Raw genomic sequence first — 115,343 nt, 5'->3', positions numbered from 1 at the left:
GCATATCCAGGGCAAAGAACTCAATTCCGTGAATTAAAGATCAGAACCCCCCGGACTGGACAGACTGACCGTAAGAGTCTCCTCAGCTCCGGTGGTAACATCGTCGCGCCTGCTTCCTTGGTCCAAACGTGCTGTGTGCATAACTTCCGGTTCACCTTCGACGAAAATTCGAAGGCGGCCGGATTGCCGATAGGCTGGTGCACTGAATCTCCTCGTTCAGGGCGCGTGTCGACTGCCCGCAGGTTACCGCCAGGAAAGAGACCCATGACCCATCTTTTGCATGATCCAGCGTTTTGGTGCCTTATCGCGGCCGTGCTCATAGCCGCCGCGATAATTCGTAGAAGCAGGAGAGTCATTACGGCCCAGGGCCAGGAATTAACACAATGGGAGAACCGGCTGGCGAACCAGGCGGCGGACCACGCGCAGTCGATCAGCGACGCGGAGACGGCCGCCGAGGAGCGGACCAAGACCGTACTGAAATCGGCTACCCGGACGCTGCAGGGACTCGCCGGCGAGCAGCAGGTGGTGATCGAGAACCTGCAGCGTAAATACGGCGGGCATCCGGTGCTGCACGAACTCCTCGAGGTCAACCACGCCAATGCCCAGTTCGCGCGCCGCGCGCAGGCCATCGCGGTGATTTGTGGCGGCTTCCTGGGCCGCCGCAAGGACGCGGCGAGCGTCTACGACGTCATCCGCAGCGCGCAGGGCCAGATCCGCAACTTCGACCGGGTGCACATCAGGTCGCAGAGTGCTTTCGGCATCGAGGCGAAGGCGATCAGCGGTATCTCGCTGGCTGTCGCCGAACTCCTCGCCAACGCCGCGAATTACTCGCGCCCCGACACCGCGATCGAGGTCAATATCCAGCCCGTCCACAACGGACTGTGCGTCATCATCGACGACTTCGGTGTCGGCATGAGCGACGAGCAGCGGCAGAAGGCGGGCAGGATGTTGTCCGGCGAGTACATTCCGGCGATGTCCGAGCTGGGCAATCCGCCGCAGTTCGGTTTCCCGGTGATCGCCGAACTCTCCCGCCGGTACGGCTTCACCGTCGACGTGAGCAGCACGTCCCCCTACGGCGGTGTCCGCGCGGTGGTCCGCGTCCCGGAGGACCTGCTGACCGAGCAGAGCGTGGAGCCGGCCAGGCCCGCCCCGTCGGTGATCAGCCCGGTGAGCAGCACGGCCACCCGGCCGTCGGAACCCGCCCCGCTCACCGCGAACGGACTGCCCAAGCGGGCCGCCCGCCAGTCGCCCATGTCGATCGTCCGGGTGCCCGCGAGCACCGAGCACGACACCCCGTCCGAGGACGACACCGTGGTCGCCGCCGCCCGCATGGCCGCGCTCCAGCAGGGCACGCGTTCCGGCCGTCAGCCCACCGCCGCACACCGTGAGGGGTCCGAACCACAGTGACCACACAAGATCTGTCGTGGATGCTCGAGGACATCGTTTCCAATGTGTCCGGGGCGCGGCACGCGATCCTGCTGTCCGCCGACGGCCTCCGGCGCGGTGCGACGAGCGGCATGAGCGCCGACCTGGCGGACACGATCTCCGCCGCCATGAGCGGGATGCAGTCCCTCAGCCGTGCCACCGCGCGGTTCGCGGGACCGGAGGACAACCCGAAGTGGCAGCAGACCGTCATTGAGTTCAAGCACGGCTGGATCTTTCTGATCGCAGCAGGCCAGGGGGCCTATCTCGCCGTCGCCGCCGCTCCTGACATCGACATGCAGGAGATCACCTTCCGCATGCACCAGTTGGTTTCCAGGTTGGGCAAGGAACTCATGACTCCGGCACGCGAGATGGCTGACAAACAATGACGGACGAACCGGATCCGGATCTGGATCTGACCGGCGAGTTAGTCAGGCCCTATGTCATCACCAATGGGCGTGAACTGCCGTCCGACGAGAAGTTCTCGATGACCACCCTGGTCATGGCGACCGAGGACGCCCCGCGGACCAGAGTGCTGGCTCCGGAGAGCCAGCACATTCTGGACCTGTGTTCCGGCGGCTTTCTCTCGGTCGTTGAAGTGGCGGGCCACACCGGCCTGCCGCTGGGCGTGGTCAGAATCCTGCTCGCCGAGTTGTCGGACAGCAGACTTATCAATACGCGTGCCGCGGTTCCCCTCGCCCAGCGTACCGACAGAAAACTTCTCGAGGATGTACTCAATGGCCTCAAGGACCGTTTCGGAGCGTGATGGCGTGTACGTAGGGTCACAGGTGCACACGCTCGTCAAAGTGCTCGTCGTAGGCCATTTCGGCGTCGGAAAGACGACCTATATCGGCAAGATCTCCGAGATCGAGCCGTTGCGGACCGAAGAGGTCATCACCCAGGCGAGTACGGGCATCGACGACCTTTCGGGCACGCCCGACAAGAAGACGACCACGGTCGCCATGGACTTCGGGCGGCTGACGCTCAGCGACAACCTGGTGCTCTATTTGTTCGGCACACCGGGCCAGGAGCGTTTCAAGGAGCTGTGGGAGGACCTGTCCATCGGCGCCCTCGGCGCCCTGGTGCTGGTCGATCCGAAGCGGCTGGGAGAGTCCTTCCCGGTGCTGGACCTGATTGAGCAGTACGCACTGCCGTGTGCCATCGGAGTGAATCACTTCGAGGGCACCACGCCTTATCCCATCGACGAGGTCCGCGAGGCCTTGAACCTTCCGGAGGAAACTCCCATCGTGCCCTGCGATGTGCGTGACCGGAATTCCGCGGTCCAGGCCCTGATCACACTCGTGACCTATCTTCAGTCCCGCCTCGATTAGGAGTTGTCCGAATGTCTCAGCACGCCGGAGAACATGAGCCGCCGCCCGGATGCCCCGCCCACGACAGGACCGCGCTGTACGGTCCCGAGTTCGGCGCCGACCCGGACGCCCACTACGCCTACCTCCGGGGATTCGGTCCCACCGCCCCCGTCGACATCGCTCCCGGTGTCCCGGTGGAACTGGTCACGAGCTATTCCACGGCGCTGCGCATCCTGCAGAACCCGAGCACCTTCGTACGGGACTCGCGGCGCTGGCGTGATCTGAACGAGGGTCGGATACCCGCGGACAGTCCGGCGCTGCCCATGATGGGATACCGCCCCAACGCGCTGTTCTCCGACGGCGCCGCCCACGCCCGGCTGCGCAACGCGGTGACGGACAGTCTGGCGACGGTTGACGAGCACCGTCTGACCCGCCTGGTGCAGCGGGTCGCCGAGTATCTGATCAGCCAGTTCAGCGGCCGGCGGATCGGCAACGCCGACCTGGTGGCCGACTACGCCCAGCAACTGCCCCTGCTGGTCTACAGCGACCTGTTCGGCTGCCCGGCGGACATCGGCGACCGGATCATCCTCGGTATATCCGGGATCTTCGAGGGCGCCGACGGCGCCAACGAGATCCTGGGCGGCGCCCTGATGGAGCTGATCGCCCTCAAGCGCCGCCAGCCCGGTGACGATGTGACGTCCCGGATGATGGAGCACCCCTCGAAGCTCTCCGACGCCGAGATGGCCAACCAGCTGGTGACGCTGCTGTCCGGCGGTACGGCGCCGATGCAGTCGCTGATCAGCGTCGGCGCCGCGCTGATGCTGGGTGACGACCGGTATGTGCAGACCCAGAGTTCGGCCGGCCTGCTGGTCGAGGACGCGGTCAGCGAAGTGCTGTGGAACTACGCCCCGATCGCCAACTACGCCGTCCACTACCCGGTGCACGACGTGGAGGTCGACGGCAAGGTGCTGCGGGCCGACGATCCGGTGGTGATCAGCTTCGCCGCGGCCAACACCGACCCCGCGATGGCGCAGGACCGGTCGCTGACCGGCGGCCGGGCGCACCTGGCCTTCGGCGCCGGGCCGCACGTCTGCCCCGCCAAGGACCCCGCGCTGGTGATCGCGGTGACGGCCATCGAGACCCTGCTCAACCGGCTGCCCGACATCGAGCTGCGGATCGACCTGAAGGACCTGAGCTGGGTGCCGGCCCCCTGGAGCCGCTCCCTGATCACGCTCCCGGTGCGCTTCACCCCCAAGGCCCAGCCCGTACAGCCGCCGGCGTCGGGCTCGGGTGCGAGCACGGCGGCGCGGGCCGCGACGCCGGCTCCGCCGGCCAAGAACACCCGCTGGAGCAAGTTCCTCACCTGGCTCAACGGAGGTGTGTGACCTATACAACAAGTCCACGACCGGGTGCCACTGTGTGAGCATTCAACCAGATGGGTAGGGACGACCAGCCCATCCTCTTGATCCCCGAGAAGGAGCCTCCGTCGTGGAGCCCGCGATAACTCCGCACATCGACCGGCGTTCAGTGGTATCGATCTTCTCCCGTCTTCGGACCTCGAAAGGGCAGACGAATCCCTCCTTGCTGTACGGAGAACTCCGGTCGATGGGCGGAATCGTCCCGGCTCCATGGGGGGGCTATGTCGTCACGTCATTCGATCTCTGCGACCGCATTCTGCGCAGCAGGGACTGGGCGGAGCCCGATGCGCAATGGCGCGCACGTCAGGGAGAGGCGACGCGCTGGAGCGCCGTTTCCTCCCAGGAAATGGGCAGGACCCTGGCCGGGCTCAATCCGCCGGACCACACCCGGGTACGCCGCTCCGTCGGCAATATGTTCGACCGCGGCTCGCTGCAGGCGCTACGCGCGTCCATTACCGATATCACCGGCGACCTGCTCGACCGGCTGGTCCGGCATCTCCGGGACGGCGAGGCGGATTTCCACTCCCTGGTCAGCGAAGAACTCCCGGTGCATGTCATCGGCGGCTGGCTCGGACTGCCGCCCGCCGACTATCCGTATTTGCGGGAATTGACCCACGACCAGGTATTCGCGCAGGAACTGCTGCCCTCCGCGAGCCAGCTCGCCCGCTCGGACGCCGCCACCCGCCAGCTGCGGGCCTATTTCATCGCCCTGGTGCGCGAGCGGCGCGCGCAGCCGGGGTCCGATCCGGTCTCGGGCTGGATCCGAGCCTGGGACCGGCTGGAGAGCGACCGCGACACCGCGGACGAGGCGGTGTACTTCCTCGCCCTGTTCGTGCTGCTGGCCGCCCTGGAGACGACCTCCACCCTGCTGTCCACGATGATGTGGCTGCTGCTGAAGCACCCGCGGCAGTGGGACTGGCTGCGAGCCCACCCCGAGCATGTGCCGGGAGCCGTCGAGGAGGTACTGCGCTACGACTCCCCCACCCACGTGATCAGCCGGGTGGCCCGGGCCGACTGCTCGCTGGCCGGCTACGACGTACGGGCGGACGAGATGGTGCACCTGATGGTGGGCGCCGCCAATCAGGACCCCGCCAAGCACCTCGACGCCCACCTGTTCGACGTACGCCGCAAGGCGACCCACCTCAGCTTCAGCGGCGGCATTCACTACTGCCTCGGCGCGCCGCTGGCCCGGATGGAGGCCCAGGTGCTCCTCCAGGGGCTGCTGACCCGGCTGCCTTCCCTCTCCCTGGCCCGTGACCCCGTCTGGGCGCCCCGGGTGGCCTTCCGCCGTCTGATGACCCTGCCGATGGCCCGAGCGTGAGGTACATGTGACCACCGAGATCACGGAACTGCCGCACAAGGAACTACGGGTGACCCGGGACGGGCCGGTGCTGCGCGCCGAGCTGGACAGTCCCGGCACCGGCAACGCCCTGACCGCCACCGCCCTGGACGAACTCCTCGCCCTGCTCGACTCGCTGCGCGAGAGCCCGGACATCCGGGTGCTCGTCCTGTCCGGCGCGGGGGACGACTTCTGCGTGGGAGCCGACCGCGCGGAGCTGGCCGCCTCGCTGCACGCCGATCCGCGGGGAGCGGAGCTGCGCGCGCACGCGGACAAGGCCCGGCGGGTCTGCGAGGCACTGGAGAACAGCCACGCGGTCACGATCGCGCGGCTCCAGGGCAAGGTGATCGGCGCCGGGCTCGGGCTCGCCCTCTTCTGCGATCTGCGCGCCGCCGCCGACAACTGCCATTTCCGGCTCCCCGAGCTGGCCCTCGGCCTTCCCCCCGCCTGGGGCGGCATGCTCCCCCGGCTGCTGGCGGAGGCCGGCGCGGCCAGGGTCCGGGAGCTGATCATGACCTGCGACACCTTCGACGCGGCCACCGCGGCCGGCCTGTCGATCGTCCACCGGGTGGTGCCGCCGGACGGGCTGGACGCCGCCGTCGACGGCTGGGTCAAACCCCTGGTCCGCCGCCCGGCCGAGGCGCTGGCACTGGCCAAGCTCATGCTCAACGCCTACGGCAGGAGCGGCCGCTCCATGGACGGCACGCTCCTGGACGCCCACCTGTTCTCGACCGCGCTGGCGGCCCGCCGGGAGCACTGACCGCCCGCCCGGTGCGGCCGGCCGCCGCGGGCCGGCCGTCCCGGCGGATCTCAGCCATGCCGGCGACGGCCAAACAGCGGTAGTTTCCCTTCATGTCCTGGAAAAAAACTCTCAACCAATCTTTGACGAAGATCAGCGGCTACGAGCTGCGCCGCCCCAAGCCGCCGGCCCCGCGGCCCGCGGCCGGGCCGCCCGCCGCGCCCGCGGCGCCCCGCCCGCTGAAGCTGCCGGCGGACTACGACGACGAGGCGCGCGAGACCATCCAGGCGGTGCGTCCGTACACCATGACCTCGCCGGAGCGGCTGAACGCCCTGATCCTCGCCGTCCGGTACGTCACCAAGCACCGAATACCCGGTGCGATCGTCGAGTGCGGGGTCTGGCGCGGGGGCAGCATGCAGGCCGCCGCCCGTACCCTGCTGGCGGCCGGGGACACCGAGCGGGAGCTCTACCTCTTCGACACCTTCGAGGGCATGCCGCCGCCCACCGACCGGGACCGGCGCCGCGACGGCGAGGCCGCCGCCGACCTGATGGCCCGGCAGGACAAGGACCGCCCGATCTGGGCCGTCGCGGGCCTGGACGACGTCAAGGAGGGGTTCTCGCACGTCCCGTACCCGGAGGAGCGCGTGCACTACGTGCAGGGCCTGGTGGAGGAGACCATTCCCGCCGGGGCTCCCGAGCAGATCGCGATACTGCGCCTGGACACCGACTGGTACGAGTCCACCCGGCACGAACTGGAGCAGCTGTATCCGCGGCTGGCCAGCGGCGGTGTGCTCCTGATCGACGACTACGGGTGGTGGCAGGGCTCGCGGGAGGCCGTCGACGAGTTCCTGGAGAAGACCGGCGCCCGGCTGCTGCTGCTCCGGATGGACGAGGGCCGCGTCGCGGTGAAGCCGTAGCCGCACGGCGACGGGACCGGGGGAAGCGGCGGTGGGGGAAGCGGGAGCCCGCGGTCCCTCACCGTCGGCGCGGGCCGGCGGGAGGGCGGGGCCGCCGGGCCCCGCCGGTCAGCCGCGCCGCAGCATCATGACGACGGCCACGATGACGATGATGAGAACGATGGTGCCGAGGCCGATGTACATGACGAGGTCCCTTTCAACGGAGGTCAACTTCAGGACGCGACCGAGGCGTTCGCCCGGCGTTCTTTCCGTCCCTCAAGGCGGTTGCCCTGTTCCGCCGGGTCCAAAAGTACGAACCCCCGGCGGTCCCCCGACCGTCCGGCGCCCGGCTGCCGGTCCGTCGCCCGCGGCCCGGCGCCGCCGAGCTCGTACGTCAGCGGCCGGTGGGTGTTGAAGCGCCGGATCAGCAGGTGGTGGACCGAGGCGCCCAGGACCGCGCCCAGCACGGGCGCGAAGAGGTAGATCCACAGGTCGGTGGTGTGTCCGGAGATGACGGCGGGCCCGAACTGCCGGGCCGGGTTGGCCACGCCCCCGCTGCGGGGACCGAGCAGGGCGATGATCGGGCCGACGGCCGTGCCGATGGGGGTCCGCGCTGATCACGGTCACCGCGGCGCCGCCGCCGCGCGCGGGCGGACCGGGAAGGCGGGGCGCCGGGCCGTGAGCGCGCGGGTGTCGGACGGCGGCACGGGAGGCTTCCACGGCGGATCAGGGGGCAGATCGGTGGACAACGGCCGATAACGGTGCACAGCGGTGACCAACCTATCCCCCGCCCCCGCGCGCCCGGGCAGCCACGGCGGTGCGTCCGGGCACCCCCGCGCACCGCCGGCCGGTCTCCCCGGTGGCCGGCGCCCGGCCGACCGGTGGACGCGCCGCGGCCGCCGGGGGTACGGCGGGAGTCCCCGTGGGCACCTTCCTGACCAGGCGTCACTTCCGGGCGTGAACCCGACACGGCGGTAAGCCGCCAGAGAGCTGCGTTGACCGGGCTGAGGCCCCACGAGGATCTTGTGTCCCACCGCGTGCCCCGTTTCAGAGGCGGCAACGCGGCCCCCGGCACCACCGCATCCCCTGGAGACGTCCTTTGCACGCGATACCCCCGCCTGCGCCCGGATCGGCTGGGAGCGCTCCCGGCCGCGCCGCCGCGAGATCCGCGGCCGCCACCGCCCTGGTCGCACTCCTCGCCCTGCTCGCCGTGCTGCTGCCGCAGAGCGCCGCGGCCGGCACCGGCGCCTCCCCCGCGGCCCCCTCCGGCGGCGTCTCCGCCGAACCGCTGTGCGGCGCGCCGAAGCCCGGCGCGTTCACCTGCTTCTCCTTCCGCCGCACCGATGTCCGCAGGGCGCTCGGCCTGCAGCGGGCCGGCGCCGCGACGGCGCCCGACGGCCTGTCCCCGGCCGACCTGCGCTCGGCCTACGACCTGCCCGCCGACGGCGGGGCCGGCGCCACCATCGCCATCGTCGACGCCTACGACGCGCCGACCGCGGAAGCCGACCTCGCGGTGTACCGGCAGCAGTACGGCCTGCCCGCCTGCACCGCCGCCAGCGGCTGCTTCCGCAAGGTCGACCAGCGCGGCGGCGCGAACTACCCGCAGCCCGACGACGGTTGGGCCGGGGAGATCTCGCTCGACCTCGACATGGTCTCCGCGGTCGCCCCGGACGCGAACATCCTGCTGGTCGAGGCCGACGACACGGCCATCGACTCCCTGGGCGGCGCGGTGAACACCGCGGTGGCGCTCGGCGCCCAGTACGTCTCCAACTCCTACGGCGCCTACACCGACGATCCCGGGCAACCGGCCGCCGACGAGGCGTACTTCAACCACCCCGGCACGGCGGTGGTCTTTTCCTCCGGTGACGACGGCTACGGCATCAGCTACCCGGCCTCCTCGCCGTACGTCACCTCCGTCGGCGGCACCTCGCTGCGGCGCGACAGCAGCGCCCGCGGCTGGGACGAGTCCGTGTGGAATTCGGTGGTCGACCACTCCGACGGCACCCAGACCTGGGGCGCGCCCGGTTCGGGCTGCTCGGCGGTCGAGGCCAAGCCCGCCTTCCAGACCGACGCGGGCTGCGCCGGCCGCACCGTCGCCGACGTCTCAGCGGTCGCGGACCCGGAGACCGGCGTCGCGGTCTACAACAGCTTCTCCGACGGCGGCTGGAACGTCTACGGCGGCACCAGCGCCTCCGCGCCGATCATCACCGGCGCCTACGCGCTGGCCGGCCGGCCCGTCGACGGCACCTACCCCAACGCCTACCCGTACCAGACCCGTTCGGCGCTGAACGACGTGACGACCGGTGACGACGCCAGCTGCCCGGACTCCTCGCTGTGCGGCTTCGGCAGCACGCCGGACTGCGACCCGGCCTATCTGTGCCAGGCACAGCCCGGCTACGACGGCCCCACCGGCCTCGGCACCCCCGACGGCGTGGCCGCGTTCAAGCCCGGTCCGCACGCCGATGTGCACGGCACCGTGACCGACGCGGCCACCGGCCGGCCGATCGCCGGAGCCGCCGTCGATGTGGGCGATTACCACACGACCAGTGGCAAGGACGGCGGCTACCGGCTGGACATCCCGGCGGGCGGCTATCCGGCGAAGGCCGGTGCGTTCGGCTACGCCGAGCAGAACCTCGGCACCCTCGAACTGCCGGACGGCACCGACCTGGTGAAGGACATCGCGCTCGACGCGGTGCCCTCGCAGTCCATCTCGGGCACCGTCAAGGACAGCGCCCACGCCTGGGGCGTCTACGCGAGGATCACCCTGGACGGCGTACCGGGTGAGACCTACAGCGACCCGGCGACCGGCGCCTACACGGTCAGTGTGCCGATGAACCGCGACTACACCGTGCATGTCGCCCCGCTGGCGGCCGGCTACCAGCCGGTGACGCGGACCGTATCGGTGGCGGACAAGCCGCTGACCGGTGTCGACCTCGTGCCGCAGCTCAACGACCACGGCACCCTGCCGGCCGGCTACGCGATCGGCTACCACGGCGGCGAGCAGCAGCACTTCGACGCCTCCACCACTCCCGCCGGCTGGACGGTGAAGAACAACACCCCGGCCGGCGGCTGGCAGTTCGAGGACACCCTCAACCGCGGCAACCAGACCGGCGGCAGCGGCCACTTCGCCAGCGTGGACGACTTCGCCCTCGGCTGGGCGCCGGTCGACACCGAACTCATCAGTCCCGCCTACGACTTCAGTGCCGAGAAGACCCCGCAGCTCGACTTCGAGACCGCCCTGCCGTCGCTCTACCGGCTGGACGGCGCGGTCGCCGACGTCGACGTCAGCACCGACGGCGGTGCGGACTGGACCACGGTGTGGCACCACGAGGACGTGGTGGACGGGCCGTCCCACCAGAGCGTCCCGCTCGACGCCTACGCCGGCCGATCCTCGGTGCGGGTCCGCTTCCACTACACGGGCAGCCTGACCGGCATCTGGGAGGTGGACGACGTGGCCATCGGCACCCGCAGCCTCCAGGCGCTGCCCGGCGGTCTGCTCGTCGGCCATGTCACCGACGCCAACACCGGCGCCGGCGTGCCCGGTGCGACGGTGACCAGCACCGCCGCCCCCGCCGACAGCACGCACGCGGTGGTCTCGCCCGGCGACCCGGCGGTGCCCGACGGCGTCTACTGGCTGTTCTCCGGCCTGACCGGCAAGCGGAGCTTCACCGCCGGCCTGGACGCCTTCGGCTATCCCGCGGTGACCTCCAAGGTCAATGTCGTCGCGGACAAGGCCACTTCGGCCGACTTCGCGCTCCATCCGGCGAAGCTGTCCACCGCGGAGAGCTCGGTGTCCGCGTCGGTCGTCTGGGGGAACACCAAGACGGTCGGTGTCACGCTGACCAACACCGGCGGCTCCCCGGTCACCTTCTCCCTCGGCGAGCAGGATCTCGGCGCCGCAACCACCCCCTCGGCCGCCACCGCGCCGGGCATCGCGGCGCCGACCCGGATCACCCCGGACTCGGCTGCCCCGCGCGCCAGCGCGAACACCACCGCGGTCACCGCCCCGAGGTCCGCAGCGACCACCGCGGACCAGACCTGGCAGCCGCTCACCGACCTGCCGACCGCCGTCTCGGGCGGCGTGGCGGCGGTGAACGACGGAGTGCTCTACACCGGCCTGGGCGCGACCGGCAACGGCACCTGGAGCCGGGACTTCTGGTCCTACGACCAGGCCACCGGCAGCTGGCACGCGCTGGCCTCCCCGGTGACCAAGCGCTTCGCCCCGGCCTACGGCTTCATCCGGGGCAAGCTCTACGTGGTCGGCGGCCGCGACGAGGCGGGCATCGGCATCCGCGGCGGCGAGGTCTACGACCCGGCGGCCAACACCTGGTCGCAGATCGCCGACGCCCCGCTCGGCTACGGCGCCTCCGGCGGCGGTGTGGCGGGCGACAAGCTGTATGTGATCGGCGGCTGCACCATCGCCATCGGCTGCGGCACCACCGACGTCCAGGTCTACAACCCGGCCACCGACACCTGGTCGACCGGCAAGCCCTACCCCGAGCCGGTCTCGTACCCGGCCTGCGGCACCGTCGAAGGCGCGCTCACCTGCGCCGGCGGCGCCTACCAGCCGAACGACGCCGCCGCGCAGGACACCCCGGACACCTACCGGCTGGACACGTCCACCGGCGCGTGGCAGCGGCTCGCCGACGCCCCGGCCGGCTTCTGGGGCGCGGCCGGCACCGGCGCCGGCGGCCGCCTGCTGGTGGCGGGCGGCGCGCAGGTCGAAAACGGCGTCGTCACCGGCCAGTCGTACGCCTACGACCCCGGCAGTGACAGCTGGTCGGCGCTGCCCGGACTGCCGCAGCCGCTGATGCTCGCCCAGGCCGCTCCCGGCTGGTACGTCACCGGCGGCGAGGCCGCGGACGGCTCCACCACCGCGACGGCCCTGAAGCTGCCCGGCTGGGACGCGGCGCACGCCGATGTGCCCTGGCTGTCGGAGAGCACCGCCTCGCTCACCTTGAAGGGCGGCAAGTCCACCACCGTCAAGCTGACGCTGGACGCGAGCGCCATGGGGGCGGCGGACTACGGCGACCACCGGGCCGCGCTCGTGGTGGACAGCGACACCCCGTACGCCTCGGTGACGGTCCCGGTCACCATGTCGGTGACCGCGCCGGCCGGCTGGGGACAGCTGTCCGGCACCGTCACCGGCGCGACCGCGGGCGGCGCGGTACCGCTGCCCGGCGCGGTGGTGGAGGTCGACTCCAAGAACGGCGGCACCACGCTGACCACGGACGCCCAGGGCGGCTACCGCCTGTGGCGGCCGGTCTCCGACGGACCGCTGACCGTCATCGTGGCGGCGGACGGCTACCGGCCGGCCACCCGTACGGTCAAGCTCGTCAAGGGAGGTGCGGTCACCGCCGACTTCGCGCTCGCGGCGCGCTAGCGGGCCGGCAGCTCGCCAAGGCCCCGAAGAGAAGCCGCAGCGCCCCGACCGGGGCCGCGGCAACCGATCACGGTTGCCGCGGTCCCGGTCCCGCGTCATCGGGGTCCCACCAGCCGTGGCCGGCCGCGAGCACTCCGGCCTGGAATCTGCTGGCGGCGCCCAGCCGCACCAGCAGCGCCTGCACCCTGCGCTGCACGGTGCGCAGGCCGATGCCCAGCTGCCGGGCTATCGCCTCGTCGGACAGGCCGACCGAGAGCAGCGACAGGATGCGGCGCTCGTCCTCGGTCGGCGCGCCGACCGCCTCGCCCCCGCTGAGGCCGTCGGCCACATAGTGCTGGGCCTGCTGCCAGAGCGTCTCGAACAGCGCCGACAGCGCGTCCAGCAGCGCCGAGGGGCGGACCAGGATGCAGGAGTCGAGCACCTGCGGGGTGGCCACCAGGGGAATCAGCCCGGCCTGGTCGTCGGACAGGATGAGCTTCATCGGGGCACGCGGCAGGATGCGCACCTCCTCGCCGTGCGCCAGGTCGTGCTCGATGCGCCCGATGGTGCCGGGCAGCGTCAGATTGTCCTGGCCGTAGATGAAGCGGCTGCGCACGCCCCGGGAGTACACATTGGCGCTGGAGTTGACCGAGGTGCCGTCCTTGCCCTGCGAGTACGGCGGCGCGTCGATCCCCCTGACCTCGCGCTCGGCGCTGTTGAACAACTGCTGGCCGCAGCGCGCCACTCCGTCGGGGCCGGTGATCACCTCGATCAGCGCCGCGGCGTCCTGCCCGATACGGCCCTTGCGGTGCTTCTCCGCCAGCCACTGGGTCAGCGCGCGGACCCGCCGGATGTCCCGCTCCCGCGCCAGCAGCAGCACCTCCATGGCGTGCTCGGGCGGCAGCACGGTCCACCGGGTGGGCTTGCCGGACAGCCGGGAGATCAGCCCCCGGTCCTCCAGCCGCGTCAACGCCCCCTTCAGTACGTCGTGTTCGACCCCGCTGCGGCCCACCAGTTCGTCCAGTCCCAGCGCAGGCCCGTCCAGCAGTGCGAAGTACGCCGTCTCCTGCCAGTGATCGAGTCCGAGCACCTCCAGCAACGCGCCACCCCTCCCCTGTGCCCATCCCCCGCACCCCCCATCCTGCCCTTTTACCTCGGGAAACGGTGCGGGGGGCCACCGCGGGGGGCGGGACGTGGGGGAAGGTCCGGTTCACGGGGATTCCTTGTCGCCGGTCGTAGCCGGCGTGGGGGGCACCGTGGTCGCGGTGTTCGCGGCGGCCACGGCCGGGGTGGATGCGGTGGCCGGCCGACTGCCGCGCCCCGCCGGGTCCTTGAGGCGGCGGTCGAGCAGGGTCATCGCCAGCACCAGCGCTCCGGCGGCGATCAGCACGATCGCGGCGGTGTGCAGCCCGTGGTCGGTGACGTGGTGCTTGAAGACGATGCCGGTGATGGTGGCCGAGCCTATGGACCCGACGTAGCTGAAGGTCCGGAACAGGCCGGAGGCGGTGCCGAGTTGGTCGCCGGGGGCCTGGGTGTAGAGGGCGGTCTGGTTGCCGACCGACTGGGTGCCGACGGTGACGCCGAAGACCAGGCTCACGCCCACGATCAGGACAGCCGGGCTGTGGGTGGTCAGGAACAGGATGCCGACCGAGGCGAGGAGCATGGTCGCCGCGGCGGTGATCAGCGGGCCGCGCACCAGATTGCGCCGGGAGATCGGGCGCGAGACGAGCGCGGACAGGGCGCCCATGGGCAGCAGGAAGAGACCGGCCTCCATCGCGGACATGCCGCGGGCCGCCTGGAGCCACTGGGTGAGGCCGTACATCACGGTGTAGACGCCCAGCAGGGTCAGCGCCGAGCGAAGGTAGGTGCGGGTCAGCGGTCCGTTGGACACCAGTCGGCGCACGTCGAAGAACGGTGTCGGGGCACGGCGTTCCCACCCGACCAGGGCCGCCCCCAGGACGAGGGTGACGGTGAGCGCGGTCACGTCGAGGTGCGGCAGGCCCATCAGGAGGACGAGCAGCGCGGTCATGGTGCCGGCGAAGCCCACGATGCCGGTCACATCGAGGCGGGCGGCGACCTCGCGGGCGTCGCGCCGCCCGGTCGCCGGCGCGTCCCGGGGTATCCAGGAGGCGGTCATGGCCAGCGCGGCCAGCGCGAGGGGGATGTTGACCAGAAAGGCCGCCCGCCAGCTGAGCGCCCCGACGAGCAGACCGCCGATCGGCGGGCCGACGGCGATGGTGGCCATGCCGGCGATGGCCAGGCCGCCCAGTACTCCTCCGGGTGGCGCGGCCATCCCGGCGGACAGGGCGCGGCGGCGGATCAGCAGCATGGCCGAGGGGTAGCCGGCCGAGGTGCCGACGCCGATCAGGACGCGGGCCGCGATCAGCGTGGTCAGATTCTGGGCGACGCCGCCGAGGACTCCGCCGAGCAGGACGAGCACGATGCCGGTGAGGAAGACCCGGCGCGGCCCGAACTCCTCGGAGAGCTTGCCCGCGGTGGGCTGGGCGACGGCGCTGGCCAGGTAGAGAGCCGACACCAGCACCGCGGTGCTGCCCACCGGCACGTGCATGGCCGCGGCGATCGGCACCAGGGCGGTGGCGATGAGGGAGCTGTTGACGGGATTGAGCGCGGAGCCGACGAACAGCGGGGTGACGAACCTCCACCCGAAGGCGTTCGGCGCCGCCCCGCCGTGGTCGGGCGGCTGCCGCCGGGCGCGCGCGGTGGCGGGGAGCCTCAAAGGGTGCCTCCTTGCTTGCCGCCGAAGTCGGCCGCGGCCAGGCGTTCCAGCAGTTCGATGGTCTTCTCCAGGTCCGGTCGCTCCTCGGGGGCCACCAGCGCGTCGATCGCCCTGGTCAGGAAGGCCTTGCGGGAGGTCTGCAGCGAGGTGAGCAGCTCCCGGCCGGAGTCGTCGGCGGTCATCAGGATCTTGCGGCCGTCCTGGAGATCGCGGCCCGCGCGCACGAGCCCGGCGGCTTTGAGGACCGCCAGGTTCTGCGCGATCGACTGCGGGGTCACATGCTGGGCGGTGGCCAGATACGCCGCGGTGACCGGCCCGTCGTCCACCACCTGCTGGAGCACGGCCAGCTGCGAGATCGACAGCCCGGTGGCGTGCAGACCGGCCTCCATCCGCAGCCGGGACCGCAGCCGGGTGATGGCGATGCTCAGCCGGCGGGCGGACCGGGCCGTGTCCGGGAGTTCCTCGTTGCCGCTCATGTCCTCACGGTAGCATTTCACCAAGTTACTTGTGCAATCTTCTTGGTCAGTTTTCCTGGTCAGTTTTCTTGGCCGGGTTCCCCTGCGCAGGATGCCTGCGCGAAGCGCCGCGGAGGCGCCCTGCCCCGGTCGTCCGATCCGCGCGGACGGGCGATGCTGGTCGTATGCCCGTTCCCGATCCCGGACCGATCGCCGTCGACGCGCCGTCCGGGGTCGCCGACCAGCCGCTGATGACGCAGTGGTGGCGCGACCTGGCCTTCGTCCACTGGCCGGTGGAACCCGCTCGGGTGGCCGGGCTGATGCCGCCCGGAGTGCGGCCGGACACGCTGGACGGGCTCACCTATGTGGGGCTGGTCGCCTTCCGTATGTACCGGGTGGGATGGTTCCGGCTGCCCGGGGTGCCCTATCTCGGCACCTTCCCGGAGACCAATGTGCGGCTGTACTCCGTGGACGGCCAGGGCCGGCGCGGTGTGGTGTTCCGGTCGCTGGACGCCGCGCGGCTGGTCCCGGTGGCGGTGGCGCGGACCGTCTTCCGGCTGCCGTACATGTGGTCGCGGATGTCGGTCAGCCGGGAGGGCGACACCGTCACCTACACCGGCACCCGCCGCTGGCCGGGCCCGCGCGGCGCCCACTCGCGGATCTCGCTGCGGATCGGCGGACCGCTGGCACGGCCGACCGAACTGGAGCACTTCGTGACCGCCCGCTGGGGGATGCACAACGCGCTGCTGGGGCGATCGCTGTACGTCCCCAACGCCCATCCCCGGTGGCCGCTGCACCGGGCCGAACTCCGCACGCTCGACGAGGACCTGGTCGCGGCGGCCGGGATCGACGGCCCGCTCGGCGACCCGGTGAGCGTGCTCTACTCCCCCGGCGTACCGGTGCGCTTCGGGCTGCCGCACCGGCCGGCCGGCATCCCCACCCCCTGAGCGGTCAACTCAGGCTGGACGCGGTCACGTCCGGCTTTCCGGCGCCGATGAAGAAGATGCCGGGGAAGCCGGCGGTGGCGAAGCCGTGGCTGGCGTCGGCGTGCAGTGTCGAGGACTGGATGGTCAGGGTGCCGGTGTGGTCGTTGCTGACGAAGAAGAGGGCGCCGCCGCCCTCCTTGGCGTCGTTGTGGCTGATGACCGAGCCGTCGATCCGGACGGTGTACTGATTGCCGTCGGTGTAGACCGCGCCGCCGCTGCCGCCGCCGGGGGTCCCGCCGCGGGCCGGGTTGGCACCGTTGCCGACCGCCGAGTTGTAGGTCATCACGCTGTTGAGCACCACCCAGGACACGCCGATGCTGCTGAGCGCGCCGCCGTTGGAGCAGGAGCCGCCCTGTCCGGGCGCGCCGCCGAAGGTGCTGTCGGTGATGTAGACGGGCAGGTCCTGGTACTGGTCCAGGACGCGGATCGCCGCACCGCCGAGATCGGGTCCCGTGGTGTCGCAGCGGTTCCGTACGAAGCGGGTGTTCACGGCCTTGAAGCGCCCGCCGCGTACCAGGATGGCGCCGCCGCCCCCGCCCTCGGCGGTGTCTCCGGTGGAGTTGCCGTCGGCGAAGGTGAGGTTCTGCACCGTGAGTTCGGGTTCGCTCTGGTCCTGGCAGTGCGAAGTGGTCCAGCCCTGGGCCTGGTCGCAGGTGTCCATGTAGAGGATCCGCCGCTTGCCCGCTCCGCTGAGCGTCACCTTTCCGCCGCCGTCCAGGACGACGCGCGGGCCGGCCGCGTTGCGGACCTTGGCGGTGGCGTCCATGGTGATCACGACCGGCCGCGGTCCGCAGGAGAAGGTGATGACGCCGCCGGCCGCGACCGCCGCCACCACGGCCGCCGAAGTGCAGCTGGCAGCCGTGCCGTCGCCGATCGTGCGGGTCGGGTGCGAGCTGTCGACGGCCCGCGCGGCCGCCGGTACCGTCGCGTGGCCCTGCGGATTCCCCGCAGTCGGCATGCCGCCGGACGACACGGTCCGCGGGGCCTTCGCGTGCGTGGTCGGCGCCGCCGTGTGCCGCGGGGTGCGGCTCGGACCGGCGGTGGTCGGCTTCGCGGTCGCCCTGCCACGCGGCTCGGCCGTCGGGCGTGCGGCGGAGGTCGACGCAGCCGCCGCCGGGCCGGTCGCCGCCCCGGAGGTCGGCGTCACCCGGCTCGACGCGTCGGCCGGGCCCTTCGACGTCCCGCAGCCCGACAGGAGGGCGCCGGTGACCAGACAGCTCAGGAGGCACAGGACAGCACGCTTGGATGGCATCGCCCGAGACTAGCGCCGTGGCCACCGCCGCCGCCGCCCGGGCGGGGATCCGGCGCCGGTCGGGGCGCGGAAGGCTTCCGCGCCCCGCCCGTGCGGGATCGGTGGCACCCGTTGCCCGCCGTCCGGGCGGGCGGTCCCGCCTCGGCCGACGAGGCGGGCGGGACGCCACCTCGGACATGACGGGCCGTCAGGCGGTCGCCACCGCGAAGATGTGCATGTCGCCGCCACTGGTGGTGGCGGGCAGGGTCACGCTCGCCAGCTGTTTGCCGGCCTGGAGGGCGATGGGCGCGCTGGCGAAGACATCGGTGCCCACCGGGTCCGTCGTACCGTCCATGACGTCCCGGTATGTGGTGTGCACGGCCACGATGTTGCCGAACGACGGCTGGTCGCCGCCGCCGCCGAGTGTCCAGTCGCTGAAGCCGACCTGCGCCTGCTGCGTACTGCCGTCGGTGTAGGTGAGGGTGACGGTGCCGCTGCTGTCGCCGAAGGCGGCGCTGCCCAGCAGGCTCAGGGCGGTGTCGCCCGCCGACGTCGCGGACACGTCCAGTACTTGGTCACCGCCCCCGACGACGATGTTGTCCGGGGCGCCGGGCGACACCTGCGGCCAGGTGAAGTCGAAGCCCGCGGCCGAGACCGTGCCGCCCGGCACGGCGCCCGCGGCGGCGAGCGCCTTGGCCGAGTAACTCCAGCCGCCGCCGTCGAAGTTGGCCGTCGGGTTCTGGTCGTCGGCGGAGATACCGGTGTTGTCGACGTACCAGGTCACGCTGCCGCGTACCCCGACCGTCACCTTGAGCCACGCCGTCGGGGCGGTGCCGCCGTGCGCGGAGGTCAGGGTCAGCGGGACTGCGTAGACCCCGCTCTTGGTGCCGGCCGAGGCGGAGACGGAGATCTTGGCGCTCGCCGAGCCGTTCTTCGGCACCGTGACATCGCCGGCGGACGGCCGGAGGGTAAGGCCGGCCGGCGGGGCGGCCGTCCAGTGGACGCCCACCTTCTTGTCCTGGAGCGTGGAGAGCGCGAGCGAGGTGTCCGCCGAGCCGCCGGGCTCGATCTTGACCTGCCCGGGCGAGGTGGCGGCGAAGAAGGGGGCCTCCCCGTCGCGGAAGGAGGGCGGCGCGTCCTTCGGGGCGCTGCCCCAGGTGGTGTCGGGAGTGCTGCCCAGGGTGTAGTCCAGGGTGCCGCCGTGCGTGACGAACGACGCCGGGACCCACGGCTGGTCGGATGTCCGGCCGTTGGTGCGCAGCCCCTGGATGTAGATGTTCTGCGCGGAGGCCTTCGGGGCGTTGACCGTGATGGTCTTGCCGAGTCCGGTGTGGATCACGGCGTGCGGGAAGACCGGCGCGGAGAGCACCAGGTCGGCGCGGCTGGGTATTTGGGGATACATGCCGAGCGCGGAGAAGACGTACCAGGACGACATCGTTCCGGCGTCGTCGTTGCCGGGGATGCCGCCGGGGGTGTCGTTCCAGACCCCGTCCATCTCGGCGCGGACGGTCTGCTGGGTCTTGTAGGGGGCGCCCAGATAGTCGTAGAGGTAGGGCGCGTTGATGTCGGGCTCGTTGGTCGGGTCGTAGCGGGTCTGGTCGTCCGCCGAGAAGTCGAAGCTGCCGTCGGGCGCGTGGAAGAAGGCGTCGAGCCGGGACACCGCGGCCGCGTCACCGCCCATGGCCTGGGCCAGGCCGGCCACGTCGGAGTAGACCATCCAGGTGTAGCGGGCGCTGCTGCCCTCGACGAAGCCGTTGCCGGTGTCGGGGCTGAAGTTCGTGCCGGCCCAGGACCCGTCGGAGTCGCGGTCGCGCATCCAGCCGCCCTGCGCGGTGGCGTCGGGGTCGAAGACATTGGTCCAGTTGCCGCTGCGGTCGGCGAACTTCTGCTCGGTCTTGTGGTCGCCGAGCTGGCCGGCCAGCTGGGACAGGCCGAAGTCGGCGGCGGTGTCCTCCAGGGTCTCGGCCGCGCCGCCCCAGCAGTGGCAGTTGTCGGACGGTACGTAGCCGAGCTTCAGATACTGGTCCAACGCCGGTCGCTGGCCGACGCATTCGACATTGCAGCCGGCGCTGTCGGAGTCGTCGGCGGTGGGCACGGTGGCGGCCTTCACCAGCGAGGCGAGAGCGCCCTTGACGTCGAAGTCCCGGCCGCCGAAGGCGTAGATGCCGGCCAGCGCCGCGTCCGAGGGGTCGCCGGACATGATGCTGGTCTTGCCGTTCTCCAGCAGCCAGCGGTCCCATTCGCCGCCGCGCTGCTGGGCGTAGTTGAAGAGCGACTGGGCGTAGTCGCTGCCGACGCGCGGCTGCAGCAGGGTCAGCAGCTGCACCTGGGCGCGGTACTGGTCCCAGCCGGAGAAGGTTCCGTACTGGGCCTGCTGGCCTCTGGCCAGCTGGTGCGTCGCCCGGTCGGCGCCCAGGTACTGGCCGTTGACATCGCTGGTGAGGGTGGGCTCCAGCATCGAGTGGTAGAGCGCGGTGTAGAACGTGTTCAGCTGCGCGTCGCTTCCGCCGGAGACCTGGATCTTGCGCAGATCGGTGTTCCACGCGGCGGCGGCCTGCGCGCTGACCGCGGCGAAGCTCTTGTGCGGCGGGTTCTCCGCGCGGAGGTTGGCCTCGGCGTTCGCCGGACTGACGTACGAGATCGCGACCTTGGCCTGCACCTGCTGGGTGCCGGGGGCGAAGGTGACATAGGCGCCGGAGCCCTTGCCCGCCGTCGGGTTGCCGCTCGCGTCGTAACCGGTGCCGCCGGAGGCCGAGGTGGAGCCGGCGTTCAGCGTCCCGTCCGTCCAGGTGCCGACCGCGGCGAACGGCTGGTCGAAGTGGGCGGTGAAGTAGAGGGTGTAGACGTCGTGCCGGTTGTTGGCGCTCTGCGGGCCGCAGAAGTTGCCCGCGCTCACCGAGCCGGTCACCGTCCGGGCGGCCTCGTCCACCTTCACCGTGGCGGCGGAACTGCCGCTCTCGGAGTTGGACGTGCGCAGCAGCATGCTGGCGGGCTTGTCGGCCGGGAAGCCGAACTCCCCCGTCCCGGTACGGGCGGAGGTGGTGAGCGCCGCCGTGGCGCCGCTGTCCAGCGCCACTTTGTAGTAGCCGGGCCGCGCGGTCTCGTTGGCGTGGGAGAACGTGCTGGCGTACGTGGCGTCCTTGGTGTCCGCGCTGGGCGAGGAGTCGACGGCGCCGACGTACGGCATGATCGGGATGTCGCCGTTGGCCCCGGAGCATCCCACCCCGTTCAGATGGGTCAGGCTGAAGCCGCGGATCTTCGTGGCGTCGTAGCGGTAGCCGCCGGGAGCGGGGTTGGAGAACTGATTGCCCGTCGAGTTCTGCGGGCTCCACGCCAGCATGCCGAACGGCACCACGGCGCCGGGGTAGGTGTTCCCGGCGTTGGACGTGCCGATCAGCGGATCGACGTGGGCGACCGGATCGGCGGCAGGTCCGGCCCCGCTCCCCGCGGTGGCGGAGGCGGTCGCCGGGCTGAGTCCGAGGCCGATGACGGCGGTGGCCGCCGCGGCCAGAGCCGCGAGGGCGGCTCGGCGCCTGCCCCGCTTTCGGCTCGTCCGGTACGGGGATCTTTCTGGCACCATTCTTGCCCTTTCGGGTGTACCGGAGGCGGACCGATCGGTGGAACGGTCCGATCCCTCCGCGGAGTTGCCGGGCAAGCAGTGAGTCCGACAACGTTGTCAGCGAATCAGCACATGATGCTCCTCCTGGGGTTGAAGGGGTGTCAAGAGTCGAACCTGGGTGCGTCGACGAGTCTCCGTGCCTGGTGGGGAGGGTGAATCGGGCGATTCTCCCTCCCCACCGGCCGGGCCGGGCCGGATCGGTCGCGGCGAGCCGCTTCGGGGCGGGCCGGGCCGGTCGCCGGCTAGCCGGTCTTGGTATAGGTGAAGTGCGGCGTGTCGTACTGCGGGCCGCTCTTCTCGTAGGTGAACCAGTAGGTGAGGACCGATCCGGCGCTGAGTTGGCCGACGGTCTGGGTCCAGGTGCCCGCGGTGTTGGTCATCCGGAAGTTCTGCTGGCCGGCGCCGTTGACCAGATAGTGGACGTCGACATACTGCGCCGCGGTCGTCGGGGTGAAGCTGATCCGCGCCTGGCTGGAGCTGATCGATGTGACGCTCTGGGAGTAGTCGGGCGAGGTGGTGCCACCGGTGGTGGCGCCCCCGGTGGTCGTTCCGCCGGTCGTGGTACCACCCGTCGTGGTGCCGCCGTTGGTGCTGGAGCCGGTGGTCGATCCGCCGGTGGTGGGGTTGCCGCCGGTCGTGCTGCTCCCGCCGGTGGTCTGGTAGACGCCGATCCAGTCGACGCTCATGCCGGCGCCGGAGCTGATGTCCGCCGAGGGCGAGGTGCAGCCGCAGACCTTGTTGGGATAGGAGCCGCCGATGGCCACATCGAAGATGGCGAAGAAGCCGTGGTCGACGGCCGCCTGCCAGGTGGCGGTGGACACCTGGTTCTCACTGACCGTGTAGGTCAGGGCGCCGTCGAGGTAGAAGCGCAGCTGCTCGGCGGAGGTGTTGGTGCGGTCCACGATCACGGAGTAGGTGTGAAAGGCCGTCTGGCAGCCGCCGCAGGGCTGCAGCCCGCTGCTGATGCCGTCCGGGTCATGGCACTCGCCGGCCCAGACCCCGCAGTGGAAGGTGGTCGAGTGCTGGCTCAGCGCGTTGACGTCCTCGAAGATGTCCAGCTCGCCGATGGTGGGCCAGTTGGTCGCGCCGACCGGGCGGGCGGCAGCGCCCATCGCCCAGAAGGCGGGCCAGTAGCCGAGCCCGTGCTGCGGGTTGGGCTGCTGGATGGACGCGCTGATCTGCAACTGGCCGCCGGCCGGGGCCGCGAAGTCGGTCCGCTGGGTCTCGATACGGCCCGAGGTCCAGTGTCCGGCGGCGTCCTTGATCGGCTTGATCACCAGGTGGCCGGCGCCGTCCTGGTAGACGTTGGCGGTGGAGTCGGTGGCCGTCTCCAGTTCACCGGTGCCCCAATTCGTCGCGGCGCCCGGGTAGTTGTAGCCGATGCCGGTGTCGTAGAGCCAGTTGGCCCGGTTGAGGCCGCTGCCGGAGGCGCCGTTGAAGTCGTCGCTGAAGACGGTGGTCCAGCCGGTCGGGGCGCCCGGTACGGCCGCGGCGGCCGAGCCGCCGGAGACCGAGAGGCCGAGTGCCCCGGCGACCAGCAGGAGCAGAGCGCTGAAGACGGTCAGCGGCACCCGCCGGCGTCGGCGCCCGCCGCTCGGTGCGGCGCCGGACGATGCGTTGTCTCTCATGGGCGGTGGTGACCTTTCCACGGATGGGTTCGGTTCCGCCGGGACAGCGCCTCCGCACGGGCGCCTGCGGGGATGGGTCCCCGGGAAGCCGAGAATGGGATGAGGGACGGGCAGCGGGCCTCGGGCCAGGAAGCGGCCTTTGAACCAGTGAGCTGAAAGCGCTCTCAACCAGGCAATCGAGTGGGCGATCGAGATGGAGTCTCGGCGAACGACGTGTACACGTCAATACGGTGGGCGGGATCGGGTTCCCCGGCCGGCCGGGAGCGGCCACGCGTACGGCCACGCCCCCACCCGCTTTCGCGGGTGGGGGCGTGGCCAGCTGTTGTGTGCGCTGGTGCGCCGCGGGGCTTGCCGCGGGTCAGGAGAAGATCTGCAGTTCGGACAACTGGGCCGCGGGCCACGCGGTGTTGGCGGTGACGTTCAGCCGCAGGTACCGGATGGAGCTGGTCGGCACGGTGATGGTGACGGTGTTGCCGGTGGCCGGGTCGAAGGTGTAGCCGGCCGAGGCCTTCAGCGTGGTCCAGGTGCTGCCGTCGGTCGAGCCGAGGACCGACAGCGTCTGGGTACGGGCGCCCCAGGAGGTGGCCGGCGGCAGGTCCAGGACGACCTTGGAGACGCTCTTGCCGCTGCCGAGATCGGCCTGCAGCCACTGCGGGAACGCGTTGTCGGTGCTCTCCCAGTAGCTGCTGGTGTTGCCGTCGTTGGTGTTGCCCGGGGTGTAGTTCTGGGTGGAGCCGCTGGCCGTCATCGTCGCTCCGACGGCCAGATTGGTGGTGCCGCCGCCCGAAGGCGCGTTGCCGGTGCCGGTGAGGGCGACTGTCAGCGGGCCGGCCGGATCGTTGCTCGCGACGGTGACGCCGCCGGTGCGGGTGCCGGTCGCCGTCGGGGTGAAGGTGACGCCGACCGTGCAGGAGGCATGGACGGCCAGGGAGGCACCGCAGGTGCTGGTGTCCGCGTAGTCGCCGCTGGCGGTGACGCCGCCGAGGGTGGCCGCCGCGCCGCCGTTGTTGGTGATGGTGGTGGTCTGCGCCGCGCTGTGGCTGCCCACCGTGGTGCCCGCGAAGGTCAGGCTTGCCGGGGAGGCCGTGAGCGAGGGCGTCGGCGTGGTGCCGCCGCCCGTGCCGCCGCCGCCCGAGAAGATCTGCAGCTCGGAGAGCTGGCCGGCCGACCAGCCGGTGTTCGCGGTGATGCTCACCCGCAGATAGCGCAGGGTGGTGGTCGGCAGCGAGACGGTGGCGGTGTTGCCGGTGGCCGGGTTGAACGTGTATCCGGCCGAGGCCTTCAGCGTGGTCCAGTTGGCGCCGTCGGTCGAACCCTGCACCGACAGCGTCTGCGTACGGGCGCCCCACGAGCTGGACGGCGGCAGGTCCAGCACGATCGAGCCGACCTGCTGCGCGGAACCGAGATCGGCCTGCACCCACTGGGGGAAGGCGCCGCTGCCTTCCCAGTAGCTGCTGGTGTCACCGTCGTTGGTGTTGGAGGGAGGGAAGCCGCCGGCGCTGCCGCTGGCCGTGATGGTGGCGCCCTGGGCCAGGTTGGTGGTCGAGGTGACGCCGGTGCCGGTCAGCGTGGTGCCGACCGGGGTGGCGGTGGTGGAGTTGGCGATGGCCAGGGTGCCGTTCTGGGCGCCGCCGGCGGTCGGCTTGAAGGTGACGGCGACGGTGCAGGAGGCGCCGGCGGCCAGTGCGCCGCCGCAGGTGTTGGTCTGGGCGTAGGGGCCGCTGACGCTGATCGAGGTCAGGGTGGCGGCGGCGGTGCCCGGGTTGCTGACCGTGACGGTCTGCGGGGCGGTGGTGGCGCCGACGGCCACATTGCCGAAGGCGAGCGATCCGGGACTGGCCGAGACCGGGGTGTGGACGACGGTTCCGCCGTCGGTGCCGACCAGTTGGACGGTGGTCGGGCCGCCGGGCTGGCTGTTGGGGACGGTCAGCGTGCCGGTGGTGATGCCGGAGGTCGGCGCGGTGTAGGAGACGTCGATCTGGCACCACATGCCGGGGTCGGTGTCGTTGGCGCCGTTCAGGCTGGTGCCGCAGGGGTTGCTCGGGTCCCGGGTCACGGTGAAGCCGCCGCTGGCGGAGATGCCGCCGAGCGAGGCCGCCGAGCGGCCGGTGTTGTAGATCGTCACCTTCTGGACCGGGGTGGCCGAGCCGACATGGGCGTTTTCGAAGGTCACCGTGGACGGGAAGGCCGTCACCGGCGCGGCGGCCGGGAATCCGCAGGTGGCGGCGCCGGACCAGCCGGAGTTGCCGCTGCCCTGGTTGAGGGCGAAGCCGGAGTTGCAGTCCTCCACGCCGCCGACGCCGACGCCGGTCGCGGTGACGCCCGAGACGGTGGCCGAACCCGAGGTCTGGTCCTGGAAGACATAGGTGCCGACGCCGTTGACGGTGTCGTTGCTGATGGTGACCCCGCTGATCGGCTTGCCGCCCTCCAGGGTGCCTTCGAACTGGTAGGCCTCGTACGGGCTGGCGTCGATCTCGTTGTTGCTGACGTTGATGGTGCCGGTCATCGCGGAGTCCAGCGCGAAGAACCACATGGCGCCGACGCCGTAGTCCCATCCCGGGTCGAACTGGCCGGTGCGCACCAGCTTGTTGCCGCTGATGGTGGTGGTGCCGGCCAGCGCGGAGGCGCCGAAGCGGTTGCCGACGTGGATGCCGCCGCCGCGGGTGACGGTGTCCTGCACCAGGTTGTTGGTGACGCTGTTGTTGGTACCGCCGTAGACGGCGATGTTGTTGGCGAGTCCCGGGGAGTCCACCGTGTTGTGGTCGAAGGTGTCCCCGCTGTCGGTGGTCGAGGACCACATGGCCAGGCCGTCGTCCTGGGTGTTGCGGAAGAAGCTGTTGGTCACCGAGGAGTTGGTGACGCCGCCGTCGAAGTTGATGCCGTCGGCGAGGGTGTCCTGGATGCGCATGTTCTGGAACTTCAGGTTGGTGGTGGCGCCGACGATCCAGGCGCCCACCTTCTGGTTCTGGATCCAGACGTTGGAGATGGTGGAGTTGTTGAAGCCGCCGTTGAAGCCGTTGACCGTACCGTCGCTGTCGTCACGTGAGTTGACGTTGCCGAAGATCGACAGGTCGTGCACGGTGACGCCGGTGGTCTGGCCGACGTTGCCCTGGAACTCCACGTTGTGGCCGGTGAGTTCGGTGTACCACTGGCCGGCTCCGGCCACGCCGACCTTGTTGAGGCCGATCGGCGCGGTGATCTTGTACAGGCCCTTGGGCAGATAGACGCCGGTTCCGGCCGTCTCCGCGTCGTTGATCGCCTGTGTCAGCTGACCGGTGGCGTCCGCGACACCGCTGCTGTCGATGTTGTACGGGGCCTGGGTGACGTCCAGATATCCGGCCGGCTTGGGCAGCGGGGCCGGGACGTTCTCGAAGTCGGCGGTGTTGATTGCGTACCAGGGAGCGGTGTCGTTCGCGTCGACCTGGAGCTTGACCACCGTGCCGGCCGGCAGCACCGAGGGGAACATGGTCCGGACGTCGTTGTAGAAGTCGTGCGGCACGGCGCTTTGCGGATTGCCCACGTCGGAGGGGTTGTTGGTGAAGGTGTAGGCGCCGTAGAGCCAGCTGTCGGTGGATGTCAGCTGGAGATCCTGGGACTTGGTCCCGTTGACGTAGACGCTCAGCGGCGCGGTGAGTCCGGCGCCGTCCAGCGAGTCCGGCATCGCGTAGTGGAAGTCCACCGCGTTGGCGGGCTGGGTGAGGGTGAAGGAGACGAACTTGCCCTGTCCGACGAGCTGTACGGCCTGCCGGCCGGTGGCCTCGGAGGCGAGGGCGCCGTAGGTGTAGTTGGGGGCCAGCACATTGCCGTTGGTGGTGGCGTTCGCGGCGAGGTATTCCGTGAAGGGCACGGCGGCGCCCGCGGGAGTGGCGGCCTCGGCCCGGGCGGTGGGCAGGGCCAGCAGCGGGGCCGCGGCCAGCATGGCTGTGGCGGTGAGGCCTGTCGCCAGCCGTCGGGCCGGTGGGACGGCTCTGGACAGGGCACGTCGTGCGGCGCGGATCTGACGTGGGAACACGGGCGCTCCTCGGGGGGTGACGGCCGATCAGCGGTGGGGGCGTTGCCGATCACGAGCACCACGATGTGGCGGGCATCACTAAACCACCGCGGCCAGGTGTCCACAAGATATCGACCAGGTTTCGCAATATCGCGACACCGAAGTCGACAGACACTCGGGATCAGGCGAGAACCCGCCGTTCGCCACCTCGAATCGCCGCTCACCTGCTGCCTTTACGGCCAGCAGCCACGTTTCGGTCCTCAGGACGCCAGCCGAGCACCGCCACCCGGAGGCGCTCCGCCGCATCACGGGACCGGCGGTCGACCGCCGGTCCCGTGATGCGGACACCCTCAACTACACCTCGGTCCGCAATTTTTGACTTCATGTTTGCAATATCGCGCCTGACCATGAGTCCGCCGGTCGGCGAGCGCCCGGCGGGATTGCCCTGTCCGCGGGCCTGCCCGGCGTCGCCCGGCGTGACGATAATGCGGGCATGGGGTCCACGATCACTGTGGTGTCCGTGGCGCTGGTGATCGCGGGCGTCGCCGCGGCGCTGTTCTGGCTGGTGCGCGGGCGCAGGGGCTTCGGGACCCCGGCCGACCGCGCCGCCTTCGCCACCCTGCACGCGGCGTCGCTCGCCGCTCCCCCGCTGCGTGACGGCCTGACCGCCGAGTCGGCGCACCGGGCGGCGCGGCATCTGCGCGCCCTGCTGGGCACTCCCGCGCTGGCCGTGGTCGGCGACGGTGTGCTGCTCGCCTGGGAGGGACCGGGGAGGCGCCACGCCGCGCAGGCGGTGGAGCACGCCAGGGACGCGATGGCCGCCGGGCGCCCCTGGGTGGTGCCGGCCGAGCTGATCGACTGCGGCGACATGAACTGCCCGGTGCGCAGCGCCGTGGTGGTGCCGCTGGTGGTGGACGGTCTGGTGGTCGGCGCGCTGTCGGTGTACGGGCGGCAGGTGTCGGCCGGGCTGGTACGCGCGGCCGGCGAGGTGGCCCACTGGGTGATCGCCCAGCTCGAACTGGCCGAACTGGACCGGTCCCGCACCCGGATGATGGAGGCCGAACTACGGGCTCTGCGTGCCCAGATATCGCCGCACTTCGTCTACAACTCGCTCACCGCGATCGCGTCCTTCGTCCGTACCGACCCCGATCAGGCACGCGAACTGCTCCTGGAGTTCGCCGAATTGACCCGCTACAGCCTGCGCAAACACGGTGAGTTCAGTACCCTCGCCGAGGAACTGCGCTCTGTCGACCGCTATTTGGTGCTGGAGCGGGCCCGCTTCGGGGCGCGGCTGCGGGTGGACCTGCTGATAGCGCCCGAAGTGCTGCCGGTCGCGGTGCCGTTCCTGTGCCTCCAGCCGATCGTGGAGAACGCGGTACGGCACGGCCTCGGCCCCAAGTCGGCCCCCGGGCTGATCACCATCCGGGCCGAGGACGCGGGCGCCGAGTGCCGGATCAGTGTGGAGGACGACGGCGTGGGCATGGACCCCGAGCAGGTGCGGGCGCGGCTGGCCGGGGAGGCCGACGGCGAGTCGCTCGGCCTGGGCAATGTGGACGAACGGCTGCGTACGGTGTTCGGCGACGAGTACGGGCTGGTCGTGGAGACCGCGCCGGGGGCCGGGACCCGGGTGAACATCCGGGTGCCCAAGTACCGGAACGGGGTGCGCGCGTCGTGAGGCCGCTGCGGGTCCTGGCCGTCGACGACGAGCCGCCCGCCCTTGAGGACCTGAGCTATCTGCTGCGCGGGGACGCGCGTATCGGGCGGGTGTTCGCCGCCGACAGCAGCGACGCCGCGCTGCGGCTGCTGGAGGACGAGACGGTGGACGCGGTGTTCCTCGACATCCGGATGCCCGGGCTGGACGGGCTCGACCTGGTCCGGGTGCTGGCCCGCTTCGCGCTGCCGCCCGCCGTCGTCTTCGTCACCGCCTACGAGGACTTCGCGGTGGACGCCTTCGCCCTCAAGGCCTGCGACTACCTGCTCAAGCCGGTGGGCCGTGAGCGTCTGACCGAGGCCGTACGGCGGGTGGCCGCGCTGATCGAAGGCGGCGGCGCGGCCCCGGGAACCGCTGGCGGCGCCAGCGCCGAGCGGCCGGCTCCGGAGCGGATCGCCGTCGATCTGGGCGGTGTCACCCGCTTCGTCTCCCGCGACGAGGTGGCCTATGTCGAGGCCCAGGGCGACTACGTACGGCTGCACGCGGGCGGGAACGCGCCCCTGGTGCGGATCTCGCTGGCGGTGCTGGAGGAGCGCTGGGTGCCGCACGGGTTCCTGCGCATCCACCGGCGCTTCCTCGTCTCGCTGCGGCATGTGGAGGAGCTGCGCTCCGACGCCGGGCACTGGACGGTCCGGGTGGCGGGCAGCGAACTGCCGGTGAGCCGCCGGCACAGCCGTGAGCTGCGGGACCGGCTGGTGCGGTGGACGCCGGCGCCCGGCGCGGAGCGGTCGTGAGCGGCCCGCAGCAGCCGCCGCGGCGGATCGCGGTCTCCGGACCGCGCCGCCACCGCACCGGCGGCTACTCCGCGCGGGCCGGAGCCGCCGACCTGCACGCCCAGCCGCGGCTCGGCCAGGTCTACGTCCGCTCCCTGGTCCGGGACCAACTGCGCCTGTCGCTGGGGGTGCTGGCGGTGCTGACCGCGGTGCTCGGCGGCCTGCCGACGGCCTTCGCGCTGATCCCGGCGCTGCGCACGGCCGATGTCTTCGGCCTGCGGCTGGCCTGGCTGCTGCTGGGCGTGGTCGCCTACCCGCTGCTGGTGGGCGCGGCGTGGTTCCATGTCCGCCACGCGGAGCGCGTGGAGCGCGACTTCACCGATCTGCTGCACGGCCCGGACCGGCCGCCGCCCCTGGACCCGCCGCCCGGGCCCGGTGCCGGATGAACCCGGGACTCGGTCTCACGGCGCTGGTCGTCGTGCTCACGGCGACGGTGGCGGTCGGTGTCTACGGACTGCGGCTGTCGCGGACCACCTCGGACTTCTACGTGGCCTCCCGGGAGATATCGCCGCTGTGGAACGCCTCGGCGATCGGCGGGGAGTACCTGTCGGCGGCGTCCTTCCTCGGCGTGGCCGGACTGGTCATGGCCTACGGGGTGGACATGCTCGCCTACCCGGTGGGCTACACCGCCGGGTATCTGGTGCTGTTGCTGCTGGTGGCGGCCCCGCTGCGGCGCTCGGGCGCCTACACCCTGCCGGACTTCGCCGAGGAGCGGCTCGGCTCCGTCGCGGTGCGGCGGGTGGCCAGCGTGCTGGTCGTCGTGATCGCGTGGCTGTATCTCGTACCGCAGTTGCAGGGGGCGGGACTGACGCTCCAGACGGTGACCGGGGCGCCGCGGTGGGTCGGCGCCGCGGTGGTGGCGCTCGCGGTCGTCGGGGTCTCGGCGGCCGGCGGGATGCGCAGTGTCACGCTGGTGCAGGGCTTCCAGTTCTGGCTGAAACTCACCGCGATCGCGGTGCCCGCGGTGTTCCTGGTGCTGGCCTGGCGGTCGGCCGGCGCGCCGTCGCTGGCCGGCCCCGACGTACCGCGCTTCTCGCACTCCACCACGGTACGGATCGGCGAGCAGGTCCGCTTCGACGTACGGTCGCCGGTGACCGTCGTCGTCCGCGGCCGCCTGGACGGGACCGCCTTCCCGGCGGCCGACCGGGTCGGCGGCCGGACGGACGGGCAGGCGGTGCGGCTGGCCGACGGCGAGCACACCGCGGCCGCGGGCGCGAGCCTGACCTTCCCGGCGGGCGCCGCGGTACCGCACCGCGACGGCCTGGCTCCGGCGTCGGGCGCCCGGTGGGCCAGCCCGCTGTCCGGGGCCGGCGGGCGCTCGCACCCGCTGTACGCGGTGTACTCGATCCTGCTGGCCACCTTCCTGGGCACGATGGGGCTGCCGCACGTGGTCGTGCGCTTCTACACCAATCCGGACGGCCGGGCCGCCCGGCGCACCACGCTGCTGGTCCTGGTGCTGCTGAGCGTGTTCTACCTGCTGCCGACGCTCTACGGCGCGCTCGGCCGGGTCTTCGCCCCGCAACTGCTGCTGACCGGGCGGACCGACACGGCCGTGCTGGTGCTGCCGCAGATCGTCGAGGCGGGCGAGACCGGCCGGCTGCTGGCGGCGCTCGCGACCGCCGGGGCCTTCGCCGCGTTCGTGTCCACCGCCTCGGGACTGACCGTCTCGGTGGCCGGGGTGCTGTCGCAGGACCTGATGCGCGGTTCGACCCGCGGCTTCCGCTGGGCCTCGCTGGCGGCGGGCGTGCCGCCGCTGGTGATGGCGACGGCGACCGCCGGGCTGCCGGTGGCCGACGCGATCGGGCTGGCGTTCGCGGTGGCGGCCTCCTCCTTCTGCCCGCTGCTGGTGCTGGGCATCTGGTGGCGCGGGCTGACCGACCTGGGCGCGCTGCTGGGCCTGGTGGCCGGCGGCGGTCTGGCGGCGCTCGCGGTGGTGGTCACCAGCGTGCGCGGGCCGGGCCGGGGATGGACCGCCGCGCTGCTGGAGGAACCGGCGGCCTGGACCGTACCGGTCGCGTTCGCCGTCATGGTCGGCGTCTCGCTGCTGACCCGGCGCCGGATCTCGGCGGCCGCGGTGGACCGGGTGATGCTGCGGATGCACCTGCCGGAAGAGGTGTCGGCGCTGCCCGCCCGGCCGGGGCCGCTGGTGCCGAAGTGACGACCGCTGGGCGTACCGGAGGGACCATCCGGCGCCCGGACCGACCGCTCGGCGACGCCGCCGGCCGGCCGCTGGCCGCCGCCGCGCCCGCTTCCTAGCGTGGGACAGGGGCACGCACCGCCCCCTCGGCAGCCCGCTGCCGTTCCTCAATGAGGAGGGAAACCACCGATGAGCACTCCCGACACGACGCCCGCACCGGTCGCCGCGATCGCCGACCCCGGTCCGCTGGGCCTGGCCGCCTTCGCCGCCACCACCTTCGTCCTCAGCTCCTTCAACGCCGATCTGATCGACGCCAGCCTGCTCACCGTGGTGCTGCCGCTCGCGCTGTTCTACGGCGGGCTGGTCCAACTCCTCGCCGGCATGTGGGAGTTCAGGAAGGGCAACACCTTCGGTGCGACGGCGTTCGGCTCCTACGGCGCCTTCTGGCTGTCGTACGCGGCCTATGTGAAGTACATCGTGGGGAATCTGCCGCCCGACACCGCGCACCAGGCGACCGGACTGTTCCTGCTGATCTGGGCGATCTTCACCGTCTACATGACGATCGCCGCGCTGCGCACCAACGGCGCGCTGCTCGCGGTCTTCGTCACCTTGTCGGCGACCTTCGTCGTGCTGACCATCGCGGAGTTCGCCCAGTCCACGGGGACGACCAAGGTGGGCGGCTGGATCGGTCTGGTGACCGCGGTGTGCGCCTGGTACGCGTCGTTCGCCGGCGTCACCAACGCGACCTGGAAGCGCGGTGTGGCCCCGGTCTTCCCGGCCGGCACCCGGGTCGGCGGCGGCCGGCGCGGCGGCCCGGTCGAGAGCGCCCACGTATGAGCGACGAGACGCTGTCCAACCTGCTGCGGGAGGAAAGGCGCTTCCCGCCGCCGGCGGAACTGACGGCCGCGGCGAATGTCACCGCGGCCGCCTACCAGGAGGCGGCCGACGACGGCGAGGCGTTCTGGGCCGCCCAGGCGGCCCGGCTGGACTGGGCCGAGCCGTGGACGCGGGTCCGGGACTGGAGCCGGGCGCCGTTCGCCCGCTGGTTCGTCGGCGGCCGGCTCAACGTGGCGTACAACTGCCTGGACCGCCATGTGGCCGCCGGGCACGGTGACCGGGTCGCCTTCCACTGGGAGGGCGAGCCGGGAGACACCAGGACGCTGACGTACGCGGATCTGACGGACGAGGTCTGCCGGGCGGCCAACGCCCTGCTGTCCCTGGGCGTCCGGGCCAGCGACCGGGTGGCGATCTACATGCCGATGATCCCGGAGACGGTGGTGGCGATGCTGGCCTGTGCCCGCATCGGCGCCCCGCACACCGTGGTCTTCGGCGGCTTCTCGGCCGACGCGCTGCGCGGCCGGATACTCGACTGCGACGCACGGGTGGTCGTCACCGCCGACGGCGGCTACCGCAAGGGCGCGCCCTCGGCGCTCAAGCCGGCCGTCGACGAGGCGCTGGAGCGCTGCCCGGACGTGCGCAGCGTGCTCGTCGTCCGCCGTACCGGCCAGGAGGTCGGCTGGACCGAGGGCCGGGACGTGTGGTGGCACGACCTGGTCGCCGGGCAGCCGGCCGAGCACGAGCCGGAGGCGTTCGACAGCGAGCACCCGCTCTACATCATGTACACCTCCGGGACCACCGCGCGGCCCAAGGGCATCCTGCACACCACCGGCGGCTATCTGACGCAGGTCGCGTGGAGCCACTGGGCGGTGTTCGACGTCAAGCCCGAGCAGGACGTGTACTGGACGGCGGCCGACATCGGCTGGGTGACCGGCCATTCGTACATCGTCTACGGACCGCTGGCCAACGGCGTCACCTCGGTGCTCTACGAGGGCACCCCGGACTCCCCGCACCAGGGGCGCTGGTGGGAGATCGTGCAGAAGTACGGCGTGACCATCCTGTACTGCGCGCCGACCGCGATCCGCACCTTCATGAAGTGGGGCGACGCGATCCCCGGCCGCTACGACCTGAGTTCGCTGCGCCTGCTGGGGTCGGTCGGCGAGCCGATCAACCCCGAGGCGTGGATGTGGTATCGGCGGGCGATCGGCGGGGACCGCTGCCCGGTGGTGGACACCTGGTGGCAGACCGAGACCGGCGCGCAGATGATCAGCCCGCTGCCCGGTGTCAGCACCTGCAAGCCGGGCTCGGCGCTGCGGCCGCTGCCGGGGATCTCGGCGGAGGTGGTGGACGACACCGGCCGGCCGGTGCCCAACGGGTCGGGCGGCTATCTGGTGCTCACCGAGCCGTGGCCGGCCATGCTGCGCACCATCTGGGGCGACGAGCAGCGGTACATCGACACCTACTGGTCGCGCTTTCCCGGCCGGTACTTCGCCGGGGACGGCGCCAAGAAGGACGAGGACGGCGACATCTGGCTGCTGGGCCGGGTGGACGACGTGATGAACGTGTCCGGGCACCGGATCTCCACCACCGAGGTGGAGTCGGCTCTGGTCTCGCACCCGCGGGTCGCGGAGGCGGCGGTGGTCGGCGCCGCCGACGCCACCACCGGGCAGGGGATCGTCGCGTTCGTGATCCTGCGCGGTGACAACGAGCAGCCCGCCGACACCACCAGCGCCGAGGATCTGGGGCGTGAACTGCGCGCCCATGTGGCCAAGGAGATCGGGCCGATCGCCCGGCCGCGGCAGATCCTGGTGGTCGCCGAGCTGCCCAAGACGCGTTCGGGCAAGATCATGCGCCGTCTGCTGCGGGACATCGCCGAGAACCGCTCGCTGGGCGACGTGACGACGCTGACCGACTCCTCGGTGATGGACGCGATCCGCGACCGGCTGCCGTCCGGGGCGTCCGGCGGGGCGGCGGAGGAGTAGCCGCGCGAGGACGCGCCGGGTGCGGTCCGTGCGCCGGGGGAAGACCCGGCGCGCGGACCGCACCCGCGCGGTTCAGCCCCGGTACGCGGTGAGATCCGCGCTGTCGCACGGCGGACCGGCGGTCCTAGCGGGTGCGGAATCCGCCGGAGCCGCGTACGACGAAGCGGGTCAGCAGGATCACCGAGCGCGGGGCGGAACGGTCACCGCCGATCCGGGCGAAGAGCAGGTCGGCGGCGGCGCTCCCGAGGGCGACGGGGTCCTGGCTGACCACGGTCAGCGGCGGGTCGAGGCGGTCGGCCAGCGGGAGGTCGTCGAAGCCGACGATGGCGACCGGGGCGGGGTGGTCGAGCGCGTCGAGTACGCCCATGGTGATCAGGTCGTTGCTGCTGAACAGCGCGGTGGGCGGCTCGGGGAGGGCGCGCAGTCCGGCGAGGGCGGCTCTTGCCTCGTGGTGGGAGCGCAGCTCATGGCGTACGAGATCGGGGTCCTCGGCTATGCCGTGCGCGGCGAGCGCGTCGAGATAGCCCCGGTATCTCTCCTGCTGGGTCCAGATGCCGAAGCGGTCGCCGAGATAGCCGATGCGGGTGTGGCCGTGGCCGAGCAGATGGCCGACCCCGCGTTCGGCGGCGGCGCGGTTGTCCACGGTGACGGTGTCCACCGCGAGGCCCTCGGCGGGCCGGTCCACGCACACCACCGGGGTGCCCGCCGCCATCGGCCGCTTCAGGAAGCCGTGGCCGCCGATCGTCGGCACGATGATCAGGCCGTCGACCCGGCGGGCGGTGAAGGCGGCGATCACCTCGCGCTCGCGGCGCGGTTCGTCGTTGGTGCTGCCGACCAGCACCACATAGCCCCGGCGGTGGGCCTCGTCCTCCACCGAGCGGGCCATCAGCGCGTAGAAGGGGTTGGCCAGGTCGTCGACGACCAGGCCGATGGTGGAGGTGCCCGGATTCTTCTGCCGCAGGTGGCGGGCGTTGTCATTGCGCTGGTAGCCGAGTTCGCGCACTGCCTGTCCGACCCTGGCCGCGGTGCCGGGTGAGACCCCCGCCCCGCCCGACACGACGCGGGAGACCGTCATCGGGCTGACTCCGGCGACGCGGGCCACGTCCTTCATCGTCGGGCGCTTCACGGGCCTCCCCCTCGGCATGCTCCCCGTGTCATCGGACCACATCCGGACATCCTGGTAACGTTCTCAACGGTTTTCGGAGTGTGTGGGTGGACTGACGAGGTGTCAGTACATCCTACCAATCCACGAACAACGCTTTCCTCAGCGGGACTTTCCCCGGATGCCGACGGTGTCCACACTCTTGACACATGGTCAGGTACAGCTCAAGAATCTGGTTCTGCTTGGTAACGTTCACATGCCTTTCGAGCATCCCCGTGCCCCCCGAGGCCACCCGCCGTAACGGCAGCACACGACGACCGGCCTCCACGAGAAGGTGGTCCCCCCCGTGCCCCCGAGCATGCTCAGATCGCGAACCTTCGGCGCGTTGAGCGCCCTGCTGCTGGCCGCCCTCGGCGTCGGCGGCCTCGCCTCGGCGCCGGCCCACGCCGCGGCGAGTCTCAACCTCACCCAGTACGCCGACCCGTTCGTCGGCACCGACGACAGCAACGCGCCCAACCCGGTGGGCGGCGGCGCGGGCGGCAGTACATATCCGGGGGCGGTGGTGCCCTTCGGCGGTGTGCAGTTCAGCCCGGACACCCCCACCGCATCCCCGTCCGGATACCGCTACTCGGACACCTCCATCGAGGACTTCAGCCTCACCCACTTCGACGGCGCCGGCTGTCCCAACAACGAAGACCTCCCGCTGATGCCGATCACCGGCGGCGTCGGCACCTCGCCCGGCAGCAACTGGACCGGCTACGCCTCCCCCTACACCAAGGCGAACGAAGCGGCCGCCCCGGGCTACTACAAGAACCGGCTGGACAAGTACGCCACGAATGTCGAGCTGACCGCCACCACCCGTACCGGAATGGGACGGCTGACGTATCCGTCGTCCACCTCGGCCGGGCTGCTGATCAACACCAGCCGCAGCGCCACCGGCAGCCGCAGCGGCTCGGTGAAGCTGAGCGGCTCCGAGATCACCGGCAGTGTCACCGCCGGCGGCTTCTGCGGCTCGTCGAAGACGTACCCGATCTACTTCGACATCCGCTTCGACCGCGCGCCGACCGGCTTCGGCACCTGGAACGGCGGTACGGTCTCGGCGGGTTCGACGACCACCAGCGGTACCAACACCGGCGCCTATGTCACCTTCGACACCACCAGCGCCGCCACCGTGCAGTTCAAGGTCGGCCTGTCCTACGTCAGTACGGCGGGCGCCCAGGCCAATGTGACCTCGGAGAACAACGGCTGGGACTTCAACGCGGTGCGCACCGCCGCCGACACCGCCTGGAACTCGATCCTCAACCGGGCCCAGGTCACCGGCGGCGCCGCGACCGACGTGAAGAAGTTCTACACCGCGCTCTACCACGTCTTCCAAAGCCCCAACATCTCCAGCGACGTCAACGGCGACTACCGCGGCTTCGACGGCGCGGTGCACAACTCCACCCGGCCGGTCTACCAGAACTACTCCGGCTGGGACATCTACCGCTCCTGGGCCGCGCTGATCGCGCTGATCGCCCCCACCGAGGCCGCCGACATCGCCAACTCCATGGTGCTGGACGGCCAGCAGGGCGGGCTGCTGCCCAAGTGGTCGCAGCAGAGCAGCGAGGACTTCGTGATGACCGGCGATCCGGGGCCGATCATCGTCAGCAGCCTGTACGCCTTCGGCACCAGGAACTTCGACACCGCGGCGGCGCTGTCCCTGATGGAGAAGGCCTCCAACGGCGGCACCACCCAGGGCTCTGCCATCCGCGGCAATCAGTCCACCTATACCAGCCTGCACTACCTGCCGGGCGCGCCCTCCGACTCGCTCGAATACTCCGCCTCGGACTTCGCGGTCGCGCAGTTCGCCAAGGCGCTCGGCAACACCAGCAGTTACAGCACCCACATGACCCGCGCCCAGTACTGGCGCAACACCTACAGCACCGAGTCCGGCTACACCCAGCCGCGCAACTCCGACGGCAGCTGGAGCTGGCCGCTGGACCCGGCCAGCCCGACCAACTTCACCGAGGGCAACGCCGCCCAGTACACCTGGATGGTCCCCTACGACTACGCCGACCTGATCAACGACATGGGCGGCCGGCAGACCGCCGTACAGCGCCTCGACCACCACTTCACCCAGGTCAACGCCGGTCAGAGCCTGCCCTACTACTACATCGGCAATGAACCCGAGCACGCCGTGCCGTGGGCCTACGACTTCGCCCGCGACCCGGCCGGCGCCGCCGACGCGGTCCGCAAGGTGATGACCGAGTCCTACACCACCGGGGCCGGCGGCCTGCCCGGCAACGACGACCTCGGCGCGACCTCGGCGTGGTACGTCTGGGCGGCGCTCGGCATGTATCCGGCCACCCCCGGCGCCGACACCCTGGCCGTCAACGCGCCGCAGTTCCCCTCGGTGCTGCTCCAGCGGCCCGGCGGCAACATCACCGTCAACTCCTCGGGCACCGGCGGCTATGTCCAGGGCATGACGGTCAACGGCACGGCCACCAGCCACAATTACCTGCGCTACCCCGATATCGCGGCCGGCGGCACCGTCAACTTCACCATGGGCGCCACCCCGAGCGGCAGTTGGGGCACCGGCGCGGGTGACGTACCGCCCTCCTTCCAGGACGGCGCGACCGCGGTGCCCGCCGCCCCCGAGCTGGGCACCAATCTCGCCCAGGGCAAGCCGGTGACCGCCTCCGCCAACTGCGCCACCGGCGAGTCCGCCGACAAGGCCGTGGACGGCACGCTCAAGAACAACAGCAAGTGGTGCTCCACGGCGACCAGTCCGAGCCTCCAGGTCGACCTCGGCGCCGCCACCACCGTCTCCTCGTTCGTGGTCAAGCACGCGGGCCTGGGCGGCGAGAACACCGGCTGGAACACCGGTGCCTTCCAGATCCAGACCAGCACCGACGGGACCACCTGGTCAACCGCCGCCAGCGTCACCGGATCGCGCTCCAGCCGCACCTACAACGCGGTGTCCCCGCGGCAGGCCCGCTATGTCCGGCTGGCGATCTCGCAGCCCGCCAACGCCACCGGCAACGGCTCGAACGCGGCGCGCGTCTATGAGCTTGAGGTCTACGGCGGCGGCCAGAGCGATCTGGCGGTCGGCCGTACCGCGACCGGCTCGGACCCCTGCGGCAGCACCGAGACGGCCGACAAGGCGGTCAACGGCAGCTACTCCGGCGGCACCAGCGACAAGTGGTGCTCCAAGGCGGCGGGCACCAAGACCCTGACCGTCGACCTCGGCGCCTCCCACTCGCTGACCTCGCTGACCGTCCGGCACGCCGGGGCAGGCGGCGAGGACCCCGCCTGGGACACCAAGGACTTCGACCTGGCCGTCTCCCCCGACGGCTCGACCTGGACCACGGTCGCCCAGGTGCGCGGCAACACCGCCGACAGCACGACCAACCAGGTCAGCGCCAGCGGGCGCTATGTCCGGCTGTCGGTCATCACACCGTCGCAGAACACCGACCCGGCGGCGCGGATCTACGAGTTGGAGGTCTACGGCAGCTGAGCCCGTCCGAGCGGATCGGTCGGAGCACCGACCAGGGAGGGTGTCCGGCGCCGGGTCGTGACGACCCGGCGCCGGGCGCCCTCCTTGCCGTGTCCGGTCCGCGAGGGCTGTTCGGCTTTGTTGGGATCGCCGGGCCGGACCGCCGGATTTTCGGCGTGTCCGCTCCCTTGACGGGCCATCAGCCGAAGCCGACACTGCGACGAGTCAACATCCAACAACCCCCGTCATTTTGCAACACAAGGCCGTCGGCTCCTCACTCCTGTCCCCCCACCCCGAAGGAGAAGGCTCGATGCACCCTTCCCCGTACCTGCCGAGAACCGTCGTGGCGGCGGCGCTCGCGCTGTTCCTGGTGCCCGCCCTGGTCCTGTTCGGCGCCGCGCCCCGGGCCCATGCCCTCGACAACGGCCTGGCCCGGACGCCCCCGATGGGCTTCAACGACTGGAACGCCTTCGGCTGCGACGTCAGCGAGCAGCTGATCGAGCAGACCGCCGACTACCTGGTCTCCTCCGGCCTGAAGGACGCCGGGTACGCCTATGTCAACATCGACGACTGCTGGATGGCCTCGCAGCGCGACTCCGGCGGCAATCTCGTCCCCGACCGCACGAAGTTCCCCGACGGCATCAGCGGGACGGCCGCCTACGTCCATGGCAAGGGCCTCAAGCTCGGCATCTACGAGAGCGCCGGCACCGCCACCTGCGCCGGCTACCCCGGCAGCCTCAACCACGAGCAGCAGGACGCGAACAGCTTCGCCTCCTGGGGCGTGGACTACCTGAAGTACGACAACTGCAACAACCAGGGCGTGCCCTGGCAGCAGCGCTACAACGCCATGCGGGACGCCCTGCACAGCACCGGCCGCCCCATCGTCTTCAGCATGTGCGAGTGGGGCGAGGACAGCGTCTGGACCTGGGGCGCGGCCACCGGGAACCTGTGGCGCACCACCGGGGACATCAACGCCTCCTTCGGCTCGATGCTGTCGATCTACCACAGCAACGTCCAGCTGGCGCGGTACGCCGGGCCCGGCGCGTGGAACGACCCGGACATGCTGGAGGTCGGCAACGGCATGTCGTTCACCGAGGACCGCTCGGAGTTCAGCCTGTGGTCCGAGATGGCGGCGCCGCTGATCGCGGGCACCGATCTGCGCAAGGCCACCCCGGCGACGCTGTCCCTCTACGGCAACCGCTCGGTCATCGCGGTCGACCAGGACCCGCTCGGCAAGCAGGGCACCCAGGTGTCCTCCTCCGGCGGGCTCGACGTGCTGACCAAGCCGCTGTCCAACGGCGACGTCTCGGTGGTGCTCTTCAACGAGAACTCCTCGGCCGCCACCATCAGCACCACGGCCGCCGCCGTCGGCCTGCCGGCCGCGTCGTCGTACAAGCTCACCAATCTCTGGTCGAATGTGGTCAGCAGCACCAGCGGCGGCATCTCGGCCTCCGTCCCGGGACACGGCTCGGTGATGTACCGGATCTCGGCCGGCAGCGGCAGCAGCACCGGTACGACCCACCCGCTGGTCGGCGCCTCCTCCCACCGCTGCCTGGACGCGGCCGGCGGCGCGACCGCCGCGGGTACGAAGATCGACATCTGGGACTGCTCGGGCGGCGGCAACCAGGCGGTGACCGTCACCGCGGCCGGTGAGCTGCGGCTGTACGGCGGAACGCAGTGCCTGGACGCCTACGACAACCAGACCGCATCGGGTACCAAGGTCGAACTGTGGACCTGCAACGGCGGCGCCAACCAGAAGTGGCAGCTCAACCCCAACGGGACCATCACCGGCAACCAGTCGGGCCTGTGCCTCGACGTCACCGGCGGCGACCAGGCCGCGGGGAACGTCAACGGCACCGCGCTGGAGCTGTGGAGCTGCAACGGGGGCGCGAACCAGCAGTGGAGCCTGGGCTGACCCCGGCGCGGTGAGACCGGGGGCGACCCCCTTCCCGTGCGGCTGACGACCGCCCACCCGGGTGACGTACCCGGGTGGGCGGTCGTGCGACCGGCCGGCCGGGCTACCGTCATCGTGCGGGCCCGGCGGCCGGCGGCCCGGCGGCGGCCCGGCCCGTGACCGCGCACGCATCACCGCAGGGAGCCGCCCGTGTCCAGCCCAACGCCCGCCGCGCCCGCCGCCCACCGGATCGGATTCGGCCTGGCCGCCGTCGGCCGGCCCGGCTATCTCAACCTGGGCCGCGACCACGACCTGCCGGAGCGCGGGGTGGACGCGATGCGCCGGCGGGCGCACGAACTGCTCGACCACGCCTACGCCGCGGGTGTCCGCCACTTCGACACCGCCCGGTCGTACGGCCGCGCCGAGGAGTTCCTCGCCGAGTGGCTGAACGCTCCCGGGGAGCGCTCCGGACTTCTGATCTCCAGCAAATGGGGCTACACCTATACGGCCGACTGGCAGGTCCACGCCGAGGCCCATGAGGTCAAGGACCACAGTGTGGCCACCTACGACCGGCAGATCGCCGAGACCCGGAGCCTGCTCGGCGACCACCTCGACATCTATCAGGTGCACTCCATCACCCCCGACAGCCCGGCCCTGACCGACACCGTGCTGCACGGCCGGCTCGCCGCGCTGGCCGCCGAGGGCGTCACGGTCGGGCTGTCCACGAGCGGGCCCGCGCAGGGCGAGGCGATCCGGGCCGCGCTGGCCGTCACCGTCGACGGCGAGCCGCTCTTCCGCAGTGTCCAGTCCACCTGGAACCCGCTGGAGCCCTCGGTCGGCCCCGCCCTGGCCGAGGCGCACGGCTCCGGCCGCAAGGTGATCGTCAAGGAGGCCCTGGCCAACGGGCGGCTGGCGGTGGGCGACGCCCGCCTGGACCGGGTGCTCGGCCCGCTGTCCGCGAGCACCGGCGTCCCGTACGACGCGCTCGCCCTGGCCGCGGCCCTGCACCAGCCGTGGGTCGACTCGGTGCTGTCCGGCGCCGCGACGACCGCCCAGCTCACCTCCAATCTCCGTGCCGAGAGCGTCCGCCTCGATCCGGCCCAGCTCGCCGCCCTCGCCGAACTGGCAGAATCCCCGGCCGCGTACTGGACCCACCGCTCCCAACTCCCGTGGACGTAAAGCGTTATTGATCTCTCTACGCCGTCGGGAATGGGCAGAGCCTCACATGCGGTAAATCTCGCCGCCGGAACCCGGCCGGTGCGGCAGTCGTAAAAAAAATGGCGGCCGTCTTGGCGGCAGTCGTCAGAGAAGTCCTCTCTTCGCGCGTCCGCGCTGTGTGGACGATTGATGGGCCTTCCACGTTCCGGCGTCGTTCATATCCAGGCCATAACGACCACCGAGCCTCATGAACAGGTAATTCCTATTCAGCGCTGTGGCGCCGCCGACCAGGCGGCACGACACCGGAGGACGTTCATGGCCGGGAACCGGTCCGCCTTCAACCGCCGTCATTTCCTGCTCACTTCCGGCGCGGTCGCGGCGGGAACCGGTGCCGCCTGGTGGCTGCTGCCGCAGCAGCGCTCCAGCAGCGCCGCCGCCCCGCCGGTCCGCCCGGCCGCACCCGCGACGCCGGCCGCACCGGCCGGCCCGGCCGGGCCCTACGGGGTGACGACGCTGGACATGACGGCCCGGATCGGCGGCGCGGGCGACGGATACCGGCGGATCGGGCCGGGACCCGGCTGGCCGGTGGTCGTGCGGTCCGAATTCGCCGAAGCGGGCGCGGGACGGGCCGACCGGCGTACGCCGCTGGCCTGCTTCGTCCAGTTCACCGATCTGCACCTGGCCGACGCGCAGAACCCGCTGCGGACGGAATTCCTGCGGGTCGGGTCGCTCGGCTCGTGGCGGACGCAGGAGGCGCTGTCGGTGACCGGCGCGGTCGCACTGGTGAAACAGGCCAACGCGCTCGGCGGCGGCCCGCACACCGGCAGGCCGCCGGCTTTCGTGATCTCCACCGGTGACAACGTCGACAACAATTCGGCGGTCGAACTGGACTGGTATCTGACCGCGATGAGCGGTGGGTCGATCACTCCGAACACCGGCGACCCCCAGGCGTTCGAGGGCGCCATGAGCTCCGGGCTGCCGCTGTTCTGGCAGCCGGACGACGCGCTGCGCGACGTGGACAAGCTGCGCGGGCTGCCCCGGATCCCCGGCTTCCTGGACGCGGTGACACGTCCGGTCACCAGCCCCGGCCTGGACATCCCCTGGTACTCGACGCCTGGCAACCACGACGCGCTGCCCGGCGGATGCCTGGCGCCGGAGGACGAGCAGCTGAGGGACATCGTCACCGGGTCCAGGAAGCTGCTGACCGTGCCGGCCGCCGACGTGGCCGCCTATGTCCGGGTGCTCAACAGCGGCGACGACCCCAAGAGCGCCGTGCTGAAGGACATCCTGCGGCGCAACGCGGCCGGGGCGCGGACGGTGACTCCCGATCCGCGGCGCCGGATGTTCTCACCGCACGAGTATCTGGCCGCCCACCTCGACCCGGCGTACGCGGGCGCCGGCCCGGCCGGGCACGGCTACACCGAGGACCATCTGAACGACGACCGGATGTACTACGCCTTCCAGGTGGCCGAGGGGGTGGTCGGCATCAGCATCGACACCACCTACCGCAGCGGCCACTTCCAGGGCTCGCTGGGCAGCGAGCAGCTGGACTGGCTGGAGCGGACGCTGACCGCCCACAGCTCGCTCCACTACGACGCGGACGGCCGGCCGGTGCGCAACGCGGGCGCCGACGACGCGCACCTCCTGGTGTTCAGCCACCACCACAGCCCGAGCATGACCCGGCGCCCCGACGCGGGCCGCCCGGAGGAGCAGCGGCACGACGGCGAGGAGGTGATCGCGCTGCTGAGCCGGTTCCCGAACGTGGTGGCGTGGATCAACGGGCACAGCCACATCAACCGGATCACCCCGCACCCGCACGCCACCGCGAGCCGGTCCTTCTGGGAGGTCAACACCGCCTCGCACGTGGACTACCCGCAGCACGCGCGGCTGATCGAGCTGACCGACAACCGCGACGGCACGCTGTCGCTGTTCGCCACGCTGATCGAATCCGCGGCGCCGTACCGCACGGACTTCGGCGATCTGTCGGACGACGGGCTCGCGTCGATCTACCGGGAGCTGGCGTACAACGCGCCGGGCCTCGCGCGGACGATGACCGACGGCGTCAAGGAGAGCGCGGCGGGCACGAAGGCGGACCGGAACGTCGAACTGCTGGTGCGGCGGGCCTGACCGGACAGCGGCGCCGCGTCGGGCCGGACGCGGCTCAGTGGGCGAGCAGCTTGACGACGATGATGCCGGCGCCGACGCCGATGTTGATCAGCCCCGCGACGGTGGAGGCGGCGGCTCCCGCTCCCATCCGCAGGCCGGAGTAGTACGACCAGCCGAACAACGACAGGGCGTCCAGGGCGGCCGACACATACAGGGCCGTCGACAGGAAGAGCAGCCCCAGGGCCGAGACCGCGATCATCACCAGCGGGCTGATCGCCGAGTTCAGCAGCGGTGAGGTGACGTAGAGCATCCGGCGCAGTTCCGCCTTGCCGGCCAGCCGGCCGTGGGCCGCCCGGTGGGCCTGTTCCTCGGCCACCAGGCCGGTGAGCCAGACCCCGACCGCGGTCGCCAGTACGGAAATCGCCGCCTCCAGCCGCGTCACGTCCTCCTCGGCGAGGGCGACCACGACGGCGAGCATGGTCAGGGTCGCGTAGATCCGCTCGCGCACCCAGCCGGCGTCGACCTCCCGCCCCAGAGCGGTCCGCATCGGCTCGCTCGCCGAGGATTCGGCGGATCCGGGATCTCCCGGCGTTCCTCGCGCTCCCGGTGTTCCGGGCCGGCCGGGCTCTCCGTGGGCCTCGGGGGTCCTGGGCGGCTCCCCTTCGTCACCGTCGGTCATGCCACGAACCCTAGGGCTCCCCGGTCCGCGCCCCCCTTCGGCGCGTCCGGCGCGCCCACGACGACTTTCCCGCCGTCCGCCGGCGCGGAAAGGGGGCGCCGGGTGCCGTGCGGCACCCGGCGCCCCCCGGAGCTGTCAGTCGCCCGGGCAGAGGTGCAGGGCGAGGACGTTGTCACCGGTGACGGTGACATGGACCCGGCCGATGGTCCCGGTGTCGCCGCTGTTGGCGAGACGGAAGTCCGTACCGGCGTTCTCGCCGTTGTGGAAGGCGGCGTCGTCCACGGTGAACGTCGCGGTCCTCCAGGTGTCGGTGCCGGTCTTGGCGACCGACGGGGTCTGCTGGTAGGCGCCGTTGACGGAGTCGTACTGCATGCTCCAGCCGCCGGTGCCGTGGTCGTAGTAGTCGATGGTCACGGTCGCCCGGTAGTGGCCGCCGGGCACGATGGTGTTGTCGATGTCGAAGTACTCGAAGGGCGATCCCGGTGTGGTGGACCGCCCGGTGCGGTCGCCGAGGGTGACCGGGGTGGTGTGGCCGTCGCCGTTGTCGCGCAGCCGCATCCCGCACGGGGTGTCGGTGGCGCCGAGCGTGTCGCAGGCGGTCGCGGCGCCGTCGGCGGCCGGCACGGTCACCACCATGGCCCCGCCCGGCAGCGTCGTCCCGCCGGCGCTGCGGAAGGCGACCTTCACTGGGTGGTAGCCCGAGGGCGTGCCCGGCGCCACCGCGACCGTCACCGGCACGTGGGCGGAGGCGGCGCGGCTGAGGTCCAGCGTGCCGGACGACGGGGTCACCGTCACGCCGGCCACATCGGAACTCGCCGTCCAGCGGACCTTTCCGGCGTGCCCGGCGAGGGTGGACGCGCCCACCGTGGCCGGCAGGCTGCCGCCGCCGGGGGTCACCTGGGTGCCGGTCGGGGTGAGGTAGCCGATCGCCGGCAGTTCGTCGGAGCGGTAGGACGGGGGCGCCGCCTCGGCGCCGGTGGCCCAGTGGGTGTCGGGCCGGGCGGACAGACCGAAGTCCAGCGATCCGCCCCGGCTGGCGAAGGAGGCGGGCAGCGCGGTGGACTCGTAGGAGCGGCCGTCCAGCCGCAGCCCGGTGACGTACGGGGCGTCGTCAGCGGCGCGGGGCGCGTCGACGGTGATCTTCCGGCCGGTGCCGAGGCTGATCACGGCCCGCTTGACCAGGGGGCTGTTGAGCGCCAGCGTCGGGGTGCCCGGGGTGGCGGGCATCATGCCGAGCGCGGCCCACACGTATTCGGAGGACAGGGCGCCGTTGTCGTCGTTGCCGGGCAGGCCGTCCGGCGCCGTGGTGAAGAGCTCGGTCTCGAAGCGCCGGGTGACCTCCTGGGTCTTCCACGGCTGGCCGACGTAGTCGTACGCCCAGGGCGCGGTGGTGTCGATCTCGTTGCCGGCCCAGTCGTAGGGGGCGTTGCCGCCCGCGTTGAGCTGGCTGAAGAAGTCGTCCAGCCGCGGCACGACCTTGTCCTTGCCGCCCATCGCGGCGATCAGGCCGGCCATGTCCTGCTGCACCGACCAGTTGTACTGGGCCGCGTTGCCCTCGTCGTAGCCGTCCTGGCCGAAGGCTCCGGCGGGCGGCGTCTGGAAGCCGGGGCCGGCCGGGAAGGCGCCGTTGTCGTCGCGCGGGCGCAGATAGCCGGTGCTCGGGTCGTAGATGTTCTGCCAGTTGTTGCCGCGCCGGGCGTACTCGGCCTCCGTCCGGTGGTCGCCGACGGAGGCGGCGAGCCGGGAGATGGCGAAGTCGTCGGTGGACCACTCCAGCGTCTCCGAGGCGCCCTGCAGGCCGTGGTCCCCCTGCGAGGTGGCGTCGTTGGGCGCGTAGCCGAGCCGGACGTAGTCCTCGACACCGGGCCGCTCGGTCCAGCCCCAGCCGACGCTCTGCGACTGGGTGGCGCCCTTCTTCATGATGGGCAGCGCGTCCCGCACGTCCACGCCCTGCGCTCCGAAGGCGACGTACTGGGCGAACAGCGGGACGCCGTTGTCGCCGTTCATCACATTGCCGGTCATGTTCTGCGACGGCCACTTCGGCCACCAGCCGCCCTGCTGCTGGGCGTCGCGCAGCAGCGAGTTGGCCATGTCGCCGGCCTGCTTCGGGAAGATCATGGTCTGCAGCGGTGCCAGCGAGCGGTAGATGTCCCAGTCGGAGAAGGTCGCGTACTGGGTATGTCCGGCGGGCACCTGGTGGATCACGTTGTCGAAGCCGATGTAGCGGCCGTCCACGTCGTTGAAGACGCTCGGCGACTGGAAGGACCGGTACAGCGAGGTGTAGAAGGTGGTCAGCTCGGCGGGCGTGGCGCCGCCGACGTCGACCTTGCGCAGCACCTTCCGCCAGGCGTCCCGGGTGCCGGCCTGCACCTGCCCGACGTTCCAGCCGGGTATCTCGGCTGCCATGTTCGCCGCGGCGCCGGCCGTGCTCACGTACGACATGCCGACCTTGGCGGTGACCGAGGTGTCGGTGGCGGTGTCGAAGGTCAGATAGGCGCCCGAGCCGGCTCCGGTCGCGCTGGACGCGCCGGGTGTGACGGCGCCGCCCTGCCAGGTGCCGTGCGCGGTGAAGGGCCGGTCGAAGGTGATGTCGAAGTACATGGTGTACGAGCTGTTGTTGCACAGCCCGTGCGGCGTGGTGGTGCCGGCCAGTTCGTGGTCGTTGACCACGCGCACATCGGCGGCCAGGTCGCCGCCGAGGCTGGTGCCGGACTTGACCAGGACCTGCGCCTGGCTGCCGGCCGGGTAGCGGAAGGAGGCGATCCCGGTCCGGGTGGTGGCCCCCAGGTCGACCTGCACGCCGGAGTCGGCCAGCTTGACGTCGTAGGAGCCGGGCCCCGCCTGCTCGTCGTCGTGCGAGAAGTGCTCACTGCGCGCGGCCGGGTTGTCCCCCACCGCGCCGGTGACCGGCAGGATCGGGATGTCGCCGAAGGACGAGCAGCCGCCGGAGAAGTGGTCCAGGCTGAAGCCCCGGATGGTGTTGTCGGCGTACGAGTAGCCGGTGGGGCCCGACTGCGTGTCGGGGCTGAACTGCATCATCCCGAAGGGAGCGGTCACCCCGGGGAAGGTGTTCTCCCAGTCGACGCCCTTCTGTGTGCCGATCATCGTATTGACGTAGTCCGTCGGATCGGAGACCAGCGCGACCTGCCCCGATCGCGACGGCGTGCCGGCGATCGCCGAGGGTGCGGCCGCCACGCAGGCCGCCAGCGCCGCCGCCACGATTCCGAACGTGCTCCATCTGCCGCTTCGTCGTTGCACCTTGGACCTTCCCTCTTGCCGCCGCGTCGCCCTCCGGACCGGCTCGCAGTTGTCGATTAAGTCGCTTGACATCGTTGTCACGGGCGCGTCGGCAGTCTGATCCAGGGCTGACCGCCCGTCAAGAACCTCACGGCCGGGACGAGCTGGTCCCTACGGGCGGAGAGGTATCCCGTCCGACCGGCCGGAGCACGCCGCCGGTGCCCCGCGGCCGGGCGCCGCCCCGCTGACCAGGGACGCTTCGTCCATGTGGGTGAGCTGTTCTCGGCCATATCCGGCCGGACCCGCAACCCGGCCCCGGGGTGGCTCGTCTCCCAGGAAGCAACAAGTGTGACCCGCGTGACAGAACGGGGACTGGGTCATGGACACGGTGATCGTGCAGCTGCCCGACGAACGCCGGCCGCCGGACGGCGAACCGGCCGGCCGGCCGCGGCTGCTGAAGCTGGGCCCCGGCGAGACCGCGCGGTTCGGACGGGGAGCGCCGGGAAGCCCCGTGCCGGTCCGGTTGAGGGACCCCGGGGTGTCGCGGTGCGCGGGGCAGATCACGGCCGCCGAGGACTACTGGCGGCTGTCCAACTACAGCCGCACCGCCACCTATGTGGTGGAGAATCTGGAGGGCGCCGGCGAGCACATCAAGGTGGCTCCCGGGCGCCTGGGCGCGCCCGTCCCCTTCGAGTTCTCCCGGGTGCTGCTGCCCTCGCACGGCGCGGACGTGGGCTTCAAGGTGTTCGCCCCGCAGCACGCCTATCAGGACGACGACCCCGGGACCGGCGGCGAGGGGGGCGAGCGGACGACGACCCCCTTCGCCCTCGATCCGACCGCCAAGTACTTCCTGGTCCTGCTCGCCCTGTGCGAACCGCGGCTGCGCAACGCCTCGACCGGCGCGGTGCCGGGCGTCGGGGACCTGCTGGAGCGGCTGCGCCCGCTGGACTCCTGCCGCGGCCTGACCCGATCCGCCGTCAATTACCACATCGACTATCTCGCCTCGGTGAAACTCCGGCTGCTCGACGGCGCGGCCGGGTGGGACGAGGAGGGCCTGCCCGGCGGCAAGCGCGAGGAGCTCGTCGCCTTCGCGCTGCGCTTCGACCTGGTCAGGGAGGAGCACCTGAGCATGCTGCCCCGCAGAGCGCGGCCCGCCGGCCGGGAGCACTGAGCCGTGGTGCCGCCTGGTCCCGGCCGGCCGCCGCTCGACGTCCCGGCCGGCTATCGCGTCGGCGACTGGACGGTCACCGGGCTGATCGGCTCGGGCAGTTGGGGCAGTGTCTACGCGGCGGAGGGTGCGGAGGGCCGGCCGGCCGCGCTGAAGTTCCTGGGTGTCGGGCCGCTGGCCCCCGGCCACCGGGCGTCGGTGGAGGAACGGGTCCGCCAGGAGGTGCGGTTCAGCCTCGCCGCCCGTCACCCGCACCTGATCCGTACGCACGCGGCCCTGACCGTGGCCGACCCCGGCCGGCCCGATCTGGACGGCTGCGTGGTGCTGGTCATGGACCGCGCCCGGTGCAGCGTCCAGGACGTGCTCGCCGAGGCCGCGCCCGGCCGCGTCCCGGACGCGGTCCGCATTCTCCGGGGCGCCGCCGAGGGCCTGGCCGAGCTGCACGCGGCGGGCTGGGTGCACGGCGACCTCAAGCCCGCCAACATCCTGCTCGGTGAGCGCGGCGAGGTATGGCTCGGGGACTTCGGCCTGGCCGCCGAGCTGGACGGCACCCACGCCTATGTCCCGCCGATGGGCACGCTGGACCACCTGCCGCCCGAATGGTGGTCGGAGCGCACCGGCAGCCGGGGCACGGCGGTCCGGCCCAGCGCGGACGTCTGGGCCTTCGGCGTGGTGGCCCACCAGGTGCTCAGCGGCGGACTGCATCCCTTCCCCGGCGCCGGTGCGCGCGCCCGCGCCCTGGCGGCGCAGTCCTACGCCCGCGGCGGAGCGCCGCTGCGGCTGGACGCGGCGCTCCCGGACGGCTGGCGCCGGCTGATCGGGGAGTGCCTGGCCCCGGATCACGCCGCGCGGGCCGGGCTGACCGCCGCGCATGTGTCCAGCCGGGTGGCCGAGCTGGCCGGCCAGCGGTGGGGGGCCGGCCGGCGCCGGCGCGTCCTGCTGCCGTCCGCGCTGGGCGGCGCGGTGCTCGCCACCGCGATCGGCACCGGTCTGCTGCTGGCGCGTGACAGCGGTCCGCCCCCGCCCGCGGCCCGTCCGTCGACCGTGGCCCGGATCATCACCGCCCGTGACACGCTCCCCGCCCGCTCCGACATCCCCGGCGCGCTGCGCCCCTACATCGAGGAGAGCGCGCGGCGCTGCGTCCAGCCGGAGGTGACCCCCGCGCTGATGGCCGCCGTGCTCAAGGCGGAGAGCGGCTTCGACATCCACGCCCGCAGCCCCGCCACCGACGAGTACGGCATCGCCATGTGGACGCCCAGGGTCTTCACCGCCTGGGCGGTGGACGGCGATCTGAACGGCACCAAGGACTACATGTCGGCCCCCGACGCCATCGCCACCATGGGTGTCTATCTGTGCTGGGCCGACGAGCAGCTCAAACTGCAGGGTGTGCGCGACGACCTGCCCGCGCTGCTCGCCGCGTCGTACCGCACCAGCGTGCGCACCGTGCTGGACGCCGGCGGCGTACCGGAGCGGGTCCGGCCGCATGTGGACCAGGTCCGCCGCTATCTGACGCAGTACTCCCGGGCGTAGGCGGCGCCCGGGGGCCGGGCACGGCCGAGGCCCCGGAGGCGGCGCCTCCGGGGCCTCGCCGTACCGCCCCCGCCGGTTACGGCCTGTCGAGGGTGATCGAGTTGATCGGTGTGAGGTCCGCTCCGGTGTACGCGTAGGCGTTCAGCTGGTAGCCGCAGCCGGCGCCGTCGTAGCCGGTGCACAGGTGGGCGGTCGCGCCGTCCGACTGGTTGTTGAAGACGATGTGCGTCCCGACCTGGTTGCTCAGGTTGTGGGCGCCGTAGCTGTAGTAGACGTTCGACGGGTGGCCGCCGTTCCAGCCCGCGTCCTGCGGGTAGACGCACACCGCCCCGTACGGGCATCCCTGGTAGGTGCCCGCCGCCTGCGCGCCGGTCGCGCCGATGGACGTCACCGCGCCGGCCGCGAGCGCGAGTGCCGCGATGCCCTGAATGATCCTTCGCATGACTTTTCCCTCCGTCTGGACCGTGTTGACCGGTCATCAGTACCGTAGGGACGGAAGGTCCCCCCGCGGTCCTGACGGATGCCAGGGCTCCTGGCGGGCCGCCGGGCCCGGTCGCGGACCCCCGCCTGGTCGCGGCGCCGCCGTGCTCCACGCCGCGGGCGCGTGGGCGGCACCACTCGGCCGGCCCCGCTCCCCGGGCGCCCCGGCCGGAGCGGTCCTACGGTGCAGGGGTAGGCCCCCACCCACAACCCCGGGAGTTCCCATGGGCGACGACGGCGCGATGGACAAGATCAAGGGCAAGGCAAGGGAAATGAAGGGCAAGGCGACCGGCGACCGCAGCGAGCAGGCCAAGGGCAAGGGAGAGCAGATGAAGGGGGGCGCCAAGGAGGCCATGGGCGACATGCGGGACAAGGACGACAACGCCATGGAGTCGGTCCGGCGCGACGACAACCGCGACGACAACCGCGAGTGACGTCCCGCCGCACCTCGGGCCTCGGCCGCTTGCCGGCAGGGGCCCGTCCGTACACCCGGCGGCCGGCGGCGCCTACCCCCTGTACGGGTGAACGCACGCTCCGCCGCCGGCGGCGGCCCCGGCCCCCGGGCGGCCACGACCGAAAGGCACAGCGCGGATGAACGAGCGGGCAGGGCAGGCAGCGGACGCACTGGTGGTCTTCGGGATCACCGGTGACCTGGCGCGCAAGATGACGCTCCGCTCGCTCTACCTCCTGGAGGCGGCGGGCCGGCTGGACTGCCCGGTCATCGGAGTGGCGCGCGAGGACTGGTCCCCGGCCGACCTGAAGCACGCGATCGGGGCCGCGGCCCGGTCCGACGGCGGTGAGGTGGACAGCGCGGCGCTGGGCCGTCTGGAGCGGCGGTTCAGCTATCTGCAGGGGGATTTCGGCGCGCCGTCCACGTATCAGGCGCTGGCCGAGCGGATGAGGGACTCGTCCCGGCCGCTGTTCTACCTGGAGATCCCGCCCTCCCTCTTCTCCGGCATGGTCACCGCGCTGGGGCACGCCGGACTCACCGCGAACAGCCGGGTCCTGATCGAGAAGCCCTTCGGCCACGACCTGGCCTCGGCCCGCGCCCTCAACCAGGAACTGCACCAGGTCCTCAACGAGGACCAGATTCTGCGGATCGATCACTTCCTGGGCAAGCAGCCGGTGCTGGACATCACCACGCTGCGCTTCGCCAACACCCTGCTGGAGCCGGTGTGGAACCGCGACCACGTCGCCGCGGTGCAGATCACCCTGGCGGAGAACTTCGGGGTGGAGGACCGCGGCAGCTTCTACGACAACGTCGGGGCGCTGCGCGATGTCGTGCAGAACCACTTGTTGCAGGTACTCGCGCTGATCGCCATGGAAGCGCCGGCCGACATGGGCCACAACGCGCTGTGGGACCAGCGGGCCACCGTCTTCCGGGCCGTCCCGGACATCGATCCGGTCCAGTGTGTGCGGGGCCAGTACCACGGTTACGACAAGGTGGCCGGCGTCCGGCCCGGCTCGGAGACCGAGACCTATGTGGCGCTGCGCCTGGAGGTGGACAGCCCCCGCTGGAGCGGGGTGCCGTTCTTCATCCGGGCCGGGAAGGCCCTGGCCACCCTGTCCACCGAGGTCAAGGTGATCTTCAAGCAGCGGCCCGCGGCGGCGGTCGTGGGCCGCAACCACCCGGCGCCGAATCTGGCCGTCCTGCGGATCGACCCCGATCCGGGGCTGCGGCTGACCCTGCTCTCCCGGGGCGCGGACGGGACGGGAACGCACGAGGTCCACCTCGACCTGCCCTTCACCACCGAGCTCGGCAGACCGCCCACCCCGTATGAGCGGCTGCTGCACGACGCGCTGACCGGTGACCGCTCGCTGTTCACCCGCGAGGACGCCGTCGAGGAGACCTGGCGCATCCTGCAGCCCCTGCTCGACCGGCCGCCGGCCGTGCTGACCTATCCCCAGGGCTCCTGGGGACCGGCGGCGGCGGACGACCTCCTGCGGGGTCATCTGCCCTGGCTGCCGCCCTGGCGGTCGACGCCGGACGGCACCGCCCGCTGATCCCCGGCGGGCGGGGAATGCGGGGTGCGGGTGACGCGTTACAGCAGGCGAACCGAAAACGAGAACCGTTCCACTGGGAAAGCCGAGTGGGACCCGAAGGAAGGGGGGCAGGACATGGCCCGCAGTGAACTGCGACCGATCGTCAAGCTGCGCTCTTCGGCGGGGACGGGATACGCGTACGTCACCCGCAAGAGCCGCCGTAACGACCCCGACCGCCTGCAGCTGACGAAGTACGACCCGGTCGCCCGCAAGCATGTGCTCTTCCGCGAAGAGCGCTGAGCAGGGCGCCGAGCGCAACGCATGACGTCACACCGCGTCTCAGCAGAGAGCGAGGGCACTCCGTGAAGAACACCATCCACCCCGATTACCATCCTGTCGTCTTCCGCGACAAGGCCGCCGGAATGAGCTTCCTCAGCCGCTCGACCGCCACCGGCAACGGCACGGTCGTGTGGGAGGACGGAGCCACGTACCCGGTCGTGGACGTGGAGATCTCCTCGGCGAGCCACCCCTTCTACACCGGTAACGCCCGCGTCATGGACACCGCCGGCCGTGTCGAGCGGTTCAACCGCCGCTACGGCGGCGGCAGCGAGTCCTGACCGCAGCGACCGAAGACGCCCGCCCCCCGACGATCTGGTCGGGGGGCGGGCGTCTGTCGTACGCGGGTCCGTTGTGCGGGGGTCTGTGGTACGCGGGTCCGCAGCGGGTCCGCCCGGCGGTCAGTGCCCCGGCCGGCCCCGGCCCCCGTGGGCGCCGGCGGTGCGCGCCGTGACGTCCGAGGCGCTGACCAGCACCACCCGGTGGTTGAACTGGACGGTGCGGAGCCGCCCGGCACCGACGACGCGCCGGTCGCCGGCCACGAAGAAGTCGTCGGCGGGGACCGGGGGGCGGGTGGAGACATAGGCCTGGCCCGCCGGGATCGAGTAGACGGTCAGCGGCGCCTCGGCGGAGGGCGACAGCCCCGCCGGATACTCCGACGGGGACGGGTAACCCTCGCCGTAGACGGGCACCGGACCGGCGCCCGCCCCGGTGATGATCTTCACACCGCGGGCCGGGGTGGTGTTCCGGCCGCCGGGGTTGAGGATCCACGCCTTCCGGCCGCCGAACCAGATCGCGGTCCAGTCACCGCTGCGGCCGGCCACCACGAACTGCTGGCCGTCGGAGACGGTGTTCCCCCAGTCGTGGATCGAGTCGGATCCGGCCGGCCCTCCCGGGTGGATCGCCGGGTCCGCGACCAGCGGCGCGGTCGCGCTCGGGGCGGTGCGCGCGTACAGGAAGCCGGAGGCTTCGGTCCGCTCGCCGCAGGCGGTGGTGGCACCGGTCGGGTCGTCCGCCGGGCAGACGCCGACCGTCTGCCGATTGGTACCGAAGCCGGGTGTGATCGTCACCGCCGAGCCGACCGGTCCGACGCCCGGCCGGCCGGCGTCGGTGGGGGCGCCGAGCAGCCGCATGAAGGCGGACCAGTCCCAGTACGGCCCCGGGTCCCAGTGCATGCCGGCCACATCGCCGTCGACCGGTCCGGGGACGTTGTCATGGCCGATGATGTGCTCGCGGTCGAGCGGGACGCCGTACCGCTCGGCCAGGTATCTCACCAGGGCGGCGGTGTCCTCGTACTGCTCCTGGGTGTACCAGGTGGCGCCGTGGGCGGCGAAGCCCTCGTGCTCGATGCCGATCGAGTGCATGTTGAACCAGTAGTTGCCCGCGTGGAACGCGAGGTCCTTGTCCGCCACCATCTGGGTCACCGCGCCGTCCGAGGCCCGCATGACGTAGTGGGCCGCGCTGCCGTTCCCGGGGGTCGCGAAGGCGTTGACAGCCGACTCGTACGACGACTCGGTGTCGTGGATGACGATGTAGGCCACCTTCATGCCGTCGGCCGGCCGGTCGGCGACCTGGTAGTTGGACGCCGCCGCGGGGACGAACCGGCAGTCCAGACCGGCCGGGCACTCGGCCGCCGGGTCCGCGGTCGCCCTCAGCCGCAGCAGGGACAGCTGACCGGTGGCGGGCCGCAGGGCCGGCGCCGCGGCCAGTTCGACCCGCTGTCCCTCGGGGGTGGTCAGCCGGGCCCCGGTCCTCATCCGGGCGAAGACATGGTCGGCGAACGCGCCGGCCGCCTTCCGGTCGGGGGAGCCGCTGTAGCGGGCGACCGCGCCGTACCAGTCCGCCGCTTCCGCCGACGCGCCGCCGGTCAGCGCCTTCTGGTACGAGGCGAGCAGCGCCGCCCCGCCGCGGATGTTGTCCGCGGCGCTGTCGCGCAGCCGGCCGGCCGAGGCGCCGGCCAGCTTCGCCGCGACCGGCAGCGTGTGCAGGGCCGGATCGGCGGCGAGCGCCCCGAGGCCGGCCCGGCCGGCCGCGCCGGCTCCCCCGGCGGAGACCATCCGCGCCGACACCTCGGTGAGGTTCATCGGTCCGTAGCCACCACCGGTGTTGTACGCGCCCGGGTGGGCGGCCCACCGGGATTCCTGGTACGCCACACCGAGCAGCACCGACCGGGGTACGTGGAACTCCGCCGCCGCGGCGGTGAAATCGGCCTGCTCGACGGTCGGGCCGGTAGCCGTGCCGGCGCCGGTGGTCAGGGGGATACGCGGCTGGGCCGCGGCCGGCGGCAGCACGAGGCAGCCCACCGCCACGGCGCCCGCGGCGGCGACGGCGGGCAGCAGGCGCCGGGGCGGTGTCTTCCGCACGATTCCCCTCCAGGTCGGTACCGCCGGCGAGGGGGCGATGCCCCTGGGCCGGTCCGGGCGGTTCTGCTCCGTGCGGGGGTGCGCGTGCCGTGTGCCGGCGCCCCCGCACGGTTCCGGACGGAAGGTCAGTCCCGGGCGAGGAGGGAGCGGGCGGCCGCCTCGATGTGCTCGGCGTCGATGCCGGCCGCGGCCAGCAGCTCGTCCGGGGTGCCGGAACCGGGCAGTTCCCGGACCGACAGGTGGGCCAGCCGCAGCACCTGGTTGTCGCGCGTCCCCACCAGCGCGTCCACGACGGCCGAGCCGAGACCGCCCTCCGGGTGGTGGTCCTCGGCGATCACGATGCGGCCGGCGGTCACCGCGGCGGCGGCGGTGAGCACCCCGACGTCCACCGGCTTGACCGAGTACAGGTCGATCACCCGGGCGTGGATACCGGTCGCGGCCAGCTCGTCCGCTGCGGTGAGGCACTGGTGCAGCGTCACTCCGGCGCCGATGAGCGTCACGGCGTCGTCCGGGCTCGACCGCAGCACCTTGGCGCCACCGATCGGGAAGCTCTCGTCGCCGCCGTAGAGCACCGGGTAGGAGCCGCGGGTGGTGCGCATGTAGCTGACGCCGGGGGTCTGCGCCATGCCCTGGACCAGTGCCGCCGCGCTGGTGGCGTCGGACGGGTAGAGCACGGTCGATCCCTGTACGGCGCGCATCATCGCCAGGTCTTCCAGCGCCATCTGGGAGGGGCCGTCCGCGCCGATCTCCACACCGGCGTGTGAACCGACCAGGCGGATGTCGGCCTGCGAGATGGCCGACATCCGGATGAAGTCGTATGCCCGGGAGAAGAAGGCGGCGAAGGTGGACACGAAGGGGATGTAGCCGCGCACACCGAGCCCGACGGCCGCGGCCACCATCTGCTGCTCGGCGATGAACATCTCGAAGTAGCGGTTGGGATGGGCCTTGGCGAACTCGTCGGCGTGGGTGGAGTTGCTGACCTCGCCGTCGAGGGCCACCACCTCGGGGATGCCCGAGCCGACCGCCACGAGGGCGTCGCCGTAGGCCTTGCGGGTGGCCACGGCCTCGCCGATCGAGTAGCGCGGCAGCGTGATCCGGGCGTTCGACGCGCCGCTCCGCCCGATCTTGGGCTCGCCCGCGGCGGGGAGCGGGCCGCGGACCGTCAGATCGGTGCCGCCGCCCAGTTCGACGATGGCCCGCTCGGCCATGTCCTGGGGCAGAGCCTTGCCGTGCCAGCCCTCGCGGTCCTCGATCTCGGAGAAGCCGCGGCCCTTGATGGTGCGGGCCAGGATCACGGTGGGGCGGTCGCCGTCGCCCTGGGCCGCGGCGGTCAGCGCCTCGTCGATCTCCTGGACGTCGTGCCCGTCGACGGTGAGCACCCGGGCGCCGAACGCCGCCGCGCGGGCGGCGTAGGTGTCCAGGTCCCAGCCGTGCTCGGTCGGGCCGCGCTGGCCCAGCCGGTTGACGTCCACGATGGCGATCAGATTGGACAGCTTGTAGTACGACGCCTTGTCCAGCGCCTCCCAGATGGAGCCCTCGGCCATCTCGCTGTCGCCGCACAGCACCCAGACCCGGTACGGCAGCTCGTCGAGGTACTTGCCGGCCAGCGCCACGCCGACCCCGTCCGGCAGGCCCTGGCCGAGCGAGCCGGTGGCCACGTCGACCCACGGCAGTACGGGGGTGGGGTGGCCCTGGAGCCGCGAGCCGAACTGCCGGTAGCCGGTCATCAGCTCCTTGTCGGTGATCGCGCCCACCGCCTTGAAGACCGAGTACAGCAGCGGCGAGGCGTGCCCCTTGGAGAAGATCAGGTGGTCGTTGCCCGCGGTCCCCGGCTCGTCCCAGTCGTACCGCAGGTGCCGGGAGACCAGGACGGCGAGCACGTCCGCGGCGGACATGCTGGACGTGGGGTGCCCGGAGCCCGCGCTGGTGCTGGACCGGATGGAGTCGATCCGCAGCTGGTCGCCCAGCTGGGCGGCGGTGGCGAGGTCGATCGTGGAGTGCGGCTGGTGGTTGCTGTCCGGGCTGCCCACGGCGGTCACCTTTCCTCTGCGGGGTGGGGTGGGATCGGGGGATCGTCTGTGCGGCGGTGCTGGGCTCGCCCCTGATCTTCGCTCCCGGCCCCCGGATGGCACGCGAGCATCGCGGGCGGTGTCGTACCTTTCGTCCGTTCGCGCGATATTCCGACCGGCCGACGCGACGGACCTGCGACAGCCGTACGACGGACGCCGCCGGGCCGCGTGTGCGCGGCCCGGCGGCGTCCCGGTGGGCAGGTCGGTCGGTCAGCGGCTCCTTACCGCTGTGCGTTGGCGGTGACGGTGGTGCTCAGATTCAGGCTGCCCGTCAGCGGCAGGTTGCGGGAGGAGTCGCCGACCAGGATCTGGTACGTGCCGGCGGCCGCCACCCAGTTGCCGGCGGTGGTGCTCCAGGACGCCAGGTCGTGGCTGGAGACCGTGAAGCTCACCGTCCCGGAGGCGCCCGGATTGAGCGAGATGCGCTTGAATCCCTTCAGCTGGTGGGGCGGCTCCCCCGCCGTGCCGGGATCACCGATGTAGAGCTGGGCCACATCGGCGCCGGCCCGGCTGCCGGTGTTGGTGACCGTGGCGGTGACGGTGGCCTGACCGTTGGCCAGTGCCCCCACCTGCAAGTTGCTGTAGGCGAAGGTGGTGTAGGACAGGCCGAAGCCGAACGGGAAGAGCGGTGCGACGTTCTTGGCGTCGTACCAGCGGTAGCCCACGTCGAGACCCTCCGAGTAGTTCACCACGCCGTTCGCGCCGGGCCACTGGGCGGTGGTGGAGGCCGGGACCTGGGACAGCGAGGTCGGGAAGGTGACCGGCAGGTGCCCGGACGGGTTCACATCGCCGAACAGCAGCGCGGCGATCGCCTCGCCCCATTCCTGGCCGTCGTAGAAGCCCTCGAACACACCCGCGACCTGGTTGAGCCAGGGCATCATGACCGCGGCGTTGTTGTTGAGCACCACGATCGTGCGGGGGTTGGCCGCGGCCACCGCCGCGATGAGCGCGTCCTGGTTGTTCGGCAGGTTGATCGAGGCGTTGTCCGCCTCCTCGTGGCCGTAGTTGTCGCTGGCGAAGACGACCGCCACCCCGGAGGACTTGGCCAGCGCGGCCGCCGCGGCCGGGTCGGAGCCGTCGTTGTAGGTGACCGAGGTGCCGGTGCCGGCCAGCCGGTTCTGGATGCCGATGATCGGTGTGTACGTACCGGTGCTGGTGACGGTCCCGCTGCCGCCGCCGATGGTCTGGGCGCCGGGGCCCGCGTCCACGCCGATCACCGCGACCGACGAGAGGCTGGCGGTGTTCAGCGGCAGGACGCCGTTGTTCTTGAGCAGTACGGTGCCCTCCTCGTCACCCTGGAGCGCGACCTTGGCGTGGTCGGGGGCGGCGACGATGGCGGTGTTGGAGCCTGAGGGCGCCTTGTCGAACATCCCGAAGCGGAACATCTGGGTGAGCACCCGCGAGACCATCGTGTCCAGGGTGGCCTGGCTGACCTGGCCGGCCTGGACCGCCTGGATGAGGTAGTCGGCGTAGTAGTAGCCGCCCGGCATCTCCACGGTCAGGCCGGCGTTCGCCGAGTCGACGGTGGAGTGGATGGCCCCCCAGTCGGAGGTGACGAAGCCGGTGAAGCCCGCCTGCTGGTAGAGGCCCTGGTTGAGGATCTCCGGATTCTGGCAGGACGGGATGTTGTTGACGTTGCTGTACGCGCACATGACCGCGGCCGCGCCGCCCTGCTTGATCGAGGTCTGGAAGGCCGGCAGGTAGATCTCCTGCAAGGTGCGCGGGTCGACCGCCACCGTGCCGGCCGGCTGCTCGATGTTGTAGGCGGCGGCGTGCTTGACCTCGGCCATCACGCCCTGGCTCTGGATGCCCTGGACATCGGCCGCGCCCATCTGGCCCGACAGGTAGGGGTCTTCGCCGAAGGTCTCGTAGGCACGGCCCCAGCGCGGGTCGCGCACGATGTTGACCGTCGGGCCGAGGGCCACGTTCACGCCCTTGCCGGCGAACTCCTGGCCGACCGAGGAGCCGTACTGCTGCTCGTAGGCGGTGTCGAAGGTCGCCGCGGAGACCAGCCCTGACGGCATCTGCGTCACCCCGCCGAGCCCGTCGCCGACCCCGGCCGGACCGTCCTCGAAGTTGACGTCGGGGATGCACAGCGAGGGGATGCCGTAGATCTTGCCGATGTAGTCGGGGGCGTCGGTGCCGTGCAGCATGGAGACCTTCTGGGCCAGTGTCATCTGCCCCATCAGCTGGGCGACCCGGGTGGGGGTGGCCGTGGTGGAGTTGATCCACGGGCAGTTGCCGGGCGCCGGGTGCGAGGGCGGCGGCGGGATGGTCGCGGTGACGCCGCCGACCGTGTAGACCTGGAACTCCCACAGCGCGTAGCCGTAGCCGGTGGCGCGGGTGGTGCCGTACATCCGGATGTAGCGGCCGGTGCCGGACACGTTCAGCGTCTGCTTCCCGCCGGTGCCGGTGGTGGTCGAGTAGATCGGGCTCCAGGTCGTGCCGTTGTCCGAGACCTGGATCTGGAAGGCGGAGGCGTAGGCGTTCTCCCACTGGAGCACCACCTGGCAGACCGGCAGGCTGGCGCCGAGGTCGACCTGGAACCACTGCGGGTCGGTGTACGCGCTGGCCCACCGCGTCACGGTGCTGCCGTCCACGCCGTAGGGGGCGGCGTATCCGAGGTTGCCGTCCTGGACGGAGGACGCGGTGGCCGGGTGGCCGAGCGCCGCGTTGGCCGTACCGCAGTTGCCGCCGGTACCGCCGCCCGTGCCGCCTCCGCTACCGCCACCGGTGCCGCCGCCCGTGCTGCCGCTGCCGCCGGTGTGGACCTGGAACTCCCACAGGGAGTAGCCGTAGCCGGTGGCCCGCGCGGTGCCGTACACCCGGACGTAGCGGCCGGTGCCGGAGACGTTCAGCGTCTGCGTCCCGCCCGTCCCGGTGGTCGTCGTGTAGACGGGGCTCCAGGTGGTGCCGTTGTCCGAGACCTGGATCTGGAAGGCGGTCGCGTACGCGGCCTCCCACTGGAGCCCGACCTGGCAGATCGGCACGCTGGACCCCAGGTCGACCTGGAGCCACTGCGGGTCGGCGACCGCGCTGGACCAGCGGGTGGCGGCGCTGCCGTCGACGGCCGCCGAGGCGGGGGTCCCGGCGTTCTCGGTGGAGGAGGCGGTGGCGGGCTGGTCGAGCGCCGCGTTCGCCGCGTTGCAGGTGGCGCCGCTGCCGCCACCCGTGGTGCCGTAGACCTGGAACTCCCACAGGGAGTAGCCGTAGCCAGTGGCCCGCGCGGTGCCGTAGACGCGCACATAGCGGCCGGTGCCGGAGACGTTCAGCGTCTGCGTCCCGCCCGTCCCGGTGGTCGTCGTGTAGACCGGGGTCCAGGTGGCGGCGTCGTTGGAGACCTGGATCTGGAAGCCGGTCGCGTAGGCGGCCTCCCACTGGAGGACGACCTGGGTGATCGACGCGGAGGCGCCGAGGTCGACCTGGAGCCACTGCGGGTCTGCCGCCGCGCTGGACCAGCGGGTGGCGGCATTGCCGTCGACGGCCGCCGAGGCGGGGGTCCCGGCGTTCTCGGTGGAGGAGGCGGTGGCCGCCTTGCCCTGGGACAGCAGGGTGGCGCCCGCGGCGTGCGTGGGTCCCGCGCCGCAGAACAGCGCGGCGAGCAGGGCCAGGACGGCGGCGCCGGCCAGGGCTATGGAATGCGGACTTCGGGCCCTGCGAATCGTCGTTCGATGGCTGAGGGACATGACTCTCTCTCACGGTGGGGGGTGTGACGACGAGAACGGTCGGGGGGCGGTCGGACCGGGGTCCGGCAGGGGTGGCCGGAAGCACGGTGGTCCGCCGATGCGGTGCCGGCGCGTCGCGGGATCGGGCCGCGGGGCGGTCGGTCAGGCCGGGCGGCCCCGCGAGCGACGCGGACCGGACGGGGACCGGCTCCGGTCCGGACGTACCCGGGCGCGGTGCCCGCGGGGTCGGCCGCGGGGTCGACCGCTCGCATCCCCAACGCCCCTACCGGCTTGCGGAGCTGGACCCGATGCGGCCCCGGCTCCGCCCTCTCGCGCCGGCCGGGGAAGGGGTCTGCGACGGTGCGTCACCTGCGCCCTGCCTTTCTGCGGCGAAGAGCTCGAAGTGCGGTGCGGCGTCGGGCCGGCCGGGCCGGCGGGAAGCCGGGGCCGATACGGCGACCACCCCGGGAGAGCGCTCTCCAACGCGAAAGTGAACACGCGCGCTTCCACGGCGTCAAGGACGAACAGGCCGAAGTTTCCTGTGAGTTCTGCCTGGCGGCGCGGAGGGCCGTCCGCTGCGGCCGGGCCCGGGATGGCGGGGATCGGACCGGTCGCGCGCTCGGCCGGGCGGGCCGCGGGCACCGCGGCCCGCCCGGTGGTTCGCCGGCCCCTCCGGCTCAGGGAATGAGCACGATCTTCCCTCGGGTGTGCCGCTGCTCCAGCTGGCGGAAGGCGTCGGCCACCTGATCGAGCGGATAGGTCGCGGCGATCGGGATCTCGATCGAGCCCGACGCGACCAGGTCGGCCATCTCGGCCAGCACCTCCTTGGTGGAGGCGTCCACGCTGCCCTCGTGCTTGGCGCCCAGCTTCTCCGCCAGTTCGAACGAGATGATCGTCTCGATCCGGTCGCGCGGAATGCCGAGGTCGACGGCGAGTTCGAGGTATTCGGGGCCGAACAGGTCGATGAAGGCGTTGATGCCGTCCGGCGCCGCCGCCGTCAGCCGGTCGGCGAGCCCCTCGCCGTACGGGACCGGGGTGGCGCCGTGCGCGGTGAGCCAGTCGGCGTTGGCGGGTGACGCGATACCGAGGACGCGCGCCCCCCGTACCCGCAGGAGCTGCACGACGACCGAGCCGACGCCGCCGGCCGCGGCGGAGACGGCCACCGTCTCGCCCTGCCGCGGGTTCGCCGCCCGGACGGCGGAGTAGGCGGTGCAGCAGACGACATAGAGGGAGCCGGCCACCGGCCAGCTGAGCTGCGGCGGCTTGGGGATCAGCTGGCCGGTGGGCACCGCGACATGCGTGGCGTGGCTGGAGCGCTGGAAGGAGAAGCCGATGACCTCGTCGCCGACCGCGAACTCCCTGACCCCCTCGCCGACCGCGCTGACCACGCCGGCCAGGTCGCTGCCCTCGCCCGAGGGGAATTCGGTGGATCCCGGCATGAAGGTGCCGGAGCGGATCGACGCCTCCCCCGGGTTGGCGGCCGTGGCCCGTACCTCGACGACGACCTCGCCGGCCGCCGGAACGGGCATGGGCACCTCGGCGACATAGAGCACCTCAGGGCCGCCGTAGCGGTCGAAACGGACTGCTCGCGCGGTGGGTTCGGTCATCTGTCTCTCCTTCGGGGGATGCGACTCGGGTCGGGTGCTACGCGTCGTTCACAGGCCGCACATCCGCGGGCCGCACCTCGGCCGCGCGGAGGGCGGCGAGTGCGGAGCCGAGCCGGTCGAGCTCGCTGTCGTCCAGCGGACCGCGCAGTCGCCGGTCCAGCTCCTGGTCGAAGACGCGCCCGGCCGTCTCGACCAGTTCCCGGCCCACCGGGGTGAGCTCGACCACCGAGGATCGCCGGTCGGCGGGATTGGGACGGCGTACGAGGTTGCCGCGCGCGGATATCCGGTCGACGGCCTGGCTGGCCCCGCCGACGGTGATGGACAGCGCGGCGGCGATGTCGTTCACCCGGCATGACGGCGTGCGCGCGACGACCGACATCACGTCGAGGCTGCCCATGGACAGTCCGCAGTCCTGCTGGAGCCGGGCGTCCACCGCGTTCCACAAGTCGGTTTCGAACCGCACCAGATCGTCGAACAGCCGCCGTAGGTCCATCGCGCTCCCCATCCCGCCCGCCGGTGTATTAGGACTTAGTATATTAGCACTATACTAAATGGCGTCCTGAGCCTCCGCCGGGCGGGAAGGGGTGTGGCGTGGCGCGGTGCCGGCGGGTGACGAGGCGGGGCCGTTCAGACGGGCGCTGGTTTCAGGCGGTGGCCAGCGCGACCACTTCGGCGAGGCCGTCGACGCGCCAGTCGGCCGCCGCGATCACCTCCGGATCGTCCGCCCACAGGTGCCCCCAGGGCCCCCGGCGAAGATGCGCCGCCCGCAGCCCGGCGGCCTTCACCGGGAAGACGTCGTTGACCGGGTGGTCCCCCACGTACACGATCTCGCCCGGCTCGGCCCCGGCCGCCTCGACCACCCGGGCGAAGAACTCCGGGGCCGGCTTGCCGACGCCCCACTCGCCCGAGGTCGCGATCACGTCCGCCGGCAGGTCCAGCGCGCGCAGCAGCCCCGTCACCCTGGCCGACTGGTTCCCCGCGACCACCACCCGGATCCCGGCCGCCCGCAGCGCCGCGAGCGCCGGACGCACATCCGGGTAGAGGTCGCCGTCGTCGAGGTACTCCCCGCGCCCGGCCGCTTCCCTGGCCGCCATCTCGGCCTCGGGATCGAGGCCCGGTCGCAGCAGCCGCAGGGCGTCGTCGCTGGTGCCGCCGCCGGAGACGGTCGCCCCGATCAGCGCGGACAGCGTGTGCAGGGGGACGCCCAGCCAGTCCGCCCAGCCCGCCCAGTAGCGGGTGTCGCCCACCAGGGTCGAACCGATGTCGAAGGCGACAGCTCTGATCACCCGCGGCAGCCTAGTCGCGCCGCGGCCGCGGGTGGTGGGGGCTGGCCGACGGGGAAAGGAAGGAAAGGCGCGTCGCGGGCACCCGGTAAGCTCTCCCCACGTGACTGCCAAGCCCCGTATCCCGAACGTCCTGGCCGGCCGCTACGCCTCGGCGGAGCTCGCCACCCTGTGGTCCCCCGAGCAGAAGGTGGTGCTGGAGCGGCGGCTGTGGCTGGCGGTGCTCCGGGCCCAGCGGGATCTCGGCATCGAGGTGCCGGAGCGGGCGATCGCGGACTACGAGCGGGTGCTGGAGCAGGTCGACCTGGGGTCGATCGCCGAGCGCGAGAAGGTCACCCGGCACGATGTGAAGGCCCGGATCGAGGAGTTCAACGCGCTCGCCGGGCATGAGCAGGTCCACAAGGGCATGACGTCGCGCGATCTGACCGAGAATGTGGAGCAGCTGCAGATCCGGCTGTCCCTGGAGCACGTCAGGGACCGTACGGTCGCGGTGCTGGCCCGGCTCGGGCAGCTGGCGGCGCAGTACGCGGAGCTGGTGATGGCCGGCCGCTCGCACAACGTGGCCGCGCAGGCCACCACGCTGGGCAAGCGCTTCGCGACCACCGCGGACGAGCTGCTGGTGGCGTTCGAACGGGTCGAGGACCTGATCGGCCGCTATCCGCTGCGCGGCATCAAGGGTCCGGTCGGCACCGCCCAGGACATGCTGGACCTGCTCGGCGGCGACAGCGACAGGCTCGCCGAGCTGGAGCGCCGGATCGCCGACCACCTCGGCTTCTCCCGGGCGTTCACCTCGGTCGGCCAGGTCTACCCGCGCTCGCTGGACTACGACGCGGTGACGGCGCTGGTGCAGCTGGCCGCCGGGCCGTCCTCGCTGGCCAGGACGATCCGGCTGATGGCGGGGCACGAGCTGGTCACCGAGGGGTTCAAGCCGGGCCAGGTCGGTTCCTCCGCGATGCCGCACAAGATGAACACCCGGTCCTGCGAGCGGGTCAACGGTCTGATGGTGGTCCTGCGCGGCTATGCCTCGATGACCGGGGAGCTGGCCGGCGACCAGTGGAACGAGGGCGACGTGTCGTGCTCGGTGGTGCGGCGGGTGGCGCTGCCGGACGCGTTCTTCGCCTTCGACGGGCTGCTGGAGACCTTCTTGACGGTGCTCGACGAGTTCGGTGCCTTCCCGGCCGTGGTCGCGCGCGAGCTGGACCGCTATCTGCCGTTCCTGGCCACCACGAAGGTGCTGATGGGCGCGGTACGGGCGGGGGTCGGCCGGGAGGCCGCGCACGAGGCGATCAAGGAGAACGCGGTGGCCTCGGCGCTGGCGATGCGCGAGCAGGGCACCGAGCGCAATGAGCTGCTGGACCGGCTCGCCGCCGACGACCGGATCCCGCTGGACCGGGCGGCGCTCGACGCGCTGATGGCGGACCGGCTGTCCTTCACCGGGGCGGCCGCCGGCCAGGTCGCCGAGGTGGTGCGGCGGATCGAGGACGTCACCAAGGCGCATCCGGTGGCCGCCGCCTATCGCCCGGGGGCGATCCTCTGACACCCGAGCAGCTCGCCGAGGCCCGCGGCCGCACCCTGGAGGACGTGATCGGGGACGGGCTGCGGGTGCTCTTCTGCGGCATCAACCCGGGGCTGATGTCGGCGTGGACCGGGCATCACTTCGCCCGGCCCGGCAACCGCTTCTGGCCCGCGCTGCACGCCTCGGGATTCACCCCGCGCCGCTTCGCGCCCGCCGAGCAGCGGGGCATGCTCGACCTCGGGCTGGGCATCACCAATGTCGCGCGCCGGGCCACCGCCCGGGCCGACGAGCTGGCCGCCGACGAGTTGACGGCCGGCGGCAAGCTGCTGACCGCGAAGGTCGAGGCCCACCGCCCGGCCTGGCTCGCGGTGCTGGGCGTGACCGCGTACCGGGTCGCGTTCGACGACAGGCTCGCCCAGGTGGGACCGCAGGAGCGGACCATCGGCGACACGCGGATCTGGGTGCTGCCGAGCCCCAGCGGACTCAACGCGCACTGGTCGCCGGCCGCGCTGGCGGCGGAGTTCGGCCGGCTGCGGACCGCCTCCCACCAGGCGCCGGCGGCTTGATCGCGGGAACGGCCCGGGCGGTGTGTGCCCGGCCGGGCCGCGGCGCGTCACACCTGGTGGTCCGTCAGGAGAACACCGGCCGTCCCGGCGGGAATCCGCTGGCGGACATGTCACGCAACCGGAACCCGGCGGCACTCGCCGCGCGGCCCCGCGCCGGGTACGATCCGCCACACACAGGTACAGGCTGGGAGGACAAACCTTGGGGCGACTCACCGGCGGGGACCCGTCCCTGCTCCGGCGGATCAACTCCGCGGTCGTCCTCCAGGCGCTCCGCGGGGCGCAGACCCCGACCCTGACCGAGCTGGTGCACAGCACCGGGCTGTCACGGCCGACGGTCGAGGGTGTCATCGAGGGGCTGACGGAGTCCGACCTGGTGGTCGAGGTCGCGCCGGAGCCGGGCGACGCGCGCAAGCAGGGCCGGCCGGCCCGCCGGTTCCGCTTCCATGCCGAGGCCGGGCATCTGCTGGGCATCGAGATAGGCGCGCATCAGATACGGGTGGTGCTCTCCGACCTCAGCGGGCAGGTGCTGGACACGCACGCGCGTGAGGTCGACGAGTCCGCGTCCGCCGACGACCGGCTGGACCGGGTCCGGATCACGGTGGCCGAACTGCTGCGCAAGGCCGGGGTGCCGCGCAGCCTGCTGTGGGCCGTCGGCGTGGGCAGCCCCGGCATCGTGGAGGCGCACGGCGAGGTACGGCTGAGCACCGCGCTGCCGGGCTGGACCGGTCTCGCGCTGGGCGAGCGGTTGCAGCGCTCCTTCCGCTGCCCGGTGCTGGTGGAGAACGACGCGAATGTGGCGGCGGTCGCCGAGCACTGGAAGGGCGCCGCGATGGGCACCGACGACGTGGTGTTCGTGCTGGCGGGGCTGAGTCCGGGCGCCGGCTCGCTGATCGGCGGGCGGCTGCACCGCGGCTTCGGGGGCGCGGCCGGCGAGATCGGGGCGCTGCACCTGCTGGGGCGCGATGTCACCCCGGAGCATCTGCTGTCCACCACCGGTACGCCGCTGCACCCGCTGGACGAGCCCGCCGTTGAGCGGGTGTTCGCGCTGGCGAAGGAGGGCGATGTGCAGGCGAAGGACGCGGTCGAGCGCTTCCTGCAGCGGCTGGTGCACGACGTGGCCGCGCTGGTGCTGGCGATCGACCCGGAGCTGGTGGTGATCGGCGGCTGGGTGGCCGGTCTGGACGGGGTGCTGGAGCCGCTGCGCTCGGAGCTGGCCCGCTACTGCCTGCGCACGCCGAACGTCGTGGTGTCCGCGCTGGGCCAGGAGGCGATCGCGACCGGCGCGCTGCGGCTGGCACTGGACCACGTGGAGGAGCAGTTGTTCGCGGTGGAGCAGACGTCGCTGGCCCGCCGCTGAGGCCCGGCCCGGCTCCCGGTGAGCCGCCACCGTGACCCGGCAGGACGACGGCCCGCCCGCCGGAAGCGGGTGGGCCGTGGTCGGTGGTGTGCGGGTGCGCGCCGGGTGAAGCCGAGGCTCAGGAGGCCTGGCGGCTTTCCGGCTGGTGGTGGGTGACCTCCACCGCTCCCGAGTCGCCGAAGGTGAGCCGGCAGGTGTCGGCGCGGTAGGTGGCCACCGAGGCGGCGGCCACCCGGCCGCCGGCGTAGTAGCGGGTGGTGAGCACCAGCACCGGCGCGCCGGGCAGCCGGTCGAGCTGCTTGGCGTCCTCCGCGCGGGCCGAGCCCAGCTCGACGGCCCGGTCGTCGCCGTCCAGCTCCAGGGTGTGCAGCTCGCGCAGCACCGCCTGGGCGTGGGTCGCCGGCGTGAGCAGCCCGGACAGGTTCGGCACCGAGGCCGGCGGTACGTAGAGCAGCTCGGTGGCGACCGACTGGCCCTGCATCACCCGCTCGCGGCGGATGGTGTGCACGGCGTCGTCCGGACCGGTGCCGAGCAGCGCGGCGACCGGGGCGGGGGCGGGGGCCTCGACACAGCCGATGGTGTTCCACGAGTCGCGGCCCGCGCCCGGCCAGGCGTTGGTCGTGGGGCCGACCGCGACGCCCATCCGGGGCGGCGCGACCGTGGTGCCGACGCCGCGCCGCCGCTGGAGCCGGCCTTCCAGCTCCAGCTGTTCGAGCGCCTGGCGCAAGGTGGCCCGGGCCACGCCGAAGCGGGCGGCCAGGTCACGTTCGTTCGGCAGGATCTCGCCGACCTCGAACTCGGAGTCGAGGGCGTCGTTCAGCACCGTCTTGAGGTGCCAGTACTTCGGCTCCTGCACCGCTTCGAGCTGCGTGGTCCCCACCCTGTCCTCGCATTCACCGGGGCCGCCGCCGGCCGATCGGGCCGGGTCGGGCGGCTTGTTAAGCCTTGTTTCGGAACCTGTGTTTATTAAAGGTCCTTGCACTACTACTAGGGACGATAGAGCCGGTCCCCGAACTTGGTCAAGACCAATACTCGAACCCACCCATGCCCACCGGAACCGGATACATGAGACGTTCACAAGGTGTTGATCAAGTGCTGCGATAGCGTTCGTGATCCGCGTGGGAATACGGCCCGCGGGCGGACGGCGACAGGAGAGCGGCGATGGACCGGGTCACGGTGGTCACCGGGGGCGGGCGCGGGATCGGGGCCGCGGTGGCGCTGCGGCTCGCGGCGGACGGGCACCGGATCGGCATCGGCTACGAGCGGGCGAAGGACGCGGCCGACGAGGTGGCCCGCCAGGTCCGGGCGGCCGGCGCCGAGTGCCTGGTCCACCCGGTGGACACCAGCGACGAGGAGCGGGTGGACGCCTTCTTCGACGCGGTGCGGGCGGGCCTGGGCCCGGTCACCGGGCTGGTGAACAACGCCGGTGTCACCGGACCGCTGGGCCGCTTCACCGAGACCCCGGTGGCGGTGATGCGCCGGGTGGTGGACGTCAATGTGATGGGCGCGCTGATCTGCGCCCGCCGGGCGGCGCTGGAGATGTCCACCCGCTACGGCGGGGAGGGCGGCGCGATCGTGAACATATCCTCGGGCGGCGCCACTTTGGGCAGCCCCGGCGAGTACGTGCACTACGCGGCGAGCAAGGCGGCGGTGGACACCCTCACGCTCGGTCTGTCGAAGGAACTGGCGCAGGAGGGGATCCGGGTCAACTCGGTGCAGCCCGGCATGATCGTCACCGGCATCCACGCGGCGATGGGCGACGCGGAGCGGCCCTGGCGCGCGGCGGACCGGATACCGATGCGGCGGCCGGGGCAGCCGGACGAGGTCGCGGGCGCGGTGGCGTGGCTGCTGTCGCCGGAGGCGTCGTACACCACCGGCGCGGTGCTGCGGGTGGCCGGCGGCCTGTGAGCGGGCCGGTCCCGGCCCGGTCGGTCAGACGACGCCGGTGAGCTTCTCCGGGTTGGTCATCACATAGACGCGGGTGATCCGGCCGTCCACCGTCTCCAGCGAGACGACGGTGTGCGGGCGCCCCCGCGTGGTGAGGAGGATCGCCGGGGCGCCGTTGACCTCGCGGAGGGTGACCTCGGGCGCGGGCGGCATGTTGGGGGCGATGCCGAGCAGGAACCGCGCCACGTTGGAGGCGGTCTCCAGGATCCGCAGCGGCGACTTCTGCACTCCGCCGCCGTCGCCGATGAGGATCACGTCGGGGGCGAGCAGGGCCATCAGCGCGTCCAGCCGGCCGCCGGTGCAGGCGGCCAGGAAGCGTTGGGTGATCTCGGCGCCCACCGCCGGGTCGGTGTCGAAGCGCCGCTCGCCCGCCTCGATGTGCCGGCGGGCCCGGCCGGCGAGCTGGCGCACCGCGGGTTCGGCGCGGTCGAGGATCGCGGCGATCTCCGCGTAGGGGTAGCCGAACGCCTCGCGCAGTACGAAGACGGCGCGTTCCAGCGGGGAGAGCGTCTCCATCAGCAGCAGCAGCGCCAGCGAGATGTTCTCGGCCAGCAGGACGCGCTCCTCGGCGTCGGCCGCGTCGCCGGGCCGGTCGGTGGCGAGCGGTTCCGGCAGCCACTCGCCGACGTACGCCTCGCGCCGGGACCGCACCTGCCGCAGCCGGTCGATGGCGAGCCGGCTCGTGGTGCGGACCAGATAGGCGCGCGGCTCGCGGACCCGCTCCCGGTCGGCGTTCGTCCAGCGCAGCCAGGCCTCCTGCACCACGTCCTCGGCGTCGGCGAACCGGCCGAGCATGCGGTAGGCCACGCCGGTGAGTACGGGCCGGTGCTCCTCGAAGACATCGGCCGCGGTGCGCTCGGTCATCGGTCCATCCCACCGGACCGGCCGGGGCGCTGTCCAGACGTCCGGCCGGCGCCGTACGCCGCACCGCGTGTCACACAGATCACGGACGCCCGCGCCGGGTCCCAGGTGTTGACCGGCGCATGATCGAAACCCGACGGTGTAACGCGACCGAAACCCGCGACCGTGCCCGGCGGGAGCACAATCCCTGTGCCCCGCCCGCTTACACCGTTTGTTGAAACGGCGTCGGTCCGGGCGGCGTTCGTCCGAGCGGCGTCGCCCCGAGCGCCCGCCGCCGCGGTCCCGTCCAGCGCAGCACCCGTCCTGCCCCGTTCGACCTCAGAGGAGTGCCATGTCCGGTTCCACCGTGGAAGCCGAGAAGCCCACGTCCCCACCACCGCCCGCCGGCAACGGGCTGGACCGCTTCTTCCGTATCACCGAACGCGGTTCGACCACGGGACGGGAGATCCGCGGTGGTCTCGCCACGTTCTTCACCATGGCCTACATCCTCGTCCTCAACCCGATCATCCTCGGCAGCGCCACCGACAAGTTCGGGCACCACCTGTCCACCACCCAACTGCTCACCGCGACCGCCCTGGTGGCCGCGGTGATGAGCGCGGTGATGGGCGTCGGCGGCAATCTGCCCCTGGCCATCGCGACCGGCCTGGGTCTCAACGCGGTGGTCGCCTTCCAGCTGGCGCCCAAGATGAGCTGGCCGGACGCGATGGGCCTGGTGGTCCTGGAGGGGCTGCTGATCTGCGTACTGGTCGCCACCGGGCTGCGCGAGGCGATCATGAACGCGATCCCGCAGCCGATCAAGCAGGCGATCAGCGTGGGTATCGGCATGTTCATCGCGTTCATCGGCCTGGTCGACGCCGGGTTCGCCAGCCGGATCCCGGACGCCGCCAACACCACCACCCCGGTCCAGCTCGGCGGCTCCGGCGCGCTCACCGGCTGGCCGGTACTGGTGTTCTGCCTCGGCGTGCTGCTGACGGTGGCGCTGGTGGCCCGGAAGGTCAGGGGCGCGATCCTGATCAGCATCGTGGTGATGACGATCGTGGCGATCGCCGTCAACTCGATAGCGGACATCCCGGACGCCGCCTGGGGCCTGACCGTGCCGAAACTGCCGCACCACGTCGTGGCCAGCCCGGACTTCGGGCTGATCGGGCACTTCAGCCTCTTCGGCGGTTTCCAGCAGGCGGGCGTGGTCACCGCCCTGCTGTTCGTCTTCACCCTGGTGCTGTCGGACTTCTTCGACGCGATGGGCACGATCGTCGGCATCTCCAACGAGGCCGGACTGCTGGACGACCAGGGCCGGGTGCCCAACATCGGGCGGGTGCTGTTCATCGACGGCGCGGCGGCGGTCGCGGGCGGCCTGGCCTCCAGCTCCTCCAACACCGCCTATGTGGAGTCGGCGGCGGGGGTCGGCGAGGGCGCGCGGACCGGCCTGGCGAGCGTGGTGACGGGGCTGCTGTTCGCGGTCGCGCTCTTCCTGTCGCCGCTGGCCGGGGTGGTGCCCTCGCAGGCGGCGGCGCCGGCCCTGGTCGCGGTCGGCTTCCTGCTGATGGCGCAGGTACGGAACATCGACTGGACCGAGTACGACATCGCGATACCGGCCTTCCTCACCATTGTGGTGATGCCGTTCACCTACAGCATCACCAATGGGATCGGCGCCGGATTCCTGTCCTTCGTCGTCATCAAGGCGGCGCTGGGCAAGATCCGCGAGGTGCACCCGCTGGTGTGGGGTGTGTCGGTGTGCTTCCTGGCGTACTTCGCGATCGACCCGCTGCAGCAGGTGCTCGGCGTGAAGTAGCGCCGGCGGGACGGCGGCCGCGGAACAGAGCGCCACGGCCCCGGTCGCTCCCCGCCACTCCCCCGCGGCACCGCCCGCCGTCCGCGGGAGGAGGGGGCCCGCGGACGCGCGGGCGGCTGACGCCTCGACCGGGACGGGGGACCCCGGCCGAGGCAGTTGGCCGGACCGGTGCTCGCACCGGCCCGTACTGAGACAACTTGCCTCATCCCGGCGGAGTTCCCGGCGTCCGCGACTTTTTCGGCGGGGCCGTCGGCGCGGCATAAAGGTTGAAAAGGTAAGTTAACCGGGAGGATCAGGCCTTTACCGTCTGGTCATGACACGTTCGTAGGGGCGCAACAAGCCTTCGGCATGGTGGTTGTATGCGTCACTCGACTCCTGCCCAGACCAGAGCGCGGCACCGTCACCGGGGCCGCGACCTCGCCGAAGTGGCCGCGCTGTGCACGGCGATGGCCGCCCTGGACCTCGTGGCCGGCCTGGTGGACCACGGCCCGGACGGCGGAGTGCTGGTGGCCGCCTCGGCGCTGGGCCTGCTGGGCGCCGCGGCCTTCCACACCTGGTGGACCCGCCGGCACAGCCACGACCACGCGCCGCCGGCCCCGTCCGGGGCCCTACCGGCCGACGGCGCTGCCGACGCCGGCGGCGATGCCGGGATCGACGGCGGGACCACGCTGTGGCGGCTGCGCACGACGGTGCGCGACGTCCCCGGCAGCCTGGGCGCGGTCTGCACCGCGCTGGCCCGCGGCCGGGTCGACATCGTGACCTTGCAGACGCATCCGCTGGCCGACGGCGCGGTGGACGAGTTCCTGCTGCGGGCGCCCGCGACCCTGCCCGCCTCGGCCCTGGTCCGCACCGTCGCCGAGGCGGGCGGCGCCGACACCTGGCTGGAGCGGGCCGACGCCCACGATCTGGTGGACGCGCCGACCCGGATGCTCACCCTCGCCACCAGGACCGCGCTGGACCCGGCCGAACTGCCGCTCGCGCTGCGCCAGTTGTTCGGCCGCTGCACCATCACCTCGATACCCGGGAAGCCCGGCGAGGAAGCGGACCCGGAGCCGTGCGCGGCGTCCGCGCTGGCCGGCGGCGAGCCCGACGCAGCGCAGGCGCCGAACCCCACCGTGATGCGGCTGCGCGACCCGGCCGGCGGCACGATCAGCGTCCGGCGCGACCACCTCCCCTTCACCCCGACCGAGTTCGCCCGGGCCAGGGCCCTGGTGGAGCTCGACGCGCGGCTCGGCGTCCGGACGCCCGCCTGCCGGGACGTCCTCACCCTCCCCGAGGGCGAGGAGATCAGCGTGCGCCGGGCCGGCCCCGAGGACCACCGGGCCGCGCTGGCGATGCACGACCGCAGCTCCCCCGCGACGCTCGCCGCCCGCTACCACGGCCCGGTGGACGACGCCGACCGCTATCTGACCCACCTGCTGAGCCCGCGTTTCGGCCGGACCCTCGCGGTGGAGACCGCGTCCGGGCGGCTGGTGGCGCTCGGCCACCTGCTCTGGGACGGCGACGAGAACGAGGTCGCGCTGATCGTCGAGGACGAGTGGCAGCGGCGCGGCATCGGGGCCGCCCTGCTGCGCCGGCTGGTCGAACTCGCCGCCGAGGCGGGCCGGGACAGCGTCTACGCGGTCACCCGGTCCACCAACACCGGGATGGTGGCGACCATGCGTGAGCTGGGCCTGCCGCTGGACTACCAGGTGGAGGACGGCACCCTGGTGATCACCGCGACCCTGCCGAAGGCGACGGACGCCGATCCGTCACCGGCTCCGCTGCCCTGGGTCACCAGCCGCCACCACTGAGCCGCGGCACCGCACCGGCCGCTCCCGGGGCCCGGCCCGCCGCCGTACCGCGGCGGGCGGACGGGTGCAGCCGGGTAAGGGCCGAAGATTTTTTTGCTGGTGACGCGGACGGGGTCGGCGTACGAGGATGGCGGTATGTCCACACTTACCGGCAGCGCACTGCCCCGCCAGATCGCCGACGCCTATGTCGACGATCTCCTCGAACTCGACCCGATCCTCGGTACGTACCTCGGCGCGCCCGGCAGCGGCCGCCGGCTGCCGGACTTCTCCCCGGCGGGCGCCGACGCGCTGGCCGCCCTGGCCCGTACCACGCTGGACCGGCTGACCGAGGCCGAGGCGCGGCCGGGAGCGCGCGGCGACGCCGAGCGGCGCTGCGCCCGTCTGCTGCGCGAGCGGCTCACCGCCGAGCTGGCGATCCACGCGGCCGACGAGCAGTTGCGGGCGGTGAGCAACATGGGCTCGCCCGCCCACGCCATCCGCGAGGTCTTCACGCTGATGCCCACCGGCACGCCGGAGGACTACGCGGACATCGCCGCCCGGCTGCGGGAGATCCCGGCCGCGCTGGAGGGCTACCGCGCCTCACTCACCGAGGGCCTGGCCCGCGCTCTGCCGGCCGGCCCGCAGCAGGTGGCGACCGTCATCGAGCAGATCACCGAGTGGATCGGGGACGGCGGGTCCGGCAGCTGGTTCGCCGCGCTCACCGCGGACGGGCCGCGGGAGCGGCGGGCCGAGCTGGACGCGGCGGGTGCCGAGGCCACCGCCGCGTACACCGCGCTGCGCGACTGGTTCCGGGACACCTACGCCCCCGCCGTCGCCGGCGCCCCGGACACGGTGGGCCGCGAGCGGTACGCCCGCTGGGCCCGGCTGTGGAACGGCACGGATCTGGACCTGGACGAGGCGTACGCGTACGGCTGGTCCGAGTTCCACCGGTTGCGCGCCGAGATGGTGGCGGAAGCCGGCAAGATCCTGCCGGACGCCACCCCGTGGGAGGTGCTCAAGCACCTGGACGCGCACGGCCAGGCCGTCGAGGGCGTCGAGGAGGTGCGCGACTGGCTCCAGGGCCTGATGGACGAGGCGATCGCGGCGCTGGACGGCACCCACTTCGAACTCGCCGAGCGGGTCCGGCGGGTGGAGTCCCGGATCGCGCCTCCCGGCGGCGCGGCGGCCCCGTACTACACCGGCCCGTCGGAGGACTTCAGCCGCCCGGGACGCACCTGGCTGCCCACCATGGGCAGGACCCGCTTCCCGCTGTTCGACCTGGTGTCCACCTGGTATCACGAAGGGGTGCCCGGCCACCATCTGCAGCTCGCGCAGTGGGCCCATGTCGCGGAGGACCTGTCGCGCTACCAGGCCACCGTCGGCATGGTCAGCGCCAACGCCGAGGGCTGGGCGCTGTACGCGGAGCGGCTGATGGACGAGCTGGGCTTCCTCACCGACCCGGAGCGGCGGCTCGGCTACCTGGACGCCCAGATGATGCGGGCCAACCGGATCATCGTGGACATCGGCATGCACCTGGAGCTGGAGATCCCGGCGGACTCGCCGTTCCACCCCGGTGAGCGCTGGACCCCGGCACTGGCCCGCGAGTTCTTCGGGATGCACAGCGGCCGTCCGAGCGACTTCGTGGACAGCGAGCTGGTCCGCTACCTGGGCATGCCGGCCCAGGCGATCGGCTACAAGCTCGGTGAGCGAGCCTGGCTGACCGGCCGGGCGGCGGCCCGCGCGGCCCACGGCGACGCCTTCGACGCCAAGGCCTGGCACATGGCGGCGCTGTCGCTGGGCTCGCTGGGCCTGGACGACCTGGTGGCGGAGATCTCCGCCCTGTAGCGGCATCCCGCGAGGGAGGGCCGGTACGGGACTCACGCGCCGGACTCGTGTGCCGGACTCGTGTGCCGGACTCCTGTGCGGTCGGCCGGCGCCCCTGCCCGCCGCCCCGGCCCCGGCATGGGGTGCGGGGCAGCGGGTAGGGCACAGCCTGTGAAGCGGGGCCCCGGGCCCGGCGGCCGGTTGTTACTCTGCTGGTCTGCGGTCCGGCCGCGGCAGCGGCTCGCGCCGGGACCCTCTCTTGCGACAAGGCGGTACGGCTGGATGACCCTGCACGCTTCCCGCGACGGCGGACGCCTGGTGCTGACCCAGGGCAGGTTGACCTTGCGCGAGCAGCTTCCCGAGGACGCCCTCCAGCTGGCCGAGGGCAAGCCCGCCGCGCTGGTGTGGATCGACGGCGTGCCGGGCGACGGCACGGTGGGCGCCGCCACGATGACGGTCGCGACCTCCCGGGCCGGGATCTACCGGCCCGGCTGGGGCCTGTTCGCGATCGTCCGGTCCGAGGACGGTACGGCGGTCGGCGGCGCGGGTTTCCACGGCCCGCCCGACCGCGGCTCGGTGGAGATCGGCTACGACCTGTCGGAGTCGGCCCGCGGCGCCGGCTGGGCGACCGAGGCGGCCCGCGCGCTGTGCCAGTGGGCGCTGGCCCAGCCGGACGTCCTGACGGTGCTGGCCACCACCGAGCCGGGCAATCACGCCTCCCAGGCGGTGCTGGAGCGGGTCGGTTTCGTACGGGTCGCGGACCGGGGCGAGCTGTGGGCCTACGAGCTCACCTCGATCCCGGTCTGACCGTCCGGCCCCTGCGCGTTGCAGGCCGGCCGGAGCGCTCTGCTCCGCCAAGCGGGCGGCTCAGCAGCCGCAGTCGGCGGCCGCGACCGGTGCGGTGAGCGGGTCCGGAGCACGCCGGACGGCGCCGCCGGCCGTCTCATGGCCGAAGCCCTCGCGGATCCAGTACTCCATGCCGCCGAGCATCTCCTTGACCTGGTAGCCGAGGGAGGCCAGTACGTGTGCGGCCCGGGTGGCGCCGTCGCAGCCGGGCCCCCAGCAGTGCACGACCACCGGAACAGCGGGGTCGAGCAGGGCCGGGGCGTCCCGCGCCATCCGAGCGGTGGGCAGGTGCAGCGCGCCGGGGATGTGGCCCTGCTCCCAGGACTCGGCGCTGCGGGAGTCGACCAGGGCGAAGCCCGGGCCGTCGGGGGCGGCCAGCGCGGCGGCGACATCGGAGACATCGGTGTGGAAGGCCAGGCGGGCCGCGAAGTAGGCGGCCGCCTCGGCGGGGGCGGCCGGCGGGACGCGCAGGACGGGGTGGCCGGCCAGGGACGGCGGTGCGGCCGTTCGAGCCGGGGCTGACGCCGCCGATGTCGTAGCCGCGGTGGTGGTTGCCGGGGGCGCTGTTGTCATGCCCGGAAATCTACGGTCGCGGCGGGCGGCCCTGAAGTCGGATTCCCCGGCACTTCTCTTGATCGGCCGGGGTTTTCGCTGCTACTCATGGACGATGACCACGATTTCCCTGGACGCCACCGACTGGCGGCTGCTGGACGCCCTGCAACGCGACGGCCGGGCCAGCTACGCGGAGCTGGCGCGCGCCGTGTCGATGTCCCCGAGCGCGGTGACCGAGCGGGTCAGACGGCTGGAGGAGGCCGGGGTGATCAGCGGTTATTCGGCGGTGATCGACCACGAGCGGATCGGGCTGCCGATCCTGGCGATGGTCCGGCTGCGCTATCCCACCGGCAACTACAAGCCCTTCCACGACCTGCTCGGCAGCACTCCCGAGGTGCTGGAGGCCCACCATGTCACCGGGGACGACTGCTTCGTGATGAAGGTCGCGGCCAGGTCCATGCGGCATCTGGAGGAGGTCACCGGCCGGATCTCCGGGCTCGGGGCGGTCACCACCAGCGTCGTCTACTCCTCGCCGCTGGTCCGCCGGCCGCTGGTGCTGTGAGCGCGGCCACCGGCCTCAGCCGCGGGCCCGCGCGCCGGTACGCAGCCGGACGGTGGAGCCGTCCCGGCCCTTGAGCACCCGGAGCTGGGCCGGGATACGGTCGCGCAGGTCGGCGACATGGCTGACGATGCCGACCGCCCGGTCCCGTTCCCGCAGCCCGTCGAGGACGTCCAGCACCTCGTCCAGCGTCTGCTCGTCCAGACTGCCGAAGCCCTCGTCGATGAAGAGGGTGTCGAGCCGGGTGCCGCCCGACTCGTCGGTGACCACGTCGGCGAGGCCGAGGGCCAGGGCGAGGGAGGCGAAGAAGGTCTCGCCGCCGGACAGGGTGGCGGTGTCGCGTTCGGTGCCGGTCCAGGCGTCCACCACCATCAGGCCGAGCCCGGACTTGCCGCGGCCACTGCCGCGGGCGTCGGTGTGGACCAGGGTGTAGCGGCCGGCCGACATCCGCTGGAGCCGTACGCCGGCCGCGGCGGCGACCTGTTCGAGGCGGGCCGCCAGCACATACGTCTCCAGCTCCATCCGGAACCGGTTGTCGGCGCTGGTGGCCGAGGCCAGGTCCGACAGCCGGGCGATCCGGTCGAACTCCGCGCGGGCCGGGGCGAGTTCCCGTACCCGGGTGGTGGCCAGCGCGGACAGCCGGTCGAGGTCCCGGCAGCGGGTCGCGGCGGCGGACTCGGCGGCCGAGGCGGTACGCAGCCGGACGGTGGCGGCGGCGAGCGCCGCCTGCGCCGCGGCGGGATCGGCGGCGGGCCGTGCCGCCGCGGCGGCCGGTCCGGGCGCGGCGAGCTCCGCTTCGAGGGCGGCTTCCTCTCTGGCCCATGCCTCCGCCTGGCGTTCGGCCTGCCACAGCCGCTCGGGGGGCAGCAGCGCGGCCTCGGCCTCGGCGGGCGAGCCGAATCCGGCCCGGGCGGCGGCTTCGGTGAGGGCCGTCTCCGCCTCGGCGAGCCGGGCGGCGCTGTCGGTACGCTCCCGGACCGCGTGCGCGGCGCGCTCCAGCCGCGCGATCAGGTCCGCCAGCCGGGACCGGCGGGCCGCGACGCTCGGGTGGCCGGCCCGGGCCCGGGTCAGCTCGGCCCCCAACCGGTCGTACTGCTCGTCCAGTTCCTCGCGCCGGGAGGTGCGGGCGGCGGTGCGGTTCAGCGCGGTGTGCCGCTGCGCGGTGCGGCGGTCGCTCTCCTCCTCGGCGCGGACCAGCGCCCGGCGGGCGTCGGGCACCCCGGCCGCCTCGCGGGCGGCCGCGGCGTGCTCGGCCTCCAGTACGGCGCAGGCGGCGGCGAGCCGGGCGGCTGGCTCGTCCCCCGCGGTCGCGGTGGCGGCCTCCAGCGCGGCGCCGAGGCGGGCGGCCTCGGCGCGGGCGGTGTCGTGCGCGGCGGCCGCCCGCTGGTAGGCGGCATCGGCCGCCGCCTCGTCGGAGCGGGTGACCCGCCGGGCCGCGGATGGGGCGGGGGCGGGATGCTCGGGCGCGCCGCACACCCGGCACGGCTCGCCGTCCACCAGCCCCTCGGCGAGTTCGGCGGCCATCCCGTCGATCCGGGCCTCCCGCAGGTCCTGCCACGCCTCCCGCGCCTCGGCGGCCAGGTCCCTGGCGTCCCTCGCGGCTTCCTCGGCGAGGCCCGACCGCACGGCCAGCCTGTCCCGCTCACCGGCGGCGTCCCGGCGGCGCCGGGCGGCGTCCAGCTCGGCGCCGAGGCCCCCGGCCCGCGCGCTCGCCTCGATCCCGGCGTCCAGCCGCGACCGCAGCGCGTCCCGCTCGCGCGGCCAGCCGTCGAGCCAGGCCTCCGCCTCCCGGACGACTCCTTCGTCCGCCCGCTCCTCGCGTTCCAGCGCTTCCCGCCGTTCGGCGATCTCCCGGACCCGCGCCTCCACCTCACCGGCCCGCGCCAGCCCCCCGAGCTCCTCGCGCACCTCCCCCACCCGCCGCACGAGCGCCTCACCGACGGCCTCCGGGAGGCCGGACTCCGCGACGGAGGGACTCCCGGCCGTGACATGCCGAGCGCCATCGCCTCCCGGGCCCGTCAACCCCCCAACGAGCGCATTCGGTTGAGCAGGGACCGACGCACCGGGACGCACCGCGAAAGCCCCGCCACCGGCCGTCGCCCCCGGCGGACCGGACTCCGCTTCGGCGGCACCGGCGGGACTCACGGGTGCGGCATACGGGCCGCCACGGCCTTCCCGGTCCGTCGACCCCGCAACGGACGGGTCCTGCCGGGCCGGGACCGACACACCGCGCCGCCCCTCCGAAGACCCGCTGCTCGGCGCGGCGTCGAGGGGGGAGCGGGCGGGCGGGAGGGCGGCGGCGGGAGTCGGCTCGCCGGTCGCGGCGAGGTCTTCGAGGGTGGTCCGCTCCTGGGCGACCGCCTCACGGTGGCGCAGGGCGGCCTTGTGGCGCAGGTCGAGGGCGGGGTCGACGGTGGTGGCGTGCTGGGCGCGGGTCAGGCGGGTGCGGGCGGCGTCGCGGGAGGGGCGTTCCCGGGCGAGGGCGGCGGACCGCTCACGGGCGTCGGTATGACGCTGCTGGAGGCCGTGCAGGTCGCGGGCCTCGTCGAAGGAGTCGGCGGCGGCGCGGTGGGCGCTCTCGGCGTGCCGCACGGCCTCGCGAGCGATGTCGGCGGCCTCGCGGGCGTCGCAGCGCAGGACGGCGGCCCACTCCAGCAGGTCCGCCTCGGCCTCGGGGCCGGGACCTGCGGCCTGCCGGAGCCGGGCGGCCAGGTCGCGCAGCTCCTCGTCGCCCCGGGTGAGCCGCTGCCCGGCCTCCTGCTTGCGGTCGCGCAGCTCCTTCTCGACGCTCCGGAAGCGGCGGGTGTCGAAGAGCCTGCCGAGCAGCGCGGCCCGGTCGGTGGCGCTCGCCCGCAGGAAGGTGGCGAACTCGCCCTGCGGCAGCAGCACGACCTGGCAGAACTGCTCGCAGCTCATCCCGACCAGCTGCCTGATCTCCTCGCCGACCTCCTGATGGGACTTGGACAGCCCCCGCCACTGACCGTCGCCGCCCCCGGTGTGCTCACGCAGCAGCGTGACCGCCTTGTCCAGGGTGGTGCCGCTGCCCCGCTTCTTCGCCCGGAGCTGCTCGGGCCGCCGGGTGATCTCCAACCGCCGCCCGCCGAGGGTCAGTTCGAGGATCACCTCGGTGGCGGTGCCGGCCGCGGCGTGGTCGCTGCGCAGCCGGGTGGCCGGGCGGGCACCGGGCACCTGCCCGTAGAGGGCGTAGCAGACCGCGTCCAGGACGGAGGTCTTGCCGGCGCCGGTGGGGCCGTGCAGCAGGAACAGCCCGGCGGCGGACAGTTCGTCGAAGTCGACGCGCTGGGTGCCGGCGAAGGGTCCGAAAGCGGTGAGTTCGAGCCGGTGCAGTCGCATCGGGGGTCAGTCGCCTTCCGTTCGTGCCGTGTCGGCGCGCACCGCGTCGAACGCCTCCCGCAGCACCGCGCGTTCGCCCCGGTCTACCGGCCGGCCGCGTACGTGCGCCACGAAGTCCTCGGCGATCTCGCCGTCGCTGCGGCCGCGCAGCCGCTGGGCGTAGGAGGCCGTCACGTCCTGGTCGCCGGCGTCCGGTTCGAAGGCCAGGCTGAGGATGTGCGGGAAGCGCTTGGCGAGCGCCGCCATGGGTTCCTGCGGGCGGTAGGGGTCGGTGAGGACGGCTTCGACCCAGGCGTCGGTGTGCCGGTCGTGCGCGGGATCGCCGAGCAGGTCGTCGAACCGGCCGCGCAGCCGGGCGAGCCGCCTGGGCACCGGTGTGTCGAGCCGCCGCGCGTCGATCTCGCCGCTCGCGCCCAGGTCGACCAGCCACATGCTCTTGCGGTGGTGCTCCTCGGAGAAGGAGTAAGCGAGCGGCGAGCCCGAGTACCGGACCCGCTCGCCGACCGTCTGGCAGCCGTGCAGATGGCCGAGCGCCGCGTAGTGCACTCCGTCGAAGACCGCGGCGGGCACCGCCTGCACACCGCCCGCGGTGATGTCGCGTTCGCTGTCGCACGGCGCCGCGCCGGTGACGAAGGCGTGCGCGAGCACCACCGCCCTGGTGCCGGCCGGGCGTTCGGCGAGGTCGGCGCGGACCCGGTCCATCGCCGCGCCGAGCACCGCCGCGTGGTCGGCCGACTCGGCGCCGAACGCCTGCCGGACCAGCGCCGGTTCGAGATAGGGAAGCCCGTAGACGGCGACCTCGCCGTGTTCGTCGGGCAGCAGCACCGGGCGGTGGCAGCCGGCCGGGTCGGTCCGCAGGTGGATGCCCGCCCGGCCCATCAGACCGGCGCCCACGCCGAGGCGCCGGGCGGAGTCGTGGTTGCCGGAGATCATCACGGTGGGGACACCGAGGTCGGCGAGCCGGTTCAGGGCGTCGTCGAAGAGTTCGACCGCCGACAGCGGCGGCACGGCCCGGTCGTAGACGTCCCCGGCGACGAGCACCGCGTCGACGCGCTCGCCGCGGACGGTGGCCACGAGGTGGTCCAGGAAGGCGCGTTGCGCGTCGAGCAGGCTCACCCGGTGGAAGGACCGTCCCAGGTGCCAGTCCGACGTGTGCAGGAATCTCACCCGTTGGCCCCCACCCGCACGTCTGTCCTCACCGTTCCTCGAAGTCGGCCGCCGCCGGCGCGCTCGCGCCGGCCGGCCTCTCGTCCATCGCCCGCGGCGGCGCTCTGCCCGGCCCGGGGGCCGGATGATCGCCGCTGTCCGCAGTGATCTGGATTGTAGGGCGCGCGGGCTGTGCGGCGGGCCGGCAGCACGTACGCTCGAAGGAGCGCCGGGCCGGGGACGGCCCCCTCGGCACGGACGATCGGAGGCGATTGAGCTGCTCACCCTGGATCTGCACCCGATCTTCCGGAACAACCGCGACATCGATCTGGCACTGCGCGAGTTCGTCTTCCGCGCGTCACGGACCGGTGTCGACGTGGTCGAGATCATCCCGGGCAAGGGTTCGGGCCAGTTGAAGAAGCGCGTGATCGCGTTCCTGGCGCAGAAGCACATCAGGAAGCTGTACGTCCGGATGGAGACCGACGCGACCAACTCGGGGCGGGTGCTGGTGCATTTCAGCTAGGCGCTGCGGCCCGGAAGGTCTGCCGGGTTCCCGGCCTCCGGTGCTCTCCCCGGCTACCGCCGGAGGTGCCCCCAGCGGTAGCTGGGGGAAGCCGGCAGCGGGGCTCCCCCGGCCTTCGGCGGGAGGCACCCCAGCACCGAACGCCGCGAAACAGCGAACCTCGCCGGTCACAACACCGAACACCGTGACCCAGAACGCCTGCCGGGTGCGCGGCACGTCCGGTGCTCTCCCCGGCTACCGCCGGGACGGGCCCCAACGGTAGCCGGAGGAGGCCGCCCTCGTACTGGCGTACTCGGACGGCTCCGACACGGCAGCAGAACTCCCCCCGGCCTTCAGCGGGAGGCACCCCAGCACCGAACGCCGCGAAACAGCGAACCTCGCCGGTCACAACACCGAACACCGTGACCCAGAACGCCTGCCGGGTGCGCGGCGCGTCCGGTGCTCTCCCCGGCTACCGCCGGGACGGGCCCCCACCACGGCCTTCGGCGTGGGGGTGACCCGCGTCGCGAGGCGGTGGGGCACCCCCAGCGGGGCTGGGGGAGATCGGACGGCTCCGGCGACGCGACGCGGTGGACCTTTCCGGCCACGGCACCAGGTCCGGTGCGGGTGGTCTTGGCGGGTCGAGCCGTGGCTGCGGATGTCTCCCGCCGCGGCCTTCCGGCGCGGGAGGTTTCCCCGCCACAAGCCCTCGCGCGCGGGGTGCTCACCCTGACCCCCCGGGGCGCGAGTGCCGGTGGCCGCCGGGGGGTTAATCGGTGGTTTCCGCGGGCGTGGGTGCCGATACTGTGCCGGTGTTCACCGACGCCGACGCGGCCGCGCTGTACGACCTGCTGAACCCCTGGGACCCGGAGAATGCGCCCGGGGACCGCTTCTACCACGAGTTGATCATGGCCGCGGACTCGGTCCTGGACGTCGGCTGCGGCACCGGTACCGCGCTGGCCTGCGCCCGGGCGGCCGGGCATCAGGGGCGGCTGGTCGGCCTCGATCCGGACCGGGCCGCGCTGGACCGCGCCCGGCGCTGGGCCGATGTCGAGTGGGTCGACGGCACGGCGGCGGAGATGAGCTGGCAGGCCGGCTTCGACCTCGCGATGATGACCGGCCACGCATTCCAGTGCCTCGTCGGCGATCAGGACGTGCGCGACTCGCTCGCGGCGGTCCGCGCCGCGCTGCGGCCGGGCGGCCGCTTCGTCTTCGAGACCCGGAATCCGCGGGCCCGCGCCTGGGAGGACTGGAATCCCTCGAACGCGGTCGATGTCGTCGGCCTCCTCGACGCGGCCGGCCGGCCGCTGCGGGTCTGGCACGAAGTGGAGTCGGTGGCCGGCGAGCTGGTGAGCTTCTCCGGCACCACCGCCGACCACGACGGCGCCGTGCTGCGGATCGACCGGGCGCGGCTGCGCTTCCTCGATGTCGCGCCGCTCGACGCGTTCCTCGCCGAGGCGGGCTTAGCGGTCGACGGCCGGTACGGCGACTGGGACCGCGGGCCCGTCACCGGTACGAGCCGGGAGATCATCACCATCGCCCGCCGCCGGTAGCCGCGGCGCAAAAGCGGATAGGGGCCCGGGCCCGGGCGGTGTCAGTGGGCCGCCCCCGGGCATCACACCTCGACGTACGCGCTGCCCTCCACCACGCAGCCCGCCGTGCCGGAGGTGGTGTCGGCGAGCCAGGAGCGGAAGGCGGGGAGGTCGGCGTCGGGAATGCCGAGGTGGAAGGTCACCTCGGCGCCGTAGGAGGTCTCGCGCAGGGTGCGGCCGGAGGCGCGGAGTTCGTTCTCCAGGCGGCCTGCCCGCTGGTGGTCGGTGGTGACGGTGACCAGCGTGAGGTGGCGGCGCTCGACGGTGCCGATCAGGTCGAGCGCCGCCGAGACGGCGCCGCCGTAGGCGCGGGCGAGGCCGCCGGCGCCGAGCTGGATGCCGCCGTAGTAGCGGGTGACGACGGCCACGACGTCCCGTACCTCCCGGCCGAGCAGCACCTGGAGCATGGGGGTGCCCGCGGTGCCGCCGGGCTCTCCGTCGTCGCTCGCCCGGTGCAGCCGGCCGTCGGGGCCGATGACGTACGCGAAGCAGTGGTGGCCGGCGGTCGGGTGCGCCTTGCGGATGCGCCGTACGAACTCCTGGGCGGCTTCCTCGGTGTCGGCGGGCGCGAGCGCGCACAGGAAGCGGGAGCGTTTGATCTCGCTCTCGTGGACACCCTCGCGGGTCACCGTCAGATACCGGTCGATCATCCGTTCAGCCTATGCGTGCGGGAATGGCTGCGCCGGTTCGCGGGTTCGACCTGGCGTAATGGGAGCCACGGAAGCGCTGGGAGGACGACATGTACGGCGACGAGGCGACAGTGCGGCGGATTCTGACCGCGACGGGTGACACCTGGGCGGTGGTGGGCCTGTCGAACAACACGACACGGGCGGCCTACGGGGTCGCCTCGGTGCTCCAGCGCTTCGGCAAGCGGGTGGTCCCGGTCCATCCGAAGGCCGAGACGGTGCACGGCGAGCAGGGGTACCCCTCGCTGGCCGCCATCCCCTTCCCGGTGGACGTGGTGGATGTGTTCGTCAACTCCGAGCTGGCGGGCGGGGTCGCCGACGACGCGGTGGCGGCCGGGGCGAAGGCGGTCTGGTTCCAGCTCGGCGTGATCGACGAGAGCGCGTACGAGCGGACCCGGGCGGCCGGTCTCGACATGGTGATGGACCGCTGCCCCGCGATCGAGATCCCCCAGCTGCGCTGACGCGGGGCCGCGGTGGCCCGGCTGTCAGACGCCGAGGCCGCTGAGCACGACCGCGCCCGGCAGCGCTGCGAGGGTCTTGCCGGGCACGATGAGCTTGCCGCGCCGCGCGCCGCTGCCGATCACCACGTGGGGCGTGTCCACCACGGCCGCGTCGATCAGCAGCGGCCAGTGGGACGGGAGTCCGACCGGGGTGATGCCGCCGTACTCCATGCCGGTCTCGCCGACGGCGAGGTCCATGGCGGCGAAGGACGCCTTGCGGACCCCGAGGTGGCGGCGAACCAGGCCGTTGACGTCCACCCGGGTGGTGGACAGGACCAGGCAGGCGGCGAGGGTGACGTCCTGGCCGCGCTTGCCGGCCACCACGACGCAGTTCGCGGACCATTCCAGCAGCTCCGGGCCGTAGGCGGCCACGAAATCCGCGGTGTCGGCCTTCGCCGGGTCGGTGTCCACCAGGATCATCTCGGCGGTCACCGCGGCGGCCACCGGGGGCGGCAGCAGCTCGCGGCGCTCGGTGGCGGGGTTGGCGTCCTCGAAGGTCCCGATCGGTGCGCGCATGGGGCGAACCTAACAAATCCCGGGGCTCCTTCGGGAGCCGGCGGCCGTACGAGCGGTGCGGGCCGGCCGGCCGCGCCGAGACGGCGCGGCGGCAGCGGTCCGGGTGGCGGTCACGCTCCGGCCCGGTCCTCCAACTCGCTGAGCGCCACGAGCTGTTGGGGTGTGATGCCCTTGGGGATCGGCACCGGCGGCGGGGTGCGCAGCGGCGGCTGCCAGCCGGTGTCGGGGTCCCAGCGCCGTACGATCCGGGCCGGGGCGCCCGCGACCACCGCGAAGTCGGGGACCTCGCCGCGGACGACCGCGCCGGCCGCGACCACGACATTGCGGCCGAGCCGGGCGCCGGGCAGGATCACGCAGCCCGAGCCGAGCCAGCTGCCGGCGCCGATCTCGACCGGCGCCGTCCGCGGCCACTGCTTGCCGACGGGCTGCCCGGTGTCGTCGTAGGAGTGGTTGGCGCTGGTGACGTACACATACGGGCCGCAGTAGACGTCGTCGCCGAAGACCACCGGGGCCGAGGCCACCACATGGCTGCCGCGGCCGAGCACCACGCCGTTGCCCAGCCGCAGCACCGGGTGCGGGCCGAGGTCGAGGTCGGGCATCATGCCGGCGGTGAGGGTGACCTGCTCGCCGACGACGCAGTGGTCACCGAGGTGGATCCAGCGTTCGCCGAAGATGGTGCCCTGCGGGAAGGCGAGCCGGGTGCCCTCGCCGATCCGGCCGAAGCGCAGCGGTCCGGGGCGGGCGGCGGTGACCGCGCCGGCGCTCCGCGCCCAGTCCCAGCAGCGGTGCACAAGGCGTGAGGCCGCGCGGCGGCGCCAGGCCGTGACGCTCCGGATCACGGAGAAGAACACGTTCTCATTCTTGCGCACCGGCCCACCGTATACGGTGCCGGTGGAGGGCGGGCTGGACGGCAGGAGGACGGTGGCCATGGCAGAGCGGGCGAACGACGCGGTGCGCGGGGACTCGGCCGGAGCGCTGATCGCGGGGGTCGCCGGGCGCGAGCCGAAAATCGACCCCGCCGCGTACACCGCCCATGGATCGGTGCTGCTGGGCGATGTGACGGTCGCGGCGGGGGCGAGCGTCTGGTACCACGCGGTGCTGCGCGGCGACTGCGAGTCGATCAGCCTCGGCGCCGGCTCCAACATCCAGGACAACTGCACGGTGCACGCGGACTTGGGCTACCCGGTGGTGATCGGCTCGGGTGTCTCGGTCGGGCACAACGCGGTGCTGCACGGCTGCGAGATCCAGGACGACGTACTGATCGGCATGGGCGCGACCGTGCTCAACGGCGCGAACATCGGTGCGGGTTCGCTGATCGCGGCGGCGGCGCTCGTACCGCAGGGGATGCTGGTGCCGCCGGGCTCGCTGGTCGCGGGGGTGCCGGCCACGGTCCGCAGGGAGCTGTCGCGCGAGGAGCGGGCGGCCGTCCGGCTCAACGCCGACCATTACCGGGAACTCGCCGGTCAGCACCGGGACGCGCTCGGCTGAGATCTGCCACCGGGTCACAAAAGTGGATGATGAGGACAAAATGGGCAGACACCCGAACGTCCGCCCGATCGGGGCCTAGTCGCCGCGCCGCGCCCCCGCGACCTCGGGCTCCTCGGCGGCCGCGCGCTCCATCTCCGCCTGCGTCTTGGCCGCGCGCCGCCTGACGTACAGCAGCGAGGCGAGGCCGAAGAGCACGGCGATGCCCAGGCCGATGTAGCCGAAGCGGCTCAGCCAGGGTTCGGCGACGACGCCGACGTAGTAGATGACGGCGGTGATGCCGCCCGCCCAGGCGATGCCGCCGAGCGCGTTCGCCAGCAGAAACTTGCGGTACGGCATCTTCAGCACGCCGGCCATCGGCCCGGCGAAGATCCGCAGCAGCGCCACGAAGCGGCCGAAGAAGACCGCCCACATGCCCCAGCGCTGGAAGGAGCGCTCGGCGGTGGCCACATGTCCGGGCGAGAAATGCCGGGGGAATCTGCGGCCGAGCCGGTCGAGCAGGGGCTGGCCGCCCTTGTGCCCGATCGAATATCCGACCGAGTCCCCGGCGATCGCGCCGATGACGGCCGCGGCGCCGACCAGCCAGGGGTTGACATGGCCCTGCGACGAGAGCAGCGCGGCGGTCATCAGCACGATCTCGCCGGGCAGCGGGATGCCGAGGCTCTCCACGCCGACCACCAGGAACACCGTCAGATAGACGGCGACCGGCGGGATGCCGTCGAGCCAGTTCTGGACATGCACAGCCAGTACCTCCCCACCACGACGACGGCCGGACCGCACGCGCGCGGCGCACCGTCGAAGCCTAACCGACGGGGCGGACGAACCCGTCCGGTCAGCGGTGCGGTCCTGACCGCTCGGCGGCCGGCCGCCGGGCGGATGGACGTGCGGCCTGGCGTGCGGCCGGGGCGGGGGCCGCGGCCGGTGGGCGGACGGTCAGGAGTTCGGCCGCAGGGTCCAGACGACGGTCAACCGGGCGGTCTCGGCGCCGTCGGAGCGGTGGACGGACACCTCGACCGGGAACTCCGGCCGTGCTCCGGCGTCCAGTTCGGCGACGACCTCGGCTGCTGGGCGGCCGAGTCCGGCGACGGCGGTGACCGGGCCCCTGGCCAGCTTGGTGTAGGCGATCTCGGCGCGTACGGCGAGCGGCACCGCGCGGCCGAGCTGGTCACCGAAGGCCGCGAGCACGACGGCGCCGGACGCCGACTCGGCGAGGGTGAACACCGCCCCCGCGTGCGGGCCGCCGACATGGTTGTGGAAGTCGGGCTGGTCGGGCAGCAGCACCACGGCGCGCTCGGCGCCGGTCTCGACGAACTCCAGATTGAGGGTGCGGGCCATCGGCACGGTGGCCAGCAGCATTTCGCCCAGCGAGGGGCCGGCGGAAGGCAAGGTCTCGGACATGAGCGGATGTTACCAGTGGGTAGCAGAGCTGGGGAGTGGCCGCGGGTACGGATCGGCGAGCGGTGGCTGGGTGCCGGCGGCGAGAGGCGGTGCGGGGTGGCAGACGGCCGCCGAGGGGGTGCCGGCGGCCGGGAGCCGGACGCGAGCGGCGTCGTACGAGTCCGGTCGCGGCTGCCGCTCCCGGTCCCGCCGCCGGTCCCGCCGCCGCTCGCCGCCGGAATTCATTTGCGGCGGGCACGCCGCTCGGGGAGAGTCCCCAGGTGACAAGCGACGCTCCGGACCCCCGCCCGCACGGCCCCCGCACATGGGCGCCGGCCATGCCGAGCTGGGCCGGGCGGAATTTCCAGCTGCTCGTCACCGCGTCCTTCGTCACCAACCTCGGCAGTTCGGGCGCCACGATCGCCGCCGCGTACGCCGTCATCGATCTGGGCGGCGACGCCACCGACGTCGGCCTGGTCGCGGCGGCCCGAACCCTGGCCATGGTGGTCTTCCTGCTGATCGGCGGCGCGGTCGCCGACCGGGTGCCGAGGCAGCGGGTGATGGTCCTGGCGAACACCGCCAACGCGCTCTCGCAGGGGCTGTTCGCGCTGCTGGTGCTCACCGGCCATCCGGCGCTGTGGCAGATGGCGCTGCTGACCGCGACCGGCGGCGCCGCCCAGGCGTTCTTCTCCCCGGCTTCCGAGGGTCTGCTGCTGTCCACCGTCGAGTCCTCGCACGCGAGCCAGGCCTTCTCCGTCTTCCGGCTGTCGATGAACGGCGCGACCATCGGCGGCCTGGCGCTGGGCGGCGCCCTGGTGGCCGGTGTCGGCCCCGGCTGGGTGCTCGCGATCGACGCGACCGGTTTCGCGGCGGCCGCGGGCCTGCGGTCACGGCTGAAGGTGGGCACCGCCGCGCGTGCCGAGCCGTCGGGCGGCATCGTGCGTGATCTGCGCGAGGGCTGGCGGGAGTTCGTCTCCCGGTCCTGGCTGTGGGGCATCGTGGTGCAGTTCGCGGTCGTCAACGGCGTCCTCGACGCCAGCGAGGCGGTCTACGGTCCGCTGGTCGCCCGCGAGCATCTGGGCGGCGCGGGGCCGTGGGGCCTGGCCCTGGCGGCGAGCGGGGTCGGCACGGTGGGCGGCGGGCTGCTGATGATGCGCTGGAAGCCGCGCCGCATCCTGCTGGTCGGCACGCTGGGCGTCTTCCCGCTGGCGCTGCCGCCCGCCGCCCTGGCGTTCGCGCCCCGGTTGTGGGTGCTCACGGTGGTGATGTTCGCGGCGGGGGTCGCCATCGAGGTGTTCGCGGTCGGCTGGATGCTGGCGCTGCACCAGGAGATCCCGGAGGAGAAGATGTCCCGGGTCTCGGCGTACGACTGGTTCGGCTCGGTGGCCATGACGCCGCTGGCGCTGGCCGCGGCCGGTCCGGCGAGCGACGCCTTCGGACGTACCGGGGCGCTGTGGGGTTCGGCGGCCCTGGTGGTGGTGCTGACCGGGGCGGTGCTGGCACTGCCGGAGGTACGCCGCCTGGAACGGCGGACGGTCGCCCAGCCGGTGGTGACGGCGAAGCCGGCGGCGGAACCGCTCGCGGCGCCGGTGACGCCGCCGGTCTGACCGGGCCCGCGGCCCGCCCCGCCGGCCGGGCGCTCGGTGGGCCCGGCGCTCAGCCCTCGGCTCGACTGCGGCTCGACCTGCGGCTCAATCCGCGGCTCAGCCCGTGACTCAGCCCACCGTGAACGCGCCGTCCGGCGGCTCCGGCGAAGGGGTGGCGGACGCGTCGCGCACCGCCGTCCCGGTGAGGTCGCGCAGCGCGCGGCCCGTCACCACCCGGGCCGGGAACGCGTCCGCCGCGCACAGCCGGGCCAGCGTGTCGAGCGGCAGCGGGCGCCGGGCGGCGACCAGGACCGCGTTGCCGAAGCGGCGCCCGCGCAGCACGCCGGGCTCGGCCAGCAGGCACAGTTCGGCGTCCGGCCCGAAGGCCGCGCGGACGGTGCCGAGTTGGGAGCCCAGAAAGGTGAAGGGTGCGGCGTCGGCGATGTTCGCCACATAGACGCCGCGCGGGCGCAGCACCCGTACCGCTTCGCGCAGGAATTCGACGGAGGTGAGGTGCGCGGGGACCCGGGAGCCGCCGAAGACATCGACGACGATCGCGTCCGCGCCACCGTCGGCGGCGGCCGTCAGCCACTCGCGGGCGTCGGCGGTGTCCACGGTGACGCCGGGATCGCGCAGCGGCAGGAGTTCGGCCACCAGGGCGGCCAGCGCGCGGTCGGCCTCCACGACCCGCTGCCGCGAACCCGGCCGGGTGCTCGCCAGCCGGCGGGGCAGTGTCAGCGCGCCGCCGCCGAGGTGGACGACGTCCATCGGCGTGTCGAAGGCCGACTCCAGGACGTGCGCGATCCGCCGGGTGTACTCGAACTCCAGGTGCTCGGGTTCGTCCAGGTCCACGTACGACTGCGGGGCGCCGTCCACGGTGAGCAGCCAGGCACGCGGCCGGTCCAGGTCGGGCAGCAGTCTGGCGACGCCGAAGTCGACGGTCCTGCTGACGGGGACGGGTTCCTGGGTCACCGGCCGATTCTCCCAGTCGCGGCGGGGGCCGGCGTATGGCGGGGTCGGGCCGCCGGAGCCGTCCGGTCCGGGCGTGTCGTCCGCCTGCCGGGCCGGGACACGACACGCCGGTGGCGGCAGCCACGGGCGGAGGGCCGCCCGACCGGCCGGGTGGCTCCCCCGGCTCCCTCCGGGTCGCTGCGCCCGGCCTGACCGGGCGTCAGCCCGGGGTCGGTCCCGGGTGGCGGGTACTGGGGCTGGGGCCGGTGCGGACGATGGTCGGCGCGACTTCACCCGCTGGTGACGTACGGGAATCACCGGGGTGAGAGAATTTGTTCCGGCCATGAACTTAAACAACCGCATCAGCGGCCGCCGCACCCGCGGCCGCGCCCGGCTCCGCACCCCGTCCCCGCACCCTCCCCGTACCGCGAAGGAATCCCCATGCCTCTGGCCATACTCGCCCTGGCGATAAGCGCCTTCGGCATCGGCACCACCGAATTCGTGATGATGGGCCTGCTGCCCAACGTCGCCGACGACCTCGGCACCTCGGTGCCGACCGCCGGCTATCTCGTCTCGGCGTACGCGCTCGGCGTGGTGGTGGGCGCGCCGCTGCTCACCGCGCTCGGCTCGCGTGTGCCGCGCAAGCGGATGCTCCTGCTGCTGATGGGGCTGTTCACGGTGGGCAACCTGGCCTCCGCCGTCGCCCCCGGATACGGCACCCTGCTCGCCGGGCGCTTCCTGGCCGGGCTGCCGCACGGCGCCTTCTTCGGCGTCGGCGCGGTGGTGGCGGCGCGCATGGTCTCGGAGGAGCGCAGGGCGCGGGCGGTCGCCGCGATGTTCCTCGGTCTGACCGTCGCCAACATCGTGGGCGTGCCCGCGGCGACCGCGCTCGGCCAGAGTCTGGGCTGGCGCGCCACCTTCCTGGTCGTCTCGGTGGTCGGCCTGCTGGCGCTGGCCTCGCTGGCGCTGCTCGTCCCGCTGCTGCCGGAGGAGGAACACAGCGGCCTGGCCCAGGAGTTCACCGCGCTGCGCGATCCGCAGGTGCTGCTCGGCCTGCTCACCGCGGTGTTCGGCTTCGCCGGGGTGTTCGCCGTCTACAGCTACCTCGCCTCGATGATGACCGAGGTCACCGGCTTCGCCGATTCCACCGTCACCCTGCTGCTGGCCCTGTTCGGTATCGGGATGACGCTGGGCGCGCTCGCCGCGGGACCGCTCACCGACCGGGCGCTGCGGCCCACCCTCTACGGCTCGCTGGCCGCGCTCGCCGTCGTCCTGGTGGCCTTCCACTACGCGGCCCGCTCCAAGGAACTGGCCCCGGTGGCGGTGGTGGTCCTGGGCATGGTCGGCTTCCTCACCACCACACCGCTGCAGATGCTGGTCATGAACAAGGCGCGCCGGGCTCCCACACTGGCCTCCGCCTCCAACCACTCGGCCTTCAACCTCGCCAACGCCGGGGGCGCCTGGCTGGGCGGGATCGCGATCGGGGCCGGCTGGGGGTGGACCTCTCCCGCGCTGGTCGGAGCGGTCCTCGCGGTGATCGGCCTCGGCATCGCGATCACCGCGGGCGTCCTCGACCACCGCGCGCCGGGCACCGCCTCCGCGGTGGTGGCGACGGGGCAACCGCGGCCGAGTGGGGTGACGGACGGGGTGGGGGCGTAGCGCCGGGGGGGTTACGCTCGCCGGGTGGTCGACCCCGCCGTCTCCGGTTCCGCTCCCCCGCCCGCCGCCGCGCCCGCCCTGTCGGACACGCCGGACCGGTCGGACCGCCCCGCACCCGGCTTCGCGGCCCGGTGCGCCCGGATGGCGCTCTCACCGTGGGCCCGGTTCGCCCTGCTGGTGCTGGTGCTGGCCGCGGCGATCGCGGTCGCCCTCGTCTCGCAGCCGCAGCGGCTGCTGACGCACGGCTGGCCGCTGCGGACGTCGTCGGGCCCCGGCGCGGTGCTGCTGTTCGCCCTCGCCTACGGGCTCGCCACCGTCGCCTTCGTGCCGCGTCCGCTGCTCAACGCGGCGGCCGGCGCCCTGTACGGCATCCACGCGGGACTGCCCGCGGCGATCGTGGGTACGGTGCTGGGCGCGGGACTGGCCTTCCTGCTCGGCCGTTTCCTCGGACGCGACGCCGTACGGCCGCTGCTGCGCGGTCGGTTCGTCCTGTCCCTGGACCGGCAGTTGAGCCGGCACGGCTTCCGCAGCACCCTGGCGCTGCGGCTGTTCCCCGGTGTGCCGTTCGCGGCGGCCAACTACGCCGCGGCGATGTCCCGTATCCGGCTGCTCCCCTTCCTCACCGCGACCGCGGCGGGCAGCGCGGCCAACACCGCGGCGTACGTGGTCGCTGGCTCTCGCGCCGCCTCCCCCACCTCGCCGGTCTTCCTGCTGTCCCTGGGCTTCCTCGGCCTGACAGCGGTGGCCGCGGCGGTGGTGGCCCGGCGCGGCCGCGACCGTGCTCCCGGCTTCGGACCCGGCTCCGCGTCAGGTCTCGCCGCCGGCGCCGAACCCGGCCCCGGCGGCGGCCCCAGCGGCGGCCCTGGCGGTGATCCCGCCCCCGAACCGCCGGCCTCGCGTACGGCGCTCGGTGCCGGCGGGCGCGACTAGGGGGTGCCGTTCGGATCTCCGCGGCGTCGCCGTGCCCGGGCGCGCCGTCCCGGTGGCCCGGCCCGGGGCCGGCCGGAGATTCCCCAGTCCTCGGGAACAGTTCCCCTATCGACGGGGAAGCGCCGATATCTAGCCTCAGGACGTCGCAAGCCCGGGATGCCCGAGCGGCGGTTCGACCGTCGCGGCAGACCCGGACACCGGCTGCCGTGCCGCTATGTCCGCCTCAGCCGGTCCCCGACTACAGCACTCTCCGCAGGCCCCGCCGCACCCCACCCAAGGAGCGCCCGATGGTCCGCACGCTGGTGATCGCCCCCGGTCCGACCGCGAACGGCGATCTGCACCTCGGCCACCTGGCCGGTCCCTTTCTGAGCGCGGATGTCTACGCGCGCCACGCCCGCGCGACCGGCGGCGACGTCCTGTTCGGTACGGGCGTCCACTTCACGCAGAACTACATCGTGACCACCGCCCGCCGACTGGGCCTGCCGCCGGAGGAGTTGCGCGAGCGCTCGGCCGGACAGGTGGAGCGCACGCTGGCCGCGGTGGGCATCGCGCCCGACGGGTTCGTCCCCTTCGACGACCGCTACATCAAGACAGTGCGGACCTTCTTCGAGCGCCTGCACAGCGCGGGCCGGCTGCGGCTGAAAGGGGTCGCTTTCCCCTATCTGCCCGGGACCGGGGAGTATCTCACCGACGCGTACGTACGGGGCGGATGCCCGGTGTGCCTGGCCGACGGGTGCGCCGGGCTGTGCGAAGGGTGCGGGCACTGGATCGCCTCCGGCGAGCTGGTCGACCCCCACTCCACCCTGAACCCGGACGAGCCGGTCGAACTGCGGGAGTGCGAAGTGCTCGTCCTGCCGCTGGAGGAGCACCGCGAGGCGCTGGTGGCCTACTTCGCGGCGATCGGCGGCCGACTGCGGCCCCGGCTGGCCCAGATGGTCGAGGAGATGCTGGCCGGGCCGCTGCCGGACTACCCGATCACGCTGCCGATCTCCTGGGGCATCCCCGCCCCCTTCCCCGAGGTCGCCGGGCAGGTGCTCTACGCCGACACCGAGACGATCGCCTGGAGCATGCACGCATCGGCCCTGGCCGCCGAACGGCGCGGCGAGGTGCTGTCCGCCGACGACGAGCTGTGGTTCGCCGAGGCGGAGCCCAGGGTGGTCTACTTCTTCGGCTCCGACGCCGGCTTCGCCTTCGCGGTGGCCGGCGTGGCGATGCTGATCGCGCTGGGCGGCTACGCGCTGCCCGAGCACTTCGTCACCAACGAGTTCTACGAGCTGGACAACGACAAGTTCTCCAGCAGCCGCGGCCATGTCGTCACCGGGCAGGAGCTGGCCGCCGAGGTGCCGCGGGACCTGATCCGCTACTACCTGGCGGCCACCGCGCCGGACTTCCAGCGCACCAACTTCACCCGCGAGGCGATGACCAAGGTGGTCGGCTCGCGGCTGGTGGGCCCCTGGAACCGGGTGGCGGAGAAGGCCGGCGCCTTCGCGGGGCGCGGGGCGCTGCCGGTCTCCGAGCGGTCGCGTACGGCGGCGGCCCGGATGCTGGCGCGGTTCGCCGCCTCCTACGATCCGCGCCGCTTCAGCCTGACCGGGGCGGCCTTCACGCTCACCGAGCAACTGGCCCGGCTGGACGCGTGGGAGGTGACGGACGCGGACGCCGGCGACTTCTGCCACGAGACGGACCTGTTCCTGCGCTGCGCCGCGCCGCTGCTGGTCGACCTGGCCGAGAAGGGCCTGCCCGACGCCTCCGTCCCGGCGGCGCCGCACGCCACCGAATTCACTCCCCGGAAGCTGCCGCGACTGGCCGAGACCCCGCGGTGACGCCGGTGACGGCCACCGCGCGGGTCGTCGTCGTGGGTGCGGGTGTCACCGGGCTGCTGGCCGCCGTTGAGTGCGCGCTGGCCGGGCACCGGGTGACCGTGTTCGACCGTGGACCGATCCCCAACCCGCGCTCGACGTCGTACGACCAGCACCGGGCGATCCGCACCCTGGTGGTCGGCGACCCGGCGGCCACCGGGCGGCTGCTCGCCGCCCACCGGCGCTGGCTGGAGTTGGAGGCGGTGCTCGGGGCCGCCTTCTACCGGCGGGTCGGTGTGGTGACCGCCTGGCCGGCCGAGCGGCTGCCCGAGGTGGCCGCCGAGGCCGCGGCGGCCGGCGTCACGGTCCGGCGGGTCGAGCCGCCGCGGCTGCCGCAGCTCGGCTTCCCGGCCGGGACCGCCGGGGTGTGGGAGGAGGCGGCCGGTGTGCTGCTGGCCGACCGGGTGCTGGCCGCGGCGGCCCGCTGGCTGGCCGCCCACCCGGCGGTGGAGCTGCGGCCGGGCACGGCGGTGAGCGCGGTCGACGCCGGCACGGGCCGGGTCGCGCTCGCCGGCGGCGGTACGGCCGGCGCCGATCTGGTGCTGGTCGGCGCCGGGCCGTGGACCCGTGACCTGGTGCCGCACCCGGTGGTCCTCAACCGCCAGACGATGCTCTACCTGCGGCCCCCGGAGGAGTCGGCCTCCTGGTGGCGGGACGTGCCCGCCGTCGGGGGCCTCGGGCTGGACGGCCAGGGGTGGATGGTGCCCCCGGGCGACGGAACACTGCTGAAGATCAGTTCCAACGCGGTGTGCCGCACGGTGGACAGCGCCGACGCCGACGACGAGGACCAGGCGCCCTGGGCCGAGCAGTTGGCCGGGGCGGGGGTTCTTCACGGAATCGACCGCTACACCGTCGCCGCGGTGAAAGCATGCCACTACGCGACCGACACGCGTACGGGCGGAGCTCATCTCGCCCGGGTGAGTCGTGCCGTCTGGTCGCGTGCGGCCTGCGGCGGCAATGGGTTCGCGGCGGCTCCGCTGGTCGGACAGCGGATCGCCGAGGCTGCCAGGGAGGCTGCGGTATGACCGAGAACGACCGGACGAGCGTGATCGACACGCTCCGGGCCACCCCGACACCGGTGCGCTATCTGCTGGGCGGCGTGCTGATCAATCAGCTCGGCGCGTTCGTCCAGACCTTCCTCGTTCTCTATCTGACGCATCGTGACCTGACGATCCGTGACGCCGGTCTGGGGCTGGTCGCCTACAGCGCGGGCACGATCTTCGGCACCATGCTCGGCGGCGAGGCCACCCAGCGGTTCGGACCGCGGACCACGATCATGGTGGCCATGGCCGGGTCGGCGCCGCTGGTGGCGGTGATCCCGTGGCTGAGCCGGCCGGGGCGGCTGGGGTGGCTGCTGGTGGTCATCGCGCTGGCCGGGCTGCTCGCCCAGGCGTACCGCCCGGCCGCCGCGGTGCTGCTCAGCGACCTGATGCCGGAGCGCTACCACGTCATGGCCTTCTCCATGATGCGGATCGCGCTCAACACCGGGGCCGCGGTGGCGCCGCTGATCGCCGCGGGGCTGATCCTGGTCGACTGGAACGCCCTGTTCTGGGTCGACGGCGCCACCACGCTGGTGTACTCGGCGCTGGCCTTCGTCCTGCTGCCGCGGCGGACCGCGGCGCCCGAGGAAGCGCCGCGGGACTCGCAGGACGCCGCGGAGCAGGCGCCGCCGCCCGTCACCGGACGGGCGGCCTATGTCGCGATGCTGCACGACCGCAGGTACATGTTCTACCTGTTCGCGGTGCTGCTCGGCACGATCTGCTACGTGCAGTCGGCGATGGCGCTGCCGCTGGAGGTGGTCGCCGACCACTACCCGACCAGCCTCTACAGCGGCGTGCTGACCGTCTCGTCCCTGGTGCTGATCACCTGCGAGCTGAAGATCACCACTTACATCACCAGGCTGCCCACGCACATCGCGGTGGCGGGGGGCCACCTGGTCAACTCGGCCGGCTTCGCCGTCTACGCGCTGGCCGTGCACTCCCCGGTGTTCGTGCTGGTCGGCGCGGTGCTGGCGGTGAGCGGGCTGATGATCGCCGGGCCCAGCATGTTCGCCCATCCGGCGACGTTCCCGGCGGCGCTCAAGGCCCGCTACATCGGGACGATGCAGGCGGTGGCCGGGCTGGCGTCCGCGCTCGGGCCGCTGTTCGGCGTGTTCGTGTGGACCCGGCTCGGCGGCGGGTTCTGGCTCCTGGTGGCGGGCATCAACGTGGCGGCCGGCCTGCTGGCGATGGCCGGGCTGAGCCGGCCGGCCGAAGCGAAGGCCGGCGCCGAACCGCGTCCCGGAGCGGAGACCGGGCCGGGCGCCGAAGCGGATACCGGTCCCGGTTCCGTGCCTGGTTCCGGTCCTGGTTCCGGGCCGGACGCAAACACCAAAGGCGGTCAAGAAGTCGTGGGAGGCACTGCATGAGCGAGCGACCCCTGCCCGAGGGACCCGCCGGGCCCGTGGTGATCGTCGGGTTCGTCGGCCTGACGCTGGAGGCGATCGGAGCGTTCCAGCCGGCCGACTCGGTGATCTACGTCGAGGAGCCGGACGTCGCGGCCAAGCGGCAGCTGGACCAGAAGATGGCTGACCTGTCCTTCGCGCGCGCCCTGATCGAGTGGGAGTACCACCTGCCCGGCACCGCCGACGAGTTCCACCAGGCGTACCCGGACCTGGCCCCGTCGGCGATCGTCCCCGCCATCGAGTACGCCGTGCCGTTCGCGGCCCGGCTCGCCGAGCGCTACGGCTTACCCGGCGCGAGCCTGGGGGCCGCCCAGATCCTGCGGGACAAGGCGCTGCTGCGCCGGGTGACCGCGGCGGCCGGCATCGCCAACCCGGCCTCGGTCCGGGTGGACAGCCCCGCCGATGTGCTGGCCTTCCTGCGGGAGCGGTCCGGGCCGATCGTCCTGAAGCCGGCCAACCGGCAGGCGTCGGTGGGCGTCCAGGTCGTCCGGGATCCGGGCGAGGTCGAGACCGCCTGGCAGCACTGCCTGGTGCAGGACGAGGGCATCTTCGTGCCCGACCGGCCCATCGAGGTGTCCATGCTCGCCGAGCAGTTCGTGGAGGGCGCGGAGTTCAGCGTCGAGATGCTGGTCCGGGAGGGCGAGCCGCTGTTCACCAATGTCACCGGCAAGCGGCTGTTCCCCGGTCCGTATCCGGTGGAACTCGCCCATGTGGTGCCGGCCGACACCACCGACGACCTGTCCCGGCTGCTCGGGGAGCGCACAGCGCGGCTGGTGGCCGCGACCGGCTTCCGTACCGGGGTCGTGCACTGCGAGTGGATCGTCTCGGACGGTGTGCCGTATCTGGTGGAGTGCGCGGGCCGGATGCCCGGCGACGCCATCCCGGACATCATCGAGATGGCCTACCCGATCGAGCTGTTCCGCTCCTACTACGCGGTGATGCGGGGTGAGGAGCCGCCCGCCCCGCTGCCCGCGCGGGCCGCCCGGGCGGCCGCGGTGCGCTTCGTGGCTCCCCAGCAGACCGGCACCGTGGAGGCCGTGCACGGCTTGGAGGACGCCGCGCGGAGCGAGGGGGTGGTGCACGTCGACATGGGCGGTGCGCCGGTCGGCCGCCGCTTCACCGGCCTGCGCAACTCCTGGGACCGGGCCGGCATCGTGATGACCCTCGCGGACGGCCCGGCGCTGGCGCTGCGGCAGGGCGAGGCGGCCGCCGCCCTGATCCGTGTCGACCTCGCTCCGGACCCGAGGCCGCCGGCCGGGGAGTAGGCCCGGCGTTCCGTCAGGGGGCTGTCGGTGACCCCGTTTGGGGCGCCGCCAGGGGTGTCCGTCCTACCCGTACGCCGGCCGGGCAGCGGCGTACGGGAATTCGGGCCGCCCGATTCCCGGTTGCGGAGGATTTCGGCAGCCGTGTTCGGCCCCATCCCGGTTCTTCCCTGCCGCTCCGGCCGGGCGGCCCAGATTCCCGGGCGGCAGGGAATGTTTCCCCTATGACTCGGGAATCCCGACTCCCTAGTCTTGTGGAGCCGTCCGGTGGGATCCCGAAAATTATCGGAACGGCGACAGCACCATCGATGAACCGTGCGGCACTGACCATCCGTCGAGTGGAATGACCGTCATCGAGGGGTAAATATGGCTGACCGCGAAGTTGGTGTTCTGGCAATTGGTGCGGGGCCGGCGAATCTGGCTCTCGCCGCGGCCGTCGAGGAGTGCGGCTCGGCCGAACTGGCCGGCAGCACCCTGCTGCTGGAGCAGGCACCGGACATCAAGTGGCAACGCGACCTGCTGATGCCCTGGGCGCGCAGTCAGGTCTCCTTCCTGAAGGACCTCGTCACGCTGCGCAACCCGCGCAGCAAGTTCTCCTTCCTGAACTTCCTGCACGACCAGGGCCGGCTGGACCACTTCATCAACCTGGGCTCCTTCCACCCGTTCCGCTGGGAGATCTCCGACTACCTGCAGTGGGTGGCCGCGTCGCTGGAGCAGGTGGAGATCCGCTACCGGGCCCGCGCCGCCAGTGTCGACCCGGTCCGCGCGGCCGACGGGACGCTCGACGGCTGGACGGTGAAGCTCACCGACGGCGACACCATCCGCTGCCGCGACCTGGTGGTCGGCGGCGGTCGCGACCCGCGCGTCCCCGAGGTCTTCTCCGGACTGCCGGCCGACCGCGTCGTGCACAGCGCCCATTACAAGAGCCGTATCGCGGAAATTCCCCGCGACAAACCGCTGCACGCGGTCGTCGTAGGTGGCGCGCAAAGCGCGGCGGAGATGTTCTACGCGCTCCACGAGAATCTCCCGGAAAGCCGCATCACGATGGTCGTGCGTTCCATCGGCCTGCAGAACTACCAGACCAGTAAATTCGTCAACGAACTCTTCTTCCCGTCCTTCATCGATGAGTTCTACGACAGTCCGAGCGAAGTACGCGCGCAGGTACTGGACGAAATGCGGTTCACCAACTACGCGGGTCTGGCGCCGCCGTTCCTGGACGAGATCTACATGATGCTGTATCAGCAGCGCATGCAGGGCACACAGCGCTCCGAGGTACGGGCGATGACCGAGGTGGTCGGCGCGCGGACCGACGGCGACGAGGTGGTGCTGGACGTGCGGGACCGCAAGACCGGCAAGGTCGAGCCGCTGCGCTGCGACCTGGTCCTGCTCGGCACCGGTTACGACCCCCGGATGCCCGCCCTGGTGCGCGACCTGGCCTCCCAGGCCGGTCTGGACGAGATCACCGTGGGCCGCAACTACCGGCTGGACCTCGGGGAGACCGCGTGGGGCGCGGTCTACCTCCAGGGCGTCAACGAGGCCACCCACGGCATCGCCGACTCCCTGATCAGCGTGCTGGGCCACCGCGCCCACGACATCACCACCGATCTGCTGTCCCGCCGGGCCGGCGCCGAGCAGAGGAGCGCGTGATGACCCGGCCGGCCGAGACCCGGAAGGACCGCCCATGACAGCGAGCAATGGAACGCTGCTGGTCATCGGCAGCGGGCTGAAGGTCTACCGCGAGTACCTGGTCGCGCCGATCAGCCGCCGGGCCCGCGCGGCCGGCCTGGAGCTGGTGCTGCTGAACAACCTCAACCCCACCTGGCAGCGGGAGTACTTCGACGAGGTGGTGGTGGCCAACGTCTTCGACTCCGAGGTGATGGGGGCCGCCGCCCGCGAGGTCGCGGCCCGCCGCAACCTGGTCGGACTGATCTGCTGGGACGAGCCGCTGGTGCTGGACGCCGGTCTGCTCGCCGCCGAGTTCGGGCTGCCGGGCCTGTCCGCCCGCGGGGTGCGCGGCTGCCGCGACAAGGAGCTCACCCGTACCGAACTCACCGCCGCCGGGCTGCACCAGCCCCGCTTCGCGCTCACCACCACGGTCGAGCAGGCGCGTGCGGCGGCCGAGCGGATCGGCTATCCCGTGGTGCTCAAACCGCGCGCCATGGGAGCGAGCATCGGCGTCGTCTTCGCGGCCGACCGCGCAGAGCTGGACGCTGCGTTCGACATCGCGCTCAGCGCCAGCCATGTCGACCCGGGCCCCTACCGGGCCAGCGCGGTGGTGGAGGAGTACGCGCCCGGTCCGGAGATCAGCGTGGACGGCGCGGTGCACAAGGGCGAGTACCTGCCGCTGTTCCTGGCCCGCAAGTACAGCAGCGACCAGCCGTACTTCGAGGAGGTCGGGCATGTCGTGGACGGCGCCGACCCGCTGCTGTCGGACCCGGAGCTGCTGCACACCCTGGCGCGGGCCCACACCGCCCTCGGCATCGAGGACGGCATCACCCACACCGAGGTCAGGCTCACCGACCGCGGCCCGCTGATCATCGAGGTCAACGGCCGGCTCGGCGGGGACCTCATCCCCTTCCTCGGCCGTATCGCCACCGGCGTCGAACCGGGCGAGGTACTCTTCGACGTCTCCATCGGCCAGCGCCCGGACACCGCCGGAACGCGCGGCTCGGTGGCCGGCATCCGCTTCGGCTATCCCGAACAGGACTGCCTGCTGAGGTCGCTGACCGTACCGACCGAAGCGCCGGGACTGGTCACCGCCGCTCCGATGGCGGAGGCCGGCACCACGCTGCGGCTGCCGCCGCGCGGCTATCTGGCCCGGCACTCCTTCGTGGTCTGCGAGGCCGACGACACCGCCACCTGCCAGGAACGGCTCGCCGCGGCGGCCGCCCTGGTGGAGCTGGACACCGAGCCGGTCGGACCGCCGGCGGCGGACGCGCCGTTCGCCATGCCGGCCGGGCTGCTGGACGTGGACGTATGAGCGACACGAACGATCATCCGGAGGGCGGCTCCATGACGACCACACCGACAGCGCGGACGACGGCGACCGGGACGGCCGGACCGCCGCAGGACGCCGCCGAGGTGCTGGCCCGGGCGCGGGCGCTGGCGCCGCTGCTGCGCGAGCGCGCGGCCGAGGTCGAGCAGGCCCGCCGGCTGCCCGCCGACATCGTGGAACTGCTGCGCGGCACCGGTGTGTTCCGCATGTGCTTCGGCCCGGAATGGGGCGGGCCCGCGCTGACCTCGATGGAGCAGACCGGCGTCATCGAGGCGCTGGCGTACGGCGACGCCTCGGCCGCGTGGTGCGGGGTGATCGGGGCGAACACGGGTCTCATCGCGAACTTCCTGGACCCGGGCGTGGTCAAGGAGATCTACCCGAGCCTGGACCTGATCACCGCCGGGGTGCTCGCCCCGGCCGGCCGGGCGGAGAAGGTGCCCGGCGGCTTCCGGCTCTCCGGCCGGTGGTCCTTCGGCAGCGGCATCACCCACAGCGAGTGGGTCACCTCCGGCGCCTTCGTCTATCTCGACGGCGAGCCCTACGCCAGTCCGGACGGCAGCAACCCGCACGAGTCCCGCCAGTTCATGGTCCCCCAGGACCAGGTCGAGATCATCGACAACTGGAACACCACCGGACTGCGCGGCAGCGGCAGCTGCGACTACACCATCACCGACGTCTTCGTACCCGAGGCGCGGACCTTCACCTTCTACGAGCCGCGCGGCCGGCTGAGCCCGCTCTCCCAGCCGGAGTCCTTCATGCGGGCGCTGTGCGGGGTGCCGCTGGGGGTGGCGCGGGCCGCCCTGGACCACGCCCGCACCCAGGCCCGCGCCCGCACCGACCGCATGACCGGCACCGACTGGTCCGACAGCTTCCGCGCCCAGACCACCATCGCCGCCTGCGAAGCCGACTTCAACGCCACCCGCAACGGCGTCTACGGCGCCATGACCCGCCAATGGGAAGTCCTCGCTGCCGGCGGCACCCTCGACGACCTCACCGAAACCGAACGCGCCGCCTCACCGCTGGCCTGGCTCCATGCCTTCCGCACCTCCCGCAGCATCGTCACCCGCCTCTACGACCTCCACCAGACCTGGTCCATCAACCGCGACGCACCCATGGACCGCTGGCTGCGCGACACCACCACCATGTGCCAGAACCTCACGGCCCAGGACGCGGTACTGGAGTCGGTCGGCGCCTATCTGCTCGGCGGCACCCCCAAGTTCCGCATCAGTCTCGGCCTGACCTCGTAGGACGACCTGTCACGCGTGGCGTGCGGGCGAGCAGGCATTCGGCGCGACCAACAGTTAAGGGGCGATACATGACGGTGACCCACACCCCGGTGGCGGCCGGGGTTCCGGACAGCGCGGAAGGGCTCCTGGCCCGGGCGCGGGCGCTGGCGCCGGTGCTGCGCGAGCGGGCACCGGAGATCGAGCAGGCCCGCCGGCTGCCCGCCGACGTGGTGGAACTGCTGCGCGGCACCGGTGTGTTCGGCATGTGCTTCGGCCGGGAATGGGGCGGCCTCGAACTCACCTCGATGGAGCAGACCCGCGTCGTCGAGGCGCTGGCGTACGGCGACGCCTCCGCCGCGTGGTGCGCGGTGATCGGCGCCAACACCGGCATCTACTGCAACTACATCGACCCGGCGACCGCCAAGGAGATGTTCGCGGGTCCGGACACCATCACCGCCGGTCTGCTCCAGCCCTCGGGCCGGGCGGAGAAGGTGCCCGGCGGCTTCCGGCTCTCCGGCCGCTGGTCCTTCGGCAGCGGCATCACCCACGCCGACTGGGTCACCTCCGGCGCCTTCGTCTACCTCGACGGCGAGCCCTACGCGAGCCCGGACGGCAGCAACCCGCACGAGTCCCGCCAGTTCATGGTCCCCCAGGACCAGGTCGAGATCATCGACAACTGGAACACCACCGGACTGCGCGGCAGCGGCAGCTGCGACTACACCATCACCGACGTCTTCGTACCCGAAGCGCACAGTTACACCTTCGGTGTCGTCCTCGGGCGGCCCGGACCACTGGCCCAGCCGGACGCGTTCACCCGCGCCATGTGCGGGGTGCCACTGGGGGTGGCGCGGGCCGCCCTGGACCACGCCCGCACCCAGGCCCGCGACCGCACCGACCGCATGACCGGCACCGACTGGTCCGACAGCTTCCGCGCCCAGACCACCATCGCCGCCTGCGAAGCCGACTTCAACGCCACCCGCAACGGCGTCTACGGCGCCATGACCCGCCAATGGGAAGTCCTCGCCGCCGGCGGCACCCTCGACGACCTCACCGAAACCGAACGCGCCGCCTCGCCCCTGTCCTGGGTGCACGCCTTCCGCACCTCCCGCAGCATCGTCACCCGCCTCTACGACCTCCACCAGACCTGGTCCATCAACCGCGACGCACCCATGGACCGCTGGCTGCGCGACACCACCACCATGTGCCAGCACCTGATCGCGCAGGACCGCATCCTGCAGTCGGCCGGCGCCTACCTGCTCGGCGGGAAGCCCGAGTTCGCGATCAGCCTGGGCATCATCTAGCATCGCGCGACCGCGCGCCACCGCCTCCGGAACCCGGCCCGGAACCCGCCCCGGACCGTACCGGGCGCGGTCCCGGGCGCATTCCACCGCACCGTCCCCAGCGCCGGACCGGCACCGCCCCGACCGTCCCACCGCTACCGGCGGGGGACGCGGCGCGGCCCGCCCGCCCCGCGCGCCTTCGCCGCGCGTCCGTACCGGCAGCGTGCGCCTGCGACCCCGCACGCCGTAGCCGCCGGCCGGATCCGCCGCGGCCATCCCGCACGCCCGAAAGCCACGGGAGGAGACCAAATGAGCACGACGAGCAGAGGTCTTGTGCTGCTGGTCAACCCCAACAAGGTGCACCCGCCGATCGCCCCCTACGCGCTCGACGTGCTCACCACCTCGTTGGAGGCGGCCGGATTCGACGTCGAGGTGCTGGACCTCACCTTCCACCGGGAAGACTGGAAGTCCTACCTCGCCGAGTACTTCGCGGTGCGCGACCCGATGCTCGTCGGCGTCACCGTCCGCAACACCGACACCGTCTACGCCCTTGAGCAGCGCCCGTTCGTGGGCGAGCACAAGGAGATCATCACCGAGATCAAGCGGCTGACCGACGCTCCCCTGATCTGCGGGGGCATCGGCTTCTCCACCATGCCCTTCGCGCTGGTCGACTGGTTCGGCGTCGACTACGGCGTCAAGGGACCGGGCGAGGTGATCATCTGCGACCTGGCCGACGCGCTGGTCACCGGACGCGACACCGCCACCGTCCCCGGCCTGATCCGCAACACCCCCGAGGGGGTCACCCGGGTGCCGCCGACCGTGCTGACCCTCCGGCACGGCCAGGCCGTGGAGCCCTCACCCACCGGCAAGTTCGAGCCCCGGGTGTGGCAGACCGACGGAGTCGCCACGTACGTACGCCGCTCGGGCACGCCGTACAAGGTCGACAACCTGCTCTACTACCAGCGCGGCGGGCTCGGCGGCATCCTCACCAAGAACGGGTGCAGCTACCGCTGCTCGCACTGCGTCGAGCCCGACGCGAAGGGCACCCGGTTCGGCCGGCGGGACGTCAGCGCGGTCGTGGACGAGATGGAGTCGCTCACCGCCCAGGGTGTGCTCGACCAGCACACCACCGACAGCGAGTTCAACTTGTCGATCAACCACGCCAAGAACCTGCTGCGCGAGATCGTCCGCCGCAAGCACGCCGATCCGGCCAACCCCCTCAACGAGCTGCGGCTGTGGGTGTACTGCCAACCCCGGCCGTTCGACGAGGAGTTCGCGGAACTGCTGGCGGCCGCCGGCTGCCGCGGGGTGAACGTCGGCTCCGACCATGTCCGCGACGACATCCTGCGCGGCTGGAAGGTCACCGAGAAGGGCACCTCCTACTACGACTTCGCCGACACCGAGAACCTGGTGCGGCTGTGCCACGCCAACGGAATGCTCACCATGGTCGAGGCACTGTTCGGCATGCCGGGGGAAACGCCGGAGTCCATGCGGGCCTGCGTGGACGCCTTCATGGCGCTGGACGCCACGGTGACGGGCTTCTCGCTCGGCCTGCGGCTGTTCCCCTACACGCCGATGGGCGCCGCCATGGCGGAGCGGTGCGACGGGGTGCGGACGATACCGGGGCTCCAGTCCGAGACCGCGACCGGGCCGATCGTGCTCAAGCCGCTGGCGAAGTGCTCCGGACCGGTGGAGTACGAGCGGCAGTTCATGTTCGACGAGCACGGCGACTTCCGCCTGGTCTGCTACTTCTCGCCCGAGCTGCTGGAGGACCCGGCGGACGCCGCCGATCCGACCACGCGGTGGATCCGGCCGGTGCAGCAGCTGTGGGACCTCGTCGACCCGGCCGAGCACTACCGGGTGATGCTCCCCACCCTGGCCGGTTCCAGCGAGTACGACAACAACTACGCGGACAACCCTTTCCTCACCAGTCTCAGCGGCCACGGTTACACCGGGGCGTTCTGGTCGCACTGGCGGGAGCGGGAGTCGATCATGCGGCAGACGAGTCCGATCGGCGCGGCCGGGTCGTGAGGGCGGGGGAAAGCGGCGCGGCGCTTTCCCCCGGAGTCCGGGCGAATGAATAGAACGACGACGGCGGTAAACCATTTGGCGGGCACCGCGTTATCCATCCGTGCGCGTGTCACGCCGAACGGATCAGCCCGTCGTCGCACCCGGCGTACCCCACCGGGATCGCGGCGGCCTTGCGGAAGGATGATCCTTGCAGCATCCTGACACCTAGCCCGGGCCGTACCACGCAAAAGACCGACTTGTGGGAACTACTTTTTCGAGGGGTAGATGGATCACAAGGAAGGCACCAATACTTTACAACGGTCACTGCCGTCACATGGCGCTACTCGAAGCGAGTTTACGGGCCCGCGATCCGACGCCGAACCGCGGCCGGCCGGCGTGCGCGACCCGGCCGCGCCGCTCACCGTGGTGCTGGCCGACGCCCAGCCGGCGATCCGCCACGGCGTGCGCTCGGTGCTGGAACACTTCGGCGGCATCTCGGTGGTCGGGGAGGCCGCCGCGGCCGACGAGGTGCTCACCGAGACCTCCCGGTGCCGGCCCGACGTCCTGATGGTGGACCCGCTGATGGACGAACTGGCAGGCGCGCGGGTCATTACGCAGGTGTTACGTGCCTTGCCGAACACCGGAGTCCTGGTCTTCAGCACGGTGGACGACGACCGGGCCATCGTCGCGGCCTTCCGCTCCGGGGCGCGGGGCTACCTCGGCAAGACGGCCACCGCGGACCAGATCGTGCTGGGCATCCAGGCGGTGGCGGCCGGCGAGGCGATCGTCGACCGGTCGATCGCCGGGCGGCTGAGCGCGCTCATCCGGCCGGCTTCGGGACAGCATTTCTATCCGTTCCCCCAGCTGACCAACAGGGAACGCGATGTCCTCGAACATATCGCGGCCGGTAAATCCAACTCCACCATTGCCCGTGAACTCGCCCTCGCCTCCAAGACCATCAGCAACCGGGTTTCGGTGATCTTCGGAAAGCTCGGTGTCGCCGACCGGTCCCAAGCCATTGTGCTGGCGCGGGACGCGGGTCTCGGCCGCGTTTGACGAACCGAATTCCGGATCGGCGGTCGCGGCCCCGCCAATCCCCGCAGATTCCCGAGTGGAAGGGAAAAACTCCCCTGTCGAAAGGGAGCGGCCCGATTCTAGGATGATCCCGGGGAAAAACCATGGGATGCCGATCGGAGTGGGACTGTGACCGACCAGGAAACCGACCGGACGAACGGCCGGGACGCCGAGCTGACCATCCGCGCGCTGGAGTCGGAGCACCTGACCCGGGCGCACGGCCTGGATCTGAAGTTGCTCCACCCGTGGCCGGGGCTGAACGCACCATTCCGCGGCGCCTGGTGCGTATTGCGCCCCGGTGATGTCTCGGAGCCCCACGCGCACAGCGAACGGGAGATCTTCATCTGCATGTCCGGCCGCGCCACGGTGCTCGCGGGTGACACCCGCAAGGAGTTCGCGGCCGGGGACATCGCCCACCTACTGCCCGGGGTGCAGCACAGCATCACCAACGAGCACGACGAGGACTTCGCCTACTACGCGATCTGGTGGGGCGAGGAGATGGCGGCGGAATTCCTGACGACCCTCGCCGACGCCGAACAGTCCCGCCGTGACGGCGGCCGAGTCGGGGAGACCGCGTGATCGACTACGACGGGCGGAGATTTCGCGCGCCGGACGGGGACACCGAGACGATCGCCGTCTATCACCAGCAGGACGACTTCGTCTGGGGCGAGGTGGCCGGCGGCGGGGTGCGGCGCGGATGGACGGCCGGCACCCGCGAACCGGACGGCACCTTGCGCATGGGCTACACCATCGTCTTCACCTCCGGCGAGGTCGTCTGCGGCCGGACCGTCAACACTCCCGATCTCACCGCGGACGGCCGTCTGCGGCTGCACGAGAGCTGGGAGCGCTACGGGGACAACGCGGCGACCGGAGTCTCCTACATCGAAGAGGTGAGCTGAGCGGTGGCGGCTGTCGCAGGCGGCGGGGCGGGCGGTTCGGCCGGCGCGTCCGAGGCGGACTGGGGGCGGCTGGCGAAAAGCGTCACGGGCCGGCTGCTGCGCCCGGGCGACGCCGGATTCCAGGACGGGAGCGCGCCGTTCAACCGGCGGTACACGCGAACCGTGCCGACCGGTGTGCTCAACGCCGCCGATGTCGCCGACGTGCGGCAGGCGGTGCGGTGGGCACGTGAGACGGGCGTGCCGATCGTGCCGCGCGGCGGCGGCCACAGCTACGGCGGCTACTCGGTGAACTCCGGCCTGGTGCTGAACCTCCAGGCGCTCGGCTCGGTGACCGTCGACGGCTCCACCGGACTGGTCGTCACCGGCGGGGGCGCGCTGACGGAAGCGGTCTACACCGCCGTCGCCCCGCACCAGGCCGTCTTCCCGCTCGGCAACGGAGCGACGGTGGGCGTCGCCGGGCTCGCCCTCGGCGGCGGCTCGGCCGCCACCTCGCGCGCCCTCGGGCTCACCGCGGACACCATGGTCCGCACCGAGATCATCACCGCCGACGGGGAGTCGCTGGTCTGCGACGCCGAGCACAACACCGACCTGTTCTGGGCCTGCCGGGGCGGCGGCGGCGGCAACTTCGGCGTCAACGTCTCCTTCACCTTCCAGGCGGTGCCGATCGCCGACGTCTCCACCTTCCTGCTGCTGTGGGAGGGCCCCGACGCGCTCAAGGTGTTCGAGGTGGCGCAGGAGGTCATGCGCCGGGCGCCGGACGCCTTCTCGGCCCGGCTCGGTGCCAGCAGGTCGGCCGGCACCGGGATCACGGTCTCCGCGATCGGCCTGCACCTGGGCCCCTCCGCCGAACTGCGCGAACTCCTCGATCCGCTGCTGGCGGTGGCCCGGCCGTTCCGCGAGGACATCGCCGACCGCACCTTCTGGGAGGGCAAGGACTACCTGGCGCACGAGACGTCGGCCGGCGCGTTCGCCGTCCGGACCCACTTCGCGGCCGAGCCGCTGCCCCCGCAGGCGGTCGCCACGGCCCTGGAGCAGCTCGACCGCTGGCCCGGCGGCGGCAATCCGGACGGCTGCGGTATGGCGCTGTTCGGGTGGGGCGGCGCGATCAACCGCGTCGACCCCGGGAGCACCGCCTTCCCCCACCGCGACGCGCACTACCTGGTCAGTCTCGACACCTCCTGGGGCGAGCAGGACAGCCCGGCTCTGGTCGAGGCCAATCTGCGCTGGCTGACCGACCTCCACGACTCCCTGACCCCTTGGACGACCGGCGGCTCCTACCTCAACTTCGCCGACCCCGACCTCGCCGACTGGCGCACCGCCTACTACGGCGCCAACTACGACCGCCTGCTGGCCGTCAAGCGCCGCGTCGACCCGGACGGCCTGTTCACCTTTCCCCAAGGAATCGGCGCCTAGCGCGAGTCCAGCCCCCTGCTCCCGACGGAGCGGGGGGCACGGTGGACACCGATGACCGGCGGGGCCGGCCCGCCCCGCCGCGGGCAAGTCGGCGGAAAGCGGGCTCCGCCCGGGAATCCGGCCGCTGGACGGCCCTTGACAGGGTGAACCCCGGTCGCTTTACTTCCCGCAACGCCGGATCGAACACTCGGCGCAGAGGTACGCCTAGCCGGTGGCCGGCCCAGCGCCGCAAGCCCGGACTGAGTCGCCAGGATGGCTGTCAGCTTCCGAGGCGGGGACGTATCCCCCATCATCCGGAGTCCGATGATGCGCACCGATCAGCTCCGCACCTCCCGAGGCCGATGGATCGCGGCGGTCGCGGCGACCGCCGCGGCGATGGCCCTGCCCCTGCTCAGCCCGGCACCGGCCGGAGCCGCCGGCCCGGTGACACCGCCGCCGGCCCACGCCGGTTTCGACTACCAGATCGGCGGCGCGTACACCCCGCCGGCCGGGGTCTCCGTGGTCAGCCGCGACCACGACGCCTCGCCGGCCGCCGGGCTCTACACCATCTGCTACGTCAACGCCTTCCAGACCCAGGAGGGCGCCGAGGGCGAGTGGGACGCCGACCTGCTGCTGCACAACGCCAAGGGCAAGGTCGTCAAGGACCCCGACTGGGACGAGGCGGTGCTCGACATCCGCACCGCGGGCAACCGGCAGCGGATCGCCGACACGGTGGACGGCTGGATCGACGGCTGCGCCGCCAAGGGCTTCCAGGCCGTCGAGCCGGACAACTTCGACACCTTCGACCGCTTCCCCGGTTACCTCACCCAGGCCGAGGCCGAGGCGTACATCCGGTTGCTGTCGGCGCACGCGCACAGCAAGGGCCTGGCGATCGCGCAGAAGAACACCGCCGAGTTGTCCGGCGACCACGCCGCCAACGGGCTGGACTTCGCCATTGCCGAGGAGTGCGCGGACTACAGCGAGTGCGGCTCCTACACCGCCGCGTACGGCAACGAGGTCATCGTCATCGAGTACACGGCCAAGGGCCTGACGAAGGCGTGCGGCGGCTACGGCGGCACGCTGAGCATCGTGCGCCGCGACGTGGACGTCGTTCCCCTCGGCACCGGCGGATACGTCCGTCAGACCTGCTGACCCCCGGCGGGGCGGCTCCGGCCGGTGATCCGCCCCGGGCCGCGTCCGCCCGCCGACCGGAATCCACCCCTCCGGTTGTGTTCCCCTTCTGCCCCCCTGGAGGTCCGATGGCTCTCGGCCGTTCCCTTCCCGCCGGGCCGTCGCGCCGCCGCGTCCTGCGCCGGGGTTCGGGCGCCGCGCTCGGCGCCGCGGCCGGCGCCGCGCTGACCGCGTGCGGCGCGGGCACGGGCGACGGCGTCGGCGCGGACGGCCGCGTCACCATCGAGCTGTGGCACGGCCAGACCGACACCGGCCGAGCCGCGATCGAAGCCCTGGTCCAGGCGTTCAACCGCGCCCATCCCAAGATCCGGGTCAACCCGGGCGCGGGAGTGCTGTCCGACGCGATGCTGCAGAAGGTGACCGCCGCGCTCGCCTCCGGCTCGTACCCGGACATCGCCTACGTCTTCGGTTCCGATCTGGCCGGCGTCGCCCGCAGCCCGCGCGTGGTGGATCTGACCGACATGGTCGGCCACCTGCCGGTGCCCTGGTCCGACTACTGGCGGCCGGCCCGCGAGGCGGTCACCGTCAACGGGCGGGTGCGGGCCGCACCCGCGCTGCTCGACTCGCTGGCCGTGGTGTGCAACACGAAGCTGTTCCGCGCCGCCGGGCTGCCGCTGCCGCGGGCGGGCTGGACCTGGGACGAGTTCCAGGACACCGCCGCCCGCCTCACCGACGCCGGCCGCGGTGTGTTCGGCACCGGCTGGCCCGGCGTCGGCGACGAGGACACGGTGTGGCGGCTGTGGCCGATGGTGTGGGACCTGGGCGGGGACGTGATCTCCGCCAACGGGAAGGGCATCGGCTTCGCGGACGCGGGGGTGCGGGCGCTGGAGACCGTCCAGGGGCTCGCCCGGGCCAAGAGCGTCTACATCGACCCCAAGCCCGGCACCGAGCAGATGTACCAGGTCTTCAACTCCGGGCGGATGGGCATGGTCGTCACCGGGCCCTGGGGGCTGCCGGACATCATCACGGCGAAGGTCGACCACCACGTGGTGCCGCTGCCCAGCTACAGCGGCAGGCCGATGACGATCTCCGGACCCGACACCTGGACGGTCTTCGACAACGGCGCCGCCCGGGCCGAGGCCGCGCGCACGTTCGTGAGTTGGCTGATGCAGCCCGCCCAGGACGTGCGCTGGGACATCGAGGACGGCAGCCTGCCGCTGAGCCGGAGCACCGAGAAGCTGGCCGCCTGGCAGGCCCGGGAGTCCGCCACCCAGGGGCTGCCGGTGTTCACCCGGTCCCTGGAGTACGCCCGGGTCCGGCCGGCGCACCCCGCGTACGCGCGGATCTCGGAGTCGCTCGGACAGGCGATCGTGTCGGTGCTGCTCGGCCGCAGCAGTCCCGCCAAAGCCTTGCGCCGCTGCGCCGACGAGGCCAACGCCGCCCTGCTCATCCCGCGTTGAGGAGCCCGCCTTGCCACCGCTGCCCGCCCCGCTGACCCTCTCCGACACCGAACGCGACCGGCTGCGGGCCCGGCGCCGGGGCCGCCGCCGTGAGTCGGCCGCCGCCTGGGCCTTCATCTCGCCCTCGGTCGTGGTCATCCTCGGGCTCGGCGTGGTGCCCGTGGTCTGGTCGCTGCTGCTGTCCTTCAAGGCCGACGACCTGGTGACCCCCAGCCGCTGGGTCGGCCTGGACAACTACCGCGCGCTCGGCCACGATCCGCACTTCAGCCAGGCGGTCGGCAACACCTTGGTGTACACGGCGCTGTATGTGCCGCTCAGCATGGCCCTCGGGCTGGCGCTCGCGCTCGCCCTGAACCGGCGGATCCGGCTGGTCGGCCTCTACCGCACCTTGATCTTCGTCCCGTTCATCATCTCCGACACCGCCCAGGGCGTGCTCTTCTCCTTCATCCTCGACCCGCAGTTCGGCGCGGCCAACTCCGTCCTGCACGCGCTGCACCTGTCCGCGCAGGGCTTCCTCACCGACCCCGGGCAGGCGCTGTACGTCCTGGTGGGCATCTCGCTGTGGAGCAGCACGGGCTTGTGCGTGGTGATCTATCTGGCCGCGCTCCAGGACGTGCCGCCGACCCTGATCGAGGCGGCCAGGCTGGACGGCGCGGGCCGCCGGCACCTGCTGCGCCATGTCGTGCTGCCGGCGCTCACCCCGGTCACGGTGTTCCTGCTGCTGTGGCAGACCGTCAACGCCCTGCAGGTCTTCGACCTGGTCTACGTGACCACCAAGGGCGGCCCGATCGGCTCCACCACCGTGGTCGTGTACTTCGTCTGGCAGCAGGCCTTCCAGAACTTCACCGCCGGCTACGGGGCGGCGGCCGCGTACGTACTCGCGGTGGCCCTGCTCGTCGTCGCCGCCGCGACGCGCCTGACACGGCGCCGCGGGACCACCCCTGTCGAAGGAGCCGCACGATGACGGCGACATCCGCCTCGGGGCGCCGCTCGAAGGGGCTGCCGTTCAGTCCCTGGCACCTGCTGCTCGCGCCGCTCGCCCTGCTCTTCGCCGTACCGCTGATCTGGCTGCTGCTCAGCTCGGTGATGAGCGACGCGGAGATCAACCGCTTCCCGCCGTCCCTGTGGCCGCACGGCATCCATCTGAGCGGCTACCGGTATGTGCTGGGCAACGCCATGTTCCCGCGCTGGTTCGCCAACTCGCTGATCGTGTCGTCGGTGGCGGTGGTGTCCAATCTGCTGTTCGGCGCGTTCGGCGGCTACGCCTTCGCCCGGATGCGGTTCGCCGGCTCCCGTACGCTGCTGACGCTGATGCTGGCGACGATGGCGGTCCCCTTCCAGCTCACGATGATCCCGACCTTCCTGGTGATGAGGAAGCTCGGGCTGATCGACACCCTCGGGGCCCTCGTCGTCCCCTCGCTGGTCACGCCGTTCGCGGTGTTCCTGCTGCGGCAGTTCTTCCTGTCGCTGCCCAGGGAGCTGGAGGAGGCCGCCTGGATCGACGGCTGCTCACGGCTGCGGGTGCTGTTCCTGATCGTGCTGCCGCTGTCGCGCCCGGCGCTGAGCACGGTGGCGGTGCTGACCTTCCTCACCACCTGGAACGATCTGACCTGGCCGCTGATCGCGATCAACCACGACGTCCACTACACCCTGCAACTGGGCCTGACCACCTTCCAGGGCCAGCACCACACCAAGTGGTCGGCGGTCATGGCGGGCAACGCCATCACC

Annotated in this window: 87 protein-coding genes and 1 pseudogene (1 of these 88 running past the window's edge); 59 read left to right on the top strand and 29 right to left on the bottom strand. The window is 72.4% G+C overall.

Going from position 1 to position 115,343, the window contains the following annotated elements:
* Positions 1-264: 264 nt before the first annotated feature.
* The 8 genes from ACFO3J_RS07605 to ACFO3J_RS07570 all read left to right on the top strand — a co-directional run bounded on the left by ACFO3J_RS07605 (position 265) and on the right by ACFO3J_RS07570 (position 7,145).
* Positions 265-1,407: an ATP-binding protein gene (locus ACFO3J_RS07605; RefSeq protein ID WP_386427403.1), complete on the top strand. Its 1,143-nt coding sequence runs from the start codon at positions 265-267 to the stop codon at positions 1,405-1,407.
* Positions 1,408-1,427: 20 nt separating this feature from the next.
* Complete coding sequence (locus tag ACFO3J_RS07600) at positions 1,428-1,811, top strand: roadblock/LC7 domain-containing protein (RefSeq protein WP_386427401.1); 384 nt, start codon at positions 1,428-1,430, stop codon at positions 1,809-1,811.
* Positions 1,808-2,188 carry a DUF742 domain-containing protein gene (locus ACFO3J_RS07595; RefSeq protein ID WP_386427399.1) on the top strand — a complete coding sequence of 127 codons (381 nt, stop codon included), beginning with the start codon at positions 1,808-1,810 and terminating at the stop codon, positions 2,186-2,188. Before ACFO3J_RS07600 ends, ACFO3J_RS07595 begins: the two co-directional genes overlap by 4 nt.
* Complete coding sequence (locus ACFO3J_RS07590) at positions 2,160-2,753, top strand: GTP-binding protein (RefSeq protein WP_386427397.1); 594 nt, start codon at positions 2,160-2,162, stop codon at positions 2,751-2,753. The genes ACFO3J_RS07595 and ACFO3J_RS07590 overlap by 29 nt, the downstream gene beginning before the upstream one ends.
* Before the next feature lie 11 nt (positions 2,754-2,764).
* Complete coding sequence (locus tag ACFO3J_RS07585) at positions 2,765-4,117, top strand: cytochrome P450 (RefSeq protein ID WP_386427395.1); 1,353 nt, start codon at positions 2,765-2,767, stop codon at positions 4,115-4,117.
* A gap of 103 nt (positions 4,118-4,220) precedes the next feature.
* Positions 4,221-5,471, top strand: coding sequence for a cytochrome P450 (locus ACFO3J_RS07580; protein ID WP_386427393.1), 1,251 nt, complete (start codon positions 4,221-4,223; stop codon positions 5,469-5,471).
* A gap of 7 nt (positions 5,472-5,478) precedes the next feature.
* Positions 5,479-6,249 (top strand): enoyl-CoA hydratase/isomerase family protein, encoded by a 771-nt coding sequence (locus ACFO3J_RS07575; protein ID WP_386427391.1) that lies wholly within the window; start codon positions 5,479-5,481, stop codon positions 6,247-6,249.
* A 92-nt stretch (positions 6,250-6,341) separates the two neighbouring features.
* Positions 6,342-7,145, top strand: a complete 804-nt coding sequence (locus ACFO3J_RS07570; RefSeq protein WP_386427389.1) for a TylF/MycF/NovP-related O-methyltransferase — start codon at positions 6,342-6,344, stop codon at positions 7,143-7,145.
* A gap of 212 nt (positions 7,146-7,357) precedes the next feature.
* Here ACFO3J_RS07570 and ACFO3J_RS07565 read toward each other — a convergent pair whose 3' ends face one another.
* Positions 7,358-7,726: an aquaporin gene (locus ACFO3J_RS07565; protein WP_386427800.1), complete on the bottom strand. Its 369-nt coding sequence runs from the start codon at positions 7,724-7,726 to the stop codon at positions 7,358-7,360.
* 497 nt (positions 7,727-8,223) lie between these two features.
* Between ACFO3J_RS07565 and ACFO3J_RS07560 the strand changes: the two genes are divergently transcribed.
* Positions 8,224-12,507: a carboxypeptidase regulatory-like domain-containing protein gene (locus ACFO3J_RS07560; protein WP_386427387.1), complete on the top strand. Its 4,284-nt coding sequence runs from the start codon at positions 8,224-8,226 to the stop codon at positions 12,505-12,507.
* 67 nt (positions 12,508-12,574) lie between these two features.
* On the opposite strand, the gene ACFO3J_RS07555 is transcribed toward ACFO3J_RS07560, so the two are convergent.
* From ACFO3J_RS07555 to ACFO3J_RS07545, 3 genes are all read right to left on the bottom strand, one after another.
* A complete protein-coding gene (locus ACFO3J_RS07555) occupies positions 12,575-13,576 on the bottom strand; it encodes a helix-turn-helix domain-containing protein (RefSeq protein WP_386427798.1) in 1,002 nt (333 codons plus the stop codon).
* 120 nt (positions 13,577-13,696) lie between these two features.
* Positions 13,697-15,223, bottom strand: coding sequence for an MFS transporter (locus ACFO3J_RS07550; protein WP_386427385.1), 1,527 nt, complete (start codon positions 15,221-15,223; stop codon positions 13,697-13,699).
* Positions 15,220-15,699: a MarR family winged helix-turn-helix transcriptional regulator gene (locus ACFO3J_RS07545; protein ID WP_386427384.1), complete on the bottom strand. Its 480-nt coding sequence runs from the start codon at positions 15,697-15,699 to the stop codon at positions 15,220-15,222. The genes ACFO3J_RS07550 and ACFO3J_RS07545 overlap by 4 nt, the downstream gene beginning before the upstream one ends.
* Before the next feature lie 164 nt (positions 15,700-15,863).
* Between ACFO3J_RS07545 and ACFO3J_RS07540 the strand changes: the two genes are divergently transcribed.
* A complete protein-coding gene (locus ACFO3J_RS07540) occupies positions 15,864-16,625 on the top strand; it encodes a YqjF family protein (protein ID WP_386427382.1) in 762 nt (253 codons plus the stop codon).
* 4 nt (positions 16,626-16,629) lie between these two features.
* Here ACFO3J_RS07540 and ACFO3J_RS07535 read toward each other — a convergent pair whose 3' ends face one another.
* The 4 genes from ACFO3J_RS07535 to ACFO3J_RS07520 all read right to left on the bottom strand — a co-directional run bounded on the left by ACFO3J_RS07535 (position 16,630) and on the right by ACFO3J_RS07520 (position 27,154).
* The gene (locus tag ACFO3J_RS07535) at positions 16,630-17,916 is read right to left on the bottom strand and encodes a hypothetical protein (RefSeq protein WP_386427380.1); all 1,287 of its coding nucleotides are present in this window, start codon (positions 17,914-17,916) and stop codon (positions 16,630-16,632) included.
* A gap of 187 nt (positions 17,917-18,103) precedes the next feature.
* Entirely contained in the window at positions 18,104-21,475 is a 3,372-nt protein-coding gene (locus ACFO3J_RS07530; protein WP_386427378.1) for a GH92 family glycosyl hydrolase, read from the bottom strand.
* Between the two features lie 281 nt (positions 21,476-21,756).
* Positions 21,757-23,142, bottom strand: coding sequence for a glycoside hydrolase family 16 protein (locus ACFO3J_RS07525; RefSeq protein WP_386427376.1), 1,386 nt, complete (start codon positions 23,140-23,142; stop codon positions 21,757-21,759).
* Positions 23,143-23,500: 358 nt separating this feature from the next.
* Positions 23,501-27,154: a galactose-binding domain-containing protein gene (locus ACFO3J_RS07520; protein ID WP_386427374.1), complete on the bottom strand. Its 3,654-nt coding sequence runs from the start codon at positions 27,152-27,154 to the stop codon at positions 23,501-23,503.
* 472 nt (positions 27,155-27,626) lie between these two features.
* Here ACFO3J_RS07520 and ACFO3J_RS07515 point away from each other — a divergent pair, with 472 nt between their 5' ends.
* From ACFO3J_RS07515 to acs, 6 genes are all read left to right on the top strand, one after another.
* Positions 27,627-28,808, top strand: coding sequence for a sensor histidine kinase (locus ACFO3J_RS07515; protein ID WP_386427372.1), 1,182 nt, complete (start codon positions 27,627-27,629; stop codon positions 28,806-28,808).
* On the top strand, positions 28,805-29,578 hold the full coding sequence (locus tag ACFO3J_RS07510; protein WP_386427370.1) for a LytR/AlgR family response regulator transcription factor: 774 nt from the start codon (positions 28,805-28,807) through the stop codon (positions 29,576-29,578). Before ACFO3J_RS07515 ends, ACFO3J_RS07510 begins: the two co-directional genes overlap by 4 nt.
* Positions 29,575-30,003, top strand: a complete 429-nt coding sequence (locus ACFO3J_RS07505; protein ID WP_386427369.1) for a hypothetical protein — start codon at positions 29,575-29,577, stop codon at positions 30,001-30,003. The genes ACFO3J_RS07510 and ACFO3J_RS07505 overlap by 4 nt, the downstream gene beginning before the upstream one ends.
* A complete protein-coding gene (locus ACFO3J_RS07500) occupies positions 30,000-31,775 on the top strand; it encodes a sodium/solute symporter (RefSeq protein ID WP_386427367.1) in 1,776 nt (591 codons plus the stop codon). Before ACFO3J_RS07505 ends, ACFO3J_RS07500 begins: the two co-directional genes overlap by 4 nt.
* A 168-nt stretch (positions 31,776-31,943) precedes the next feature.
* Positions 31,944-32,591, top strand: a complete 648-nt coding sequence (locus tag ACFO3J_RS07495; RefSeq protein ID WP_386427365.1) for an acetate uptake transporter — start codon at positions 31,944-31,946, stop codon at positions 32,589-32,591.
* The gene (gene acs / locus ACFO3J_RS07490) at positions 32,588-34,573 is read left to right on the top strand and encodes an acetate--CoA ligase (RefSeq protein WP_386427363.1); all 1,986 of its coding nucleotides are present in this window, start codon (positions 32,588-32,590) and stop codon (positions 34,571-34,573) included. Before ACFO3J_RS07495 ends, acs begins: the two co-directional genes overlap by 4 nt.
* Before the next feature lie 124 nt (positions 34,574-34,697).
* On the opposite strand, the gene ACFO3J_RS07485 is transcribed toward acs, so the two are convergent.
* On the bottom strand, positions 34,698-35,699 hold the full coding sequence (locus ACFO3J_RS07485) for a LacI family DNA-binding transcriptional regulator (RefSeq protein ID WP_386427361.1): 1,002 nt from the start codon (positions 35,697-35,699) through the stop codon (positions 34,698-34,700).
* 334 nt (positions 35,700-36,033) lie between these two features.
* Here ACFO3J_RS07485 and ACFO3J_RS07480 point away from each other — a divergent pair, with 334 nt between their 5' ends.
* The 4 genes from ACFO3J_RS07480 to ACFO3J_RS07465 all read left to right on the top strand — a co-directional run bounded on the left by ACFO3J_RS07480 (position 36,034) and on the right by ACFO3J_RS07465 (position 44,329).
* The gene (locus ACFO3J_RS07480) at positions 36,034-39,171 is read left to right on the top strand and encodes a GH92 family glycosyl hydrolase (protein ID WP_386427360.1); all 3,138 of its coding nucleotides are present in this window, start codon (positions 36,034-36,036) and stop codon (positions 39,169-39,171) included.
* Positions 39,172-39,460: 289 nt separating this feature from the next.
* The gene (locus ACFO3J_RS07475; RefSeq protein ID WP_386427358.1) at positions 39,461-41,065 is read left to right on the top strand and encodes a glycoside hydrolase family 27 protein; all 1,605 of its coding nucleotides are present in this window, start codon (positions 39,461-39,463) and stop codon (positions 41,063-41,065) included.
* A 189-nt stretch (positions 41,066-41,254) separates the two neighbouring features.
* Positions 41,255-42,223 (top strand): aldo/keto reductase, encoded by a 969-nt coding sequence (locus ACFO3J_RS07470; protein WP_386427356.1) that lies wholly within the window; start codon positions 41,255-41,257, stop codon positions 42,221-42,223.
* Positions 42,224-42,517: 294 nt separating this feature from the next.
* Complete coding sequence (locus tag ACFO3J_RS07465) at positions 42,518-44,329, top strand: TIGR03767 family metallophosphoesterase (RefSeq protein ID WP_386427354.1); 1,812 nt, start codon at positions 42,518-42,520, stop codon at positions 44,327-44,329.
* Between the two features lie 34 nt (positions 44,330-44,363).
* Here ACFO3J_RS07465 and ACFO3J_RS07460 read toward each other — a convergent pair whose 3' ends face one another.
* Both ACFO3J_RS07460 and ACFO3J_RS07455 read right to left on the bottom strand, forming a co-directional pair.
* A complete protein-coding gene (locus ACFO3J_RS07460; RefSeq protein ID WP_386427353.1) occupies positions 44,364-44,855 on the bottom strand; it encodes a hypothetical protein in 492 nt (163 codons plus the stop codon).
* Positions 44,856-45,122: 267 nt separating this feature from the next.
* On the bottom strand, positions 45,123-48,245 hold the full coding sequence (locus ACFO3J_RS07455; protein WP_386427351.1) for a GH92 family glycosyl hydrolase: 3,123 nt from the start codon (positions 48,243-48,245) through the stop codon (positions 45,123-45,125).
* A 358-nt stretch (positions 48,246-48,603) separates the two neighbouring features.
* Between ACFO3J_RS07455 and ACFO3J_RS07450 the strand changes: the two genes are divergently transcribed.
* Positions 48,604-49,395: a serine/threonine protein kinase gene (locus tag ACFO3J_RS07450; protein WP_386427349.1), complete on the top strand. Its 792-nt coding sequence runs from the start codon at positions 48,604-48,606 to the stop codon at positions 49,393-49,395.
* A gap of 3 nt (positions 49,396-49,398) precedes the next feature.
* Positions 49,399-50,922 (top strand): protein kinase domain-containing protein, encoded by a 1,524-nt coding sequence (locus ACFO3J_RS07445; RefSeq protein ID WP_386427347.1) that lies wholly within the window; start codon positions 49,399-49,401, stop codon positions 50,920-50,922.
* Between the two features lie 76 nt (positions 50,923-50,998).
* Here ACFO3J_RS07445 and ACFO3J_RS07440 read toward each other — a convergent pair whose 3' ends face one another.
* Positions 50,999-51,364: a hypothetical protein gene (locus ACFO3J_RS07440; RefSeq protein WP_386427346.1), complete on the bottom strand. Its 366-nt coding sequence runs from the start codon at positions 51,362-51,364 to the stop codon at positions 50,999-51,001.
* A gap of 262 nt (positions 51,365-51,626) precedes the next feature.
* On the opposite strand from ACFO3J_RS07440, the gene ACFO3J_RS07435 reads away from it, so the two are divergent.
* From ACFO3J_RS07435 to ACFO3J_RS07420, 4 genes are all read left to right on the top strand, one after another.
* Positions 51,627-51,836: a CsbD family protein gene (locus ACFO3J_RS07435; protein WP_386427344.1), complete on the top strand. Its 210-nt coding sequence runs from the start codon at positions 51,627-51,629 to the stop codon at positions 51,834-51,836.
* A 157-nt stretch (positions 51,837-51,993) separates the two neighbouring features.
* Positions 51,994-53,406: a glucose-6-phosphate dehydrogenase gene (locus ACFO3J_RS07430; RefSeq protein WP_386427342.1), complete on the top strand. Its 1,413-nt coding sequence runs from the start codon at positions 51,994-51,996 to the stop codon at positions 53,404-53,406.
* A 114-nt stretch (positions 53,407-53,520) separates the two neighbouring features.
* Positions 53,521-53,685: a 50S ribosomal protein L33 gene (rpmG, locus tag ACFO3J_RS07425; protein ID WP_386427340.1), complete on the top strand. Its 165-nt coding sequence runs from the start codon at positions 53,521-53,523 to the stop codon at positions 53,683-53,685.
* Positions 53,686-53,747: 62 nt separating this feature from the next.
* Positions 53,748-54,002, top strand: a complete 255-nt coding sequence (locus ACFO3J_RS07420; protein WP_386427338.1) for a type B 50S ribosomal protein L31 — start codon at positions 53,748-53,750, stop codon at positions 54,000-54,002.
* 120 nt (positions 54,003-54,122) lie between these two features.
* Here the strand turns inward: ACFO3J_RS07420 and ACFO3J_RS07415 are convergent, their stop codons facing one another.
* The 6 genes from ACFO3J_RS07415 to ACFO3J_RS07390 form a co-directional block, all read right to left on the bottom strand.
* Positions 54,123-56,084: an N-acetylmuramoyl-L-alanine amidase gene (locus ACFO3J_RS07415; protein ID WP_386427336.1), complete on the bottom strand. Its 1,962-nt coding sequence runs from the start codon at positions 56,082-56,084 to the stop codon at positions 54,123-54,125.
* Positions 56,085-56,209: 125 nt separating this feature from the next.
* A complete protein-coding gene (locus ACFO3J_RS07410; RefSeq protein WP_386427334.1) occupies positions 56,210-58,114 on the bottom strand; it encodes a transketolase in 1,905 nt (634 codons plus the stop codon).
* A gap of 260 nt (positions 58,115-58,374) precedes the next feature.
* Complete coding sequence (locus ACFO3J_RS07405; protein WP_386427333.1) at positions 58,375-61,839, bottom strand: discoidin domain-containing protein; 3,465 nt, start codon at positions 61,837-61,839, stop codon at positions 58,375-58,377.
* Between the two features lie 656 nt (positions 61,840-62,495).
* Positions 62,496-63,425, bottom strand: coding sequence for an NADP-dependent oxidoreductase (locus tag ACFO3J_RS07400; protein ID WP_386427332.1), 930 nt, complete (start codon positions 63,423-63,425; stop codon positions 62,496-62,498).
* A 37-nt stretch (positions 63,426-63,462) separates the two neighbouring features.
* Positions 63,463-63,918: a MarR family winged helix-turn-helix transcriptional regulator gene (locus ACFO3J_RS07395; protein WP_386427330.1), complete on the bottom strand. Its 456-nt coding sequence runs from the start codon at positions 63,916-63,918 to the stop codon at positions 63,463-63,465.
* Between the two features lie 151 nt (positions 63,919-64,069).
* Positions 64,070-64,711 (bottom strand): HAD family hydrolase, encoded by a 642-nt coding sequence (locus tag ACFO3J_RS07390; protein ID WP_386427328.1) that lies wholly within the window; start codon positions 64,709-64,711, stop codon positions 64,070-64,072.
* Positions 64,712-64,811: 100 nt separating this feature from the next.
* Here ACFO3J_RS07390 and purB point away from each other — a divergent pair, with 100 nt between their 5' ends.
* From purB to ACFO3J_RS07375, 3 genes are all read left to right on the top strand, one after another.
* Positions 64,812-66,245 carry an adenylosuccinate lyase gene (gene purB, locus ACFO3J_RS07385; RefSeq protein WP_386427327.1) on the top strand — a complete coding sequence of 478 codons (1,434 nt, stop codon included), beginning with the start codon at positions 64,812-64,814 and terminating at the stop codon, positions 66,243-66,245.
* The gene (mug, locus tag ACFO3J_RS07380; protein ID WP_386427796.1) at positions 66,242-66,790 is read left to right on the top strand and encodes a G/U mismatch-specific DNA glycosylase; all 549 of its coding nucleotides are present in this window, start codon (positions 66,242-66,244) and stop codon (positions 66,788-66,790) included. The genes purB and mug overlap by 4 nt, the downstream gene beginning before the upstream one ends.
* A gap of 199 nt (positions 66,791-66,989) precedes the next feature.
* Entirely contained in the window at positions 66,990-68,147 is a 1,158-nt protein-coding gene (locus ACFO3J_RS07375; RefSeq protein WP_386427325.1) for an ROK family protein, read from the top strand.
* Positions 68,148-68,265: 118 nt separating this feature from the next.
* Here the strand turns inward: ACFO3J_RS07375 and ACFO3J_RS07370 are convergent, their stop codons facing one another.
* Positions 68,266-69,027: a GntR family transcriptional regulator gene (locus tag ACFO3J_RS07370; RefSeq protein WP_386427323.1), complete on the bottom strand. Its 762-nt coding sequence runs from the start codon at positions 69,025-69,027 to the stop codon at positions 68,266-68,268.
* 281 nt (positions 69,028-69,308) lie between these two features.
* Here ACFO3J_RS07370 and ACFO3J_RS07365 point away from each other — a divergent pair, with 281 nt between their 5' ends.
* On the top strand, positions 69,309-70,055 hold the full coding sequence (locus ACFO3J_RS07365) for an SDR family oxidoreductase (RefSeq protein WP_386427321.1): 747 nt from the start codon (positions 69,309-69,311) through the stop codon (positions 70,053-70,055).
* A gap of 24 nt (positions 70,056-70,079) precedes the next feature.
* Here the strand turns inward: ACFO3J_RS07365 and ACFO3J_RS07360 are convergent, their stop codons facing one another.
* On the bottom strand, positions 70,080-70,958 hold the full coding sequence (locus ACFO3J_RS07360) for an RNA polymerase sigma-70 factor (protein ID WP_386427320.1): 879 nt from the start codon (positions 70,956-70,958) through the stop codon (positions 70,080-70,082).
* Between the two features lie 328 nt (positions 70,959-71,286).
* On the opposite strand from ACFO3J_RS07360, the gene ACFO3J_RS07355 reads away from it, so the two are divergent.
* The 4 genes from ACFO3J_RS07355 to ACFO3J_RS07340 all read left to right on the top strand — a co-directional run bounded on the left by ACFO3J_RS07355 (position 71,287) and on the right by ACFO3J_RS07340 (position 77,150).
* Positions 71,287-72,747 carry an NCS2 family permease gene (locus ACFO3J_RS07355; RefSeq protein WP_386427318.1) on the top strand — a complete coding sequence of 487 codons (1,461 nt, stop codon included), beginning with the start codon at positions 71,287-71,289 and terminating at the stop codon, positions 72,745-72,747.
* A gap of 359 nt (positions 72,748-73,106) precedes the next feature.
* Positions 73,107-74,540: a GNAT family N-acetyltransferase gene (locus ACFO3J_RS07350; protein WP_386427317.1), complete on the top strand. Its 1,434-nt coding sequence runs from the start codon at positions 73,107-73,109 to the stop codon at positions 74,538-74,540.
* A 135-nt stretch (positions 74,541-74,675) separates the two neighbouring features.
* Positions 74,676-76,364 (top strand): DUF885 domain-containing protein, encoded by a 1,689-nt coding sequence (locus ACFO3J_RS07345; RefSeq protein ID WP_386427316.1) that lies wholly within the window; start codon positions 74,676-74,678, stop codon positions 76,362-76,364.
* Between the two features lie 261 nt (positions 76,365-76,625).
* On the top strand, positions 76,626-77,150 hold the full coding sequence (locus tag ACFO3J_RS07340) for a GNAT family N-acetyltransferase (protein ID WP_386427314.1): 525 nt from the start codon (positions 76,626-76,628) through the stop codon (positions 77,148-77,150).
* Positions 77,151-77,210: 60 nt separating this feature from the next.
* On the opposite strand, the gene ACFO3J_RS07335 is transcribed toward ACFO3J_RS07340, so the two are convergent.
* Positions 77,211-77,762 carry a rhodanese-like domain-containing protein gene (locus tag ACFO3J_RS07335; protein WP_386427312.1) on the bottom strand — a complete coding sequence of 184 codons (552 nt, stop codon included), beginning with the start codon at positions 77,760-77,762 and terminating at the stop codon, positions 77,211-77,213.
* Positions 77,763-77,856: 94 nt separating this feature from the next.
* Between ACFO3J_RS07335 and ACFO3J_RS07330 the strand changes: the two genes are divergently transcribed.
* The gene (locus tag ACFO3J_RS07330) at positions 77,857-78,303 is read left to right on the top strand and encodes an Lrp/AsnC family transcriptional regulator (RefSeq protein WP_386427311.1); all 447 of its coding nucleotides are present in this window, start codon (positions 77,857-77,859) and stop codon (positions 78,301-78,303) included.
* Between the two features lie 15 nt (positions 78,304-78,318).
* On the opposite strand, the gene ACFO3J_RS07325 is transcribed toward ACFO3J_RS07330, so the two are convergent.
* Both ACFO3J_RS07325 and ACFO3J_RS07320 read right to left on the bottom strand, forming a co-directional pair.
* On the bottom strand, positions 78,319-81,654 hold the full coding sequence (locus tag ACFO3J_RS07325) for an AAA family ATPase (RefSeq protein WP_386427309.1): 3,336 nt from the start codon (positions 81,652-81,654) through the stop codon (positions 78,319-78,321).
* 6 nt (positions 81,655-81,660) lie between these two features.
* The gene (locus ACFO3J_RS07320) at positions 81,661-82,821 is read right to left on the bottom strand and encodes an exonuclease SbcCD subunit D (protein WP_386427307.1); all 1,161 of its coding nucleotides are present in this window, start codon (positions 82,819-82,821) and stop codon (positions 81,661-81,663) included.
* A 124-nt stretch (positions 82,822-82,945) separates the two neighbouring features.
* Between ACFO3J_RS07320 and ACFO3J_RS07315 the strand changes: the two genes are divergently transcribed.
* On the top strand, positions 82,946-83,323 hold the full coding sequence (locus ACFO3J_RS07315; protein WP_386427305.1) for a Smr/MutS family protein: 378 nt from the start codon (positions 82,946-82,948) through the stop codon (positions 83,321-83,323).
* Positions 83,324-84,114: 791 nt separating this feature from the next.
* Positions 84,115-84,855 carry a class I SAM-dependent methyltransferase gene (locus tag ACFO3J_RS07310; RefSeq protein ID WP_386427303.1) on the top strand — a complete coding sequence of 247 codons (741 nt, stop codon included), beginning with the start codon at positions 84,115-84,117 and terminating at the stop codon, positions 84,853-84,855.
* Positions 84,856-84,917: 62 nt separating this feature from the next.
* Here the strand turns inward: ACFO3J_RS07310 and ACFO3J_RS07305 are convergent, their stop codons facing one another.
* The gene (locus ACFO3J_RS07305) at positions 84,918-85,544 is read right to left on the bottom strand and encodes a YigZ family protein (protein WP_386427302.1); all 627 of its coding nucleotides are present in this window, start codon (positions 85,542-85,544) and stop codon (positions 84,918-84,920) included.
* Between the two features lie 89 nt (positions 85,545-85,633).
* Between ACFO3J_RS07305 and ACFO3J_RS07300 the strand changes: the two genes are divergently transcribed.
* Complete coding sequence (locus ACFO3J_RS07300; RefSeq protein ID WP_386427300.1) at positions 85,634-86,041, top strand: CoA-binding protein; 408 nt, start codon at positions 85,634-85,636, stop codon at positions 86,039-86,041.
* A gap of 24 nt (positions 86,042-86,065) precedes the next feature.
* On the opposite strand, the gene ACFO3J_RS07295 is transcribed toward ACFO3J_RS07300, so the two are convergent.
* Both ACFO3J_RS07295 and ACFO3J_RS07290 read right to left on the bottom strand, forming a co-directional pair.
* Positions 86,066-86,596 (bottom strand): YbaK/EbsC family protein, encoded by a 531-nt coding sequence (locus ACFO3J_RS07295; RefSeq protein WP_386427299.1) that lies wholly within the window; start codon positions 86,594-86,596, stop codon positions 86,066-86,068.
* 110 nt (positions 86,597-86,706) lie between these two features.
* Positions 86,707-87,465 carry an acyltransferase gene (locus tag ACFO3J_RS07290; protein ID WP_386427297.1) on the bottom strand — a complete coding sequence of 253 codons (759 nt, stop codon included), beginning with the start codon at positions 87,463-87,465 and terminating at the stop codon, positions 86,707-86,709.
* 58 nt (positions 87,466-87,523) lie between these two features.
* On the opposite strand from ACFO3J_RS07290, the gene ACFO3J_RS07285 reads away from it, so the two are divergent.
* Positions 87,524-88,084, top strand: a complete 561-nt coding sequence (locus ACFO3J_RS07285; RefSeq protein WP_386427296.1) for a gamma carbonic anhydrase family protein — start codon at positions 87,524-87,526, stop codon at positions 88,082-88,084.
* Positions 88,085-88,159: 75 nt separating this feature from the next.
* Here ACFO3J_RS07285 and ACFO3J_RS07280 read toward each other — a convergent pair whose 3' ends face one another.
* Positions 88,160-88,822, bottom strand: a complete 663-nt coding sequence (locus tag ACFO3J_RS07280; RefSeq protein ID WP_386427294.1) for a DedA family protein — start codon at positions 88,820-88,822, stop codon at positions 88,160-88,162.
* A 192-nt stretch (positions 88,823-89,014) separates the two neighbouring features.
* Positions 89,015-89,479, bottom strand: coding sequence for a DUF4442 domain-containing protein (locus ACFO3J_RS07275; protein WP_386427292.1), 465 nt, complete (start codon positions 89,477-89,479; stop codon positions 89,015-89,017).
* A 317-nt stretch (positions 89,480-89,796) separates the two neighbouring features.
* On the opposite strand from ACFO3J_RS07275, the gene ACFO3J_RS07270 reads away from it, so the two are divergent.
* Positions 89,797-91,065 (top strand): MFS transporter, encoded by a 1,269-nt coding sequence (locus ACFO3J_RS07270; protein WP_386427795.1) that lies wholly within the window; start codon positions 89,797-89,799, stop codon positions 91,063-91,065.
* Between the two features lie 108 nt (positions 91,066-91,173).
* Here ACFO3J_RS07270 and ACFO3J_RS07265 read toward each other — a convergent pair whose 3' ends face one another.
* Positions 91,174-92,016, bottom strand: a complete 843-nt coding sequence (locus ACFO3J_RS07265) for a spermidine synthase (protein ID WP_386427291.1) — start codon at positions 92,014-92,016, stop codon at positions 91,174-91,176.
* 420 nt (positions 92,017-92,436) lie between these two features.
* On the opposite strand from ACFO3J_RS07265, the gene ACFO3J_RS07260 reads away from it, so the two are divergent.
* From ACFO3J_RS07260 to ACFO3J_RS07170, 19 genes and pseudogenes are all read left to right on the top strand, one after another.
* Positions 92,437-93,654, top strand: coding sequence for an MFS transporter (locus ACFO3J_RS07260; RefSeq protein WP_386427289.1), 1,218 nt, complete (start codon positions 92,437-92,439; stop codon positions 93,652-93,654).
* Between the two features lie 141 nt (positions 93,655-93,795).
* Positions 93,796-94,434: pseudogene (locus ACFO3J_RS07255) on the top strand (TVP38/TMEM64 family protein); the annotation flags it as partial.
* 437 nt (positions 94,435-94,871) lie between these two features.
* Positions 94,872-96,407 carry a class I tRNA ligase family protein gene (locus tag ACFO3J_RS07250; RefSeq protein ID WP_386427288.1) on the top strand — a complete coding sequence of 512 codons (1,536 nt, stop codon included), beginning with the start codon at positions 94,872-94,874 and terminating at the stop codon, positions 96,405-96,407.
* 5 nt (positions 96,408-96,412) lie between these two features.
* Positions 96,413-97,468 carry an FAD-dependent oxidoreductase gene (locus ACFO3J_RS07245; RefSeq protein WP_386427287.1) on the top strand — a complete coding sequence of 352 codons (1,056 nt, stop codon included), beginning with the start codon at positions 96,413-96,415 and terminating at the stop codon, positions 97,466-97,468.
* On the top strand, positions 97,465-98,850 hold the full coding sequence (locus ACFO3J_RS07240) for an MFS transporter (protein WP_386427285.1): 1,386 nt from the start codon (positions 97,465-97,467) through the stop codon (positions 98,848-98,850). Before ACFO3J_RS07245 ends, ACFO3J_RS07240 begins: the two co-directional genes overlap by 4 nt.
* The gene (locus tag ACFO3J_RS07235) at positions 98,847-100,151 is read left to right on the top strand and encodes an ATP-grasp domain-containing protein (protein ID WP_386427283.1); all 1,305 of its coding nucleotides are present in this window, start codon (positions 98,847-98,849) and stop codon (positions 100,149-100,151) included. The genes ACFO3J_RS07240 and ACFO3J_RS07235 overlap by 4 nt, the downstream gene beginning before the upstream one ends.
* Before the next feature lie 363 nt (positions 100,152-100,514).
* Positions 100,515-101,795, top strand: coding sequence for a lysine N(6)-hydroxylase/L-ornithine N(5)-oxygenase family protein (locus ACFO3J_RS07230; protein ID WP_386427281.1), 1,281 nt, complete (start codon positions 100,515-100,517; stop codon positions 101,793-101,795).
* Positions 101,796-101,829: 34 nt separating this feature from the next.
* Positions 101,830-103,128 carry an ATP-grasp domain-containing protein gene (locus tag ACFO3J_RS07225; protein WP_386427279.1) on the top strand — a complete coding sequence of 433 codons (1,299 nt, stop codon included), beginning with the start codon at positions 101,830-101,832 and terminating at the stop codon, positions 103,126-103,128.
* Positions 103,129-103,160: 32 nt separating this feature from the next.
* Complete coding sequence (locus tag ACFO3J_RS07220; RefSeq protein ID WP_386427793.1) at positions 103,161-104,390, top strand: acyl-CoA dehydrogenase family protein; 1,230 nt, start codon at positions 103,161-103,163, stop codon at positions 104,388-104,390.
* Positions 104,391-104,458: 68 nt separating this feature from the next.
* Positions 104,459-105,670: an acyl-CoA dehydrogenase family protein gene (locus ACFO3J_RS07215; protein WP_386427277.1), complete on the top strand. Its 1,212-nt coding sequence runs from the start codon at positions 104,459-104,461 to the stop codon at positions 105,668-105,670.
* Between the two features lie 288 nt (positions 105,671-105,958).
* Positions 105,959-107,680, top strand: coding sequence for a tryptophan 2-C-methyltransferase (gene tsrT, locus ACFO3J_RS07210; RefSeq protein WP_386427275.1), 1,722 nt, complete (start codon positions 105,959-105,961; stop codon positions 107,678-107,680).
* Positions 107,681-107,944: 264 nt separating this feature from the next.
* Entirely contained in the window at positions 107,945-108,715 is a 771-nt protein-coding gene (locus ACFO3J_RS07205) for a LuxR C-terminal-related transcriptional regulator (protein ID WP_386427273.1), read from the top strand.
* A gap of 147 nt (positions 108,716-108,862) precedes the next feature.
* Complete coding sequence (locus tag ACFO3J_RS07200) at positions 108,863-109,312, top strand: cupin domain-containing protein (protein ID WP_386427271.1); 450 nt, start codon at positions 108,863-108,865, stop codon at positions 109,310-109,312.
* Positions 109,309-109,632, top strand: a complete 324-nt coding sequence (locus ACFO3J_RS07195; protein WP_386427270.1) for a hypothetical protein — start codon at positions 109,309-109,311, stop codon at positions 109,630-109,632. Before ACFO3J_RS07200 ends, ACFO3J_RS07195 begins: the two co-directional genes overlap by 4 nt.
* Before the next feature lie 3 nt (positions 109,633-109,635).
* Positions 109,636-111,045: an FAD-binding oxidoreductase gene (locus tag ACFO3J_RS07190; protein ID WP_386427268.1), complete on the top strand. Its 1,410-nt coding sequence runs from the start codon at positions 109,636-109,638 to the stop codon at positions 111,043-111,045.
* Between the two features lie 306 nt (positions 111,046-111,351).
* Positions 111,352-112,176, top strand: a complete 825-nt coding sequence (locus ACFO3J_RS07185) for an endo alpha-1,4 polygalactosaminidase (RefSeq protein ID WP_386427792.1) — start codon at positions 111,352-111,354, stop codon at positions 112,174-112,176.
* Between the two features lie 107 nt (positions 112,177-112,283).
* A complete protein-coding gene (locus ACFO3J_RS07180) occupies positions 112,284-113,615 on the top strand; it encodes an ABC transporter substrate-binding protein (protein WP_386427266.1) in 1,332 nt (443 codons plus the stop codon).
* 10 nt (positions 113,616-113,625) lie between these two features.
* The gene (locus tag ACFO3J_RS07175; RefSeq protein WP_386427264.1) at positions 113,626-114,579 is read left to right on the top strand and encodes a carbohydrate ABC transporter permease; all 954 of its coding nucleotides are present in this window, start codon (positions 113,626-113,628) and stop codon (positions 114,577-114,579) included.
* Positions 114,576-115,343 carry the 5' portion of a carbohydrate ABC transporter permease gene (locus ACFO3J_RS07170; protein ID WP_386427262.1) on the top strand. Its footprint extends 81 nt past the window's final position, so the window shows 768 of its 849 coding nt (coding positions 1-768); it begins with the start codon at positions 114,576-114,578; its stop codon lies beyond the right edge, outside the window. The genes ACFO3J_RS07175 and ACFO3J_RS07170 overlap by 4 nt, the downstream gene beginning before the upstream one ends.

It is taken from the genome of Streptomyces polygonati, from assembly GCF_042650325.1.
Lineage (GTDB): Bacteria > Actinomycetota > Actinomycetes > Streptomycetales > Streptomycetaceae > Actinacidiphila > Actinacidiphila polygonati.
Note: the sequence above shows the minus strand (reverse complement) of the source record. Positions and strands in the feature narration are given on the sequence as shown.

What these genes read in the sequence shown, in the direction of transcription:
- ACFO3J_RS07270 (WP_386427795.1), top strand. Translation starts at nt 89,797, where the DNA reads ATGCCGAGCTGGGCCGGGCGGAATTTCCAGCTGCTCGTCACCGCGTCC.
- ACFO3J_RS07355 (WP_386427318.1), top strand. Translation starts at nt 71,287, where the DNA reads ATGTCCGGTTCCACCGTGGAAGCCGAGAAGCCCACGTCCCCACCACCG.
- ACFO3J_RS07600 (WP_386427401.1), top strand. Translation starts at nt 1,428, where the DNA reads ATGCTCGAGGACATCGTTTCCAATGTGTCCGGGGCGCGGCACGCGATC.
- ACFO3J_RS07495 (WP_386427365.1), top strand. Translation starts at nt 31,944, where the DNA reads ATGAGCACTCCCGACACGACGCCCGCACCGGTCGCCGCGATCGCCGAC.
- ACFO3J_RS07605 (WP_386427403.1), top strand. Translation starts at nt 265, where the DNA reads ATGACCCATCTTTTGCATGATCCAGCGTTTTGGTGCCTTATCGCGGCC.
- ACFO3J_RS07480 (WP_386427360.1), top strand. Translation starts at nt 36,034, where the DNA reads ATGCTCAGATCGCGAACCTTCGGCGCGTTGAGCGCCCTGCTGCTGGCC.
- acs (WP_386427363.1), top strand. Translation starts at nt 32,588, where the DNA reads ATGAGCGACGAGACGCTGTCCAACCTGCTGCGGGAGGAAAGGCGCTTC.
- rpmG (WP_386427340.1), top strand. Translation starts at nt 53,521, where the DNA reads ATGGCCCGCAGTGAACTGCGACCGATCGTCAAGCTGCGCTCTTCGGCG.
- ACFO3J_RS07350 (WP_386427317.1), top strand. Translation starts at nt 73,107, where the DNA reads ATGCGTCACTCGACTCCTGCCCAGACCAGAGCGCGGCACCGTCACCGG.
- ACFO3J_RS07220 (WP_386427793.1), top strand. Translation starts at nt 103,161, where the DNA reads ATGACGACCACACCGACAGCGCGGACGACGGCGACCGGGACGGCCGGA.
- ACFO3J_RS07330 (WP_386427311.1), top strand. Translation starts at nt 77,857, where the DNA reads ATGACCACGATTTCCCTGGACGCCACCGACTGGCGGCTGCTGGACGCC.
- ACFO3J_RS07515 (WP_386427372.1), top strand. Translation starts at nt 27,627, where the DNA reads ATGGGGTCCACGATCACTGTGGTGTCCGTGGCGCTGGTGATCGCGGGC.
- ACFO3J_RS07360 (WP_386427320.1), bottom strand. Translation starts at nt 70,958, where the DNA reads ATGACCGAGCGCACCGCGGCCGATGTCTTCGAGGAGCACCGGCCCGTA.
- ACFO3J_RS07430 (WP_386427342.1), top strand. Translation starts at nt 51,994, where the DNA reads ATGAACGAGCGGGCAGGGCAGGCAGCGGACGCACTGGTGGTCTTCGGG.
- ACFO3J_RS07185 (WP_386427792.1), top strand. Translation starts at nt 111,352, where the DNA reads ATGCGCACCGATCAGCTCCGCACCTCCCGAGGCCGATGGATCGCGGCG.
- ACFO3J_RS07335 (WP_386427312.1), bottom strand. Translation starts at nt 77,762, where the DNA reads ATGACAACAGCGCCCCCGGCAACCACCACCGCGGCTACGACATCGGCG.
- ACFO3J_RS07305 (WP_386427302.1), bottom strand. Translation starts at nt 85,544, where the DNA reads ATGATCGACCGGTATCTGACGGTGACCCGCGAGGGTGTCCACGAGAGC.
- ACFO3J_RS07340 (WP_386427314.1), top strand. Translation starts at nt 76,626, where the DNA reads ATGACCCTGCACGCTTCCCGCGACGGCGGACGCCTGGTGCTGACCCAG.
- ACFO3J_RS07315 (WP_386427305.1), top strand. Translation starts at nt 82,946, where the DNA reads ATGATCGCCGCTGTCCGCAGTGATCTGGATTGTAGGGCGCGCGGGCTG.
- ACFO3J_RS07215 (WP_386427277.1), top strand. Translation starts at nt 104,459, where the DNA reads ATGACGGTGACCCACACCCCGGTGGCGGCCGGGGTTCCGGACAGCGCG.
- ACFO3J_RS07275 (WP_386427292.1), bottom strand. Translation starts at nt 89,479, where the DNA reads ATGTCCGAGACCTTGCCTTCCGCCGGCCCCTCGCTGGGCGAAATGCTG.
- ACFO3J_RS07365 (WP_386427321.1), top strand. Translation starts at nt 69,309, where the DNA reads ATGGACCGGGTCACGGTGGTCACCGGGGGCGGGCGCGGGATCGGGGCC.
- ACFO3J_RS07235 (WP_386427283.1), top strand. Translation starts at nt 98,847, where the DNA reads ATGAGCGAGCGACCCCTGCCCGAGGGACCCGCCGGGCCCGTGGTGATC.
- ACFO3J_RS07475 (WP_386427358.1), top strand. Translation starts at nt 39,461, where the DNA reads ATGCACCCTTCCCCGTACCTGCCGAGAACCGTCGTGGCGGCGGCGCTC.
- ACFO3J_RS07205 (WP_386427273.1), top strand. Translation starts at nt 107,945, where the DNA reads ATGGATCACAAGGAAGGCACCAATACTTTACAACGGTCACTGCCGTCA.
- ACFO3J_RS07590 (WP_386427397.1), top strand. Translation starts at nt 2,160, where the DNA reads ATGGCCTCAAGGACCGTTTCGGAGCGTGATGGCGTGTACGTAGGGTCA.
- ACFO3J_RS07295 (WP_386427299.1), bottom strand. Translation starts at nt 86,596, where the DNA reads ATGCGCGCACCGATCGGGACCTTCGAGGACGCCAACCCCGCCACCGAG.
- ACFO3J_RS07545 (WP_386427384.1), bottom strand. Translation starts at nt 15,699, where the DNA reads ATGAGCGGCAACGAGGAACTCCCGGACACGGCCCGGTCCGCCCGCCGG.
- ACFO3J_RS07260 (WP_386427289.1), top strand. Translation starts at nt 92,437, where the DNA reads ATGCCTCTGGCCATACTCGCCCTGGCGATAAGCGCCTTCGGCATCGGC.
- ACFO3J_RS07450 (WP_386427349.1), top strand. Translation starts at nt 48,604, where the DNA reads ATGGACACGGTGATCGTGCAGCTGCCCGACGAACGCCGGCCGCCGGAC.
- ACFO3J_RS07530 (WP_386427378.1), bottom strand. Translation starts at nt 21,475, where the DNA reads ATGGTGCCAGAAAGATCCCCGTACCGGACGAGCCGAAAGCGGGGCAGG.
- ACFO3J_RS07535 (WP_386427380.1), bottom strand. Translation starts at nt 17,916, where the DNA reads ATGCCATCCAAGCGTGCTGTCCTGTGCCTCCTGAGCTGTCTGGTCACC.
- ACFO3J_RS07540 (WP_386427382.1), top strand. Translation starts at nt 15,864, where the DNA reads ATGCCCGTTCCCGATCCCGGACCGATCGCCGTCGACGCGCCGTCCGGG.
- ACFO3J_RS07570 (WP_386427389.1), top strand. Translation starts at nt 6,342, where the DNA reads ATGTCCTGGAAAAAAACTCTCAACCAATCTTTGACGAAGATCAGCGGC.
- ACFO3J_RS07435 (WP_386427344.1), top strand. Translation starts at nt 51,627, where the DNA reads ATGGGCGACGACGGCGCGATGGACAAGATCAAGGGCAAGGCAAGGGAA.
- ACFO3J_RS07405 (WP_386427333.1), bottom strand. Translation starts at nt 61,839, where the DNA reads ATGTCCCTCAGCCATCGAACGACGATTCGCAGGGCCCGAAGTCCGCAT.
- ACFO3J_RS07250 (WP_386427288.1), top strand. Translation starts at nt 94,872, where the DNA reads ATGGTCCGCACGCTGGTGATCGCCCCCGGTCCGACCGCGAACGGCGAT.
- tsrT (WP_386427275.1), top strand. Translation starts at nt 105,959, where the DNA reads ATGAGCACGACGAGCAGAGGTCTTGTGCTGCTGGTCAACCCCAACAAG.
- ACFO3J_RS07230 (WP_386427281.1), top strand. Translation starts at nt 100,515, where the DNA reads ATGGCTGACCGCGAAGTTGGTGTTCTGGCAATTGGTGCGGGGCCGGCG.
- ACFO3J_RS07460 (WP_386427353.1), bottom strand. Translation starts at nt 44,855, where the DNA reads ATGCGGACCGCTCTGGGGCGGGAGGTCGACGCCGGCTGGGTGCGCGAG.
- ACFO3J_RS07500 (WP_386427367.1), top strand. Translation starts at nt 30,000, where the DNA reads ATGAACCCGGGACTCGGTCTCACGGCGCTGGTCGTCGTGCTCACGGCG.
- ACFO3J_RS07465 (WP_386427354.1), top strand. Translation starts at nt 42,518, where the DNA reads ATGGCCGGGAACCGGTCCGCCTTCAACCGCCGTCATTTCCTGCTCACT.
- ACFO3J_RS07180 (WP_386427266.1), top strand. Translation starts at nt 112,284, where the DNA reads ATGGCTCTCGGCCGTTCCCTTCCCGCCGGGCCGTCGCGCCGCCGCGTC.
- ACFO3J_RS07345 (WP_386427316.1), top strand. Translation starts at nt 74,676, where the DNA reads ATGTCCACACTTACCGGCAGCGCACTGCCCCGCCAGATCGCCGACGCC.
- ACFO3J_RS07585 (WP_386427395.1), top strand. Translation starts at nt 2,765, where the DNA reads ATGTCTCAGCACGCCGGAGAACATGAGCCGCCGCCCGGATGCCCCGCC.
- ACFO3J_RS07225 (WP_386427279.1), top strand. Translation starts at nt 101,830, where the DNA reads ATGACAGCGAGCAATGGAACGCTGCTGGTCATCGGCAGCGGGCTGAAG.
- ACFO3J_RS07395 (WP_386427330.1), bottom strand. Translation starts at nt 63,918, where the DNA reads ATGGACCTACGGCGGCTGTTCGACGATCTGGTGCGGTTCGAAACCGAC.
- ACFO3J_RS07595 (WP_386427399.1), top strand. Translation starts at nt 1,808, where the DNA reads ATGACGGACGAACCGGATCCGGATCTGGATCTGACCGGCGAGTTAGTC.
- ACFO3J_RS07285 (WP_386427296.1), top strand. Translation starts at nt 87,524, where the DNA reads ATGGCAGAGCGGGCGAACGACGCGGTGCGCGGGGACTCGGCCGGAGCG.
- ACFO3J_RS07440 (WP_386427346.1), bottom strand. Translation starts at nt 51,364, where the DNA reads ATGCGAAGGATCATTCAGGGCATCGCGGCACTCGCGCTCGCGGCCGGC.
- ACFO3J_RS07325 (WP_386427309.1), bottom strand. Translation starts at nt 81,654, where the DNA reads ATGCGACTGCACCGGCTCGAACTCACCGCTTTCGGACCCTTCGCCGGC.
- ACFO3J_RS07240 (WP_386427285.1), top strand. Translation starts at nt 97,465, where the DNA reads ATGACCGAGAACGACCGGACGAGCGTGATCGACACGCTCCGGGCCACC.
- ACFO3J_RS07400 (WP_386427332.1), bottom strand. Translation starts at nt 63,425, where the DNA reads ATGACCGAACCCACCGCGCGAGCAGTCCGTTTCGACCGCTACGGCGGC.
- ACFO3J_RS07525 (WP_386427376.1), bottom strand. Translation starts at nt 23,142, where the DNA reads ATGAGAGACAACGCATCGTCCGGCGCCGCACCGAGCGGCGGGCGCCGA.
- ACFO3J_RS07300 (WP_386427300.1), top strand. Translation starts at nt 85,634, where the DNA reads ATGTACGGCGACGAGGCGACAGTGCGGCGGATTCTGACCGCGACGGGT.